Below are 115,343 nucleotides of genomic sequence, written 5' to 3'. Positions count from 1 at the left end.
TCTCCATTTCTTTATTATTAAACACAATTGTATTGTACACAATTAAATTTTAAAAGTCAATACTTTTTTTGAAATTAAAATTCGTTTATCACTAAAAGTATGGTTCCATAAAGAAGCAATAAAAATGTGCAGGACAATCCGGATTTTATCACCGGTTAATCCTGCACAAGCTTATTTATAAATTTGATTCAGTCCTAAAAAAACATCTACGATATGGGGATCGAACTGGGTGCCCTTACACCGTCTGATCTCCTCCATTGCAACCTGACTGTCCATAGCTTTTCGGTAAACACGATTATTCGTCATGGCATCATAACTGTCAGCTACTGCCAGAATCCGGCACAGAAGAGGGATCTCTTCACCTTTTAGTCCTCTGGGGTAGCCGGATCCATCAAAGCGCTCATGATGGGAGAGAATGTACTCGGCAACCGTAGAAAGCTCCGGCGTGTTCTGGGCGATGCGGTAACCGATTTCCGGATGCCGCCTCATTTCTTTCCATTCTTCCTCCGTTAATGGGCCTGGCTTTTTTAAAATCTCCATATTGATGCCTACCTTGCCAATGTCGTGGAGCATGGCAAGCAGGGACAGTTCATTTTTTTCTTCGGGGGCAAGGCCTAATTTATCTGCAATAGCAATGCAGTAAGTTTCCAGTCGTAAGGCATGTTCTTCCGTTTCCATGCTCTTTTCATAAAGCGTGGCCAGGAGGGTGTTTATAATGCTGTTACGATAGCTTTTACCAGCCAGCAGCTTTTTGTGATACATCTGTTCTTCCGCCTTATGAAGTGAAATGTGTAAAGGCTCATACATGGTCTGTCTGACGTCAAATCCAAGGGAAACACTGATCTGTAAGGGAAGGGTATTATTTGTATCAAAGGCTTTTTCTAATTTACGGATCATTTCCTGTGCTCCCTCTACACCGGTCTTTGGCAGCAGGATTAAAAATTCATCTCCGCCCCATCTGGCGGCAGTTCCATTTTTCTTAATGGTAAATTCCATGATTTTAGCCACTTCTTTTAAAAGCCGGTCTCCGGTTTTGTGACCAAAGACATCATTAATTACCTTTAGACCATTTACATCTCCCATAATCACCGTTAACGGGAGCATGGCTTCCTTATCCAGCCGCAGGATCTCTTCTTCCTGATATCTCCGGTTGTGGATTCCGGTCAAGGGGTCGTGATAGCTTAGATACAGGATTCGCTGTTGCTGCTTTAAGGTTTGGCTTACATCACGGAAGACCATGACAACTCCATATCCGATTCCGTTATCATCCCGAATGGAAGCTGCGCTGTCGGCGATGGGAATGATGTTTCCCTGTTTGTTTAAGAGCACGGTATCATCGGCAAGCTCCACGGTTCTTCCTGTTTTCAGTACCTTCTGAACGGGATTTGGGACGTGCTTTCCATTGATCGCATTTCTTAAATCAAAGATTTCATGGAAGGGCTTTAAGTAAGCATCATCCTGATTCCATCCGGAAATCACCTGAGCTGTTTGGTTTAAGTAGGTGATGCGTCCTTCGTTATCCGTTGTGACCACGCCATCCCCGATGGAATTTAAGGTGACCTTAAGAAGCACCTTTTCCATATATAAATCATCCCGGAACTTTTCTCTGTCAGATACATCGAAAATAATGGAAAAGAGCTGGGGGGTCCCTTCATATGTGATGGGGGAGGAGTAGACATCGACCATTTTGGTCTCGCCGCTCTTTAGCCGGTGGCAGTATAAGAAATACCGGTTTTCACGGCAGAGAGCCTCCTGGCGCATATCATTAATATCCTGTATGTTCATTGCCAATAGTTCTTCCTTGGAGTAGCCGTAAAATAAGCAGGCCGGGGGATTGGCATCTAAAATCTGTCCCGTTTTCATATCTGTGATGAGCATAACGGCAGTGTGTTCTGTAAACATGGAATTTAAGTTTTTTAAAAGCCGTTCCTTATCCTTTTTTAAGTCTTTCAGCTCCGTAATATCAATACGGGATCCAAAAAGGTAAGTTATATTGTCATGATTCTCAATGGGAGTAAGTCTGACCAGCCAGTTTCTTTGGGAGCCGTTTAAGCTGGTGCTCTCTTCATACATCATGCTTCTTTTCGATTCAATGCATTGCAGATAGCTTTGCTCCAAAGCACCTCCATCGACCTCCCCCATTGCTTCTACAGGGGTCTTCCCCTTTAGCTTAGAAGAGGACATGCCTGTCATCTGTTCATGGGCCTCATTGTTTCTTACATAACGAAGCGTTCCATCTACATATTCTACAAGAAAGAGTCCATCCTGGGTGTTCTCAAAGAAAACGTCATTAAAGCGTAAAAGAGATTCATTCTTTTTTTGTTCGTTCTCATATTGCTTCCATGTATCCGTAATTTCGTCCCAAACGGTGAACAGGCTGTTTTCATTAAGCTGGGTGGCCGTTACCTTAAAAGTACGGTTCTCTGTAGAGACCATAAGGGGCATACCATAATCCCATTGATCTAACTGGGAAAAGAACGTATGCCAATGAGGGGCATCTGTAGTTAATTCAGGAAGCAGCGAAACATTTTTAGAGATAGCATTTTCCCGGTCCAGACCTAAGTACTTTAAAAAAGCTTCATTGGCATCTGCCAGAACATATTCTTTCCTGTGACTGGTGTTTTTTGATACCATCTCAAAAAACGCACAGCCCAGCGGGATTTGCATAAAAATCTTACCTGCAATTTCTGCTGTCATGATAGACCCCTCCTTCTTTCTTATTCGCATCATTTGTGTAGTAATGAAATAATATCAGAACTTTTTTTAGAATACAAGAAAGACAGGTGGTTTCTCACCGCCCTTATGGTATCATTTCTGCATGTACAATTATGTTATAATATATTACGAAAAAGAGATGATAGTGATAACCCATGTTTTTACAGATATCTGGCATAAAAAAGAGAGCCTTTACATATGGAAAAGTGAAAAAGAACTGCCATGATAAAAAATAAAAATTTTCTTTGGATGACATGCACTATTCTGATATTTTAAACATAACATAAGACAAATTGTTTTATTGAAAGGCATTCATATTATGAGTTCTTGTCCACAAGGAATGACTTCTTACACCATTCAGGCCGGTGACACTCTTTGGCTGATTTCAAGACGCTATAATACTACCGTTGATGCAATTATGTCTGCAAACCGGGGATTAATGCCAGGTAATTTAAGGGTCGGTCAAACCATTTGTGTGCCTCGCAGAGGAAGACCTCAACCTCCGGCACCTCCAGCGCCTCAGCCCCCAAGCCCCCAGCCGCCTGCCAATTGTCCGGTTGGATTGCGTACTTATACCATCCAGCGGGGAGACACTCTCTGGAAACTTTCTCAGACCTACTGCACTACCGTAGAGACCATTATGGCGATTAATCCTGGAATCAACCCTAATAATCTGGTGGAGGGCCAGGTAATCTGGATTCCTGCCGGTTACAGATTCCGTGACTTCCCATCATGGCCCCGTATGCAGGAGGGCTCTTATGATGAATTGATGGAAGGCAACCAGGTTCCTGGCTGCCCGGAGGGACATCATTCCTATATCATTCAGGCAGGAGATTCGCTCTGGCTTCTTTCCCAACGCTATAACACCACCGTAGAAGCACTTATGACTGCAAACCCAGGTATTAATCCCAATAACCTGTTTGTAGGTCAGGTAATCTGCGTACCGGCTGCCAGGGTCAATACATGTCCTCAACCAATGCCTCAGCCAACACCAAGGCCAACGCCACAACCGATGCCGCAGCCAACGCCACAACCGATGCCGCAGCCAACGCCTCAGCCGATGCCGCGGCCAACGCCTCAGCCGATGCCACAGCCAACGCCTCAGCCAATGCCGCAGCCAACGCCACAGCCGATGCCACAGCCAACGCCTCAGCCGATGCCACAGCCAACGCCTCAGCCGATGCCACAGCCAACACCCAGACCGATGCCTCAGCCAGCACCAAGGCCGACACCTCAGCCAGCACCACAGCCGGCGCCTCAGCCAGCACCAAGGCCGACACCACAGCCAGCACCACAGCCAACGCCTCAGCCAACACCCCAGCCGGAATCTCCCCTGGTCATGTGGGTAAGTAAGGCAGAACAGAATTTAAATAATTATCTTCGTCTTCTGTGGCTTGAAAATGTTTACTGGCTGCAAATGGCGATTCAGAGCATGATTTTTGATCTCCCGGATGCAGGAATTTCAAGTGCTCGTCTCATGCAGAATCCAAGAGATTTTGAAATGGCAATGCAGACCTTCTACGGCAACGACGATGCAGCTGCATTTGCCGAGCTAATGTCAAATCATCTGACCATTGCCAATGAGCTTGTCAATGCGCTCATGAATTCCAATGCCAATGCTGCCGCAGATGCAGAAAGACGCTGGTATGCCAATGCAGATCAGATGGCTTCCTTCTTAAGCAGCATTAATTCCAACTGGTCACAGGAAAGCTTGCAGAATCTGCTTCGGGATCATCTGGATATGATTAAGAATATTGTAAACGATATGCTGGCAGGTAATTTTGAAGAAAGCGTAACAGCGTTTACTGATCTTGAGAGCCAGGCAACCGAACTGGCAGATGTCATGACAGATGGAATCATAAGACAGTTTCCGCAGTATTTCAGATAAGAATAGCAGCAGTCCGACAGGAATATTTGCCGGGCTGCTTTATTTTTGTACTCTACGATGCGTAGATTGAAAAATGGGTGCATTTCAGTTACAATGATGTTATAAAATGCCTGAAAAAAGCCAGTATTCTGATAAAGGAGTACTACCATTTGTATGGCAGAAGGAAAGGATGGTGAAACTTAAGTGGACAAACTTTCAAGAAAATCCCTGAAAGAACAATATAAAAGCCGTGCTCTTATTGGTGGCGTATATCAAATCAAATGCAAGGAAGAAGGAATGGTCTGGCTGCGGAGCACCGTGGATCTAAAAGGAGCTGAAAACCGCTTTTTATTTTCCAAGTCCATGAATTCCTGTCCGGAACATGGGATGCGAAAGCTTTGGGATAAGTACGGGGTAGAAGCATTTTCCTTTGAAGTCCTGGAGGAATTAAAAAAGAAAGAAACCCAGACCGAGGAAGAATTTTCCGAGGATATAAAAATATTATTGGAACTGTGGCAGGAGAAAGTGGAGGAAGGAGAAGGATATGGAAGAGAAGATTGATATCAGCCGGATGCTTGATTCCTCTGGTCGAATTGAGCAGTTCCCAAAGAAAAAGGGGAGCAGAACGGCCGTTTTAGAGTATCTTGCTGATAAATTTGAGGAAGACCGGGAATACAGAGAAAAAGAAGTAAACGAAATCTTAGAGGAATGGCATACGTTCGGAGATTTTTTCTTATTAAGGCGGGAACTCATTGAACACAAACTGCTTAACCGTAAACCGGATGGCTCCTGTTATTGGAGACCAAAGAAACAAGAAGAACAACGTTAATAAACACACGGAGGAAACAACCATGGAGTACCGTAAAATTGGAGCTGTGATCCGCACTCTGAGGCAGGAACAGAAGATGACACAAAAACAGCTTGCAGATAAAATGAATATCAGTGACAAAACGGTCTCTAAGTGGGAAAGGGGTCAGGGGCTTCCTGACATATCACTGATGCCGGAACTGACTGCCATTTTAGGAGTTGAGATGGAAAACCTGCTTTCAGGAGATTTGACGCCCAATGAATCCGATGGAGGTAACATGAAAAATACAAAATATTATGTATGCCCTTCCTGCAACAGCCTGACCTTTTGTACCGGAGAGGCTGAGATTTCCTGTTGCGGAAAGAAGCTTTCTTCCCTGGAGCTTAAAAAGGCCGGTGAAAGTGAAAAGCTTCATGTGGAAGCGATGGAAGAGGACTGGTACATCACGAGCAGCCACCCCATGAATAAGGAATGCTATATCTCATTTCTTGCTTTTGCATCCGGAGACCGGATCCAGGTCATCAAGCAGTATCCGGAGTGGGATTTAAACGTACGGATCCCCAAAAGAGGCCATGGGATATTGATCTGGTACAGCACCGGGCAAGGGCTTTTAAGTCAATTGCTGTAAAAATAAAAATTCTGGTTGACTCTCACACAGTGAGATACTATATACTGATCCTGAGCTCAAGAACACATATATGTGAGGTAAAAACATGCTGAAAATAGGTGATTTTTCAAAATTAGCAAGGATCAGTATACGGATGCTGCGTCACTACGATGAAATAGGTCTGCTGGTGCCAAAAAGCACAGATCAGGCAACGGGATACCGCTATTACAGCGAGGATCAGCTGCCTATGGCTTGCCGGATCACGTCCTTAAAAGAGATGGGATTTGGACTTGCCGCCATCGGGGATATCATCAGAAATTACCACAACCCAAGGGAACTGGCTAAATTTCTGGAGATTAAGCAGTCAGAGGTGTATTCTGAACTGCAGGAGACCAGCCGCCGTATGAGGCTCCTTGAAACAGCCATAGAAAGGCTGAGAAAGGATGAGACTTCCATGAATTATAATGTAACATTAAAAACTATGCCCCAAAGATATGTGGCAAGCGTCAGAGACAAAATTCCGGCTTACAATCAGGAGGGAATCTTGTGGAACCTTCTTATGACTGAAATCTCCGGTCTGAATCTGCAATACGATGAGACTTGCTTAAGCCTTGCCGTATTCCATGACCAGGAACATAAAGACAGCGATCCGGACGTGGAGATTCAGATTTCCGTAAAAGGAAGCTATGAGGATACGGAGCACGTAACATTTAAAACGGTTCCAGAGGTAGAAATAGCATCTGCCATCTATAAAGGCAGCTATGAACACATCACAGATGCCAACCAGTCGGTGGCAAGCTGGGTCAATGACAATGGGTACGAATTTAATGGGGCCCTGTTCTGCATTTATCATGTGAGCCCGGCCCAGACGAAGATTCCGGAGGAGCTTGTAACAGAGGTTTGTTATCCGATTCGTTTAAAGGCGTAATAAAATAAGAAAAACGGCGGTTTTGAAATGATTTCAAAACCGCCGGTTTTTTCGTGACTTTATAAAAACAAGGTAAGCCCGGATTCTCATTTTGTCCATTCCATGACCAGCTCTGTTTCACCGGTATGTTCATCAGTCTGTTCTTTTACCTGCTGAAAGCCTTCTCTGACATAAAATCTTACGGCTCCTGTGTTATTTTTATAGACCTGCAGGGATAATTCAGAGCGGATTTCCTTCGCATGATCTAACAGTGCCTTACCAATCCCCTGGGACTGACAGTTAGAATCAATAAAAATGCCTGCGATGTAATTCTCCATGAGCCCGATAAAGCCTTGTATTACGTTATCTTTTTCGTATACAAAGATGTCGGCTTCCGGCAGCATGCGTTTCACTTCTTCAAAATTACCCTGCCAGTAACCGGCTGGAATGAAGTCGTGGGCGTTTGTGTTGGTGTCTAACCAGATCTTCATGACCACATCTAGGTCATTGGCGGTAAACTCTCTAATCATGTTATTCTCCATTTCGTTCATACTATAAGTCAGACTATGCTTTGTTAGGAAGGATCATCTGACTTATTCTATTATATCAACAATCCTCATTTGGTACAAGGTCCCATTGGAATCTCTGATTTTCCCATTGACACAAGTAGAATTTTGTCATATGATAGTTGTAGACAGACAGTCGGTCTATAAAAGGAGATGCAATAATGAAAACAATTAAAAATCCGGAAGAACGTAAAAATGAAATATTAGATGCAGCAGATCACTTATTTACCCAAAAGGGTTTTGATGGTACCAGTACCAATGATATTTTAGAAGCCGTTGGAATTGCACGAGGAACCTTATACTATCATTTTAAATCCAAGGAAGACATTATGGATGCCCTGATAGAACGGTACAGCGCAGGCATTTTAAAAAGAGCAGAGGAGATTGCTCAGAATAAAAGCATTCCTGTTTATGAGCGGATCGTAAGTACGGTCCTGGCACTTAATATGAACCACGGAAGCGGCAGGGAAATCATTGAGCAGATTCATAAGCCACAGAATGCACTGATGCATTTTAAGGCCCAGAAAGCTGTCTTAAATGGAGTGACCCCTATCCTGGCTGGAATTATCACAGAAGGAGTGGAGCAGGGATTATGCAACACTCCATATCCCTATGAAGCCATGGAGATGCTGGTGGTCTATGCAAATACCGTATTTGACGGAGATATGATAGAGCTGACGGATGAGGACAGGCTGAGCCGTGCCAAAGCTTTTATTTTTCACACAGAGCGTCTCCTTGGCGTAGAAACAGGAACCCTTACATTTGCCCAACAGATATTTGAAAAGGATGATGAAGATGAATCATAAAGACAATGCATTTCAGAAATTTCTTCTCCTCTGGCTGGGAGACTTAATTTCTTCCATTGGAGGAGGTCTTACAGCCTTTGGCCTTGGTGTTTACGTATATCAGAAGACTGGTATGGCTTCCCACGTTGCCATGGTGACACTTTTATCCTTTCTTCCCACTCTGCTTCTCAGTGCTCCGGCAGGGGTACTGGCAGACCGGTATGACCGCAGACTGATTATGATATTAGGCGACGGACTTTCTGCCTTTGGTCCCTTGTTCATACTGTTTTGTTTCTTATACAAGGATGTACAGATGTGGCAGATTTATGTGGGAGTTACCATTAGTTCCGTGTTTTTCTCCTTACTGGAGCCGGCTTACCGTGCCACGATTACCGATATGCTCTCCGGGGATCAATATACAAAAGCCAGCGGTCTTGTACAGGCTGCCGGATCGGCGAAATATTTGATTTCACCCGTGATTGCCGGCTTTTTGCTGAGACGCTTTGATATCAGTCTTTTGCTTATTATTGATGTGAGTACGTTCTTTGTTACGCTTGCAACCACACTGGTGGTTCGAAAGGGATTGGCAACAAGGGAAAGGGAGAAAGACACTGCATTTCTTTCAGACTTTAAGGAAGGAATCCGTGCTCTTTCAAAGAATAAAGGAGTCATGACACTGGTATGGATGGGTACGTTTATCACCTTGTGCTTAGGCTATATCCAGACGCTTGCATCTCCCATGATCTTAAGCTTTTCAGACAGCAGCACTCTGGGACTAGTACAGACCTTAATGGCATCGGGAATGCTCATTACCAGCATCCTTTTAGGAATCATACCCATTAAAAAAGGTTATGTTAAAGTATTGTGTATTTCATTGTTTGGCTCTGGGGTGTTTATGGCGCTCTTTGGTCTGAAGGAGAACTTGACCTTTATAACCGCATCAGGAGTTTTATTCTTTGCCATGCTCCCCCTTGCCAATATGAGTATTGACTATCTCCTTCGTACCAACATCGATAACGAGCTGCAAGGACGCGTCTGGGGGCTTGTGGGGCTGATTTCCCAGCTGGGATATATTGCAGCCTATGCAACCTCAGGAGTACTGGCAGACTATGTGTTTACTCCCCTTCTTTTAGAGGGCGGAGGGCTGTCTGGCAGCGTTGGAGAGATTCTTGGAACAGGAGAAGGCAGAGGCGCCGGATTTTTAATCGTCATAGCCGGCGGATTGCTGTGTATTGTTTCAATTGCTTTATACCGCATCAAAGCGGTTCAGAAGCTGGAAGGTGGAGGTGACCTATGTTTCGACGGATCATCCGCAACGACATTGTAAAAAGTCCCGCAGTATCATTCATTACCTTTGTTTTTATTGCCGCAGCGGCTGCCCTCATTTCCCTGGCAGCTCTGCTGACGGTTCATTTGACCGGGGCCATTGACGGGCTTATGGTTCAGGCTAAAACGCCTCATTTTCTTCAGATGAATTCCGAAAAGCCGGACCTCACCCGTCTGAAGCAGTTTGCAGACAATCAGGAAAGCGTTACCGATTTTCAGGTCCTGGAATTTCTAAATGCAGAAGGCTCAGAAATTGTAATAGGTGCCAATAACTTATCGGAAAGCGTCCAGGATAATGGTCTCTCCATTCAAAGCGATTCCTTTGATTTCCTTCTTTCCCTTGACGGAGAAATCATTCATCCCAGGGATGGAGAACTTTACGTTCCTATTGCCTATGGAAGAGACGGCACCGCGCACCTTGGAGATAAGGCCGTTATTTTAGGAAAGCAGTTTATTGTGGCTGGCTTTCTTAAGGACTCCCAGATGAACTCTTTACTGGCTTCCTCTAAGCGTTTTCTTATTAGTGACCATGATTATAATGAGATAAGGGATTTAGGGAGCACCGAGTATCTCATTGAATTCAGGCTAAAGGATTTAAAAGACCTGGGTGCCTTCGAATCGGCTTATATTAGTGCCGGTCTGGAAGCCGATGGACCAACGGTGACCTACCCCTTATTTAAAATGATGAACGGAGTATCCGATGGTCTGATGATCGCAGTTATTCTACTCATCAGCGCTCTGGTGGTCCTCATTGCCTTCTTATGCATTCGTTTTACCCTCCTTGAAAAAATGGAGGAGGAAGCCAGGGAAATCGGGGTCATGAAAGCCATTGGAATGCGTACCTCTGATTTGAAAAAGCTGTATCTAGGCAAATACGCAGTCATAGGTGGTGCCGGCTGCCTCCTTGGAAGCGCAGTATCCTTATGGTTTTCAGGGGCGGCTCTTAAAAATATCCGTCAGACTATAGGAGAAGGAGGAAATAATCTTCTTGCCATAGGTCTGGGCGCCGCAGGCATACTGGTGATTTATTGCTTCATATTGATTTTTGTAAATAATGTGTTAAGACGAATTGGCAAGCAATCTGCCGTTTACGCCATCCGCTTTGGCGGGGCAGGAGAGACTAGGGGAAGCTTAGGAAGACTATCCTTAAGCAATCAAATGTTTTTCAGCACAAACGTATTTCTTGGAATCAAAGAGGTTCTTTGGAGGAAAAAGCTTTATGTCACCATGCTCTTTGTAATAATTGCTTCTGCATTTATCATACTGGTACCAATGAATTTGCACCATACCATTTCCTCCCCAGAATTTAGCACCTATATGGGAATTGGACGCAGTGATTTTCTCATAAGAATCCAGAACACACCAGGTGAAGAGGAAAAGGAAATAATTCAAAGGTTAAAGGAGGATCAGGAGGTGGCTGAGTACGCAGTATTGACCACCAAACGATTCTATGCCAGATCTGCCTCCGGCAGTGTGGAACCGCTAAAAATCGAACTAGGCAATCATACTACATTTCCCGTGCAATATGTAAAGGGAAAACCACCGGAAGCAGAAGGGGAGATTGCTCTTTCTGTTCTCAATGGGAATGAATGGAAAAAACAGGTGGGAGATACCCTGGTACTGGTGGAAGATGGTATGGAAAAGCAACTGGTGGTTTCCGGCATTTATTCGGATATTACCAACGGCGGAAAAACGGCTAAGGCATCTTTTGAGGGGGCTGGGGAAAAGTCGATGTGGACCACCATCTCCGTAAAACTGGCGCCTGGGGTCTCCATCTCTAAAAAAACAGGAGAGTATGGGGAGAGCTTTGGCTTTGCCAAAATTTCAGGCATCGACGAATATATCTTACAGACCTTCGGACCGACTATCCGTGCCGTAGGGAAAGCCGCTTCCATTGGAATGGTATCGGCACTTTTCATGATTCTTCTGGTTACTATGCTGATGATGAAGCTGCTTCTTGCAAAAGAGAAATATTCCATCGCGGTCATGAAATCATTGGGATATACCTTTAAGGATCTTTCCGTACAGTATATCACCCGTTTCCTGGTAATTCTTCTGCTGGGAGTCCTCCTTGGCACGGTTCTTGCCAATACGCTGGGGGAGGCCATGGCAGGCGCCTTAATCGCCTCCTTTGGAGCCGCAGCCTTTCGATTTGTCATAGATCCTGTATCCGCTTATCTGATCATGCCGTTACTGATGGGAAGTACTGTATTGATGGCGACTCTTCTTGGAACGTCAGGGATCAGGAGCATTCAAATATCCCAGCATATAAAGGAGTAAGAGATGAAAAAACTGATCGAAGCGGAAGGAATTGTAAAAGTATATGACCAGGGCGGGGAAGCTCAGACAGTACTTTCTGGTGTGTCTCTGGAGATAGGAGAAGGAGAATTTGCAGCAGTCATGGGTCCCTCTGGTTCAGGAAAATCTACTCTGCTTTATGTATTAAGCGGAATGGACCCAGCTGATGGCGGAACCATTACCTTTGATGGCAGAGCGTTAGATGGCCTTTCAGAAGATGCGCTGGCGGATTTAAGGCGCAGTAAAATCGGCTTTGTCTTTCAACAGCCCACTCTATTAAAAAATCTAAATATTCTTGATAACATCTTACTCCCTACCTTAAGGGACCATAAAAAGGATTCCCAAAGGCTTAAAAAGAGAGCCAAAGAACTTATGGATGGAATGGGAATCGGGGAGCTTTCCCAGCGGGAAATCACCAAAGTATCCGGAGGACAGCTCCAGCGGGCAGGAATCTGCCGGGCCCTTATGAGCCAGCCAAGAATCATAATGGCAGATGAGCCCACCGGAGCCTTAAATTCCAAAACTGCTCAGGAGATCATGGATATCTTTGAAAGAATCAACAGGGAGGGAACGGCCCTGTTACTGGTGACCCACGATCCCAAAGTAGCAGCCAGGGCAGGAAGAGTCTTATTTATGAGCGACGGACAGATCGTAAATGAGTTAAGGTTCCAGAATAAGGACGAGATGGCCCAGGAAAAGAATCTCCTTGAAGTAATGGAGAAAATGAAGGAACTTGGCATATAAAAAAGTTTGGGTTTGACAGCAAAAACATGATGTAGTATGATGCTTAAGAAGGGCAGTGCCCTTAAAAGGAGATCAGCATGAACTTTTATTTAACAGATAAACCAACAAGAATATTCAACTCTGTACAATCCATACCGGTGAAACATTGTGCAGAGTATAGCGTATAAATCAACGCCATAGGATTTCATCGGGAAACATAGCCATAGCAGGAATAAAAGTATCATTTCCGCTATAGCTTGTTTTCCGTGTGTCATTTCGCGTATGAAAAGGCTGAGGACAATGTTTTGTCCCCAGCCTTTTGCACTTATATTACCATTGGCCCTTTCAGGCCAAAAGGCAGAAGGCAGATACCATTGTGTATCTTTGTCTTCTGCCTTTTTTCGTTTATACGCAAGCCATAAGAGAAGAAAGGAAATGAATTAGCATGAGTTTATTAGAAATTGAAGGATTAACACATTCTTTTGGAGATAACCTGCTTTACAAAGAAGCAGAACTGACCTTAAACAAGGGAGAGCATATCGGCATTGTAGGTCAGAATGGAACAGGAAAAAGTACACTCATTAAAATCTGTACGGACCAGGTGGTACCGGATGCAGGCCGGGCTTATTGGCAGCCTGATATATCCGTAGGGTATCTGGATCAGTATGCAGAAATATTAAAAGAGGTAACTATCATTGACTTTTTAAAGTCTGCCTTTAAAGAACTTTATGATATGGAGGAAGAAACGCTTAGGCTCTATGAAAAAGGAGCTAAGGGCAGCCTGGATGCCTTAAGTGTGGCAGCCCGGTATCAGGAGGAGCTTGAGAGAAAGGGGTTTTACTCCATTGATACCAATATTTTGCAGGTAGCCAATGGACTGGGGCTGACTGCGGTGGGACTGGAACGTTCCATTCATCAATTAAGCGGAGGTCAAAGGGCAAAAGTGATTCTTGCTAAGCTGCTTTTAGAAAAGCCGGATGTGCTTCTTTTAGATGAGCCCACCAACTTCCTTGATAAAGAGCATATTGCCTGGTTATCGGATTATTTGTCTTCCCTGGAAAATGCTTTTCTTGTAGTATCCCATGATTATGGGTTTCTGGAAAGAATCGCAAATCGAATCTGCGATATTGACAATCTGAAAATAACGAAATATTACGGCACTTATTCCGAATTCTTGAAGAAGAAATCACTTCTAAGAGAGGATTATATCAGGCAGTATTCCGCCCAGCAAAAAGAGATTAAGAAGACAGAAGAATTTATCCGTAAAAACATTGCCGGAAGAAAATCAAAGATGGCACGAGGACGTCAAAAGCAGCTGGACCGCATGGATAAGATGGAGGCATTGAATCAAAAAGAGAGAAAGTCATATTTTAACTTTCCACAGCTTCCTGTTACCAATGGGGAGCATCTGACTGTGAAAGATCTGGTTGTTGGATATGATGCTCCTGTTTTGAGAGATATTCATTTTAGCTTAAAGGGAGGCCAGAAAGCAGTTATTACGGGCTTTAATGGAATCGGTAAATCCACATTGTTAAAAACCTTAATGGGCCAGATTCCGCCTCTTGATGGCTGTTACCGATTTTCAAATCAGGTGAAGGTGTGTTATTTTGAACAGGATTTAAAATGGGAAAATGATAGAAAAACGCCAATGGAAGTAGTTTCGGATAAAAATCCAGCCCTGACCATAAAGGAAGTAAGAGAGCATCTTGCCCGAAATGGAATATCCAGTAAACATGCCATGCAGCCCATAGGAACCTTAAGCGGAGGAGAGCAGACAAAGGTTAAACTATGCTTACTCCAGTTTGAACCATGTAACTTTTTAATCCTCGATGAGCCTACCAATCATCTGGACGCCCAGGCAAAGGATTCACTGAAAACAGCTTTGATTGATTTTTCGGGCACGGTTTTACTTGTTTCCCATGAGCAGGCATTTTACTGCGACTGGATTGACCAGGTGATTAAAATAGAGAAATGATAAAAAGAGGGGCATTGTAAAATGAATGTTGACCACAGGTCATATCCTGTTGATTTTTTCATTTTACAATACCCCAACAAATAACATAATCCATAAGAATAACTAAAAAAAGAGAAGATACCGTGGTGTTTTTTTCTTATACTCCACGTATTCATCACCAAAAATCCGGGGTAAATAAGCTTCTTCCTCTAAAATCTGCAAATGCATAAACAGAACGCCTGCAGCAGCCATAACAGTGATTACCACTCCTGGCATGGCCAGAGCAGAGCCGATATATAAGAGATCGAAGCCCACAAAAGCAGGATTCCTGCTGATGCTATAAACGCCCCTTGTAACCATGGAGGTCTTCTGGCTTTCGTCGATTCCGGCCCGCCAGCTGTCCCTCATGGTAGTAATGGCAAGTATAAAGAAGAGGACTCCGAACCCAGCCAGGACTATACCCAGCCAGCGAAGGGACGTGGGCAGTTTCAGTGGGAGTAAATATCTCTCCAGAAAAAATCCGGCATATTGAAATACTGCCATTCCGTAGGTGATGAGGAGCAGACCGGTTTCTATGATAGCTGTTTTCTTTGGTTTGCTTCCCTTTGCCAGCCGGTTTGTGACAATCCCTTTTTTTCTGAGAAGGATCTGCTTTGCAAAGTATGCAATGTAAAACGTGGTAATCAGTATAAATAATAAATATCTCATTATCATTTTCTCACATCCTGACTTTGTATTTTGGATTATTATAACACAAAAGGAGAGATTGTACGATTAAATTGGTAGAAGAAATGTTTCAGGATATCAAACTTAATATTATTTTATTGTCTTTAAAGGAGAAGAGTATGTATAAAAGAATGAAACAGATTTTTGAAAGACCAGCTCTTTACTTAAAATCAGAAGCTGCATTCTGGAATGAGGAGCATATTTCTAAGCAAATGCTGAATGCGCATCTGGATCCTGATTTCGAAGGTGCCAGCAGAAAAGCAGATTTTATAGAGAAATCAGCCCGTTGGATCGGTGAGCTGTTGCCATCTAATAAGTACCATAAGCTTCTGGACCTTGGCTGCGGACCTGGATTATATACGGAACGATTTGCCAAGATGGGATATCAGGTTACTGGAATTGATTTTTCAGAGAGGTCCATCGATTATGCAAAGAAAGCGGCCAAACAACGGGGACTGGATATCTCATATCATTGCCAAAATTATTTAAACATGGATTTAGATATGATTTTTGATGTGTCCACTATGATATATTGCGACTACGGTGCGCTGTCAACCGAAGACAGGCGGTCATTAAGGAATTATGTTTACCAGCATTTAAATGCCGGTGGCAGATTTTTATTTGATGCGTTTTCTATGGAATTTTACCATCAGTTTAAAGAGGGAACATCATGGGAGCTTTGTCCTGAGGGTGGCTTTTGGAGTGGGGATGAATACATGTTATTTCAGGGAAATTATAAGTATGAGGGGTATGTGACACTGGAACAGAGGATTCTGATGACGGATGATAAAATTACACCCTACTATTTGTGGAATACCTGTTTTACAAAAGAATCCTTAATTCAGGAAGTGGAAGAGACAGGGTTTAAGGTGATTGAGGTCTTTGGAGATGTTGCAGGAGATGAATATCATAAGGATAATACTACCATGGCAATACTTTTAGAAAAATAAGATTTAGGCAATATCATCCAAGAATATTATTTCTCCCTATAGTAAAAAAAGATAGTAATATAGTGGTTAAAATATTCTAAGATTTATAAATGAATCTTGACTTTTGATGCCAGATTGTTTGTAATATCATTAGAACATGGAGATGGTATACTTACTGCCCAGTGAGGCAGACAGATGGATTTAACGATTGGAAAGGAGAAGGCATATGAATGTGAAGAAAGAATTGGAGCAGATGACCGGAGGGGGAGAGGGCTTGTATTTTAACGATATTGACCTTGACCCAGAGAAGATTCAGGCAGTTATGATTAATGAAGTTGTACCATCCGATCCCAGCCAGGATTTTTATGGACAAGCAGATGCCGATTATTTGAAAACAACGATTCCACTATTTCAAAATGCTAGGGCAAAGGCTTCAACCATTGATGATATTTTAAAGATGGGGATCTACATTACCAATGCCGTCAAGACTCCAAAATCCCAATACACCATTGAAAAGAATGTAATAGAGGACCATCTTCCATATTTAGAAAAGGAGCTTTCTTTGTTTCCCAATCTTAAGGTAATTATGCTTATGGGTGATGTTGCAAAGAAAGCCTTTAATAAAATTGCTAAAAAACAACAAAAAAGCATGTAGTACCTTCTATGGCCACTTATAAAATAAGGAGCAGCGAATTTTATTACGGCAGCATACGGGTCATGCCCTCCTATATTATGACAGGGGGAAACTTATTAATTGAAAAATCAAAAATGCAGATGACCACGGAAGATATTGCAACGATGTTGGATATTATAAAGTCAGAATTATAAATAAATGCTCAAAAAACACCATTTTTATTAATTCCAGTGATATATTGCCGATATGAAATAGTAGAGGAATTATTTATCATTTCGCAGAATAACCCAGGAAAGGGAGTGATAATATATGTCGAATTTTAATATTAGCAAAATATCTGGAAATACAATTCAATCTTACATACAGAAAATAAATGTCAATGGTCCAGATTGGGAGAAGTTCCCCCATAAAGGAATGGAACGACCACCAGAAGCCGAATTTGATGGTCTGATCGATAATCTGGCGAAGGAGCTGGCAAAAGCAAATTTTCAAAATGACAGCAGCCAATATGAGAGTCTGAGTTCAGAAGGCGATAAACTGAAAGCACAATATATCTCTGTCGTTTCACCAGACCGGAAGACCATGGCAAAGAATGCATCTGAGATGATAAACCAATATCGTTCCAAGGCTAAAAATAAAGAGTCAGAAAAACCCTTGAATCTCATTGATTATTTAAATAAAAAAGATGGAATCGGGGAATATCATGATACCGGGATGAGACGCTATATCACTAAGTCAGGCACCACAGTGGATATATACATGAATGATATAGAGCAGGATTCCTATGAGATAAAGGACAGCATGTCAGGACAGCCGGTCATGGGTTATAACTCCAATGGATGGAGTATTCAATATACTCCACAGGAACAAAGCATGCATTTAAACTTTGTTTCCAAACTGACGAAAGCTGAGAATCGGTATTACAAACAATATGTAGATGGTGATTCCTTAAGCATTGGGCAGGAGATGGAACCTTCCACAGAACAAAAAAACAGAGTGGATTATCTCGCATAAAATATTACAACAAAAAGCAGGGGCTTGTCTCAAAACAAGCCCCTGTTTTTTGTTGCATTCAGCAAGTTGTCATCTGCTTCGCTTTATTATTTCATGTTATGGTAACTGAATTAATAGCTATATGTGACGCGGACGATTGTCCCCCTGATGGTAAAACCATCCGCACCGGTATAGTTGCTTAATACACGGCCCTGAATCTGAATGTGATAAGTACTGTCAGCATTTAAACCATTTAGTACCGGTGTATTACAGGGATTTGAAGTGCTGGGCGCTGAAGTTACCCAGAAATTAAAGAATCCAGACCCTTGTCCGCCGCAGAATACCTGTACTTTTTCAATGGCTGTAAACTTTCCTTGAGAAATATTACTTTTTGATGGATTCCATGCCTGGATGTTGGTGATTTTCGCACCAGTGGGAATACCATTGAACTTAAAGGTAGGGCTTGTACCTACAATGGTTCCTGTTGCATTGTTAAAAAGCCTTGCTTCCACTGTACCAACGGTAGCATCTTTGCTTGCAGTAGCAGCTCTGGCCGCTGCAAGTGTTTCTGTACCAACTAAGTCTGACAGATTAAAATCCGTATACCCGATTCGGGTTCCAGAGCTCGCGGTGGTATCGGAAGCCCATGCGGATGCTGCAAAACTTAGGGTAATAACCATACTTAAAAACAGAGTAGATAGCTTTTTCATGTAAATCCTCCTTCTTATGCAGCTTGACAACTTGCTCTTTATAAAAATATTTACTTACAACCGAGACTCATAAGATGATGGATTATAATATTAGTATAAAGAGCCGTGGAGCAATTATCAAGTTTTTGGAGGATTATTCCAATAAGGAATAACTTTATAAAATCTTCAAAATTATTGGTTATCCTATCTATATCAATCAATAGAAAGGACTGAAATCAAATGGATACGATTTTAAAAACTACAGATCTTTGTAAAAAATTTAATGGACAAATGGCAGTTGACCAAGTATCCCTGTGTATACAAAAAAACTCTATTTATGGTCTGCTGGGGCCCAATGGTGCTGGAAAATCTACAACTTTAAAGATGATAACCGGAATCATGAGGCCGACCTCAGGATCCATTGAATTTAATGGTACGGAGTGGTCTAGAGAACATTTAAACGACATAGGAGCTTTGATTGAAATGCCGCCCCTTTATGAGAATCTCACTGCATACGAAAATTTAAAGGTCAAAACAACTTTGCTTGGATGCAGTGATAAAAGAATAGAGGAAGTGCTTCAGATCGTTGGCCTGACCCATACAGGAAAGAAAAGAGCAGGTCAGTTTTCCCTTGGCATGAAGCAGCGGCTTGGAATCGCCAATGCCTTAATCAGTCAGCCAAAGCTTCTTATTTTGGACGAGCCTACCAACGGTTTAGACCCTATCGGAATTGAAGAGATGCGAACGTTGATCCGATCATTTCCCGCTAAGGGAATTACGGTGATTCTGTCAAGCCATAATCTATCAGAAGTACAGCAAATCGCCGATCATATAGGGATTATTGTAGGTGGCGTCTTAGGCTATACCGGTAAAATAGATACGAAAGAAGATTTAGAGAAGCTTTTTATGGAGGTAGTAAGAGAGAATCAAAAGGAGGAGAGAACAAATGCTTAATATGATAAAGGCGGAGCATCTTAAGCTGAAACATACATTTGGAATATTTCTTCCAATCATTGCCCCATTAATGGTTATGTTTCTTGCACTATTCTTTACAGGTGGTTTTGATCGGGCGTTTCAGGCAGGGGCATGGAATTGGTGGTATACATTATTTCTTCCTGGAATGCTATCCATTGTATGTTATCTTTGCATTAAAAAAGATAAAAAAATGAAATATCATCATATCTTGTTGCTGCCTTTCGCTCTGGAGAAAAGCTGGCTGGGGAAAGTTGGATATTGTATACTTGTCCTTCTGTTCTCAAATTTTATGATGCTAATTGGAACCTATGTAGGAGGAGTTATATCTGGTTCCAACATTTCACTTTGGCCCGGGAGTATCGCTGCGCTATTGTTAACCCTTTCCTACATGTGGGAAATTCCTTTGTTCCTGTTTTTAAGTGCGAGGTTTGGAATGTTTGCCAGCATATTTACCAGCATGGTGATGTCTATTCTTGGTACCGTTACACTGCCAAGCAGCAGCTATTGGTGGGTATACCCACCTTGCATTCCCATTCGCCTCATGTGTCCAGTATTAGGAATTTTTCCAAATGGGATTCCGATGCCAATTGATAACCAACTTTATAATACAAATGTAATAATTCCCGGAATATGCCTGTCTTTGATATGGTTTCTTGGAATATCACTCTGTACAACGTTTTGGTTTAAGAAAAAGAGGGAAGCATAATGATTGCATTTTATAGATGTCTAAAGTCTGAGTTACTAAAGGTCAGGCACATGTATTTTTGGCTTTGGCATATTGTAATTCCGATATCGATTTCAGGAGTATTTCTTGCTTATAGTGCATCTGTCCCAAGAAATGCCTATGGCATGGTGGAAGCTTACGTTCAGGTTTTGGGAATTGGTTTTCCTTTTCTCATTGCATTATTTAGTGTCATGGTTTCTGAGCAGGAGATGTCAGCGGGACATTATCAGATTCTCCTTTGTTCTCCAAAAAGATTGCCAGCATTTTTAAGTAAATTAATGTTTCTGTTTTTAGCAGGAGTATTGGCTGTCTTCTTTGCATGTTTTCTTTTTGGTGCAGGTTACACCTTTCTTTTGAAGCGATCTCCAGTCAGTATTTTGTTCTACGGAAAGGCATCATTGATACTGCTGGCAAGCTGCTTCCATTTATATATTTGGCATTTGTTTTTGTCCTTACGCTTTAACAAAGGCTTATCTATTGGAGTAGGGATTACAGAAAGCCTGATTTCTGCTCTGTTCCTTACTGGGATGGGAGATGGGAGATGGCAATATACTCCTTGCTCATGGTCTTCTAGATTCGTGACATATGCCCTTACAAAAGAGAAAGGCTTGTCATTGATAAATTCGGATTTTTATCTTGGGATTATTCTTTGTATTATTACAACAATTGCAGCTTTCCTATTATTCTGTGTTTGGTCATGCAGATGGGAAGGGAAAAATACCAGTGATTAACTTTACTTGGAAATAGAGAAAGGTTATAATTTCTGCAGAAAGGAAGTGATAAGTATGGGAAATATCCTGGCAGTTGATGACGAGGAAGCCATTCTGGTTATGATACAGAAAATCTTAACGAGAGACGGACATATGGTAACAACTATTTCAGAACCAGCTGACGTTAAGCAGCTTAATCTTTGCGGGTTTGATTTGATTTTATTGGACGTGATGATGCCAGGAGTGGATGGTTATACCCTCTGCAAGGAAATACGTTCCTATGTGGACTGTCCCATCTTATTTCTAACTGCAAAAGCAGAAGAAAGTAGTTTAGTAAGTGGTCTGGAAGCAGGTGCAGATGATTATATCTTAAAGCCTTTTGGAAAATTAGAGCTGCGTGCAAGGGTATCGGCTCATTTAAGGAGGGACCGAAGAGAACATACTTCAAGAATTACGTTTTCCAATTCTTACTTTAATCTATCAGGGAAACAGCTTATCGTTGGCGAGGTGACGGTTCCTTTAACAAAGGGGGAATATCAGATATGTGAATTTCTGGCCCGCAGCCCAGGCCAGGTATTTTCCAGAGAGCAGATTTATGAAAAGGTATTTGGATATGATGGGGAAAGCAATGACAGCACGATTTCAACTCATATTAAAAATATTCGGTTAAAATTAGAGAGCCTGAATTATGCACCGGTGAAAACGGTATGGGGGATTGGATATAAATGGGAAGAGTAAGGAAAGAAAGAGAAATTCCGTTAAGCCTGTTTTATTTAAAATATTTTCTGTATTTATTTTTTGGTGTGATCGCAATCTGCATTGTGCTATTCTTGATTTTTAGCAGTTTAGATCGTTTTGGTCTCATCTATTATGCTAACTATGCAGAAAAACAGGCAAATGCTTCCTTTGATAAGATACGTACGGCAGATAAAGTAAGCGAAGATATGATTCCTGAATTAAACCAGTATATCATTTTTACCTTAGATGGGCGTGTTAAAGATGGAAACATTGAGGCTGGAGAAATTGATAGAGCTTGGGAGGCAGTACAGGGGAGCACGTCAGATATAAAGGGGAATTATTACAAAGTTATTCCAAGGGATCAGGAATATTGCGTGCTAAGATATAAAATCATTCCCCAATATCGATCAGAAACCTTGAGAAGATACCTATTCCCCCCGGAAACTCTCTTTGGAGTGACTGTAATTGCATGTATTCTTTCCCTTGTAATAACAACAGCACTCCGTTTTGGACATGTACTCAGAAAAAAGCTAAATACCCTAATCTCAGCCGCAGATCACATACAGCATGAAGACCTGGATTATATGCCGGAAAAAGGCAATATCAAAGAAATAAACAAGGTCTTGTCTTCCATGGATAATATGCGTCATGCCTTAAAGCTTTCTCTGGAAAGTCAATGGAGTATGGAGCAGTCAAGAAAAGAGCAGATATCCGCGCTGGCACATGACTTAAAAACACCCCTGACATTGATTCGGGGAAATGCAGAAATATTATACGAAACAAATCCTACGGACGAACAGTTGGATTGTATCGGTTACATTGAAGAAAGCTCTCTGCAAATACAAGAGTATGTGCAGATGTTAATGGAAATTAATAAGTCTGGTAATTTGGTATCTCCAAAGCTGCAAAAAGTTGACATAAATGCTTTTTTACAGGAGGTCCAAAAACAAGCAAAAGGATTATGTATGGGGAAGGATATTCAGTTATTATGGGAAACCAACCATACAATCCCAAACATTACAATAGACCCAAACCTATTAATGAGAGCATTAAGTAATGTTTTGGCAAATGCAACAGAATACACTCCTTCTGGTGGGAATATTACCTTTATGACTGAGGAGGAGAACGGTTACCTAAGACTTTCAATCCGGGATACAGGAAGCGGTTTTTCTCCGGAAGCACTGAAATATGCCGCGACTCAATTCTATATGGATGATCAAAGCCGCAATTCAAAATCCCATTATGGTATCGGACTTTATGTGGCGGACTCTGTGGCCAAACAGCATGGTGGACGGCTTATTCTGGAAAATAATAAGACGAAACAAGGGGCAATCGTAACCATAGAGATACCTGTGTAGCTTCATATGAGGACTGGTTATAAATAGAATACATCTATAGGGGTTACCTCCGCAGCATGAAACGTTGTGCATCATGGGCCAGGGAGATTTCCTATAGATGTATTGAGTGGAACTATTAAATATTAGAATTCTATCCTGCGGACAGGAATCCAGATCTCGCTTTTATAATCGGTTCTATTGGTATCAGGACTCTCATTCCATAATAATTCAGGTCCTCCTGTCATTTCGTAACCGGATGCCGGGAACCACTCAGCATATATTTTAGACCAGGTTTCCTGTATGGCATCGGGAAATATACCAACCACGTTAAACACCGCCCAGGTTGAAGCTGCAACAAGAAGTATGTCGTATCCGCTTGATACTGCTTTAGATGCTGCTACGCCAATATATTGGTCAAGCTGGGAGTCTTCTGTGGTTCGCTCCTCAAAATTGGCCGATACACTAAGAATACCTTTTGGTTCCACATCGCTTAAGCTTTTTAGCTCTGCGATCACTTGTGGAGTCAATTTCTCTACGATTGAGTCCATCTGTGGATTGATGCCTTTAAACTTCATCGTAATCCTTTTTTTAAATCCAACGATATAAAATTCATTTTTCTCTATGATACGGTAATTCATCTCTATTCCACCTTTAATTGTTAATTGAAATGTCATTGCGGGAAACACTATCAGGCTGGTATTCTCTTTTTTTGCCTGAGATGGAGTAACTCCATGCATTGCTAAAAAAGCCTTGCTAAAAGCTTCTGGTGATTCATAGCCAAGTTCTAATGCTAAATCAATGATTTTAATTGGTTTGGTCTGCAGCAGAATACCTGCGGTTGACAACCGTCTGCGGCGAATGTATTCTCCTAAGGGCATTCCTGCCAGAAAAGAAAACATTCTGCGAAAATGGTATTCGGAACAACCAGCTATGTGTGAAATCTGGCTTAGCTCAATATCACACATCAGGTTTTTTTCAATATAGTCCATAGCTTCATTTAACCGAGCTAACATATTCATTCTTGATTCCTCCTTTAAAGCCATCTTACATGAGAACTCAACACAAATCCTGATATTATTGTTGCGGATAATCACAGGTTACGAACATTTACAATTAGATATGATATTTTATACGATATCTATTGGAAACATTAGTTGTTTTTGGAAAGAGATAGAGCAAAAATTAGAAAATTATGGTATAATAAAAATGATATATTTTAATTTCAATATAAATAAAAAAGAAAGGATATTTTATGAACATAGGTAGAGAAGTGGGAGATGTATTACACTTTAGTGAGCAATTAGACATACTTCATAAGCACATTACTTTAAATGAACTGCCAGTAAAGAAAAGAGATACCTTTGACGAACAGTGTATTTTCCTGGAAGAATATTTAGGTGAAGATAATTATAAAAGAGTTTATAAAAAGATGCGAACCTTAAATATATTGTCTGGTATTATGGCTTTTCCTATACTGCTCCTGATCATAGGTGTTATCGTTTACAGTAAGTTAAATAAAGATGTTGATATCTTTGCATTTATCTTAAATAATACGTTTCTTTGGATAGGAGCAGGAGTGCTGCTTGCTGTCATTGTTATAGTGTCACTGTTATTTTACATAACGAAAAACAAACTTTATAATAACATATATCCAGAGTTGAAAAGTAAGCTTCATATAAAATAATGTTTGTGCCATTACATGGACTGCACGATCTGAATATTGAAAAAGAACTTCAAGTATGGTAATAACCATATCCAATGATTTTTCAATACATTCAAGTCGTGCAGTTTTTTTAAATATGCTCGCTTTTGATTCCCAACACCAGATAATGTATGACAGGAGTCCTTTTAAACAGTTCAAACAATATTACAGTTAAGATGATTTCCATCACCAGTGCGACAAGATAATTCATCACCGCTGGCATATTGCAATAATAGTAAAGTAAGTAGCAGATTGTGATTACAACTGGATAGTGAATAACATATAAACCGAAACTAGATTTTGTCATATATCGGAAAAATCTTGTATTTGAATGGAACCAGGCCTTTCCGCATCCTAAAATAGTTAAAGTCATAATCCACAGATAAATATTCGTAAAAAAGCTTTGCAAGCATTGGGGAGAGGTATAATCCTCTCCAAAATAATAAATAACATATAAAACTCCGAGAATGACAGCGGAAATAAGCAGGGGAATAGACTTCATTTCTACAGAGTCCTGAATATTGTCATGGGAAAATACAAAATAGCCCAAGAGAAATGCCATAAAATAGATACCAAACCGATACATGGTAAGCACAGGCATATTGAGTATCTGGGCGGCTCCCCAGATCGGAAAGGCAAGCAGCAGAACCATAACAAAATTGGCTTTGCCACAAAAGTTCCATATTTTATCGTTTTTATCCATCTTATGAATGAAAGTAATGAACAAAGAAAATAAAAACAGCATTTGTATAAACCACATAGGGCCAACTCCGCTGATAGCAAAAATTGGATAACGAATGGAGGCAGGAATGTAGTCTAGACCTCCGCCAACCTTTATGTTTACATAACCAGTTATCCAGTGATATACAAATAACCCCAAGGTAGAAGGAATAAGAAGCTTTGTAACCCTATCCTTTATAAATTGTTTATAAGAGCGTTTTTCCATGGAATATCTTGCACTGATTCCGGCAATTACAAACAAAAGTGCCATAAACCAAGGATAAATGAAGTAGGAAAGCGCATTAAAAGCTGGAACACTTTTATTACTGCCGACTCCTCCCAAAACACCTACATCGTTGAAGAGATAACAGACATGATAAATTAAGACAAGCAATACCGTTGCCCATCGAATATTATCGAGATAATATCTTCTCATACAGGTCCCTCCTCATCAAAGGAAGTACCTCCAAAAATTTTAGCGGCGTATTTCATAAAATCACTTTTAGGAGGTATGGCTATGCCTCGCTTTTCATCTCCCAATAAAATCAAAGTGTCTCCAGGCTTTATATCAAAAATATCTCTTGCCTCTTTCGGTATAACAAATTGGCCTTTTTCACCAACCTTAACAGTCCAGGCAAATTTTCCTTTAGGTTCATTCATATGAAATACCTCCATGTATAAAAAGTATGATTTGTTATACTTGTCATACATGAGAGCAAGTTCATTTGTCAAATTTATTTTTCATTCAAGTAAAGGAGCCATTGTTTCATAACTGAGCACCCAGTCATTTCGCAACAGCTCCTTTTTGAACGGTTTACTATGTATCAGAAATTCATTGACACATCTTCCTAAATTCATCAGCCACAAACTGTACCTGGGTTCCCACGATTACCTGCAGACTGTTTTTACCAGGTCTGATCACTCCGGTTACTCCCGAAGATTTTATCACCTTTTCATTTACCAGTGCCTGATCTTTAATTTCAAGCCTTAATCGTGTAATGCAGTTATCAATGCTTGTAACATTGTCCTTCCCTCCAAGGCCTTCCAAAATGATTGCTGCAATCTGGGTATAATCATTATTGGAAAGGGTTATTTTTGCTTCATCTGGATCATCATCTTCTCGTCCTGGAGTCTTGAAGTTAAACTTTTTAATCGCAAAACGGAATATAGAATAATAAATTGCCGAATAAGCAAGACCCAGTGGAATGATGTAAAGCGGATTCATAGCCATCGGAGCTTTAAAGCTTAAGACCCAGTCAACAAAACCAGCACTAAAGTTAAATCCAGTACGCACCGGAAGCAAAGAACAGATTGCCAAAGAAATACCCGTCAGGATTGCATGGATCAAATATAGACCTGGTGCAAGAAACATAAATGCGAATTCCAATGGCTCTGTGACTCCTGTAAAGAAGGAACATACGGCAGCTGCCAACAATAAACCATAGACATTTTTCTTCTTTCCAGGCTTTGCGGTATGGTACATGGCAAGAGCTGCCCCCGGAAGGCCAAACATCATAACAGGGAAGAAGCCAGTCATATACTGACCAGTCTGACCTAAGGTGCCGGTTCCTGCCCAGAAGTTTCCAAGGTCATTTACGCCAGCAACATCGAACCAGAATACAGAATTCAGAGCATGGTGAAGTCCTACCGGAATCAGAATACGGTTTAAGAAACCGTAGATACCTGCTCCTACAGCTCCCATACCTAAAATACCTTTACCAAATGTAACAAGTCCCGTATATACAACGGGCCAAACAAAAAACAGTACCAGACAAGCGACCAGTGAGACCAGTGCCGTTACAATAGAAACCGAACGCTTTCCGCTAAAGAATGCCAGAGCATCCGGTAGCTTCGTATTTTTGAACCTGTTGTAACAGGTGGAACCGATGATTCCTGATACGATACCAATGAATTGGTTGCTGATTTTTCCAAAAGCAGCATTTACCTCGGTGACATCAATACCTTTTAGCATGGCAACAACTCCTGGTGATAAAATCGTTTGAATCATCAGCCAGGAAACAATCGCTGCCAAAGCCGAGGTTCCCTCGTGGTCGTCAGCCATTCCCACTCCGACACCTATGGCAAATAAGACGGCCATGTTATCAATAATGGCTCCCCCAGCCTTAATCAAAAAAGCAGCAATGGCACTATTGGCTCCCCAGCCCGTGGGATCGATCCAATAGCCAATTCCCATTAAGATGCCTGCTGCAGGCAGACATGCCACCGGAAGCATTAACGATTTCCCCAGTTTCTGTAAATACTTCATAAAGTAACTCCCTTCCTTTGTCCTCCCGGACATTTTTTATCCACTCCTGCATGATTGCAGGTTTAGATTTCACCCCTTAAAAAACTTTTCATTCTACCAATTCTCCTCTATCTATAACTCAATGATTGGCTCCAGCTCTTTTACCTGCATCCCACTATGGCATACCATATGGGGATAGCTCGATGGATTGCAGACAATAACAGGCGTTATCAAATCATAACCAGCCTCTTTGATTGCCTTTCTTTCAAACTCCAGGAGAAGATCTCCTTGCTTCACATGGTCTCCCTGATTTTTAAAAGAAGTATAATAGTTTCCTTTTAGACGAACCGTATCTAATCCCACATGGATAATTACTTCAGCGCCTTGTTCTGAGGTAACGCTGACTGCATGTTTTGTTTCAAACATAACTGACACAACGCCGTCAAACGGTGCCACAATTCTTCCTTTTTCCGGAATGATAGCAACGCCTTTCCCCAGAATTTCCTGACTAAATGCAGGGTCATTTACTTCGCTTAGAGGAACCACCTTTCCCTCCACAGGCGCCAATACCTTATCTCTCTCTTTTTCGTCGCCTATAAAGAGCTTTTTCCATGAATCAAACATATAAATTGTCCTCCTCTTAAACACCTAATCTTTTGATGTGAATTGCCAGACATGCAATTTCCTCATCTAATAACTGATAATGAAATGTTTCTAAGATATAATTCGTGACCTTAAGACTGCACTCATATTCAGCCGGGTACATCTGAGAGATTGCTTGGCTAAATCGCTCATCCAAATAGTTTATAGAATTTTTGGTAACAATTCTCTGAGAAAGAAACCTCAAATGGCTGATAAACTGCTGATAATTTAAGGATGCCTCATTTAGTTCTCTGGAAAAATGCTCTTTCACAAGCTTCACCACACCTCCGATCAGATTGGTGATTCCAATGGTATCCCGCATGGCACTATTGAGTTCTGCATTTACGATATGAAGAGCAATTGATCCCGCTTCATCCACCGGCAGCTTGACCCCGACCTTCCGTTCTATTAAAGCGATGGCATATTCTCCAATCAGATACTCCTCTTTATAAAAGGTCTTTATTTCATGGATGAGAGGGTTGGAAAACTCAATGTTCTTTTTAAAACGATGGATAGCAAAATTAATGTGATCCGTCAGTGTTATGTAAATATTTTGATTCAGACTTCTGTTTAAAACACTTTTAGCGTAGGTGATGATCTCTGTGGAAACCTGAAGATGCTCCAGTGGTAAATTTACAAGAAGCTCCTTAAATTTATCCATACTGTTCTGGTTGTCTAAGTGATACACTTTATTAACCTTATCTTCCGCAATGGCTTTTCCTGGTTTTGTACCGAATCCAATACCCTTGCCAATGACAATTACTTCTTTTCCATCAGAATCCAGCGCGCTTACTATGTTGTTGTTGATAATCTTATCAATTTTCATAAACCCCACCTGTGAATAAAAAAAACCAATCTTAATTTAGAAAATAGAATTCTTTTTCTAAATTAAAATTGGTTTTGCCTGTTTGTCAGTAACAACCCATTACAATATTAACTTTTTTTTAATATATCAGTTCCTTTGTAAAAAGTCAACAATTTAATTTTGGTAAAATGGTATTATTCATACTCATTGCACATATTATGCCTGGAAACTTCATTGTTTGATCCATTTTATTAACCTTGTCATTAAAATATACTACTTTTATTAAAATAAATTTGGAACGAATAGCTGCCAATGTACTTAACAAATAAAAAAGCCCAGAGCCTTATAAAATCAAGTTTTTCGACCACAATTCTATCGGAAGCGGCAGCATTCGAACCCACGAGCCCTTGTGGACAACCTTTTTTATACAGGTCTCCTTTATGTCTTTACAATAATTGTAAAACGATTACCCAAAGCGCTTACTGTACTTTGGCTAATCATGTTAACCTTGTGATATACGATCGAATGCAATATAATTTATTGTTATAGTATAAAGAGAGAGGAATGTATAAACAATGGTATCAACAATTTCTTTATCGTGCATGGCATGAGCTTTTGCACGTTAAAATAAATGAAATTATGGAGAATAATCATGAGCTTTAATTTAATTGATATAAGGAATTGGCCGCGTAAAGATTATTATAATCACTATATGCACGGGTTACGTTGCACTTATAGCTTAACCGCTAATATTGATATAACCGGTATGAGAGCGGCGTTAAAAAGTATGAACAAAAAAATATATCCGGCGCAAATATATATGCTTACAACAATTGTTAATCGGTATCAGGAGTTTCGCATGAATATTGATGCTGATGGGAATTTAGGGATTTGGGATGAGCTAAGTCCGAGCTACACCATTTTCAACAAAGAAAAAGAAACATTCTCAAGCATATGGACGATGTATAGCACTTCTTTTATACAGTTTTATGAACACTGTATCTCTGATATCGCCTGTTATTCAAGTGCCGCGAATCTAATGCCGAAACCTGATGGACCACTCAATACGTTCAATATATCATGCTTGCCTTGGACGAGTTTTACGGGATTTAATTTAAATGTATACTCAGATGGTTCCTATCTGCCCCCTATTTTTACGATTGGTAAGTTTATTGAGCAGGATAAAAAGGTTTTGATGCCATTAGCAGTACAAGTTCATCATTCCGTATGTGATGGATTTCATGTAGGGCGATTTATCAATGCGCTGCAAGAATTGGCAGACAATTATAACGATTGGCTCTATAAGTAATTTTCACAGATTATCTTAACACCCCCGCGTGAACCCTATGGTTTGCGTGGGGGTGTTGTTAGTGGATATGCTTTTACTAAATTCAACCCAGTCCTTGCATAGAAATAAAAATGGTGATAAAATATAGTTAACCCAATCATATATTAACTGTATCATGTAAATGAATTCGAGGTAAAAGTATGTCTGATCATTACATTAAGGTATCAGGTGCAAGGGAGCGAAATTTAAAAAATATAAATATTCTGATACCCAAAAAAGAAATAACAGTTTTTACAGGTGTTTCCGGTTCAGGAAAATCATCTTTGGTATTTGATACAATAGCGGCAGAATCACAAAGACAGCTTAATGAGACCTACACCAGTTTTATCCGTCACCGTTTGCCACACTACGGAAAACCCGATGTGGATACCATCGAAAATTTGTCCGTCGCCTTTATTATCAATCAAAAAAGATTAGGCGGTAATGCCCGGTCAACGGTTGGAACAATTACTGATATTTATTCTGTATTACGTTTGTTATTTTCCAGAATTGGAGAGCCATTTGTCGGTTATTCCGATGTTTTTTCATTCAACAATCCATCGGGAATGTGTGAACATTGCGAGGGTTTGGGGAAAATGGAAACCATTGATATTGAAAGGCTGTTAGAAAAGGATAAATCCTTAAATGAGGGCGCTATCCGTTTTCCAACCTTTGAACCTGGCGGTTGGCGATTGACCCGTTATATTCATTCAGGCTTTTTTGATAACGATAAAAAATTGAAAGACTATTCTGCCGAGGAGCTGGAACTACTACTTTACGCTGACGGAATCAAGATTAAAAATCCTACACCAGAATGGCATAAAACCTCATTATATGAGGGTCTGATTCCCCGCATTGAGCGGAGCTTTCTTAAAAAAGAAGATGGCGAAAAAGTCAGATACGGAAAAGAAATAGAACGCTTTGTTGTAAAACAGGACTGTCCCCACTGTCACGGAACTCGTTTAAATGATAAGGTGTTGTCTTGTAAAGTAAATGGTAAAAATATCGGGGAGTGCGCGGATATGCAGATTAGTGAGCTTCTTGATTTTGTCAAGTCCGTCCATACTCCCGTGGCCGCTACAATTGTTTCTGAACTTGTGAATCGGATGAATCACATGGTATCCATAGGACTTGGCTATTTAAGTTTAAGCAGAGAAACATCTACACTTTCGGGCGGGGAGTCTCAAAGAATTAAAATGGTTAGCCAGCTTGGCAGTAGTCTGACTGACCTCACTTACATTTTTGATGAACCGAGTATCGGACTTCACCCTCATGACATAAGCAAAATGAATGAGCTTATGAGATTATTGCGTGACAAAGGGAACACCGTTTTAATCGTAGAGCATGACCCGGACATGATAAACATTGCAGACCATATTATTGATATGGGGCCAGGTGCGGGAACCCGCGGTGGGGAAGTTGTATATCAGGGAAATTTAGATGGGCTAAAGACGGCTGGTACTCTAACGGGGAAATACTTATCCCACCTCCCCAAACTAAAACCGGAGATTCGTGCACCGAAAGGTTCTCTTTCCATTCAAAATGCAACCATGCATAATTTAAACAACTTATCAGTTGAGATACCAAAAGGAGTCATGACTGTTGTAACCGGAGTCGCCGGTTCAGGAAAAAGTACGCTTATTAATGGGGTATTGCCACGGTTTTATCCAGAAACGGTTTTTATTGACCAGAAAGGAATTCAGGCGTCAAAACGTTCCAACATTGCAACCTTTACAGGTATCTTTGATATTATCAGAAAATTATTTGCAAAGCAGAACGGTGTAAGCCCCTCCCTATTCAGTTTCAATTCAAAGGGTGCCTGCCCTGCCTGCAAAGGTCTGGGAGTTACTTATACAGATTTGGCGTTTATGGATACAATTGTTACGGTATGTGAGGAATGTCACGGAAACCGCTATACGGATGAGGTGCTTGCCTGTCAGCTCAGAGGAAAAAGTATATCCGATGTTCTTAAAATGACGGTAACAGAAGCCTTAGAATTTTTTCAGGAAAAAGAAATCGTAACGGTTTTAAAACGACTATCAGACGTTGGTATCACGTATCTTTCTTTGGGACAACCATTAAGCACCCTTTCAGGTGGTGAATTACAGCGAATTAAACTCGCTTCCCAGCTTGAAAACGGTGGTCAGATTTATGTTTTGGATGAACCGTCAACAGGCCTTCATATGGCTGATATAAAGCAATTGATAGGTGTAATGAACCGCCTTGTAGAACAAAATTCCACTCTTATTGTCATAGAACACAATTTGGATATTATTTGTCAGGCAGATTGGGTGATTGACATAGGCCCCTATGCAGGTCAGAATGGAGGTAAGATTATGTTTACAGGATTACCAAAAGATCTGGTTAACTGTAAGGATTCTCTAACTGGAAAGCATTTGAAGAAGTATATCAATGAAACATAGGAGGTTGGCTTAATGGCTAAAAAAGAATTAGAGGAAAGTTATGTTCCCTTTCAATGTATGATTGTATCAGATTCCAATCGGTTCAATGTGGAAGGTGTTTCAACGGCACAATACTATATACTGGATACACTGGATAAGCAAGGGCCAAAGACCACGAAAGAACTTGCTGAGATGAGAGGTATCACACAATCTGGTATTTCAAAATTAACAAAGCGTTTGCTGGAAAAGAATTATATTATTCAGGAAAGGCAGACCAGCGACCGCCGCTCATACAATATTGTTCTTTCCAAAGAGGGGAAAGCTTTCTTGGATCGTGTTGAGGATTTTGGAAATGAAATTATGAACCTGATTGAAGAAGCATTAACAGAGGAAGAAGTACACGCTTTTTCCATGATGTGCAAAAGGATAACCAGCTTAAACGCAGAAAAGCAGAAAATGGAACCATAGCTGGAGGTTTTGCCTGCATCCCAGCTACCGCCATGAGGATATATACTTAGTTTGACATAAGCTATTGCTTTCTTTTATAAAAAATTGATTTTGTGTTACAATAATGACATTATCCTATGAAACAGAACAGTTAGGGAGGGAACAATGAAAAAAAGACCCTGGCATTTATGGCTCATCGTATTGTTTGTGGGCTTCATGTATCTAATGGGCATATATGATTTTTTTATGATGCTGGCTCACAACGAAGATTACTATGCGGTTCATCATTACGGTCAGGCGGTGGTGGAATATTTCACAAACTATCCGGCTTACTATATGGTGTTTTGGATTGCTAATTTACTGGCAGGTATTTTAGCGCCCATCACTCTGATTTTTAACGCAAAATGTGCAAAATGGCTTGCGCTCATATCTTGGGTTGCGGACTTGATATTGCTGCTGTTCACCTTTACATTTAGAAACAGGTTGGCAGTTTTGGGGATAGGTGTCGCCGTATTTGATATTTTTATCCTGCTCATGACTTTAGGGCTTTATCTTTATTGCAGGATCATGGAAAAGGACAATCAAATCAGCCTTTAGGACGAGCCCAACCGATGCGATTAGTAAATATCAAACAAATATAAAAGGGGTAAACTGTACCCTTTGTCAAGGATAATAAAAAAGAGATAAACTGTATCCTGATAGTTAGACACAGAAAAAGAGGCTGTGCTTAACTATCGGGGTATTTTTTTGTATAATAAAGTTATCAAGCAACTCCTCAAGGTGGAGTAATTAGTCCTGTACTGGCAAGTATGTTTCTACATTATGTCTTTGATATGTGGATGAAACGAAACTTCCCACAGGCTCCGTTTGAAAGATATGCAGATAATGGAGTAGTTCACTGCCGTAGCAAAGAAGAAGCGACTTATATCAAAGAAAGGCTTGCAAAGCGGTATACATCAAATGCAGAGATGCTAAATCCTATGATACGCGGTTGGATAAATTATTTCGTTAGTATTTTTAGAGAATCCCGAATCGTAATATTGGGAAGAATCTCTTTTTGCGTCAAAGCAGGATTTTGGAACTGCTTATTAAGCATTAAGAGGCATTCGGCAGCCATGGTTTCGATTGGAATTTGTATTGTGGTTAAAGAGGGATTAAGAAATTCATTTATGTGTGTCAAACCATTACCGATTGCCAGTATCTCAATGTCTTCCGGAATGCGGATGTGATGTTCGTAACAATAGTGCATAATGCCGAGAGCAATCATATCACTGGCAGTATAAATCACACTGGTTGATCTAAAATCAATCCGAGAAGCAATCTGATAGCCATCATAGGATTGATTCGTATCTACATCGCATTCCACATATTCCTGAGAATTTTGAGATAAAAGATTCTTTAGCGTGTTGTCACGTATTTTCATTCCTTCAAACGCGTGAGGAGCTTTTACAATAGCAATTTTACCTTTATTTTTAAGAAGGCTGAAAGCCTCACGGGCGATTACAGAGTCATCTACATAGACGCTGCTTAAATTCTCCAGTATGCGATTGTATAAGACAACAGGGACCATTGGCTTTGTTGTGGAGAGAAATTTAAGGTCCTCTTCGCCGGCATTGGCAATCAGCGCACCATGAAAGCTGGAAACAGATATTAGAGAGTCTTCTTTGGAAAGCATATTGTTTTCATAGGGATATATGATAACATCATATGCTAAGTCAGACTCTTTGATCTGCTGCTGAACTCCTTTTAAAAAACGGGCAAGCATAATATCACGGAAGTCGGTTGTCCAATACAGAGCAATTGTCTTGCGTGTATCAGGAACACGCATCCGTTTTGCGGATAAATTGATCTGATAATTTAATTTCTTTACTGCCCGTAATACTTTTTCCTGCGTTTCTTTCGGTATTTTTCTTTCTTCACTTTTACCATTTATCACAATAGAAACGGTGCTTTTGGATACACCGGCCAATTCTGCGACTTCTCTGATTCCCGCCATTTATATACTCCTAAAATAAAATTTTTGGTACCTTTTTATAAATCTATCATATCAGAAAGAAAACATCTTGACAAGCATTTAGTAGACCGTTATACTTAACTCATCAAGTACACCGGTCTACTAAATGGAGAAGGAGATGTGTGGATGCCGGATCATGACTGGCATCTCACAGAAAAGAAAAATGGCAGACAATAAAATAATGGCCGAACGTGTGTTACAAACGGTAGGTGGAAAAGAAAATGTATTAGATGTTACACATTGTATGACCCGGTTAAGGTTTCGATTAAAAGACGAAACAATTGCTAAAGATGATGAAATCAAAAAAATTGATGGTGTGTTGGGCGTGGTAAGAAATGGAGGTCAGGTGCAGGTTGTGATTGGCCCGCAAGTTGCCAAGGTGTATGAAGAATTACAAAAAACAGGCAGCCTTTCTGAAAAGGAACCTGTAAAAGCAGAGGCAGACGAATCGCCATCAGCCAAAGGGAAAAAGAAAAAAACAGCCATAGACGTCATTAACAACGTGATAGGAGCATTGGCAGGCTGTCTGACACCCTTGATTCCGATACTGCTTTGCTGTGGTATGGCGAAGATGCTGGCCTCCGTTCTTGGGCCCAATCTTTTTAATGTTTTAGACACCCAAAGCAATCTGTTTATCCTGCTGACATTGGTTGGGGATGCCGGCTTCTATTTTCTGCCGGTCATCATTGGCTATACTGCTGCCAAACGGTTTGGAATGACACCGGTCATGGGCATGCTGTTTGGTGCAATCCTGGTTCACCCCACCTTGGTGAAGCTTGCAGCGGATGGAACCGCTTTCAGCGTATATGGAATTCCTGTGTCTGTACAGAACTATACCTCAACAGTATTTCCTATGTTTCTGACGGTATGGATCGGATCATATGTGGAAAAGTTCCTGCGCAAACATATCCCTGATACCATTCAGGTAATAGGGGTACCTCTGATTACCTTATTTGTTATGCTTCCGGTGGAGCTTAGTCTGTGTGCTCCCCTTGGATACTACCTGGGAAATGGGATTGCAACTGGACTGGTAGCACTGAATCATGTTGCAGGTCCTCTTGCTGTAGCAGTTCTTGCCGGAAGCTGGACTCTCCTGGTCCTGTGCGGCATGCATGTTGCACTGGTTCCATTTGTAGTCACCAGCTTTGCAACTCTTGGATATGATACCTTTATTGTTCCTGCGATGTTTGCTGGGAGCTGGGCAACCTTCGGATGTATGCTTGCTGTCCTGGTATTGGTGAAAGATAAGAAAAAACGTGCATTGTATTCGGGGTATGTTTTTGCATGGCTGATCGGAGGGGTCGGAGAGCCTTATAAATATGGGGTACAGATTCCATACCGGACTCCCTTGTACGCAAGTGTGATTTCCGGCGTGCTTACAGGGCTAGTTGCAGGTTTTATGCACCTGACTGCCAATGTATTGAATACCGCAAATGGAATTTACTCCTTTGCCGGTTTTCTGGGCGGAGATATGAAAAACTATATTGCCCTGATCGTTACGACCATTGCAGGAACAGCTTTTGGTTTTATTACGATGTATGTGTTGAAAATTGATGAAAGCCTTGTAGAGTAATTACCGAAGAACGAAGTAAGGAGGATGCGTTTATGAGAAATGATAGCTATACCCATGAAAAACTAAGTCCCCATCTTTGGCGTATCATTGACAGTACCGGTGTCTGCTGTTATCTGGTTGCAGGCACAGAGAAAGCCTGCTTGCTGGATACCACCAACGGACTGGGAAATATCAAGGAATATGTGCAGTGTCTGACGGACCGCCCGGTATTTGTTGTGCTTACTCATGCACACCTGGACCATATGGGTTCCTCAGGATTGTTTGATGAAGTTTATTTAAACCTGGAAGACCTTCCGGTATATCGTTTTAAAACAAGCAAAGGGCACCGCCTTTTGGATGCAGAGAGGCGTCTGAAGCTTCAGGTATCAGATATAAGTGAACTTCCACCTATTTATGATGGAGCCTTTCAACCGCTTTTTGATGGCCAGTGCTTTGAACTGGGAGGAATAACGATTCAGATGATTTCCGTAAAAGGGCATACACCAGGCATGATGTGCGCATTGCTGAAAGAAGAGGCAATTGCCATCTTTGGCGATGCATGCGGCGTTGCAGTGATGCTGATGGATGAGTTTTCTTCCAATGTCTCCGAATATCGGGAAAGTCTGCTGCATCTGAAAGAATATGAAACACAGTATGATGTGGTCTATCGTAACCATGGTACATTTACTTCCCCAAAAGAGCTGTTGGATAATGTGATTGAATGCTGTGACCTTGTATTAGCAGGAAAAGACGACCGCGTTCCAATCCAGGCCCACGGACACGACCTGTTCCTTTGCCATAAGCTGAAGCCGGGAACTTATGAACGTATGGATGGAAAAGAAGGGAATCTGCTTTATCTGGCGGAAAAAGTCAAATAAAAACAAATGGGAGGCATGCGGCTTGCTGTTGCATGCCTATCCATCTATAAATTGCAGTAGAAAGAAGGAAGAATATGAAACAAATCAGAATTGGTTCCGGTGCAGGCTATGGAGGTGACCGGATAGAACCGGCAATTGATTTAATCGAGCGTGGAAATCTGGACTATATCATTTTCGAATGCCTTGCAGAGCGCACGATTTCTCTTGCACAGAAGGCAAAGCAGAAAAATCCTGAACTTGGGTATAATGAGTTATTTGAATATCGGTTTGACAAAATTTTAGATGCCCTGAAAGACCATAAGGTAAAGGTTATCACCAATATGGGCGCTGCCAATCCGGAGAGTGCAGCGGTGCGCTGCCTGGAGATGGCAAAGGAAAAAGGCTTTGAAAAGCTTAAAATTGCTTATGTCAAGGGAGATGATATCGGTGACCGTCTGGGAGATTACCTGGATTATCCGGTGCTTGAAACCGGGGGTAGTTTATCAGAGATACAGGGAGAGATACTATCCGCAAATGGCTATATTGGAATCCAGGGAATCGTTGATGCACTAAGGAACGGAGCCGATATCATTATTACCGGGCGGGTTGCAGACCCATCGTTAGCATTGGGGCCGTTAGTTTATGAATTCGGCTGGTCAATGGAGGATTATGACAAGCTGGGAAAAGGAACGTGGATTGGTCATCTTCTGGAATGTGCCGGTCAGGTAACCGGGGGATATTTTGCAGATCCGGGTTACAAAGATGTGCCTGAATTGTGGAATCTGGGTTTTCCTATGATTGAGGTAGATGAAACCGGCAATGGAATTATCACAAAGCTTCCGGGAACAGGAGGTATGGTGACCAGTGAGACCGTTAAGGAGCAGACTCTATATGAAATTCAGGATCCGGAAAACTATTTTACCCCGGATGTAATTGCTGATTTCAGTAAAGTAAAAATTGAAGAAGCAGGGAAAGACAGGGTACGGATTTCAGGCGCGTCCGGAAAGGCGCCGACTGGAAACTATAAAACCAGCGTCGGATACCATGACTGTTACATTGGTGAAGGTCAGATCAGCTATGGCGGAGGCAATGCAGTGGCAAAAGCACAGCTTGCAAAGGAAATCCTGGAGAAGCGATTTGAGAAAATCGGTCTTGTTTATGATGAAATTCGTTTTGATTTTATCGGAATGAATTCCTTATATGGAGATTCCATTTCAAAACAGTTGAATTCCGGTAATATTGCAGAAGTAAGACTGAGAGTGGTAGCACGTGTGAAAACAATTGCGGAAGCAGAGCTGGTGGGAAATGAAGTAGAAGCTTTGTATACCAACGGACCCTCAGGAGGCGGGGGAGCAACAAAGAATATAAAGGATATCGTTAGCATTGCATCTATATTTATTCCGGTTGAGGATTTTACAATATCGGTTGGATATCTGGAGGCAGACAATAAAAATAAGCAGGAAAGCCAGCCATCTCCAATTTATGGCTGATGATATAACAGGGAGAAACAACAAGTGAAAGACTGTGGGGTTAGAAAAAAAGAATGAAACTAAAAGAAAAAGCACATTCGAGAACAGGGGATAAGGGAAATATTTCTATTATTTCTGTGATTGCATATCATGATGAAGATTATGCATTTATAAAAGAAAAGGTGACGGAAGAACGGGTGAAAGAGTATTTCAAGGAAATTGTCCATGGAAATATCACCAGATATGAGATTGAGTCAATCAGTGCCCTGAACTTCGTAATGGAAGATGCATTGGGCGGCGGTATCACACGTTCACTGGCTATGGACATGCATGGAAAATCTCTTGGAAGTGCACTTTTGGAGATGGAGATTGGCTGATAGCAATATATCTAATTGGCTATCATTGAAGATTTCATGCAGCAGAATTCCAGACAAAAGTGTTCTCCATTGTATGCAATCAGGGCAGAGACACCCTTTTGTTTTTGACGGAAGCGGTGGGATTCGAACCCACGTGCCCTTGCGGACAACCGCATTTCGAGTGCGGCTCGTTATGACCACTTCGATACGCTTCCATATAATATAAATAAATTTCATTTTATTCTATAAAAACATTCCCATTTTACTTCTTAACATCATACCATAAGAATGCGAACGATACGATTATACACGATAATGTCGGGTTTGTGTAGTGTTTTTCGTGAAATAAATGCATTTTAACAGAATAAGGTTTTATACAATGGAAATAATAGGATAGAGATTAGAAAAAAGTGCATAAATAATAAATAAAATCCAGAAAATTTTGTTGAATGTGAATATAAAACCAAAGAAATTCATGGAAGAGGTGTAGGAGTGAGGAATATAAAGCACACATTTACTACCGTAGAAGAATTGGTTGCATTTGTGGTGAGAGCCGAGAAATGCAGCTATGAGGTAGATGTGATATGCAATCAATTAGTCATTGACGGAAAATCCCTGATGGGAGTCATGATTATAGGAATTGGGCGGCAGGTTGAGATCGTCTGCCATAACGAAACCGCATCCCCTGAGGAGCTGGTTGGGCGTGCTGCTTAATTCTTCTATGTAATATGATACGAAATCAGACTTGTATTTTTTACGATACAAGCCTGGTTTCTTTTTGTTTTACCGGGCTTTTCCTTGCAAACCACATATATTAGAGTTATAATTTGAAACTGTTTATTTCAGAAAGAGATTGATTTAAAACAGGAGGATACGAAAATGCAGTCAGACGACCATTCGGTTAAAAATACTATTCATCGATTTCGCAGCTTTCGCTATGAATTAATACTGGAAGGAATCCTCGTAGGAGCAGTTTCTGGCGGGGTGGTGGTATTGTTTCGATATCTGCTGATCTATGCAGACAAACTGCTACAATTCCTCTTAGATTATGGAAAAGCACACACTTTTATGATACCGTTCTGGTTTGCTTTCTTGTTCCTTTCAGCCTTTGTAGTTGCCCGCTTATTAAAATGGGAATCTTTTATTTCCGGCAGCGGCATTCCCCAGGTGGAAGGGGAGATGATCGGGGCGCTTGATCCTTGTTGGTGGAAGGTCCTCATAGCAAAGCTGACAGGAGGGCTGTTAGCCATTGGCTGTGGCTTATCACTGGGAAGAGAGGGGCCCAGCATCCAGCTTGGAGCCATGTCAGCAAAAGGAGTGTCCCGTATGATAAGACGGGGAAAAACGGAAGAAAAGCTATTGATTACCTGTGGGGCAAGTGCTGGTCTTTCCGCAGCCTTTAACGCACCGATTGCCGGAGTCCTGTTCTCTTTGGAAGAGGTACATAAGCATTTTTCACCGGAAATTCTTTTATCCACCATGGCTTCCTCCATAACAGCCGACTTTGTTTCCAGAAATGTGTTTGGATTAAAGCCAGTCTTTGACTTTCAAATTACCCGTATGATGCCCCTTGGAAGCTATGGTCACGTGATTTTATTAGGTGTGCTCCTTGGCGGACTTGGAATCGTGTATAACACCTGTCTGACTAAGACACAGGATGTCTTTCAGAAGATTCCAAAGCAGACCATACGGCTTTTGATTCCCTTTTTCTTAGCCGGAGTGTTTGGTTTTACCTATCCTTATGTACTGGGAGGAGGCCACCCTCTGGTAGAAAACCTGACCACAGATCAATTGGTCATAGGAGGGCTCTGCCTTTTATTTATCCTGAAATTCAGTTTTTCCCTTATTAGCTTTGGCTCCGGGGCTCCGGGAGGGATATTCCTGCCTCTATTGGTCTTAGGTGCAATTATAGGCAGCATATATTATAAGACCGCGGAAGGGTTGACCGGTTCCTTAGACGGGCTTTTGGATAATTTCATCATCCTTGGAATGGCTGGTTATTTTGCAGCCATTGTCCGTGCACCGATTACAGGAATCATTTTAATTAGTGAGATGACGGGAAGCTTCTCCCACCTTTTGACTCTGTCCATGGTATCTCTTGTGGCTTATGTGATTCCGGATATGGCACACTGTGCTCCGGTCTACGATCAGCTGTTACACCGTTTGTTAGCCAGATTAAATCCTCAAAATGGTCTTGTCTCCAGAGGAGAAAAGGTACTTGTGGAAGGCATGATTTTTCATGGTAGTGAAGCAGAGGGGCGAAAGGTATCAGAAATTCAGTGGCCAAGGACCTGTCTTTTAGTATCCTTAATCCGGGGAGAGGCAGAATTTGTTCCAAGAGGTGAGACTGCCTTTTTGGCAGGAGACAAACTGGTGGTTCTTTGCGAAGAGACGGTTCAGAGGGATCTTCATCAGCTCTTACAGGAGGTCTGCGAGACCGTGAAGATGGAGTCCAGGGCTTAAATCTTCCCTGAATCCTGATTTTTTATTGACTTTCCCCCTTCAAAAGACGTAAACTAAGAAAAAGTCATTTCAGGAGTTTGGCATATGAAAAATCAGACAAAGGATAGCTTTAACGAGCTGGAACGGCGCCGGCGCCAAAGAGAAAGACGCAGGAAGCAAAAGAAGAAACAGACATTTTTAAATATCCTGTACATAATCGGTAAAACACTGATATTAGCTTCAGCCCTGACCGTGCTTTTAATCGCACTGAGCCAGATCTTTCAAAGAAATTATGTGGATTTGAATTCCGTTACCATGCCCTCATGGGTGGAACAGGATTTCATAACCCCTAACGAATACTCCAGGCCCCAGACTAAGATGAAGCGGGTCAAGGAAATAGTCATACATTACGTAGCAAATCCAGGAACCACTGCCAAGCAGAACATGGCCTATTTTGACAGCTTAAAGGATCAGAAAGGGATTAAAAAAATCTCTGCCAGCAGTCATTTTATCATTGGACTGGACGGTGAGGTCCTTCAGGGGATTCCAATCACAGAGGTGGCATATGCCACATCAAAAGAAAAGAATCCCGATACCATTTCCATTGAATGCTGCCATCCCGATGAGACCGGCAAGTTCAATGATGACACCTATGGTTCACTTGTCAAGTTTACTGCCTGGCTTTGTGAAAATCTGGGACTAACGGAAAAAGATGTCATCCGCCATTACGATGCCACTGGAAAGGATTGTCCCAGATATTTTGTAGCCCATGAAGATGAGTGGAAGCAGTTCTTACAGGACGTCAAAGAGGCGAGAAAAGAGTTTCGTCAATAATCTTCACGGCATCAGCGATGCAGTCATTGCAGGAGCGCAGGACATTCCCTGTTTCCACGCCTTTGATGTCCTTACAGATTAAGCTTCCATTCTGGTTTTTAAAATCCGATAAGCACTGCCTGGACATCTGATAAGATACCTTTTTAGAGTCCGGGCTGTCTAAATGGGCAGAGCTGTTTTTCAGTCCGGAGAGTATGGAGGCAGCGCCAATGGCTCCGCAGGTGCCTTCCATGCCGCCCATTCCAAGTCCCATACCCTCGGTAATACGGAACATGGTTTCCTCGTCAATGCCCACTTTGTCGCAGAAGACACAGGAAACGGCCTGGGCACAGTTATATCCCATATCGTGTTTTTTCAAAGCTTCTTCCATTCTTTTTGTTGAATCTGACATGTGAAATTCCTCCTTTTTTAAAAATCTTATTGGTTACTCATTTCTTTTTGCTGTACTGGACTGAGATGGATTCTGTTAAAGATAAAGTGAAAGATAAATCCACCGAGACAGGTTGCAAATAAATAGACTGCATTTCCAACTCCTGTGCCAAACTTCACAGCTATTTCATGAAAAACAATCTGTGCGGAAGGGTAATAGGGGGAAATATAGAACATATCAGCCTGACCCAAAGGCTTGGCAGTTCGATTTATAATAGAAGCAATCATGCAGCAGATCAAAAACAGGGGCAGGGTTTTTATAAATCCCTTAATAGAGACATCTGAAACCCGGGAGAATGCAATTAAGAGACCGATATAGACCAACAAAAGATGCCAGATAAGACCGTGAAGCGTTAAGAGCCAGTAAGGGTGAAAGAGCCCGGAAGGCTCAGCCAGTGCCATGATTCCTCCTAATAAGTTAAAGTCCTGCATAAAGGTGCAGATAATCCTTTGACCTTGTCTCCCTGGTACAAAGGGAAGGAGGAGGCAAAAATACATGGGAAGGCTGCAAAGCTGAAATGGAAAATACCACCAGTTATAGGTCTGCTCATTGACTACATAATAAAGAAAAAGCTGCTTCCAAAGCTCAGTACCTAAAAGGACCAGCCCACAGATAAAAAGCAGGCGTGGAAGCTTCTTTTTATTCATTCTCCTGCTGGTATAATAGGCCAGTAAAACAGCCAGTGTAAGCCCCACCGCCAGAAAGAGAATATGAAACAAGGAGTAAGGGAGCGGCGGATTCATAGGCCATGCGGTTTTTTCAAGGAAATCCTTCATAATTGATACCCTCAATTCTACCTGTCATCCAAATTTAAACTATATTATAAAGGATTGGAAAAAAACATGCAAGGTAAATGAAACTATGTATAAAATTAAGCGTTTTCTTAGGACGAAGTACTTGATTAATTCCGAAAATGCTATATAATGTATAACTGATACTTTGTTTAATAATTATGCAGATTTGTGCATATAAGGAGGAAGCATTATGAAGAAGAATGTAATCGCAATAGCCGCTGCCGTATGTATGGCCGCAGTTTTAACCGCTTGTGGCGGAACAGGTACTAAAACAGAAACAACTGCTAACGCAACGGAAAAAGCAGGTACAGAAAGCACTGCTGCAGAGACTAAAACAGCAGAAAGTGCAGCAGGTGGAAAGCTCGTTATGGTTACCAATGCTGAATTCCCACCTTATGAATACCATGATAATAATGAAATCGTTGGAATTGATGCAGAGATCGCTAAGGCAATCGCTGATAATTTAGGCATGGAGCTTGAGATTCAGGATATGGCATTTGATTCTCTGATTCCAGCTGTACAGTCAGGTAAGGCAGATTTTACTGCTGCTGGTATGACTGTAAATGAAGACCGTAAGAAAAATGTTGATTTCACTGATACCTACGCAAAAGCCGCTCAGGTCATTATCGTAAAAGAAGGAAGCGACATTGCTGATCCTGATGGTCTGGAAGGAAAGAAGGTTGGCGTTCAGACTGGAACGACCGGTGATATCTATGCAGATGATATCAAGGATGCCAATGTACAGCGTTACAACAAGGGCATGGATGCTGTAATGGCTCTTACCCAGGATAAAATCGATGCAGTTGTTATTGACCGTGAGCCTGCAACTGTATTTGTAAAAGATAATACAGGATTAAAGATTCTTGATGAAGCATTTACAGAAGAAGAGTATGCTATTGCAGTGAAAAAAGGCAATACAGAATTATTAGAGAAGATGAACGGAGCCATTAAGGAATTAAAGGACTCTGGTGAATTGCAGAAAATCATAGATAAATACATTACTGCAAAATAAGAAAAAGGAAGAGTGCCATGTGGGAAAAGCTAAGGGATGATTTTTATCAGAATTTTATTGTGGATGACCGTTGGAAATACATTACGGAAGGTCTGCAAAATACGCTGAAAATCACGTTTTTTGCAGTTTTAATTGGTATTTTATTAGGATTTTTGGTTGCCATTATTCGCTCCACCTATGAAAATACCGGCAGATTAAAGATTTTAAATGCCATCTGTAGTGTTTATTTGACCGTTATCCGCGGAACGCCGGTGGTTGTACAGCTTATGATCATGTATTTCATTATATTTTCATTTCATGATCCGGGGCAGATATTTACAGCAATCCTGGCATTCGGAATCAACTCCGGCGCCTACGTGGCAGAGATTTTCCGAAGCGGAATCAGTTCCATTGAGCGGGGACAGTTTGAAGCAGGACGAAGCCTGGGCTTTAATTATGCCCAGACCATGTGGTTTATCATTATGCCCCAGGCCTTCAAAAATGTGGTTCCCACTCTGGCCAACGAGTTCATCGTCCTGTTAAAGGAGACGTCCGTAGCCGGATACATAGGTCTCCAGGATTTAACAAAGGGCGGCGATATTATAAAGAGTCGAACCTATTCCGCATTTTTTCCTCTGATCTCTGTGGCCCTTATTTATCTGGTCATGGTAATGGTATTTTCATATCTTGTAACATTACTGGAGAGGAGGCTGAAAAAGAGTGAGCATTAATGAAATGGGAAACCCCTTAATCCAGGTTCAGAATCTGGGAAAGAAATTCGGTGATTTGGAGGTCCTTAAGGACATTTCCGTTGATATCTACAAAGGAGATGTAGTCTGTGTCATCGGACCTTCCGGTTCCGGTAAGAGTACATTTCTTCGGTGCTTGAACCGTCTGGAGGAACCGACAAGCGGCCATATCCTCTTTGAGGGAACCGATATTGTAGATAAAAATACAAATATAGACAAGCACCGTCAGAAGATGGGAATGGTGTTCCAGCAGTTCAATTTATTCCCTCACATGACGATATTAAAGAATTTGACCCTTGCACCTATGAAGCTGCAGGGCAAGAGCAGTAAGGAAGCAGAAGAGCAGGCCTTAAAGCTTCTGGATAAGGTAGGATTAAAGGACAGAGCTAATTCCTATCCAAACCAGCTCTCCGGCGGTCAGAAACAGCGTATTGCCATTGTTCGTGCCCTATGTATGAATCCTGACGTGATGCTGTTTGATGAGCCCACATCTGCTCTTGATCCAGAGATGGTAGGCGAGGTTTTAAATGTTATGAGAGAGCTTGCCGAAGAGAAGATGACCATGGTGGTGGTGACTCATGAGATGGGCTTTGCCAAAGAAGTAGCCACTCGGGTCATGTTCATGGATGGCGGCTATTTCCTGGAAGAGAATGAGCCAGTGGAATTCTTTGAACATCCAAAGAATGACAGATTGAAATCATTTTTAAGTAAAGTGCTATAAATATAGTTAAGGGTGATGCAAAATGGGAATTCCATTCTTGCATCACCCTTATTTCTTTACAGAAGCTTTGCCATGGAGTATTGATCCACGTAGCTTCCATTTACAATCATGGAATGAACCAGCCTTCCTTCTACTTCAAAGCCCATGCTTCGATATAATAATATGGCCTTATCATTATGAGCCATGACAGTCAATTCCAGTCTGGTTATGCCGTTTTCAGGGGCCCATTTTAACAGCTCCTGGAACAGTGTTTTTCCCCAGCCCTTTCCCCTGTAATCCTTTCGTATTCCGCAGACAATATAGGCGGTATGCTTGATTCGGTTCGCGGCCCCTCGTTTGGCAGATATAAAACCAACGGCTTTTTTGTCATCAAAAAGCAGCAGAAGAAGGGAATTTGATGTTTCCATCGTATGTAAGTATTGCTCCATATCTTCTGCGGTGGAGGTACGTTCTCCCGGTTCCAGCATCATGAATTCTGTCTCATAATCCAGCTGCTTCATCAGCTCTAAGAAACAGTTGGAATCCTGTGGGGTAGCTTGTCTGAAATTCATCCATCATTCTCCTGTCTTCTATATATTTGCTTTATTATATCATAATCAAAGGGAGTTGCAATTTATTACTTCCTGTGATTATGGATTGCTCTTTTCGCCTTGGTTATGTTAGAATAGGAAAGAGTTTACATTTAGATTGATATTAACGATTAAGAAGGCTGAATAAAATGATGTACTGTATAAGTGTGAGCCATAAGATGGCTCCCGTTAGTGTCCGGGAACGGTTTGCGTTTCGGGAAGAGGAGAAAAAAGAGTTCATGGAGCTTCTGGCTGGCAGGGAAGCGATTACGGGAATTGTTATCCTCTGTACCTGTAACCGGAGTGAGATTTATGTGTCAGGAAGTAAGCAGGCGGTTTCGGAGCTTCAAAAAGAGCTGGCTGATTATAAGAATGTGCGGCTTGAGGAAGTATTGAAATATTTAAATATATACAGGGGAGAAAGTGCCATCGGTCACTTATTTAAAGTGACCTGTGGATTTGATTCCATGGTGCTGGGAGAAGATGAGATTCTAGGGCAGGTTAAGGAAGCATATCAGATGTCTAAGGATATGAAGACAGTAGATTATGAGATGAATGTACTGTTTCAAAGAGCGGTCACCTGTGCCAAACGAATCAAAACGGATACTAATTTATCAAAGACACCATTGTCCATAGCAACCCTGGTTGCCAATGAAGTGTTTCATTTTGAGAATGGAGAAGAATGTAAAAAAGTAATGGTCATCGGCATGTCTGGAAAGATGGGAACCACCATTACAAAGAACCTTGTCTCAAAAGAAGGCATTGAGGTCACTGGTACCGTCCGTAGACACAACGATTACTTAACGGTTAATATTGAGCACGAGCGGGTAAAGGCAGTAGAGTATATTGACCGGTATCAATATATGGATGACATGGACATTGTCATAAGTGCAACCTTAGGTCCTCATTATACAGTAACGTATGAAGATTTATCCGGAGCATTAACCAGTAAAAAGAAGCGCCTTTTTATTGATGTGGCAGTGCCGGTGGATATAGATGCTTCCATTGAAAAGATAGATGGCGTAACTCTCTGTGATATCGATTATTTTGATACCCTGACAAAGAACAACACGGAGATAAAGCTAAGGGAGCTGGATCTTGCCAGTGCCATTATGGAAGAAGATTTAGACAGTGCCATAAAAGAGATGGTATTTCACCCTTATATTCACCGCATGGACGAGCTTAAGGCAGCGTTTTCCGGAAAGCGGCTGGAAAGCCTTCTTTTTCGTGTAAGAGATCAGTTAAACAGCGAGGAGCTTAAGGTGGTGCTTAAGACATTGGACGGCCTGGAGAGTTGGATCAAGGAGGGATAAGGATGGCTTATTTTCCGTTTTTTGTGGATTTGGAAGGAAAGAAGTGTCTGATTGCAGGAGGAGGAATCGTGGCGTACCGGAAGGTTCAGGTACTCATGGAGTACGGTCCTCAAATTACAGTAGTAGCACCTCAGTTCCACCCGGAGCTTCCCCTGCTTAAAAAAGAACTGGGGGGCAGGCTTACGCTTTTAGAACGGAAGTTTCAGGACTCTGATTTAGAAGGCGCGGACTTTGTAGTAGCCGGAACTTCAGAGGAAGAACTGAACAGACACATCTCTCTTTTATGCAAGGCAAAGAATATTCCTATTAATGTGGTCGATGTGCAGGAGGAATGCAGCTTTATTTTTCCTGCTTTAATAAAGGAAAAGCATATTACTGTTGCCATATCCACGGGAGGAGATTCCCCCACCATAGCCAAGTATTTAAAGGAAAAATTTAAAGAGGCCATTCCAGACGGATTTGGTGATCTGGCAGAGCAGCTTGGGTCATACCGGGATTTAGTAAAGGAAAAGGTGGATTTAATTTCCATACGAACGGATATATTTCAGACTATGGTAGAGGAAGGAATCCGGCAGGGAGGAGTCTTTACCAGAGAACAGGCAGAAGAACTGATAGAGAGGAAGCTATTGGAACATGAAGGAAAAAGTCATACGAATCGGAACCAGGAGAAGTGAATTGGCCGTTACCCAGACAAATCTGGTGGCAGAGGCCATTGAAAAGACCGGAAACGGAATGAAGACGGAACTGGTGTTAAAGCAGACAGAAGGGGACCGGATCCTTGACAAACCACTTTTAGAATTTGGCGGAAAGGGCGTGTTCGTGACAGAATTTGAACAGGCCCTTTTGCATGGAGAAATAGATCTTGCCGTCCACAGTGCCAAGGATATGCCAATGGAACTGGAGAAGGGGCTTGGAATCGTAGCCGTTCTTAAGAGAGAGGACCCCAGAGATGTTCTGGTAACCATGGCTGGCAGCAGCTTTACGGGAAAAAAAGAACTAGTGATTGGGACCTCCAGCTTACGAAGACAGATGCAGATTTATGAAATGGGAAAGAATCTGTGGCCTGATATGGAGGTTCGCTGTGAGAATTTAAGAGGCAATGTTCAGACAAGGCTTTATAAGCTGTCCCAAGGGGAATACGACGGAATTATCCTGGCAGCGGCTGGGCTTAAAAGGCTTGGACTTTGGGAAGATAAAAGATATCAGTATCAATGCTTTGACTGTGAATCCTTTGTACCAGCAGGAGGCCAGGGAATCCTGGCTGTGGAAGGGCGCCTTCATTCTGGCATGGAATCCTTATATGATAAGATACATGATGAAGAGACAGGGCTCTGCCTTTCTCTGGAGCGAAAGATATTAAAGCTTCTGGAGGCCGGCTGTCATGAGCCTATCGGCATATACTCCAGGCGAATCGGTGACAAGATGGAGGTCTTTGGCATCAACCGAAGAGGAGAAGAGACAAAAAGGATTCACTTAAAAGGGGAATTAACGAAATTGGACGAGCTGGCTCATTTAGCCGCGAAAGGCCTTTCATAACAGGAGGAAAGAATGAAGGAAAGAGGAATTGTCTGTCTGGTAGGTGCAGGCCCTGGAGATCCGGGGCTTATTACGGAAAAAGGAATGTTAAGACTGAAAAGCTGCGATGCAGTGGTATATGATTCCCTGGCCTCTGATCTTCTTCTAAAGGCAGTGCCAGACCACTGTGAGAAAATCTATGTGGGAAAACGGGCAGGCTTCCATTCCATGAAGCAGGAGGAAATCAATCAGCTTCTGGTGGAACTGGCAGAAAAGGGACGTAAGGTGGTTCGTTTAAAGGGGGGAGACCCCTTTGTATTTGGAAGAGGCGGAGAAGAGATCCTGGCACTGAAAAAGGCAGACATCCCTTATGAAGTAATCTCTGGCGTTACTTCAGCAGTGGCTGCCCTTGCAAGCGCAGGAATCCCGGTGACCCATCGGGCCATCAGCCGAAGCTTTCATGTGATGACAGGCCATACGTTATCAGAGGAAGGGACCTTACCTCCTGATTTTAATGCCTTTGCAAGCTTATCCGGGACACTTATCTTTCTTATGGGACTGGGAAATCTCCCCCTGATAGTAACGGGGCTTATGGATCAGGGAAAACCTGGTACCACACCAGCCGCTGTGATTGAAAATGGAACTCTTCCCGGTCAAAAGGTGGTACGAGGTAATCTGTTTAATATTCAGCAGAAGGTAAAAGAGTTTGGAATCAAAAGCCCTGCTATTATTGTGGTAGGAGAAACGGCGGCTCTTGATTTTTCTTCCACAGGAAAACAGCCTTTGGAGGGCTGCCGCATCGGAATAACAGGAACTCCTTCCTTTACAGGAAAGCTTCATAAGGAGCTGTCTGGTCTTGGGGGAACGGTAGAATATCTCTTAAGTCTTTCCTTAAAATCTTACCAGTCGGATGAACGGATGCAAAAAGCCTATGAGGACTTAAAAAACTATACCTGGATTGTATTTACCAGTGCCAATGCGGTCCGAGAGTTCTTCTTAGGACTGATGGAGCGTGGAGAGGATCACCGGGCTCTTGGACATGTTAAATTTGCCACGGTAGGAAAAGGAACGGCAGATGAGCTATTAAAATATGGCTTTCGGTCGGATTATACTCCGAAGCATTACCAGGTCCTTGATCTGGCAGAAGGGTTAAAGGGACGAGTCACGAAACATGACAGGCTGTTGATTCCAAGATCATCACGAGGCTCCAAAGAATTAAATCAGATTCTCAATGAGGTAAAGGCTGATTACGATGATGTGGTGCTTTACGATGTAAGGAAAGAAGGACAGGAAGAACAGGAAAATGGTAAAAGAGCTGCCATTACAAAGGAATTTGATTATATCACCTTTGCAAGTGCTTCCGGAGTCGACGCATTTTTTGAAGAGGATTCGGTGGCAGCATTAAAGTCGTTAGAGGGCCTTATGGTTGTCTGTATCGGCGATATCACGGCACAGGCGTTGGAGGCAAGTGGAAGAAAAGCAGATCTGATTGCAAAAGAATACAGCATCCAGGGAGTGGCAAAGGCTATATGCCAGGACTGGAGTGATAAGACCAATGGCAGGAAAGGAGTTTAACAAATGAAATTTGAAGAATCAGAAGCATTATTTGAGGAATCCAGGAACTATTTCCCGGGAGGGGTAAATAGTCCGGTCCGTGCCTTTGGATCCGTTGGAGGGGCCCCTGTGTTCGTAAAACGGGCATCAGGTTCCCATATCTTTGATGAAGATGGCAATGAATATATTGATTACGTAAATTCCTGGGGGCCAAGTATCTTAGGCCATGGTTACGGACCTGTCATAGATGCAGTCAGAGAGGCCTGTCTTGATGGCCTGTCCTTTGGGGCGCCGACGAAAAAGGAGCTGGTCCTTGGCGGGCTCATCCGGGAATGCATTCCTTCTATGGAGATGATGAGAATGGTAAGCTCCGGCACAGAAGCAGTGATGAGCGCCATTCGTGCGGCCAGAGGATTTACGGGAAGAGATAAAATAGTTAAATTTAAAGGCTGCTATCACGGTCATTCTGACGGCCTTTTGGTGAAAGCAGGTTCCGGCGCCTTGACCGGATCGGCACCAGACAGTGCCGGTGTACCGGCTTCCTATACGGAGCATACTTTGCTTGCCACATACAATGGGGAAGAATCCGTTAAGACCTTGTTTGAACAATTCCCGCAGTCAATTGCCGCGGTTGTGGTTGAGCCTGTGGCTGCCAATATGGGTCTGGTTCCTCCAAGTCAGGGATTCCTTGAATTCTTAAGAGAGATTACCACCCGCTATGGGGCGCTGCTGATTTTTGATGAAGTCATCACCGGATTCCGAATGGGAATCGGAGGAGCTCAAAAATATTATGGCGTGATTCCGGACATGACCACTCTTGGTAAAATAGCAGGAGGCGGTATGCCAATGGGAGTTTATGGCGGACGCAGGGAAATCATGGAAACGGTTTCTCCTGTGGGAAAGGTGTATCAGGCAGGAACCCTTTCCGGCAACCCCATCGCAACGGCGGCAGGAATCGCTACCATTAAGACGTTAATGGAACGCCCTGAAATTTATAAGGGGCTTGAAGAAAAGGCAGGCAGACTTATATCGGCTCTGAAAGAGGCACTGCCGGACACGAAAGTTAATCAGGCAGGCTCCTTATTCAGCGTGTTCTTTTCTAAAACTCCGGTGGTGGATTTTGAAACAGCCCTCACCTCTGATACGAAGAAATATGCAGCCTACTTCCATTATCTGTTAGACCATGGCATTTACACAGCACCGTCTCAGTTTGAGATTTTGTTTTTAAGCGCAGCTCATACGGACGAGGATATAGAGAAGACCTGCAATATTATAAAGGAAGCAGCCAGCCATCTATAAAGAAGGTGGAAGGGGATCGCAGAAGGAGGGAAACCTGCATTCTGCGGTCTTTTTTCTTGAGGATCAAATTCTTTAAAAATCTAAAAATTACATAAATTGTATTAACATTTGGAATTTCTATTGATAAAAAACCAACTCTGGTATATTTTATTCATAGAGGAGGCTCAATCTATGGACTATTTGGTTGTATATATTAGTAAAACCGGAAATACTCAGAAGGTAGCTATGAAAATTTTTGAATCCCTTCCCGGAAAGTCCAAAGATATCGTCAGACTGGAGGAATTGCGAGCGGAGGAAGCAGATACGTATTTTATTGGCTTCTGGAATAACCGCGGAACCTGTGAGACTGAGATGATGGACTTTCTTTCCGGTCTGCATGGAAAACGGGTTGCATTATTTGGAACCTGCGGACTGATGGGAAATGAAGATTATTTAAAACAGGTTGAGCGGCAGGTCGCTGTTTTTCTGCCGGAAGACAACAAATATCTTGGCTGCTTTTTGTGTGGAGGGAAGTTAGGACCCTTTATACTTGAAAAATACAGACAGATGCAGGCGGTCAGCAATACGCCGCAGATCAGGGCTTTGATATCTGCTTACGAAGATGCCATGCTGCATCCCAATGAGCAGGATTTAGATAATGTATGCCGGTTCGTAAAATCCGTGTTAAAGCAGGTAACAAAAGAAGAGGAGGATCAAAATGGGGTTAAAAGATGATAAAGACTCTGGAAATAATAAAAAATCATTTATGTACTATTACGCCATTGTTTTAGTGCTTATGATCATATTTAACGCACTGACAGTACCGTGGATTCAGTCAAAAGCCATGACAGAGGTGCCATACAGTACATTTTTGGAAATGGTGGATCAGGGTAAGGTCCAGGCAGTGGCAAAAACAGAAACAGAGATTCAGTTTAAATCCGATACAGGGAAAAAGGACTGGGAAGGAAAGCCGGTATATCAGGTATATAAAACAGGACCATGGCCGGATGATACTTTAACGCAGCGGTTGGTTTCTCACAACGTTCAGTTTGAAAAGACCATCGTTGCTCAGATGTCACCCATTCTTTCTTTTATGCTTACCTGGATCATACCGATTCTGATTTTTGTATTTTTAGGTAACTTCCTGTCAAGGCAGCTTCAAAAGCGTATGGGCGGTCCCAATACCATGTCCTTTGGAAAATCAAATCCAAAGATTTATGCGGAATCTGAGACAGGTAAGACCTTCCGTGATGTTGCCGGACAGGAAGAGGCAAAGGATGCCTTAAAAGAAATCGTGGATTTTCTCCATAATCCTCAGAAGTATGCAGAAATCGGTGCCTCTCTTCCAAAGGGAGCCCTTTTAGTAGGACCTCCTGGAACTGGTAAAACACTTCTTGCAAGAGCAGTGGCAGGAGAGGCCCATGTACCGTTTTTCTCCATCTCCGGTTCGGAATTTGTGGAAATGTTTGTAGGTATGGGTGCGGCTAAGGTCAGGGATCTATTTAAGCAGGCCAATGACAAAGCACCTTGTATCGTGTTCATTGATGAGATTGATACCATAGGAAAGAAGCGTGATGGAGGCGGCTTTTCCGGTAATGATGAAAGAGAACAGACCTTGAACCAGCTTCTGGCTGAGATGGATGGGTTTGACGGAAAGAAGGGTGTCGTTATATTGGCAGCCACCAACCGTCCCGATTCTCTTGACAAAGCCCTGCTACGTCCAGGCCGGTTTGACAGACGTATTCCAGTGGAGCTGCCGGATTTAAATGGCAGAGAATCCATCTTAAAGGTTCATGGAAAGAATGTAAAGCTGTCTGATGATGTGGATTTTAGAGGTATCGCTCTTGCTACTTCTGGAGCAAGCGGAGCGGAGCTTGCCAATATTATTAACGAGGCTGCATTAAGAGCCGTTCGTTTGGGAAGAAAAACCGTAACACAAAGGGATTTGGAAGAAAGCGTGGAAGTGGTAATCGCTGGCTATCAGAAAAAGGATGCCTCTGTCAATGTGGAAGAGAAGAAGATCATTGCATACCACGAGGTGGGACATGCACTGGTAGCCGCTTCCCAGACACAGTCTGCTCCAGTTCATAAGATTACGATTATCCCAAGAACCTCAGGAGCCCTTGGCTACACCATGCAGGTAGATGAAGAAGAACGTCATCTTCTCACAAAGGAGGCAGCTCTCAATAAGATTGCCACCTTTACCGGAGGTAGAGCAGCGGAAGAACTGATCTTTCAAACAGTTACCAGCGGTGCTTCCAACGACATCGAGCAGGCGACTAGAATTGCCAGAGCCATGGTCACCCGCTACGGTATGACCGATGAATTTGACATGGTAGCTCTTGAGACCGTGACCAATCAATATCTGGGCGGAGATACATCACTTGCCTGTGCCCCTGAGACCGCAAAGCGGATTGACGAGGCGGTGATTGGAATTGTCCGTGAGCAGCACCAGAAGGCGTATAAGATACTAAAGGATAACATTACTAAGCTTCATGAAATAGCAGAATACCTCTTAGAACGGGAGACCATTACCGGGGAAGAGTTTATGGAAATCTTCCGAAAAGAAGCGGTACAAGGATAAATAAAAAAGAATCAGAGACGAAACGGCTTTGACTGCAGCGTAGGAACAAGGATTACGAATGCCGTAAGACTGCAGCCAGTTGTTTCACTCTCTGGTTCTTTTTTTGCGTTGGGCTGGAAAAAAATTCAAAAAGATTCCATCAAAAATGAACCAATGGAGTCGTTGCTGGCTCTTAGTATATAGATGCATCAAAAAAGGAAAGGAAAAGGCTATGGACGAAGCGAAAAAGACATTGGTTGAAAGCATGCTTGCCGGCAGCGAGACAGCGTTTGATGAATTATACCGTTCCTGCTTCGCGAAGCTTTACAGAATGGCATATTTCATTACTGGAAACCGAAGCGACAGTGAAGATATCATTCAAGAAACATTTGTGAAATGCTTTCTCCACAGAGCCACGTTAAAAGAGCCAGAACGGTTTGAGCCCTGGCTCTACCAGATTATGGTGAGAACAGCCTGGCGGTATGAGAAAAGAAAAAAGGGAAGGTATGAGCTCTCATTTGAAGGGATTCTGGATAATAAAGAGGATAAAATGGGAGCGGAGCGGATTCTGGAAGATGAAATGAATAAAGGTCCCCTTGGGACGGTTTTAGAAGCAGAGGCTGCTTTAGAGATTCAAAGTGCACTCCAGTGCCTTGACGTAAAATACAGGACAGTTGTTCTATTGTATTATTACAATGAGCTAAGTACAAAAGAAATAGCCAAAGTGACCGGAACCTTGGAGGGAACTGTAAAATCCCGCCTATATAAGGCCAGGAAGCTGTTAAAGGATTTGCTGGAGGATGATAGCAGAGAGGAAGAGGAAAGGGGAATCTGTCATGGCTAAAAATCTGGATGATTTTTTAAGAGATAAGATAAAAACGGAATTGGATTCCTTGGAGCCCGACATGGATGGGGAACGGCGCCTGATAGAAATCCATAAAAAATGCAATCAAAGGAGTGGTCATATGAAATTAAGAACAAATAAGCTGGCAGCAGCATTTATGGCAGTGGCAGTTATTACGGTATTAGGTACGGTAACCGCAGTTGCCTCAGGTAAAATTACAAGGTTGATCAGTAGTTCAAATAACACGGATACTTATACCATAGCACAACTTCGTGAAGAGGCAGTGGATCAGATGAAAGCCTCTCCCAAAATTCCAGAATCATTATCCAGTGAAATGAGCTTTAAGGAAGGATATATTACGAACGTTAAAGGCTTGGGCGATGACAATAATCAGGTGCTCGAATATCCAGAGGTTTGTGCTGACTATGGAAATACAAAGCGGGTAACACTTACCAGTCATGTTCATCAGGAGGCATTGGCAGAGGAGAACGACCAGGCTGCTAAAAAAGAAGTTTATCATAACGTAACCATAACAGTTTCAACTCTGAACTATCTGTTCCTTCCCCCGGATCAGGAACCTTCTGCAGAAGATAAAAAGCTTGAAGAGGAAGGAAAACTGATGATTAGTTATGGAAGCAGTGAGGAACAGCGAAAGGTATTCAAAATGGTAAGCTGGTCAGAGAATGGAATTGATTATTTGCTGTATACCTTTGATGATTTTGATCTGGATTCTTTAAGCGGAATGGCCAGGGGAATCATTGATATGAAATAAATCATAGCTAGAACGCGAAGAGACCGCCTGGAAAAAATACAGGCGGTCTTTTAAGTATCTGATTTTTTCAGGATTTCTGCATACATCCAGCCATTATACTTATACAAGGACTGGTCCTTTAGAATTGACATCTGTTTGCGCCAATCCCTTGGTGATTTTCCTGTTATAGAAAGGAAATGCCGGTTAAAGCTTGAGATAGAATGAAACCCCACCCGTTCCGAAATGCTTAAGACGGATTCCTCTGTCACGCGCAGCAGATCAGACGCCTTTCGGATGCGTGTGGTATTAAGATGCTCTAGCGGTCTCGTTCCTGTAATTGAGGAAAACAGCCTTCGAAAATGGGTAGGACTTAGACCGCATAATGCGGCCAGATGTTCCATAGGGAAGTCCTCCATATAATGGTAGCGGATAAATTCCAGTGCCGGCGCAATGACAAGTGCATTTTCCGGGGGCTGGTCTTTTTTTTGATGATGGAGGACAGAAATTCTCATAAGATTGGAAGCCAGGGTCAGAAACAATCCCCGGACCGCCAGCTCAAACCCAGGTTCCTTCCTTTTAAGCTCCTCTATGATTTCTGTGACAAGAGAATGAATGACCGGATACTCCCTTTTTCCCATGATCAGACTTAGATGGTGCTCTGAGACCGAGAAAAGCTCCATATTATGAAGATCTGCACCAGAGAAAAATGGGTGAAGCAGCTCCCCCATATCAACGAATAAATAAGACCATTTGCTGCAGGTGCCGGGGGCGCTGCAGGTGGTGTGGGGGATGTCACAGGATACGGCGGTGATGTCACCAGCCTGAAAGGGGTAGGAGGTATCTTCAAAAATCATAGTGCCGCTGTCTGTCTCGCATATACCGATTTCCAGGCAGTTGTGAATATGAAGCCGCCCGGAAGGTACATCGGAAATCCTCCAATGTTCTCCAGTCAAAAGAAGGACAGGAAAGTGAGTGGGTAGATCATAATCTCTAAATTCAATCACTGTCTTTTTGCGTTTAGGCATATGTACTGAATCCTTCCTGATTTTATTCCTTTTATTATACATGATATATAATTCTCATTTCAACCAAAAATCATTTTAAATAAGTGATTTTGCATGTAATAAATCCTTCTGTACTAGTTGAAAATGCAAATAAACTCGAAACAGGAAGAAAAACAGTAGGGATAATAAGGCAGGCAGAATAAATAAAAGGTTGAAATTGCATAGTTTTAACAGGTAATTGATTGGAAACGGATTTATGAATTTTTTATAATAGATGTAACAATATTTGCACCTATGGGGGGATATTATGAAAAATTCGGAAAGAATGACGAATCAGATCAGAACGAATCGGGGAAAAAAGAATGGGTTCCTTCGTTATTTGCAAAGAGACTGGCAGCTTTATGTACTCATGATTCTTCCCATGCTCTTTATTCTGGTATTTAAATTTCTGCCTTACAGCGGGTTATCTATAGCGTTTAAGGATTACAAGGTGGCAAAAGGGTATTCCGGAAGTCCCTGGGTGGGATTTTCTGTGTTCCAGAAGGTGTTTGGAAAACGGGATTTTGGTCAGGCCGTAGGCAATACGCTGCTTTTAAATATTCTGGACCTGGTTTTTTCATTTCCTATGCCAGTGATTTTAGCCTTAATTCTCAATGAAATTAAAAACAGATATTTCAAAAGCGTCATGCAGACTCTTTTATACCTCCCTCATTTTTTATCCTGGGTCATCATCGGAGGAATCGGTTATTCCCTGTTTTCCATCAGCAGTGGAGTGGTAAATGTCTTAATCCAGAATGCGGGCCACAGTCCCATTCCATTTTTGCAGGATAATACCTGGTGGCTGATCAGCTATGTGCTGATTGGAGTATGGCAGTCCATGGGCTGGGGGACGATAATTTATCTGGCGGCCATTACCGGTGTGAATTCCGAACTTTATGAGGCGGCCAGGGTAGATGGTGCTGGGAGATTAAAGCAGTGCCTTCATGTAACACTTCCCTGCATCCGGAGCACCATTGTCACACTCTTAATCATGAATCTAGGAAAGCTGATGGGAGGCTCCTTTGAACGGATTTACGCTTTGGCCAATGCGAAGGCAACAGAATTTACCACCACCATACCTGTTTTGGTATACCGTTGGGGTATTGAAAGCGGCAAATTCAGTGAAGCCACGGCTTTGGGCTTGTTCCAGTCTGTCATTGGCCTTTTCCTTGTTGTTCTCGCTGACTACATAGCCAAACGTCTTGGAGAAGACGGTCTCATATAAGGAGGGAAGATGATGCAGTATAGTAAGAACCAGAGGCACAGAGCATGGACCAGGGCCAGAGCAAAGAATTTGCTGGTAGACTTCTTTTTTTACGCGTTGCTCCTTGCCATAGCTATGACCTGTCTTTTGCCATTTATCCATATCTTTGCAAAGTCCATCAGCAAAGAAGCCTATGTCATTGCAAACAAGATTTTTCTGATTCCCAAGGGCATTAACTTCGATGCGTATAAGAAGGTCTTTCAGGATGCTTCCATTGTAAGGTCCTTATATGTATCCGTTGTTGTGACGGCTGCTTTCACAGCCATAGGAACCTTCCTTACTATAAGCTCTGCCTATGCCTTAAGCAGAGTCCAGCTAAAGGGAAGAAAGGTCATGACCTTTTTCATTATGTTTACCATGTATTTTACGGCTGGGACCATACCGGATTACCTGCTGATGAATAATCTTCGTATGCTGGATACCTGGTGGTGCATGATTTTGCCCTTGTCCTTTGCGGCCTATAATTTTCTGATTATGAAAAATAACTTTAAGGCCTCCATTCCTGACAGCCTGATTGAATCCGCCCTTATTGACGGAGCCAGCCATTTTAAGATTTTAAGCCATATAGTGGTTCCTTTATCAAAACCAATTATAGCGACCATCTCCCTGTTTTACGCGGTAGGGCGCTGGAATGCTTATTCCGATGCTCTGTTCTACATCAAGCAGCGTGTGGATTTACGGCCTTTGCAGTTAAAGCTTTATTACCTTGTGGTAGCGGCCAGTGAATCCTTTAAGGCGGAGGGAGGAGCAATGGCGGGGCAGATTACAAGTCCTGAGGTGTTAAAGGCTTCCTGTATTATATTTGCAACATTGCCAATTATCTGTATCTATCCCTTTGTACAGAGATATTTTGTTCAGGGAACCATGATAGGTGCAGTGAAGGGCTAATGATATGGAACAAAATGAAAAGGAGGATATTCATGAGAAAAGGGAAGGGTTTCAAACGGGCAGCAGCCTTTGGTCTTGCATCCATGATGGCAGCGGGGGTTCTGTCAGGATGTGGCGCAAAAGTCAAGGTTTCTGCTACTACGGCAAATGACAAAAAAGAAGAGGGGAACCAGACAGAAGCATCAAAGACGGAGGGCAATGGATTCACCGATTATTCCAAAGGATTTCCTGAAAATGTGACCATAAAAATCCCGGTATATGACAGAGGCTTTGAAGGCTGGGATCCGGCCAATAATTATTACACTCGCTGGATTCAGAAAGAATTTGGCGAAAAATACAATGTAACGGTTCAGTATGTGGCCATTAACCGGCAGAATGAGATTGCAGATTATATGCAGATGATTGCTGCTGGTAACGCACCTGATATCATTTATCATTACGATATGCCCCAGGCAGTGAACTATAATTCTGAGGGCGCCATGCAGGAGCTTAATTTAGAGGAGATGAAATATTATGCTCCTGACTATTATAAGAAAGCCGAAAAAAACATCAATACATACGGAAAATTAGATGGAAAGAATACCTTCTTTTTTGCAGAGCGTAATCCCATCTATTACAACTGGGTCACTCTCATCCGTCAGGATTGGCTGGATCAGGTAGGAAAAGAAAAGCCAACAACAAGAGAGGAACTTCAGGAGGCGGCTAAGGCCTGGAAGGAAGCTGGTCTTGGTAAACTGGGAGACCAGATCATTAATAAGAGCTACACCTACGAATATCCATTTATCGGTTCATCACCAGATAAAAAGGATTTAAACCTGTATCTTGACTTAAATGTGGCACCTCTTACCTGGAGTGCGACCAAGGATTATCTAAAAGCGAGAAACCAGGAATTCAATGACGGAATCCTTGACCCGGAATTTTACTTAAATACGGATGATGCAGCATGGAAGGCAGACTTCGTGGCCGGTAATGTGGGAACCTACTCTTTTTATATTTCTGCCAATACAGATGTAATAAATAGCTTAAAGGCCAACGATCCAAAAGCAGAGGTTTCAGTCATCAGTCCAACCGCTGGTGTACCAAAGGACAGTCACGCCTACTATTATAAATACCCGCCCTACGGAATGATTATGGGTATCAACTCAAAGACAGACGAAAAGCAAAGAGCAGCAGTCTTTATGTTCTTAAACTGGATGTCACAGCCTGATAATCTTTTCTTCCTGCAAAATGGTGTGGAGGGAGCTAATTATACCCTGGATTCCGATGGAATTGCAGAACCCGTCAAGGATTTTAAAGGAGAAAGCAAGCTTTCCAATAACAATAACAAAGACTACTGGTGTCTGGTAACGGAAATGGCGGATTACGGGGACGAAGAGAAAAATCTGAAAGCAAATATCAGAACCCTTGCCCCAGCCGGATACGAGGATCTAGTAAAGCAGTCCTATGATTATACAAAAGAAGTGGAGCAGTATGGACTGATCAGCCCGATCTTTACAAAGAGCGTTGAATCCACTGGAGAGTATGCAGCAGATTTAACAGCCATGTGGCAGGAGTTCTATGTGGATATGATCACCTGTAAACCAGAAGAGCTGGATGCCAAGTATGAAAAGTATTGTAAGGAATATTTAGACAACGGATATCAGGAAATTCTTGATGAAAAGCAGAAGCTGATTGATTCCGGAGACTTTATTGCGCAATAAGAATGTGAGGGCTGTTGCAGATCTGGCAGCAGCCCTTTCTTAAAAACAAAATGGGAGTTTTCTATGACAGAATATTTGTTTCATCAAACAGAACAAAAGGGTAAGGATGGAATTCTTGTAAAGCCAGACGAGATTTATATGCCTGGTTCTGAGTATGGGTTTTTTACAGAGAAATCTCATGGTTCCTCTCTTTCTTTCAGCCTGCCTGAGATTAATACTGGTTTTGTTCCATCTGCTGGCTTTGGGGAAGAAATTAGAATCAAGCAGGATAAATTGGGTTGCTACGTGGATTCTAAATCAACGTATGGAGATATTCCCTTATCCTTTCAGGCCAGTGTTAAGACTCAGGGGAATTATCTCCTGTCTGTCACTCTGTGCGCAGGGGAAGAAGAACCTGAGGTCCTGGTTTTCGTTGGGAGGAGGCAGCTGGTCTATCAGGGAAGCCTTAAGGTAATGGAAGAATGGAACGGAGCATTTCCTGTATCGGTCTGTGACTTTATACCCAGAGGACAGACAGAACGGTTCCCGGATCAGGGAGTAAAAATATCGGTCATCAGCAGGTCTGTTCGTATAAAAAAACTGAAGGTAGAGCCTTGGATTGGAAAAACAATATTCCTTGCCGGAGACTCCACATTAACAGACCAAACCGGAGAGTATCCATATGCTCCCAATGTCTGCTACGGTGGCTGGGGGCAGATGCTGCATGCTTATTTAGAAGGAGAGTATACAGTATCCAATCATGCCCATTCCGGTCTGACCACAGAAAGCTTTCGGGCGGAGGGCCATCATGAGATCATGATGGAAGGAATCAGCAAAGGAGATATCTGCCTGTTCCAGTTTGGTCATAACGACCAGAAGCTTGACCATCTAAAAGCAGACGGCGGATACCGTAAAAATCTAATGGAATTTGTGAAGGAGATACAGGAAAAGGAAGCCTTACCCGTACTTGTCACACCTCTTGCGAGAAATAGCTGGATCGACAATGGAACTACTTATAATGATCTGCTAAAAGATTATGCAGAAGAAGTTATAAACCTTGGAACAATCTTGGGCGTTCCAGTTGTTGACCTTCATGGAAAGAGCATGGAGCTTATGAAGGAACATGGAATGGAAGGAGCCAAACAATGGTTCTATCCACTTGATTATACACACACCAATGATTATGGGGCTTTTCATATGGCTGGTTACGTTTGGAAAGAGCTGCTTAATTTAGGTGTAATATCTGCTTTGGGGAGGGAATTACCGGTATGGGTACCCTCCAGGGGGAATGCCTGGTTATCATATGAAAAAGGAGAACATTTATGAGAGAGACAAAGAGAGGAAGCTTTACCCTTCCGGGAGAATCCGGCTATGAAGAACTGACCCTTACCCTGGCGGACCGCTGGGGAGCGGATGTGATCCGTGATAGTGACGGAACTGCCCTATCCGATGAGATAACAGAAGCTGGCTACGGAATTTATTCTACCATCTGTCTGATTCGTGATCACAATGAATGGGCAAGTTCCCATACAGAACATCTTCAGCAGACCTTTCTGGTCACGGAGCCAAGGGTGGCATTCAAAGGCCAATTAAGAATTCCGTTGATGGAAGATTTTTATGAGGATCAGTTTCAGATCAACGAAACTTCTGATTCCATGAAATACTGGCAGGTTTATGACCGCACCGTCAATGAGGAGATGCCTCATGATTTATGGTCCTATCGTCCTGAAACAAAAGAAGTAGAGATTAATAGCGTCCTTCCTTTTCATCAGTATACGGTCAGCTTCCTGGCATACCGGATATGGGAAGAGATATCCATGTATAACCATGTAACAAATCACTGGGAGAAAGAGCATCTTATGCCCCTGGACCCAAGACATGAAGAGACCAGGAATTATTTATACCAATGGCTTAAAACATGGTGTGAAGAACATCCCTCTACAACCGTAGTTCGATTTACCTCGCTCTTTTATAATTTTGTTTGGATGTGGGGAAGCAGTGATCGAAAACGGAATCTGTTCAGCGATTGGGGCTCCTATGATTTTACCGTAAGTCCCAGAGCGCTCATGGAGTTTGAAACGGAATATGGCTATGCTCTGACCGCAGAGGATTTTATTAATCAGGGAAAATTCCATGTGACTCATATGCCGCCTTCCAAACACCAGCTTGATTATATGGATTTTGTAAATAAGTTTGTAGTGGAATTCGGAAAAGAGCTTGTAGAGCTGGTCCATACCTATCATAAAAAGGCTTATGTATTTTACGATGACAGCTGGATCGGCCTGGAGCCCTATGGCAGTCGATTTAAAGAGTTTGGCTTTGACGGACTCATTAAATGTGTATTCTCCGGCTATGAAGCAAGACTGTGTGCAGGCGCTCTTGTTGACACCCATGAGCTAAGGCTTCACCCCTACCTCTTTCCCGTTGGTCTTGGCGGTGCTCCAACCTTCTGTGAAGGGGGAGATCCTGTGAGGGATGCAAAAGAATACTGGATTCGGGTACGACGTGCCCTGTTGCGGGAAAAGATCGACCGAATTGGTCTCGGCGGATATCTTCATCTGGTGGAAGGTTATCCGGATTTTTGCAGCTACATGGAAAAGGTGGCTGATGAATTTAGAAGCCTTAAATCCTTTCATGAGGATGGAGAGGTATACTGCCTGCCAATCCGGGTAGCAGTCCTTCATTCCTGGGGAAAACTCAGGTCCTGGACCTTATCCGGCCATTTTCATGAAACCTTTATGCATGATTTAATTCATATCAATGAAGCCTTATCCGGCCTTCCTGTTACGGTGGATTTTATTAACTTTGATGATATCAGACAAGGCGCACTAAAGAATATTGATGTAGTCATCAATGCAGGTGCAGCAGGCACAGCCTGGAGCGGCGGCGAGGCATGGTCCGATGCTGGTATTGTGGAAGCCTTATCCGGCTTTGTCTCTCAGGGAGGAGTATTCCTTGGAGTCAATGAGCCATCTGCCATAGAGGGATATCACACCTTCTTACGTATGTCTCATGTTCTGGGGCTTGATAAGGACACAGGTGCCAGAGTATGTCATGGCCGATATGATTTTATAAAAGAAGAAATACCAGGACTGATTCCTGATGGAGCCAGGATAAAAGAAGGAACCAATCTTTACCTGACTGATTTGGACACCAGAGTGCTGGCGGCTAAGGATAAGCAGCCGCTGATTACATATCATGCCTTTGGAAAGGGCTGCGGCATCTTTTTAAGCAGCTTCCAGGTGACCAATGAGAACACAAGGCTGCTCTTAAATCTCATGCTCCTGGGACGAAAGATGGAGCTGGATCAAAAGTATCTGACAGATAATCCTCAAACGGAATGTGCCTGGTATCCTAACAGTAGAAAGCTGGTCGTCATCAACAACAGTGCTTTAGTGCAAAACACCTGTATTAAAACTGAGGATGGTATTTCAGAAATAAGACTGGAGCCATTTGATACAGCGGTGATCGAGCTGTAAGCAGCGGGTAAATAAAAAGAAAGCAAAGAGAGTCGCCTTATTCTTTGCTTTCTTTTTTCTATTCTCTTTTAATTATCTTAAAGCCAATTGCCTTACTGAGCTGATCTAAGGTGACCACATCTTCAATTCCAAGTAAGCCTGGTCTTAGCTTGGTGCTTGCCAGAACCTTTGCAACTTCTGCTGCCACAAGCCCGGTAAATTTAGCTTCATCTTTTCCCACCACTTTTAAGGCTTTCCCCTGGGCTTCTGCTGCCGCCATGAACATATCAGAGCCCATAAATGGCTTTTTCATCATCTTTCTAATCCCGGACTGAAGGAAGGGCCATTTGAATACCCCCATTACGTTTACTTTTTGCATAAGATGGAGGAGCCGACTTAAAAAGGCCACATCAAATCCCAAGTATGTGGTGTAAACGAAATCTTCCCTGTTTCTGTTTAACATGTGCTGATCTACAAAATTAAAATTGTAGGTTGGCAGCTGCTTGTTTTTGTATCTGGTAGAAGAAGCCAGGGAAAGCGGTTTTAGCTGGCTGTATTTTTTGTGGGCATAGGGAGTGATAAACTGCTTTAGCGTCCAGGAAATGGCTTCATCTCCGTGCTTGTCCCCCATACCAAGAACTACGTGAAGCCGCACTTCGGCAGGAGGAGTCAGCTTTTTGGTGAGCTCATGGGCCAGGAGATTGGTAATTCCAGGAGCCAGGCCGATTCCAAGAACAATGGAAGCCCGGTCAATGTTTAATTCATAGACCTTTTGTATAAAATCAGAGTTAGCGGTGACATCCATATAGGCCATATCATTTTTGTTGCAGTATTGAATCAGCTTTGTGTCTGTCTGGTCCACACATACAATCAGGGCTCTGATATCCTCAAGAAGTGTCCAGTCCGGATTGTGAATGTCCAGGACCCGGATTTCTGCATTGATGTGACTGGTTTTTAAGAAAGCAGCAATTTTTTCCTGGCTTCGTCCAGCCAGCACAAGGTTTTCGCCGTTTAAGGCCCGGGAAATATATTGGCCCACCTGGCCATGACCTCCCACGATCATTATTTTATCTCTCATAGGAATGTATCAGTCTCCTTTCAATTTTGTTTTTAAACCACAACACAGGAATACGTCTGTTATCGTGTAATCGCATATACTTTTATGATTCCCATGGATCAGAGAATCAATCTGGTTGGTGTAGTTTTATTATAAGTTCATTATACTATAACATTCCTAATATTGTAACAGATAAAAAAAGCTTTAAAAAACAGGAAGCACCACCTTGGAATTTCTGATATAATAGGGGCAAACAGGGGGAATTAAAATGAAGCGCAGACAGGAAAGCATTATATACCAACTGGCTGTCAGCGACAGGCCGCTGACGACCGATGAACTGGCGAAACGACTGTCAGTCAGTTCCCGTACCATAAAATATGAGATGACCGAGGTCAGAGAACATCTTAGAAGCATTGGAGCCGAGCTCATTGCAAAGCGGAATGAAGGCTACTCCCTACATGTTATTGACCAGGAGTTGTTTCAACGCTATTTAGAGCCCATCGGATTTCAATCCAGTCTTGCCAATAACTTCGGCTCCGACGACAATGCCAGGTTTCTTTATATTGCAAGAAAGCTGGTTTCCTCCTCACGTTTTTCCAGACTGGAAGACATCGCAAATGAACTTTACTTATCAAGAAGCGCCATACGGGAAGCGGTCAATCATGTGATGAACTTTTTAAAAAGCTATCATCTGGAAACAGAAAGCAAACCGGGCCTTGGCATTCGGGCATTTGGAACAGAATATCACATGAGACTTGCCATGACAGAGCTCTTTGCAGTACATTTTCATAAGGTGCTTTTAGATAACGCAGGAATGGATTATGCCAAATGGACCACCTGTGATTATGAGGAGAGGCAGGACATTCGCCACGTATTTTTAAAGACACTGCGGGAAACGGAAATCAAGATATCGGATGTCAACACTCAGCGCCTTGCCATTTATTTTATTATCGTAAGAAACCGCTGCCAGGCAGGCTACCGGCTTAAGCTGCCGTCACAGTGGAAGGGAGAGATAAAAGATTCCAAAGAATATTGTCTGGCAGGCAAGATCTATGAAAATCTCAGGGCTCAGTTTGAGGGGTATGACCTTGTGGAAGAGGAGACCATATTTTTGGCCGTCTATTTAATGGCCTGCAGGGATATGTGGAACGTGGATCATCCGGAGATAGAGTACGCCTCTTATTATGGAGAGGCAAGCCTTATATATGAAGAGCTGTGTGATGTGATAAGGGATACGTGCAGACTGGATTTTTTCGCTCAGCCATGGGCGAAAAAGGAATTGATAAGTCTACTTATTTCACTCATCATCCACATTCACTTTGGCTTAGAAAGCATTGACCGGTTCTGGTATGATTATGAAAATCAGGCCTTTAAAAGCCCGGTGTCCTGTGCCATAGCCTCCATTGCGTCGGAATTTTTAAAAGAGAGATTTCAGATTTCTCTTTCTACATCCTTTTATTCCAGATTGGCATCTTTTGTATTTAAGATGGCTTCACTTGCGGAATATGAGATTAAGGGGCAGAAGCTGCTTTTGGTTAATTCCAATGGTCTTGGACTGAATGAAATTATCATAAAAAGGATTTTAAAAAGGTACAAGCCTTTGATAGAGTCTTTTACAATCGTAGAATTATATGAGATCAGAGGGATGAATCAGGAGGAATACGATGTAGTCCTTACGGATACCACAGAGCTTGCCTATCATTATGATCTGCCATGCTGTGTCATCCACACCTTAAGCAGCGAAAAAGAGATGGATATCTTATTTAACCGGAGCCTGATTAAAGCCTTTCAGACGGATGATCTGGTCTTACCGGAGAGTCAGATTGAAATAAATAAAAACTATCACTATACGGATGAACTTCAGTTTCTTCAGTTTTTATCTTTTCGTCATGGAAAAACAGCGAAAGAGCGGGAGGAAGTGTTAAAGCATTTAAAAACCATCAGCCGTTACGACTCCGGGCAACAATTTCCTGCCAGACTTGCCGTATTATATCTTCCTTTTTCCCTATGCAAAGAGGACTGCATGGAATTATATTGTCTACAGTCCCCTGGAACCTGGAAAGGGAAGGAGATTGAATTCCTCCTTCTTTTATCCATTGACTGGAACAATGACTGGAAGAAAGTAAAGGCAATGGAGAACTGCTTGCGCCAGCTTTTTTCTGACTATAGAAGCATGAAGGCTTTTTCCGACAGGGGCCGCCCGGTTCTTTTGGAAATGATTGAAACCTGTATAAAAAGTGAATAATAGATCTATGCAAATATTTGCACTAATTCGAAGCAGAATTAGTGCTTTTCACTTTTTACAAACAAATACCGACATGGAAAAAATGCAGCATCCGTATTATAATAAACGTATCAAAGGAGGAGAGAGCATATGAAAATATTCTTATCGTCTCATGGCCATTTAGCTAGCGGATTAAAGAGTTCCCTGGAAATACTCTATGGGAACTGTGAAAATATTACAGTATTTGATGCATATGTAGATGAAAATTCCGTACAGGAACAACTGGAATTGTTTTTTGAAACAGTAAAGGAAGGAGAGCAGGTTCTTCTGATTTCCGATCTTTATGGAAGCAGTGTCAACCAGGCCATGAGCATGCATCTGCATCGACCCAATACCACTCTTGTGGCAGGAGCGAATCTGGCATTTTTAATTGGACTCATGGGCAGAGACTCCGTCACAGAAGAGGAATTAAACCAATTGATTGAGCAGAGCCGGGAAATGCTTTGTATCGTTCATTTGGAGCAGGATGATAAGACACCAGAGGATGACTTTTTTTAGAAGGAGCGTGAAAAACATGATTGTTATGGTAAGACTTGATGAACGAATGATACACGGACAGGTGGCAATCAAGTGGTCAAGACACACAGAAGTGGACCGGATCATTGTAGCCAACGATGAGGCGGCAAACAATCCGCTGATTCAAAAATCCCTGATGATGGCAGCCCCCAGTACGGCGAAAACAGCCATTAAGGATGTGAATTCTTCCATTGAACTTCTTAAAAATCCAAAGGCAGCGGAGCATAAGATACTGATCATTGTCAGCACTCCTTCAGACCTCTTTCGGATTGTTACGCAAGTACCTGATATCCCCCTTGTGAATGTAGGAAATTACGGCAGGGTAGCAGCAAAGATCAATGCAGAACCAAGAAAATCCTACCGGAAAAACTTATACGCCTACGACGAAGAGGTTGCTGTATTAAAGAAAGTAATAGAAACCGGTATCAAATGTAATTACCAGACGGTTCCGGATGATGCTCCGGAGGAACTATCAAAAATATTGGAATAAGGAGGAGTGAATTATGTCCGTATTAACAGTTGCACTCATTGGTACTCTGACCTATTGGATCTTTTTTGTATTAGATCCCTATATTCTTTCCTGGCAGTGTTTAAATCGTCCCATTGTGGTTGCCCCCATTCTCGGCCTGCTGTTAGGTGATTTTCAAACGGGCATTATCATGGGAGCTTCTCTGGAATCTATCTTCATGGGAATTTCAGCCATCGGAGGTTCTGTTCCGGCAGATGCGCTTTCCGCCAGTATCGTGGCAGTATGTTATACCGTTTTGACCGGCTCTGATGTGGAAACAGGCCTTGCCATTGCACTTCCTATTGGAACCGTTATGGCCTCCTTGTCAAGCATCGTCCTATCCTTTAGCTCTGCACTGGCTCCTTATTGGGAAAAGCTTGCCGTATCCGGAAAGCCTGGAAAGTTCCTTACACAGAACTTAATCTTTTCCGGCTTAATCTATCCCCTTCCCAATGTAATCATCATCTTTTTGGGAATCGCTTTTGGAGTTACTGGTTTAAATAGTGCCCTTGCAGCACTTCCTCCATTTGTCATGACTGGTTTAACCGCAGCTTCCAGCATGATGGTGGCAGTTGGATTTGCCATCCTAATCTCCATGATCTGGTCCAAAGACGTAGCCAGCTTCTTCTTTGTTGGATATGTAATGGCTAAAATCCTTAAAATGGATTCCTTATCCATCGCAATCATTGGAGGAGCCATTGCAATTACCATGTTCTTCTACGAAAAGCAATTGATTGATGTTAAAAATTCCATGGTGGCATCGGAACAGAAGCCATCAGACGATGAGGAGGATTTTTTCTAATGGAAAAGAAAAATTTAAGCATTGAAGAAAAGAAAGTCTTAAAATCTATGTTTATCCGTTCTCATTTGACCTTTTTGTCCTTTAATATGACCAAGATGGAGGCCAATGGCTTTACCGCCACCATGCAGCCAGCCATCGAGAAAACCTACGAAGGCGATGAGGAAGGAAAAAAAGAGGCTTATGCCAGACATCAGAACTTTTTTAATACACACGCTGTTCCATTTTCCTTTATCGCAGGACTATCCTATGCCATGGAAAAGGAGCACAAGGAGAAACAATCCGTTGATGCAAAGACCATTGAAAGCATTAAGGCAGCTTTAATGGGACCTACGGCAGGCATGTTCGATTCCTTGTTCTTTAACTGCTTAAGAATCATTGCAGCAGGCGTTGCCATCGGACTCTGTTCCCAGGGAAACTTTTTGGGAGTCCCCATATTTATCTTCCTGTATGGAATCACCCAGTCAATTTTAAAATACTTTGGTGTCAGATACGGTTATATTTACGGAACTTCATTTATTGATAAGATATTCAGCTCCGGACTCATGCCGGCTCTTAGAAAATCAGCATCTATTCTGGGAGTTACCATGGTGGGAGCGATGACGGCAGGCATTGTTAATGTTCCTCTTAACTGGACCATTCAGATGGGAAAGACCTCTGTGGTGATCTTAGATGTATTAAACTCCATCTTTCCTGGTATTTTGAGCATCATTCTTGTATTATTCCTGATGCGACTGATTAAAAAGGGCAGACGCCCGGTACAGCTGATTGTTGGAATCTTTGCCTTTGCCTTTATTGGAGCCTTTATTGGAATATTCTAAAAGGGAGAGGATGAAACATGATTGTAAAATCGAAACGAATCTACATGGAAGACGGCTTAAAAGATGGGTTTCTGGTAGTGGAAGATGGAATCATAAAGGAATTCTTGCCCCGTACAGATAATCAGGAAGTCATAGATTATGGGGATATGCGTATCATTCCAGGAATCTTCGATACCCATAATCATGGAACCTGCGGCTTTGGTCTCTCTGGCGACGTAACCCAGGAAGAAATCAAAGGCTATCTAAAAGGCTGTGCTTCCCAGGGAATCACCAATGTGTTTCCCACCGCAGAACGAGCTGCCATTGCCGCCGTTGCAAGGGCAGCAAAAGAACATTATGAGGGGGCCTCCATTCTTGGCATTCACAGTGAAGGCCCCTGGTTAAACCGGACCGGAGAAAAAGGAGTGCGAACCGGCTGGCCGGAGGTCTCCTTAGAGACAGCAAAGCAAATGGTTTCTCATGGACAGGGACTTTTAAAGCTGGTAGCCATGGCCCCGGAGATACCGGGAATTGCTCCTTTGACAGAATATTTTTTAAACCAGGGAGTGGTACTGGCCATGGCCCACAGTGACAGTAATTATGAAGAAGCAAAGAGAGCCTATGAAAATGGCTTCTCCGTTTCCACCCATACAGGCAATGTTATGACCGGACTGCACCACAGAGACGTGGGCGGCCTTGGAGCAGCTCTTCTAAATGACCAAGTGGATTGTGAAGTGATTTGCGACGGCATGCATATCTCCCTGGAAATGCTGGAAATTTTCTTCCGGATAAAGTCAACAGAGCATTTTATGATGATATCCGACTGTACTCCATTTTCCGGTGCACCTGAAGGCAGCTATCGTGGATTTGAAGAAGGAATGACCATTCACGTATCCAAAGAGGGGTTTGTCCTTACAGATACCGGGCGACTCATGGGCTCCAGCCAGCCGGTCTTATATGGAATCGGCAATCTGGTGGAAAAGCTTCACATGCCAATGGAGAAGGTATGGCCCATGTTCTCCTTAAACCCCAGCCGAAAGTATGGGTTTGAAAGGAACAAAGGTTCCTTGAAGGCTTTAAAAGATGCAGATTTTGTGGTAATAAACGATGAGTACCATACCATTGCCACCTATTCCATGGGAAAAAAGGTTTACGATGCAAAAGAAGGTCCTGTCTTTAATCCTGATTTCCTAAGGGAATGGAGGCAAAAGGAGGTGTGAAATGAGGAAAAAGCTGATTGTTTCTGCCGATGATTTCGGATTCAGTGAGGCTTATAATTACGGAGCGGTGAAAGGATACCAGGAAGGAATCATAACTGTCCTATCCCTGATGAGCAATATGGCTTCCGCTCCCCATGCAGTAAACCTTGCAAAACGGGAGGTGCCAAAGGCTAACCTGGTACTTCATACCAATTTCGTTCAGGGAAGACCAGTAAGCGAACCAGAACACATCAGGAGTCTTGTCAATGAAAAAGGGCAGTTCTACCGCTCCTATGAATGGAAGGGAGACAATCCCTCTGATAAGAAATGTATTGGTGATATTGTAGTGACAGTGGAGGACTGCTATAAGGAGACGGTGGCACAGCTTAATCGTTTCCGGGAATTGACTGGCCATTATCCCAATCATTTTGAAGGCCATTCTGTCATTAATAAAAATATTTCTGCTGCATTTCATCGGGCAGCCATGGAGTTTCATATCCACTGTATGACAGAGCCGGAGGTGGAGACAGAAGAATGGCATCCGGTTCATGAAATTATGACGGGAAATCCTTTGTTTATGGAAATCCTGGACAGGGGTTTGAGACCGGAAGATATCTATGAGGACCGGTTTGGAATTCTTAACAGTCCTTATGAATACAACATCATCCATTTGCATCCGGGATATGTGGACGCATACATTCTGGATAACTCATCCTTGACCACAGCCCGTTGCAGAGATTTACAGACTGCATGCGACCCGGGAGTCAAACAGTGGCTTCTTGACCACGACGTAGAGTTAGTAGATTTTTCTTCTATTTATAAGTAAAGAAAAGTTATAAGCAAAAACATGGGGTGCCGTATAAAAGCGGCACCCCTTATTTACGATTTAAAGAATCCCTTCCAAATCAAATGGAGGTGTGTACTCCTCCTTTGCACTGCTCTTTTCCTGCATAAAGCCCTTGTCAAGGGAAAGGGATATGGCTTCGTCAAGAACCTTGTTGTATTCATAAGAGGTGATTCTCCGATTGATTTCTGGAAAGTCCTTGCTGCGAAAGAAGGGAGTGTACTGACTTAAAAGGCTGATATAATACATACCCTCAGGAAGCTCCTCCTTCATAAAATGAAGAAGTCTTATGGAATCATCCTTAGCACCCGGAAGAACCATATGACGTATAATGACTCCTTTTTTCATAATGGTCCCATCTTCCTCAAACTCAGGCGCTCCTGTTTGGAGAATCATCTGGAGGATTGCTTTTTTAGCAACCTGAAAATAGTCCTTAGCACCGCTGTAACGCATGGACAGATCCGTACTTTCGTATTTTAAATCCGGAAGCCAGATATCCACATATCCTTCCAGCGCTTTTACCGTTTCCACTGTTTCGTAACCTCCGCAGTTATAGACCACAGGAATAGACAGCTTATTCTTAACCAGGTCAAGGGCAGAGAGAATAGAGGGAAGATACTGGGTGGCAGTGACCAGATTAATATTGTGGGCACCTTCTTCCTGAAGCTTTAAAAAGATATGGGAAAGTTCCTCTACCGATAGCTCTTTCCCCACCCCCTCCTGACTGATGGAATGGTTCTGACAAAAACAGCACCGAAGAGTACAGCCTGAGAAAAATACAGTACCGCTTCCTCTGGTTCCGCTGATGCATGGCTCCTCCCAGTGGTGAAGTGCGGCTCTGGCGGCCTTTATGGTACTTAAGCAGCCGCAGTAACCGGTAGTCGCGCTACGGTCTACCTTACAGTTTCTTGGGCATAAGGTGCAGGATTTATATAAATGGTCGTAATTCATAATGGGTTCTCCTGTTGTTGACAAAGTCACTTTTGTACGTTAATATAATAAACATTATGCTGATCCTTTATAAGAAAAAGCAGGGATTAGCTTTATAAATCAATCCTTAAACGGAAAAAACAGATAGCTATATTTGAAATTATATAAGAAACTTTGAATTTTTTCTACTTTAATCATAGAAAGAAAATAAGGAAAGGAACCATTGATATCATTATGAGCTACAAAGAAGAAATCTGCGAGCAACATTCCCCCAATCTATCAGCCCTCCGTTATGCATTTCCCAAAACAGCGCCTGTTATGGCAGGTTACCTGGTGCTTGGAGCTGCATACGGAATCCTTATGAGCGGCAATGGTCATGGAATCTGGTGGCCGCTGTTAATCAGCGTTTTTGTATATGCCGGAAGCCTGCAGTACCTGGGAATCACATTTTTTGTGGCATTGGTGAACCCCTGGTATGCTTTTTTTATGTCTCTCATGTTAAATGCCAGACATTTGTTTTACGGAATATCCATGCTTGATAAATACAGGGAGGCTGGTAAATTAAAGCCTTATCTGATCTTTGCATTGACAGACGAAACATTTTCCGTTTTATGCAACGAAGAACCCCCAAAGGACATCCCAAAATACATGGTGTATTTTTTTGTATCCCTTCTCGATCACTTCTATTGGGTGGCTGGAACCTTCCTTGGTGCCATTGCGGGAAGCATGATTACATTTAATACGGCGGGAATGGACTTTGCACTGACAGCCCTGTTTGTGGTCATATTTGTAGATCAGTGGAAATCTGGAAAAGGGCATTGGTCGGCGGTCACAGGAATTGTAGCTTCTGTAATTTGTCTTAAGATATTTGGAAGCAGCGGCTTTATTGTACCAGCCATGATCCTTATTCTGGGAATCATCACTTCCGCTTATTATAGGGAAAAGAGAAAGGAGAAACAGTCTTGAATCAGGAAATGATATCATACCTGCTTATTGTAATATCCATGGTGGCTGCCACTGTAATCACACGGTTTCTGCCTTTTATCATGTTTCCCGCAGGCAAGGAAACGCCCCCATACATAGCCTATCTTGGTAAGACGCTTCCCTATGCGACCATTGGTCTTTTGGTGGTCTACTGCTTAAAGGGAGTCTCTTTTCAGTCTTACCCCTATGGGCTTTCGGAGGCATTGTCCGTTGTACTGATTGTCATCCTTCATCATATAAAAGGAAATTCCCTCTTAAGCATTGGAGCGGGAACTGCCTTTTATATGATTCTGACACAGCTTATTTTCCGGTAAGAGCCGGGAATTAATATCCTTCCGGCAATCCTTTTTGCTCCCTGAATTCTTTGGGGGAAAGGCCGAATTCCTTTTTAAACGCCCGGTAAAAGCTGGTGTAATCTGAAAATCCATATTGGTGATAAAGCTCTGTAAATGGAATCCCGGAAAGGATTCCATTTTTGCTTGCATTCAACCGTTTTTTAATGATGTATTGATGAATGGATATTCCCATGTTGTCTTTAAAGACATGGGAAATATGATATTTACTGGAATAGAAAAAGGAAGCCAGTTTGTCCAGGGATAAATCTTCACTGAGATGATTGTTGATATAGTCGCAGAGATTTAAATACAGCACATTTTCATAGGCCACTGGAACCTGATGGAGCATATCGTAGGTAATTCTATTAATCTGCAGAAGAAAGGATAGAACTAAAAGCTCTGCGTTCAGCTTATGAAAGGCTCTATTTCCATGAAGCTCCTCAAGAAGATCCAAAAGCCGCCCCTGAATGTTTTGAAAGGTGATAAAATCTGTTCGGAACCGGTAGCTCTTTTTTTCTTCCGCATACCGGAAGCTGTAGGAAAAATCCTCAGACCAGGTGCACATGGATTCATAATAGCTTCGGCTGATCCAGAGAACAAAGCGCTGATAATTCTTATCCGTGGAATGAAAGATAGGGTGATGCTTTGTGCCGGGAGGTATGAGCAGATAGTCGCCGTATTGCAGGTCATACTGATTTCCAGCCACATCGTAAGTCACATCTCCGCTTAAAAAAAAGTACACTTCATAATAAGGATGGCTGTGATCCACAATATGATTTAAATTGGCATCCTTATAAAAGAACACTTCAAACTCTCCGGAGTTCATATACTGCCGGTCATTAAAACCGGTGGACAATTCTTTTTTCATAAAATCCCTCCTTTTGAAATTCCTATATTGTTTTCATTATAGGACATGACCGCAAGATTTGCAATGTGAACGGCAAATTAATCCATGGTATTACTTCCGTATTTTGTATATACTAAATCCATACTAATGATCCGAACAAAAAAGGAGGTATTTTAATGAAATTATCATTCAGATGGTATGGGGACGATGACAAGGTTACATTACAGAACATAAGACAGATTCCAGGAATGTATTCCATCGTAACCGCTGTATACGATGTTCCGGTTGGTGAAGTATGGAGCCGTGAGACCATTGCACATTTAAAGAAAGAAACAGAGGAAGCAGGACTTGCTTTTGAAGTGATTGAAAGCATACCGGTTCATGAAGATATTAAATTAGGGAAACCAAGCAGAGAACAGTACATTGCAAACTACTGCGAAAATATCAGAAGAGTGGCAGAAGCAGGAATCAAGTGCGTTTGCTATAACTTCATGCCAGTATTTGACTGGACCAGAACCCAGCTTGATCATGTGCTGGAGGATGGCTCTACCACTCTTGTGTATTATCAGGATCAGGTGGATAAGGTAAATCCTCTGGAGTCAGAAGGCGATTTAACTCTTCCAGGCTGGGATTCCAGCTATACAAGAGAAGAATTAAAGCAGGTGGTAAGTGAATACAATTCCATGTCTGAGGAAGATCTTTGGAATAACTTAAAGTATTTCCTGGAAAAAATCATTCCAGTGGCAGCAGAGTGCGGTATCAATATGGCCATTCATGAGGATGACCCATGCTGGAGCATCTTTGGTCTTCCAAGAATTATCACCGATGAGAAGAATCTGGACCGCTTCTTAAAGCTGGTAGACGATCCTCATAACGGAATCACTCTTTGTACCGGCTCCTTAGGCTGTTCCAACCAAAATGACGTTGTTAAGATGGCAGCCAAGTATGCAGCTATGGGACGCGTTCACTTTGTACATGCCAGAAATGTAAAAGTTCTTGAAGATAACAAGGGCTTTGAAGAGCGTGCTCATTTATCCAAATGCGGCTCCCTCGATATGTTTGCCATTTTAAAGGCTCTTCATGACAATGGCTTCGATGGTTATGTGCGCCCGGATCACGGACGCATGATCTGGGGAGAGACCGGACGGGCTGGATACGGACTGTATGACCGTGCCCTTGGTGCTACCTATTTAAACGGTTTATGGGAAGCGATTGAAAAAACAAGCAAATGAGAAAGAAGGGCGATACCATGGCATTGACATTTGGAACAGATTTAAGCGGAAAAGTAGCAGTTGTAACAGGAGCTGGCGGTGTATTATGCGGCATGTTTGCAAAGACACTTGCAGAGGCGGGAGCAAAGGTTGCAGTTCTTGATTTAAACGAGCAGGCAGCAAAGGAAATCGCTGATACCATTGAAAAAGAAGGCTTCACAGCTAAAGCATATAAGGCAAATGTACTGGAACGAAGCAGCCTGGAAGAGGTTCACGCTAGCATTCTGGCAGAACTGGGACCTTGTGATATCTTAATCAACGGTGCAGGCGGAAACAATGCAAGAGCCAACACAGATAAAGAATACTTTGAAATGGGAGATATAGAGGCAGATGTGAAATCCTTCTTCGACTTAGATCAGTCTGGCGTTGAATTTGTATTTAACTTAAACTTCTTAGGAACCCTGCTTCCCTGTCAGATTTTTGCAAAGGATATGATCGGAAGAGAAGGCTGCAGCATTTTAAATATCTCTTCTATGAATGCCTTTACCCCCCTGACTAAGATTCCAGCTTACAGCGGAGCAAAAGCAGCCATCAGCAACTTCACTCAGTGGCTGGCGGTTCACTTCTCCAAGGTAGGAATCCGCGTGAATGCCATAGCACCAGGATTTTTCGTAACACAGCAGAATGAAAAGCTTTTATTTAATGAGGACGGAACTCCTACCAAGAGAACGGAAAAGATTCTTTCCGCAACTCCAATGGGACGGTTCGGAGATGCCAGCGAGTTAAATGGAGCACTCTTATTCTTCTTAAACAATGAGGCAGCAAGCTTTATTACAGGCGTAGTACTCCCAATTGACGGTGGTTTCTCCGCTTATTCCGGAGTATAAGAGACTGTCCCCTGTAGCCGGGAGCATTCTGTCTTTCAATAACATATAAATATACCTTATAAAAAGATATCTTTTTTTGTCATTCTTGATAAAAGAGATATCTTTTTATTATGTTCCTTGAAGTTGCGTCAACTGGTACTATAAATGAAATATATGTAATATATTGTCAATTTATGGATACGTTGACAAAATATTACAAAATAGGATATAATAGTAAAAGCCATGTATAATTTGTAATGGTACACATCACCAATGACAAGACAAGGAGCACAAAACTATGAAGACTTCGGGGGAAAAGAAATGGTTTCAGAGAAGTGAAAAAGAGGGGAAAGGAGTAAAAAAGAAAAAGGAAAGAAAAGTGGGAGCACTGTTTTCTGCTAAGCTTACCATGAAATCATTGAAGATGAAGATGCTCATGTTCATCATCTCAATTATTCTTGCACTGACTGTAACAAATATGGTCATCAGCATCTCAGTCAGCTACAAAGGGATCACGGACGTTGTAAAAAGCGATCTGGAATCCACCGGGAAGCTGGTAAACAGCCTGATCGTACAGAATCTTAGCCAGATGAAGACGAACATCGAAGCCAGTACTCAGGGCGGAAGCTTAAAGTCCATTAACTCACGAGTTGTAACCGAGTACTTAACAAATCAGTGTAAGCTTTATGGCTATAAGGATCTGGAAGTGATTACCCAGCAGGGAGTGGTCACCCGCAGCGCAAGCGGAGATCACGTGGGAGATAATTATTCCGACCGTGAATACATAAAGAAGGCTTTAAACGGAGAAACAGCAGTTTCAACGACAGAACTCGACAGCAATAATCAGCTGGTAATCCGTGTTGCCGCACCTTATGATCTTGGTATTCTTGTTGCCACTTACGATGGCGCTGTATTAAGCAACTTAATTCAGGACCTTCGTATTGGTAAGAGCGGAAATGCATTCTTAATTGATAAGACAGGAACTATGATTGCATGTATCGAACCTGATGTGGTGAATCAGCGTCAGAATTTTATTGAGATGTCTAAAACAGACAAATCTTATCAGTCAGCCGCTCGTACCTATCAGACCATGATTACCGGAAAAACAGGAATCGGTACTTACACATTAAATGGATCCACCAGATTCTGTTACTACAGTCCGGTAACAGGAGCAGACGGCTGGGCACTTGGAGTTGTTGCTCCGGTGAATGAAACAACGACTTCAATCTATACCGTTGTTGCTGCAATGATTATTCTGGGAATAGCTTCCATCGCATTAGGCTGTATCATGGCATTTAGATTTGCTGCACCAATTGCCGGACCAATTTCAGCCATTGCAAAGCGTATGAAGTCTTTATCTGAGGGTGATTTATTCAGTGAAGTACCAGTTGTTAACAGAAAAGATGAGATTGGTATTCTTGCAGAGGAAGCGAACAACTACGTGCAGAGCGTAAGAAATACAAATCACACCATCATAAAGGTTTTAGACAAGATTGCTTCCGGAGATTTCCGTCCATCAGAAATAACGGACTTCAAGGGAGATTATGTTATGGTTCAGCAGGCAATCCAGAGAACGGAAGATATGCTTGCAAAGACCATGGAAACTGTAGAAATTTCTGCTGACGAAGTTGCAAAGAGCAGCGCCCAGGTATCCTCTGGAGCTCAGAACTTAAGTCAGGGAGCAGTAGAGCAGGCAGCAGCCGTTGAGGAACTTTCCTCTTCTGTCAATGAAATTTCAGTCAGCCTCATGAATACTGCAAGTTCTGTTGTAGGCATGAATAAGCAGGCAGGACATGTTGGTAAAGCAATGGAAGAAGGCAATGAGAAGATGCATGAGATGATGGAGTCCATGGATCAGATCAGCCGGAAGTCCAAAGAGATTGAAAAGGTCAATAAGCTGATTGAAGACATCGCATTCCAGACCAACATTCTGGCTCTTAACGCAGCAGTAGAAGCAGCCCGTGCAGGAGAAGCAGGAAAAGGCTTTGCAGTCGTTGCGGATGAGGTAAGAAACCTTGCAGGTAAGAGTGCCAACGCAGCAAAGGATACATCAAGCCTTGTTGCCGATACCATTCAGGCCGTTAACAAGGGAACCCAGCTGGCAGGTTCTACCGGAGATTCCTTAAATACAATTCTGGCAGAGACAAAGAGCATGGTTTCAGCCATTGAGCAGTCTGCAGAGGAATTAAAAGAGCAGAGCGAAAAGGTAAAAGAGGTAACCGCAGGAATTGAACAGATTTCAGCCGTTGTTCAAAGCAACTCCGCCACAGCCGAAGAAAGTGCTGCAGCCAGTGAGGAGCTTTCCGGACAGGCAGAGAATTTAAGTCAGCTTATGAGCCGGTTTAAGATTCGATAAAATAAATAACAGCAATACCAAAGCAGATTTTGTCTTTTTGGTATTGCTGTTTTTTTATTTCATCTATTTTGTTTCGTCCTTTTTTACATTGGCATGTGGAATGTAGTGATAAATATCCTGGTATGCTTCCAGTTCTTCCTCTGTTCCTGGTGTGGCAGGAATAAGACCGGTACAGTCCATAGAGGAACAGGCCTGAATATCAATATCATAATTATTTTTGGCCAGTTTTGATTTTATGATGTCCTTCTCTTTTTCTTCGCTATTGGAACTCATATGATTTCTCCTTTCAATGGGTGAATTTCTTATTTGTTTAGTGTAAGGAAAAATACAGTTATTATTCATTGAGGAATTATATCCATAATTTACGTTATATTTTTTTGCTTTCATCGTTATAAAAAGTGCGGGGCGATTTAGTCCAGAAAAGAATTTAGAATGATGGAGGAAATGATATATGAAAATTGCCTTTTTCGCAAATGATAAACAGCTGGCTGAATTACAGGAAAAAGAAATTTCAGACAGCAGAAAACATTTGTTAAAAGTCGATTATTTTTCCATGGAAGAGAAGCTTCTTCCGATGTTGGATTGCGCCGCGTACGATGTGATAGTGATCTATCCAAAAGGGGGAACGGCTTCCTGCGGGGAAATAATCAGGCAGGTGGATATGAGAGAAAAGTATACTGCATTTTTTAACGGTCATACCTGGGTGTTTGACATCCAGGATATATTTTTTCTGGAATCCTATTACCGGAAAACAAGCGTGGTAATAGAAAATGAAAGAATACGGATTCGGGCAAAGTTAGATGAAGAGGAAGGAAAGCTTCCAAGTGACCACTTCATCCGGATCAATCGCCATAATATAGTAAATATGCAATACGTGAAAAATGTAAAAGGAGAGGCCATTGAGATGCAGAACGGTGATGTTCTGTATGTAAATGACACAAGAAGAAAGAAGTTTGAAAAAAAATACCTTAAGTTTCTGGAAATCAATTTCATGCTTTTGTAGAAAATTGTCGAAAAAGCGCAATAAAACAAGCAAAAAGCGCAAAGCCCATTGCAGGTGCATGAAACAAATGATATTGTTGTCCCATTCAGAAAAACAACTGATTTCATTCATTCTTCGGCATTTTATTTCTATCAATCATATCTTGTAAATCTCTATCATATCAGGACAGACAGCAAATTTTGCCGAATTTGCTGTCTGTTTTTTATTTTATAATCTCATGGAACGCTTCAATAAATAAGGAAAACCTCTTTATAAAATGATATAATTCCTGTATTTGTAAGAAATGTAATAAAATTGTTATAAACAGTCCGAAAACTTTAGGGAAATATAAGGAATTATTCCTGATTTCAATGGAAGTCTATGATACAATCAAATCAGTAACAAAGAGAAATAACCAAAAAGGAGGCAGTGAACGTATGAAACTTGGAAAAATAACAAGAACAATATTGTTTTTATTTGTCACAGTTTGTCTGTTGACCGGATTCACTGTGGTACATAAAGGTTATGAGCTTTACCGAGATGTATTAAGTGAGGACAGTCTGAAGGAACGTGTGGAAGCCATACAGGATAAAGACGGATATACCTCTATTAAAGATCTTCCTGATGTTTATATAAATGCAGTGGTATCTGTAGAAGATAAGCGTTTTTTCAAGCACAATGGAATTGATGTAATTGCCATTGGCCGTGCCGTTTTAAATGATATTCAGGCAGGCCGTTTTGTAGAGGGAGGAAGCACCATCACTCAGCAGCTTGCAAAGAATCTCTATTTTAATCAGGATAAAGAGCTTACCAGAAAAGTCGCAGAAGTGCTTATGGCCTTTGAATTAGAGAAACATTATACAAAAGATCAAATATTCGAATTATATGTAAATTGCATTTATTTCGGCGAAGGATATTACAGCGTCGGTGATGCCAGTATGGGATATTTTAATAAATCACCAGAAGAAATGACGGATTATGAAAGCACACTTTTAGCCGGAGTACCCAATGCCCCTTCCAAATACGCCCCAACAAAGAATTTAAAGCTGGCTCAGATGAGACAGAAGAAAGTGCTTGCAAGAATGGAGGCATGTGGATATTTTTCCTCAGATGAAGTGGAGACCGTAGCCCAGCAGATTGTATCAATCAACTGATTTTACTTGAACAATGATACAACAAAAGGTATAATGATAGAAAAGACAGGGCGTTCTAATTGGAATTCTGCCTCATAGTATGATTACAAAGGAAAAGGGGAAACAGTATGGAGGATAAGGATTTATACAATAAGCTGATGCTTTTGGTGTTTGTTCTGATCGTAGTTCTGCTGTGTGCCGGATCCTACAGTTATTTCAGTGGAAAAAAGTCAGGCGCAAACATAAAGGGTCCAGTAAAAAGTGCCAAGGTACTTGTGCTGGAAGAGACAACGGAACGATATTCTTCATAAAGACAGCGGATACGGACAGGCAGTGATAAATAAAAGCAGGTACCAGAAAAGCATGATAGTTTCTGGTACCTTTTTTATCGGGGAAAGGTTGGGATTTATGGACGTTAGAGAAATGCTTTTGCAGGTTAAGTCTGGAGAAATGGATATGGATACGGCAGAACAGCTGTTAAAGGATCTTCCCTATGAAGAACTTGGATATGCGAAGCTTGATCATCACAGGAAACTGCGTTCCGGGTTTGGAGAGACCATATTCTGCCAGGGAAAACCGGACTCTTACCTGGTGGAAATCTATAAACGCTTATACGATCGGGATGGAGAGGTCTTTGGAACCAGGGCAACGAAAGAACAGTATGAACTGGTAAAAGCGGTCCTTCCTCAAATAACCTACGATCCTATTTCCAGAATATTGAAAGCGGAAAAACCGGAAAAAGAAAGGAAAGGCTGTATCGCCGTTTGTACCGGCGGGACGGCTGACATTCCCGTGGCAGAGGAAGCGGCACAGACGGCAGAGTATTTCGGCTGTCATGTGGACCGGGTCTTTGACGTGGGAGTTGCCGGCATCCACAGGCTCTTATCCCAAAGGGAACGGCTGATAAAAGCCAATTGTATTATTGCAGTTGCCGGTATGGAGGGAGCTTTAGGTACGGTAATAGCTGGCCTTTCGGAGTGTCCGGTGGTGGCAGTTCCAACCTCTGTAGGCTACGGAGCCAGCTTCCACGGACTATCCGCCCTCTTAACCATGCTCAATTCCTGTGCGAACGGAATTTCCGTTGTAAACATTGACAACGGCTACGGAGCCGGATACATTGCGACACAAATCAATCGGATTGCGGAGAAATAAAATGAAGAAAATACTTTACTTGGAATGTAATTCGGGTATTAGCGGAGATATGACCGTAGGCGCGCTTTTAGACCTTGGTGCTGACCGTGAGGTACTTTTAAAAGCTTTGGAAAGCCTGAAGGTGGACGGATACCATCTGCAATTTGGACGGGCAAAAAAGTGCGGGATTGATGCATTTGATTTTCAGGTTCACCTGGAGGATGAGCATGACAAAATGATTGGGCATAGTCATGATGTAGGCCATAGCCATGATGTAGGCCATAATCATGACGAGGAGCATAGCCACAGTGACGGACATAGCCATGGTGAAGAGCAAAGACACAGCGATGGATATAGCCATAACCATAGCGAGGAACATAGTCACGGCGACGAATACAGTCATGACCATAGCGATGACCATAGCCATGGCGAGGAACATAGTCACGGCAACGAATACAGTCATGATCATAGCGACGACCATAGCCATGGTGAGGACCATAGTCACAGTGACGGATACAACCACTATCAAAATGAAGAACATAACCACAGCCAAGACCATAGCCATAGTGATGGGCATAGCCATGGTGAGAACCATAGCCACAGCCATCCCCACCGCAATCTGCAAGACATCTATGAGATCATAGACCGGCTGGAAGCCGGCAACAATGTAAAACATATAGCAAAGCGCATGTTTGAAATAGTGGCAGAAGCAGAGTCAAAGGCTCATGCGCTTCCAATCAGCCAGGTCCATTTTCATGAGGTAGGGGCCATAGATTCCATTGTTGATATCATAAGTGCGGCTGTTTGTATCGATAATCTGGGAGTGACAGAGGTGGTGGTCTCTCCCCTTTCGGAAGGGTTTGGTAATGTACGCTGCCAGCATGGTGTCATCCCGGTTCCGGTTCCGGCCACAGTAAATATAGCATCCCAGTATGGACTTAAGCTTCGGTTTACGGACACCATGGGTGAGATGGTGACACCTACCGGCGCTGCCATTGCAGCCGCACTTAACACCAGAAAGAATCTGCCAGAAACCTTTCGCATCCTTAAAACTGGAATGGGAGCGGGGAAAAAGGATTTTAAGCATGCCAATGTCCTTCGGGCAATGATTCTTGAAGTTCCTGAAGAAGAGGAGCCGAATGAAACCATGTGGGTCCTGGAGGCGAATATTGACGATTGCAGCGGTGAGATGTTAGGATTTGCCATGGAAGCTTTACTGGAAGCAGGAGCGGCTGATGTCTGGAATACACCCATCTATATGAAAAAGAGCCGGCCTGCCTATATGATTTCAGTTCTCTGTAAACAAAAGGATGTCAAGGCAATGGAAGAGCTTTTATTTCTTCAGACAACGACCATCGGAGTCAGGAGATATCCGGTGGAGAGAACGATTCTTGGCCGGGAAAAGAAGCTCATAAAGACAGAGTGGGGAGAGGCAGAAGTTAAGGTTTGCTCCTGGAAGGAAAGAACCTTTTGTTATCCCGAGTATGAAAGTGTAAGAAGTATATGCAAACAGACTGGTATGGATTTTCAGACCGTATATGACAGAATCCGTCATATTACTGAAAATCTCTAAATGGGAGCATAAATTTAATAAAGATTTACAGCTTCGGCGGTTCCAGATACCATAAATTCAAGGGAGCCGCCGCTGAATTTTGCCTTTTTGGCTAAAAAAATGGTTAAAAAATGTTAAAAAATAAAATTTTGTCGATATTTACTATAATTTCGGAGCATTCGGTCGATAACTATATAAATGATTTTATTTTGGGGTGTAAGTATGAAAAAATCTGTATGGATGAAAGCCGGGATAGGAATTATAATTCTTGTCGGCGTAGTTTTTGCCGGGGTTTTCTTCTTTATCTCCAGTTGTGCCAACAGCTTAAAGGTTAATGTCATGAACTTTGACCAGGAATTGAATTTGAAAAAACCGGCTGAGGTAAAGACGAAACCCATTATTTTATTTCTTGGAAACAGCATGACCTATGTCAATGACCTTCCCACGGTTTTTGAAAGGCTGAGCTTAAGCGGTGGATTTGTTCCCGAAATTTATGAGTTGACGGAAGGAAGCTATCGCCTGGCGTATTTTGCAGATGAGACGGATGAGATAGGTGCCGAGGCACTGGATGCCATTGAAAATTATACCTGGGATTATGTGGTGATGCAGGAACAGAGCGGAATTTCTGCCTTTGGGCAGGAGGTTATGTTTCCGGCGGCAAGGGCTCTTGATAATAAGGTCCGGGCTGGCGGCGGACAGTCTGTATTTCTGATGACCTGGGCTTATAAGGATGGCGTATCCCGAAAGCTGCTTGGCAGTGAAGTGGGGAATACAAGGGAAGAGATGCAGACCTTGATGGCAGAGAATTATTTAAATATTTCAAAAGAGCGGAACGCGCTCCTGGCACCAGCTGGAATCGCATTTATGAGGTGTGCAAATACCAATCCGGACATTGAACTATGGGATGCAGACGGAACCCATCCGTCCATTGCCGGGACTTATCTGGCAGCATGCACCTTATATAAGGTTCTCTATGAACAATCTCCGGAGGGACTTAGCTATCCGGAAGAGCTTGATGGGTTTACCGCACTAAAGCTGCAGAAGATAGCGGCAGGAATGAATTAAGAACAACATATTTGGAGGTTAAATTGTGAAGAACAAATGGAACGTTACGATTGATGGGAATCAACATGAGATTATATACACACCTGGCTTTATAAAAGGAAAGCGAACCGTAGACGGTGTTGGAACTATCGTGCAGAATACCAACTGGTTCATGCGGCTCTTTGATGAAGCTTTTGAGGTGGATGGCAAGACCCTTCATCTTACGGCCATTGGCAACAAAGTTGATCTTGCAGTCGACGGGATATACGTGAATTCCAAAAAGCCTTATACCCCATTTAAGACCGTTCCCTCCTGGATCAATATCTTATCAGGAGCTTTGCTTCTGTCTGGAATGGCAACAGGCGGATTGATTGGATTGTTGATCGGTGTTATTTTCGGTATTATGCTGATTACACAGTCCGTATCGCCGAAACGAGACAATCCAAAGCCAATATGCATTGGACTGGCAGCCGTTGCATTGATTCTCCAGATCCTGTTCCTGTTCCTGACTTTTAATCTCTCTCAATAAGATACACTTGTGAAACCGCCAATAAGAGGGAAAATAAAATCCTGAAAGGACAGCATAGAATGTATGTGAATCTTTCAGGATTTTTATATCTGGATTCCTGAAAATTCAACATCTGAGGACAATTTGACGTAAATAAAAACATAAATTGAGCAAAATATATAAAAAAATCTAAAAAAAACAGAGTAATATATAGTAAAATACATATTTTGAGTTAAAAGAACAAATTAATGGAATAATATTGACGAACCATAGTTTTGAATATAACATTATTGTAGATGTAATGTACAATAGCATCCATGACCTTATTTGGACTTGGACCTTAGAGAGGAAAAATATGCGTTTGAATTATCAAATGGGGATTGTTCTTGAAGCCTCAAAAAATAGTGATACGCCCATTGGTGTGCACGAGGTAATGCAATATTTGAATATATCAAAAAGCGCAGCATATCTTCTTATACAAAATTGCCAGATCTGGTTGATTGAGAATCATTTGGGGGAGGATTCCTTACATCAGCGGAGAGAACTCTACATAAGGAAAGGAGATTCAAAAGAAAAATTAAAAAAACTACTGTCAAAATCCAATTATGAGGAATTTGACTACTCTCCAAGAGAGCGAAGAATCTATATCACCGTACTGCTTATCCGAGAAAAATTTGTTTCCACTCATGAAATCATGGAGCGGTTCCGCATCAGCAGAAATACCTGTATTTTGGATCTTGCCGGAGTCAATCGTCTGCTGGATAAATTCAATCTTGGATATACAGCTGGTAATCATGGCTATTCTCTGACTGGAGAAGAGTATGATATATACCGGCTCTGCTTATGGGTGGTCTCAAAGATTTTTTCTGAATTGTTTCCTAAAAATTATGAGATGGCTATGTCCTTATTTGAATTCCCAGCAAAGGATATTGAGAACATTGGTCAAATGCTCATCAACGCATCGAAACAATTCACCCTTTCTCTCAATCGTGAAGCTCTTTACATTTTTTGTGCTTCCTGCACCCTGGTCACAAGAAGAATACGTCTTGGTCATATGATCTCTCAGGATATGATACCTAATTATCACCGAATGTGTGCTTATAACTGCCGGATACGCAGCATTCTGTATCAGTCAGATGTGGTGGACACTGTATTACAGCACGAAGCCTCCTCATTTGGCAAGCCATTTTTTGATGCGGTCAGAAATGGGATGGCAGAATGTCTGGCCAGGATGCTTGTTTGTGTCTTGGGAGAGACGGGGGAAGATGTTACCTCGATTCACATAAAGGAAGAAAAATTAATCATTTATGCGGACAGGATCATGCAAAAATTTGAAACTCTCATTGGGATGTTTTTTGAGAATAAGAACGAATTAATAAAAAGCGTGGCCCTTAGCTTAAAATGCGTTTTTTTAAGGAAAAAGTATGGATTTCGGATCTGTAATGCCTTAGGTCTGGAAGTAAAAAAACATTACATTCATATCGTTGGAATGACACAATTAGCAATGGAAGAAATTGATGAACTCAAAGAATCAATGACAGAAAGTGACTGTATTCTCCTCAGTGTTAATTTTCTGGGAGGATTATATAAGGTAAGACATGTCACAGTTCGAACTCCCCGCATTTTGGTGGTATATGCGGGAAATTCCGATTCCAGCATTCTGCTTCAGGGGCAGATACAAAATCTTTTGCCAGGGGCAAGAGTCCTGACGGCTTCCCTGTTTCAGGATTTGACCAGGTTTACGGAATATATGGATATGATTGTATCCACCATACCAATTGAATTGCATGGGATTCCAGTAGTAGTGGTAAACACGTTTTTGACCGAATGTGACAAAGAACGAATTAAAAGACTGACAGAGCATAAATTTTCCGAGGATGAGCCGCTGTCACGTTTTCTCACAGATTTTACAGATATTTCAAGAGAAGTGGTCTGTTTTGAGGACAGTATCCATCTGAGGGGTAAAATAGAGGAATATATTAAGTCAAATAGGGTCAGAATTAAATATGGAATAGAAAAAAGCCAGATATTAAAGGAATTGCTGACAGAACGCAGGATCACAGTCAAGGATTCAGTCAAGGACTGGAGAGAGGCGATTTACCTTGCAGCGAAACCTTTGGAGGAAGACGGAAGTATTGAACCTGCTTATACAAAAGCTATGATATTATCAGTAGAAAGCGAAGGTCCCTTTATAATACTGTCTCCTGGAATTGCGCTTCCCCACGCCAGACCGGAAGCTGGTGTCCGATGGATGTCCATGTCATTGCTGAAGGTAAAAGAAAAGGTTTATTTTACGGAAGAAAAATATGCCAATCTGTTTTTTGTACTGGCGAGTACAGATGGAAATAGTCATCTGGATGCACTGAAAGAGCTGTCAGCCATATTTTCTGATGGGACAGCTTATGATAAATTTATGAAGGCAGATACGGTAGAAGAGCTGCACCAGCTGATCATATAGCGGGCCAGTCAGGAAATTAGGGTAAATGAGCTATATCTTGATTTTGGCCTCAAGTAATATAAATACTTATTATGAAGGGTAAAGATGATGCTTAAGGAACTATGTAAAATAAGTCTGGAAGAACAGATCAAAGAAATTGATACAAAGATCACTGATTTACAGGAGAGAAAAAAACAGTTGATGGTGGCTAAGGAGCGGGAAGAGCTCCGGAGATTTGTAGAGACAGCAGAGAAAAACGGGTTATCACCGGCAGAGCTTGCAAGGCAGCTTTTAGCAAGGCAGGCTTAAGTAAGGACTTAAGTTAAAATACGTCTTGATAGGATGAACATCCATATCAAGGCGTATTTTTTGCTTTCTAAATCCTGTTTATCATTCATCATAAATTCATGTTGAAGAAGCTCCGTAATGAGCTTTCCTGTAATAAGTCTTCAGTATCTCAAGGTATGCTTTTGCATATTTGGGCAGATACCGGTTCTTTTGATAGGCAGCAATCAAAGTATTTTCCATTCGCTCCTTTCCAATGGAGAGGCAGACGGATTCCTTTGGTTCCCGTTTTTTTAAATAGTGGTAATAGCTCTTCGGTGCAAATGCAGCGCCAAGGCCTTCCATGGCAAGGCAAATGGACATTTCACTGTTTCTTGTGTGCAAAAGGATCTCTGGCTCCATGTTATAATCTTTAAATAGCTTTAAGGCCAGACCTCCGGTATTCTGGTCCGGATAGAGAAGGATAAAAGGTTCATTGGATAGATGACTTAAATCAATCCAGGGATACCCGAAGCCTTCTTTTTTTTCAGCCATGGAAACGAGAGGATTTTCGGCAGAAAGGACCAGCACCAATTCTTCCCTACCAATGATCTCATAATCAAGATCTGTGGGAAATTCATGGACATTATAAAAGGTCAGATCCACGGTATGGTCTGTCAGCGTGTGCTCCGCTACAAAGTTTACTTCCTCCATCATGTTCACCGTGACATGAGGATATCGCTTATGGAACTGCAAAAGAGTGGGACCGATCAGGCTGTTTCCCAGCATAATTGGGATGGCTATGTTTAGCCGGCCGTGGTTCTGGTGCATAATATCATCGAATTCAATATCCCATTCCATTCCGTATTCCACGATCTTTTCCGCATAGTGAATATAGCGCTCTCCGAGGTAGGTAGGGTGATAGCTGCTTCCGATCCGGTCAAAAAGGCGGGTTCCAAGCTGCTGCTCCAGGTTTTTTAAATACTTACTTAAGGAGGGCTGGGAGATGAAAAGTGTCTCGGCCGCCTTGCTGATATTTTTTTCTCTTGCAATGGCCAGAATATATCTTGCTTCTTTTAGTTCCATAATGAGTGTCCCCTCTTGATTCAAACAGTTTGCATATTATAGCTTTACTGCATAGAAAATATAGATTATATGTATTTGACGTAGAGTATATCATAAATTATAATAAATGTATAGAGATAAATTAATAAAACTTATAAATAATTATAAGAAAAACCAATGAATTACGTTTTTCAACGCATGGAGAGGTAAAGATGAAGAAGAGTAGTGCATTTATCATGGTGGTGCCGGGACTGGTGATCCTGGCAATTTGTCTGTTTCTACCGCTTTTAAGAGTTCTGGTGCCCACATTTTACACCGGAGATTATCTGTTTAGCGCCTATGCAGACTTCTTTAAGGATGGGTATTACTTAAAAATCTTTATACGAACTGTTAAGGTCGCTGTGATCACCACTGCCGTATGCATGGCCGCAGGGGTTCCGACTGCTTACTTTATCAGCCGGTGCGATAAAAAATGGAGAGGGATTCTTCTTTCTGTTTCTATTTTCCCCATGATGACTAATTCCGTGATCCGAAGCTTTGCCTGGATTAATATATTAGGAAGCAATGGAATCATAAACAAGTTTCTGATGACAGCTGGTCTTGTGGAAAAGCCTGTAAAGCTTTTATATACGGATTTTGCCATTATCATCGGTTCTGTATACTTATTTCTCCCCCTCATGATCGTAACCGTAGCCGGTGTGATGGAAAACATCGGAGACGATATGATGGAGGCAGCTCTTAGTCTTGGAGCCGACCGGCTGAAAGCATTTATGAAGGTCATTTTCCCCATGAGTCTTCCGGGCATCATTGTAGGCGGAATCTTAGTATTTACAGGAACCTTGACCGCTTATACCACTCCACAGCTTTTAGGAGGAAATAAAAATATGGTCCTTGCCACCTTCATCTATCAGAGAGCGATGAGCGTGGGAGACTGGAATGGAGCCGCCGTGATTTCCTTAATCATGATCGTGGTGACCCTGGCCGTAATCAAGGGCTTTAATGCTCTGGCGAAAAGACTGGACCAAAGAGGAGGAGACCATGCGTAAAAATAAACTTCTGACTGCATTTGCACTGCTGGTATTTGTATTCATGATCGCACCACTTATCATAATTACGGTTACCGCATTTGGAGAAGGCAGCGCCATTACTTTCCCAATTAAATCCTTTTCCGTCAAATGGTTTGTTAATGTGTTCGCCTTAAAATCCTTTCGGGTTTCCTTTCTCACCAGTCTTCAAATAGCCCTGCTTGCCACATTAATCGCCCTTTTGGTAGGAATTCCTGCGGCTTATGCCCTGGCGAGGTCTGGAATGAAGGGAAAAGGATTTTTAAAATCTGTATTTTTATCTCCTACCATTGTTCCGGGAATCGTAATCGGTTTTGTCCTTTATCAGTTCCTTGTACTCACTTTACGGATTCCAGTCTTTGTAGGACTTTTAGCCGGACACTTTATGGTGACCCTCCCCTACGTAATCCGAGTGGTAGGTTCCAGTCTGGACCAATTCGATTTTTCTGTGGAAGAAGCAGCCTGGAGCTTGGGCTGCACAAAAACCGGTGCTTTTTTCCGGGTAGTTCTGCCGAATATAACGTCTGGAATTTCGGCTGCATTCATGCTGGCCTTTATCAACTCATTTAACAACATTCCGGTTTCCATGTTTCTCTCAGGTCCAGGAGTTTCCACCTTTCCGGCGACCCTGATGAACTACATTGAATACAATTATGACCCTACTGTGTCAGCTGTTTCTGTTATTTTAATGGCAGTCACCGTACTTCTCATGGTAATCGTTGATAAAACACTGGGCGTTGCAGCATTGGCAAAATAGGAGGAAAACCATGGCATTTATGACATTACAGGACATTGATGTCCGTTATGATAAGAAGAAACAAATATTAAAAGGCCTTGATCTGGAAGTAAAAGAGGGAGAGCTGGTTTCTCTTTTAGGTCCCAGTGGCTGCGGCAAGACCACCACACTTCGGGTGGTTGCCGGATTTATAGAACCGGAAAACGGTGTATTTAGCCTGGATGGAGAAGATTTAACAAAGGTTCCTGTTCATAAGAGAAACTTTGGTATCGTGTTCCAGAGCTACGCCCTGTTCCCTCATTTAAGCGTCTATGATAATGTAGCCTTTGGTCTTAAGATGAGAAAGCTTTCAAAGTCCGAAATTGACAAAAAGGTATTAAATATTCTTGAGGTATGCGGCCTTACGGATTTGAAAGACCGGTTCCCTCAGCAGATGTCCGGCGGGCAGAGACAAAGGGTAGCGCTTGCAAGAGCCCTTGTCATTGAACCAAAGCTGCTTTTACTGGATGAGCCATTAAGCAATCTGGACGCCAAGCTGCGTATCAATATGCGTGTGGAAATCAAAAGAATCCAGAAACAGCTTGGCATTACCACATTGTTCGTAACTCACGACCAGGAAGAATGCTTTTCCATCTCTGATAAAGTGGCGGTTATGAACCAGGGAGTGATCGAGCAGTTTGACACGCCTGAAACCATCTATCACAGACCCAAAACAGAATTTGTAGCCAGATTCATCGGATTTGAAAATTTCCTTCCTTTAAATAAGCAGGGAGATGTATATAAATCAGAGGCTGGCGCAGTATTTACCGTAGAAGGCAGCAATGGAGAGGCTTCGGTTCTTGGAACCATACGTCCGGAGGATATCCGGGTAGCAGAAGAAGGCCAGACAGAAAATATTCTGACAGGCACCATCGGGGTCAGAACGTTCCTTGGAAAAAGCTATCAGTACGAGGTGGAGACAGAAGCCGGCAAGTTCCTGGTAAGCCGTCCGGCAGATGAAGCCTATGAAGAGGGAAGCACCGTCCGTCTTTATCTTCCAGAGACAAAGCTGATTTTAGTAAACAGGTAACAGCGGCATATTGCCGAAGAATGATAAAAGAGAGAGGAACTAAATTATGAAAAAAGTATTAGCCTTATCCTTATGTGCTGCCATGGCATTGACCGGCTGCGCAGGCGCTGCTCCAAAGGGAGAAAACAAGAGCACAGAAGAAAAGAAACTGGTTTTATCTACTTATGGGTTAAGCGAAGATATTTCTGCTGAAGAAGTATATAAGCCTTTTGAGGATCAGTTTAACTGTAAGATCGTGACCGAGACAGGAAGCACCAATGAGCGTTATACAAAGCTTTCTGCCAATGCGGAAAGCACCATTGATGTCATCGAGCTGTCTCAGGCTATGACAGCAAAGGGCATCGAAGAAGGTCTTTTCGAGCCTCTTGATTTATCTAAGATTGAAAACAGCAAGAATCTGATCAGTACAGCTAAAACCATGGCAGAGGCTGGCCAGGGTGTTGCTTACACCATCAACAGCATTGGAATCATGTACGATCCCGAAGCCGTTGGATTTGAGATCAAGAGCTTTGATGATTTATGGAAAGCAGAATTAGAAGGAAGCATTGCAATTCCTGATATTACAACTACCTTTGGTCCAGCTATGGTCTATATGGCAAGTGATTATAAAAATGTAGACATAAAGAGCGACAATGGAAAAGCTGCATTTGAGGCATTAGAGGAATTAAAGCCAAACCTGGTTAAGACTTATGCAAAATCCTCTGACTTAATTAATATGTTTACTTCCGGAGAAATCAAAGCTGCCATTGTGGGCGATTTCGGCGTACCTACCATTCAGAAGGCAAATCCAAATCTGGTATTCGTAACACCAGAAGTGACCTATGCAAACTTTAACACCATAAGCATTACCAAAAACTGCAAGGATAAAGAACTTGCTTATGCATACATTAATTATCGCTTAAGCAAGGAATTACAGGAGAAGACAACAAAGGCATTAAACGAAGCTCCTACCAACAACCAGGTAACCGTTGCAGAAGAAAATGCGAAAAACATGACTTACGGTGCAGTTGCAGAAAATGCAAAGGTTCTTGACTATTCCTTCGTAAATCCGGTTTTAAGTGACTGGATCGACCAGTGGAACCGTATCATCAATAATTAAGGACAGAAAAAAAATATGAAGGTTGACTTATTAATCCGAAATGGATGGGTCTACCGGACATACAGGCAATGTTTTGAACAGGCGGACATTGCAGTAGTGGGGGAAAGGTTTTACGACATTTCCCCTGCTTCCTGTTATGAGGCAGACTCCGAAGTGGATGCAAGCGGTAAATATATTATTCCAGGACTTATTGATATCCACATGCATATCGAAAGCTCTATGACCTATCCCGGTGAATTTTCAGCGGCAGTGCTGCCTTTTGGAGTCACTGCAGTCGTAGCAGACCCCCATGAAATCGGGAATGTCTTTGGTCTGGAAGGCATTAAAAGCTTTCTTTCTCAGGAAACAAAACTGGATATCTTTTACGGCATTCCCTCCTGTGTCCCCTCCACAAGCCCGGAGCTTGAAACCTCCGGTGGAATCATCGGAGAGGCCGAGGTCTTGGAACTGATAAAAGATGACCGTGTCTTGTGTCTTGGCGAGGTAATGAATGAAACCGATCTCCTTTCTGAGGAAGATACTCTGATTAAACGCATCGTGGCTCTTTGTAAAAAAGAGGGCAGAAGACTCCGCATCGAAGGTCATTGCCCGGCGCTCACAAAAGAGGAGCTGGCAGCGTTTATTGGTAGCGGTGTGGATGCAGACCATACCCAGCAGACACCGGAATCCGTTCTTGAAAAAACAGACATGGGCATGTTTCTGGAATTACAGAAAAAATCCCTGACAAAAGAAGTGGTAGAAGCGGTGGTTACACATAATCTTTATGAAAATGTAGCACTCGTAACCGATGATACCATGCCGGATCATCTGGCAAAGGGTCATTTAAACCTGATTTTAAAGCTTGCGGTGGAATGCGGCATGCCGGCAGAGAAGGCGATCTACTGCGGAACCTTTACTCCGGCAAGAAGAATGGGACTTCATGACCGGGGAATGATTGCTCCTGGAAAACTGGCGGATTTTGCTGTGTATGATAACCTGACAGACTTTATTCCGGAACGTGTCTTTAAGAACGGAAAAGAGCATATAAAAGAAACCACGGTTCAAAAGCCAGAATTCCCGGATCATTTTTATCAGTCTGTGAAATGCCGTCTGGCCCTGGCCTCTGATTTTAAGTTAAATCATTGTGAGATCTTAGAAGGCACAGCAATCGTCAATGTAATGCAGATTCAAGGCTTTGGCACCAGGATATGCCATGTTAAACGGGAGATTCCAGTTAAGGGCGGTTCCCTGCGCTGGCGGGAAGCAGGTCTTTGTCTGGCTGCAGTATATGAGCGGTATGGAAAGACTGGGGGTGTGGCCTACGGACTGGTGGAAAATGGATTTAAACTGCCGGGAGCGGTTGCCACCACTTGGAGCCATGACAGCCATAATCTGCTGGTTTTAGGCAATTCGGTAAAGGATATGGTGCTTGCCCAGAACCAGGTAGTTCATATGCAGGGGGGATATGTCACTGCAAGAGATGGAAAGGTAACGTCTTCGGCTGCTCTTCCTGTGGGGGGTATTTTATGGGATGGCAGTCTTTCGACTCTTTCTGAAGCCTTATCCGCAGTCAGATGTGAAATAGAAGCTATGGGATATGAAAACAGCAATGTGATAATGTCTATCTCCACCTTGACTCTTTTGGTATCGCCGGAATTAAAGCTGAGCGATAAGGGGTTGTTTGATGTAAGGACGAAAAGGAAGGTCCCTTTGGTGGAACGCTATAATCCGGCCTAAGGGAAAAGGTTGATAAGTGTGAGAACTGTAATTAAGAATGTAATTGTGGTAACCATGAATGAGGCAAGAGATATTTTTAATCCTGGTTACCTTTTGTTTGAACATGATACGATAGTAGCAGCTGGACCAATGAAAGAGCTGACAGAGGAAACCTTGGCAGGTGCCAGTCAAATCGATGGGAAACAAGGAATACTCATGCCTGGAATGGTCAATCTCCATACTCATATGGGAATGATTCCATTCAGGGGACTTGGAGATGACTGTAAGGATCGTCTTCGTGTATTTTTAATTCCCATGGAAAATAAGGCCATGGACGAGGAAATGGTCTATTTATCCACCCGTTACGCCGCAGGTGAGATGCTTCTTTCTGGTGTGACTTCTGTTTTAGATATGTACTACTATGAAGAAGAGGCAGCAAGAGCCATGGATGAGATGGGAATCAGGGGAATTGCCGGTCAGACGGTGATGGATGAGGGGGCATGTGATTTTTCCGATCCTTATGAGTCCATTTCCTATGGAGAGCGGCTGATTAAAAAATATCAGTCCCACCCCAGAATCTCTGCCTGTATTGCGCCTCACGGCACCAGTACCTGCTCCAGTGAGGTATTAAAGGCTGCTTATACCATTGATTCCTCTTATGAGGTTCCATTTACCCTTCATACGGCTGAGATGGATTATGAGATGGATTTTTTTGAAAAAGAATACTCCATGACACCGGCAGAGTATTTAGACAGTATCGGAGTCCTTGGAAGGGACACTCTGGCGGCTCATTGCATTCATATGACGGAGAAAGACTTAGACCTTTTTAAAGAAAGGGGAGCCAGGGTAGCTCACTGCATCGGTTCCAATACAAAGGCCGCAAAGGGTGTGGCTCCCGTGACTGAAATGCTCAAAAGAAACATTCCGGTTGGACTTGGAACGGACGGCCCAGCCAGCGGTAATACCCTGGATATCCTGACCCAGATGAAGCTCTGTGCTGACTTTCATAAAAATGAAACAAAGGATAGAAGCGCATTTCCGGCAGAGACCATTGTCTCTCTGGCTACCATAGAGGGAGCGAGAGCCATGGGACTCCATTTGGTGACCGGTTCTTTGGAGCCAGGTAAACAGGCTGACCTTGTATTAATAGAAACCCGGTCAGCCAATATGTTCCCGGTCTATGACCCGTATTCTGCTCTTGTTTACAGTGCAAACCCATCCAATGTGGAAGCTGTATTCGTGGCAGGAGAATGTCTTGTTAAGGATAAAAAGCTGGTAAAAACAAATCTGGACGACTTAAGAAATGAGCTGATCAAGAAGATGAAACGCACAGACTTTCAAAAGCACATGGAAAAGACGGAGTAAGAGAAGATACGGATTGCATTTTCCCTGCCGAGAGAGTATGATGAAATGGTACATATCAGCCGATCAGGCTCCGGTGTTTTTTAACAGGAGGATTGTGCCATGATTTTTAAAAAGAAATGGTTTTTGGTTTACTCTGGTGTAAAATTGGAAACCATGTATAAAGCAGAGAATTGTCTGAGGGAGCATGGGATTACTTATAAAACCAACGCATTCAGCCGTAATCTGACTTCATTCATGAGAAATTTTCCAAATCAGAGAAGACTGTTAGTTAGAGCTGGGAGAGAAGAAGCCATCTATATGCTGTATACTTCCAAAGAACAGGAAGAAAAGGCCCGGTTCCTCTTATCAAAGATTTAATTTTCACAGGGGCAGAAATGTTGACAAGCCTATATCCCTGTGTTAAACTATATAGGTAAAAATTTGCGCCGATACCCGGTATTTTGGCCACTCCAGCCGTTGCTTGGTATACGGTAAGAATCATTTAATAAAGGAGGAAATCAACATGATTTCAAAGGAAAAGAAAACAGCAATTATCGCAGAATTTGGCAGAAAGCCTGGCGACACAGGTTCACCTGAAGTACAGATCGCAATCCTCACAGAGAGAATTACAGAATTAACAGAGCATCTTCAGAAGAACCAAAAAGATCATCACTCCAGAAGAGGTCTTCTGATGATGGTTGGACAGAGAAGAGGTCTTCTTGATTACTTAAAGAAGACAGACTTAGAGGGCTATCGTGCTTTAATCGAAAGATTAGGAATCAGAAAATAATAGACCATTTAGGGTGGAGAACTTCTCCACCCTATCTGTCTATATATGAAAAGATAGTTAAAGGCAGAAGTTTCCCCCGAGACCGCTGATGTGCGCGTAATATTTGGATTTTGACCCGTTAGAATGGCTTACGTGTAGATCAGTAGTTTCGGCATCTTCTGCAATTAATATAAATTTATAAATTTTTAAAGGAGATCCAATATGTACAAGAGTTTTAGTATGGAACTGGCCGGCAGAACGTTAACCGTTGAAGTCGGCAGAGTAGCGAAGCAGGCAAATGGAGCGGCATTCATGCATTACGGAGACACCGTAGTATTGGCTACCGCAACTGCTTCCGACAAGCCAAGGGATGGAATTGATTTCTTCCCTCTGAGCGTGGAATATGAAGAGAAACTGTATGCCGTAGGTAAGATTCCAGGCGGCTTTAACAAAAGAGAGGGAAAAGCCTCTGAGAACTCCGTTCTGACATCCCGTGTTATTGACCGTCCGATGAGACCTTTATTCCCAAAAGATTACCGTAACGATGTTACGTTAGATAACATCGTAATGTCTGTTGACCAGGACTGCAGTCCAGAGCTTACCGCTATGTTAGGTTCTGCCATTGCTACCTCTATTTCCGACATTCCTTTTGATGGTCCTTGTGCCACCACTCAGGTAGGTCTTGTTGACGGAGAGTTAGTAATCAATCCGACTCAGGCTCAGAAGCAGGCTTCTGACATGGCTCTTACCGTAGCCTCTGTAAGAGATAAAGTCATTATGATTGAAGCAGGTGCTAATGAAGTAGCAGAGGATTTAATGATTGAAGCTATCTTTAAAGCTCACGAAGTAAACAAGGAAATCATCAAGTTTATTGATACCATTGTAGCAGAGTGCGGAAAACCAAAGCACACCTATACAAGCTGTGCAGTTCCAGATGAATTATTTGCTGCCATTCGTGAAGTAGTACCTCCCGCAGAGATGGAAGTTGCTGTTTTCACCGATGAAAAGCAGGTAAGAGAAGAGAATATCAAGAACATTACCGCAAAGCTTCAGGAAGCATTTGCAGAGAATGAAGAATGGCTTTCTGTACTGGGAGAGGCAATTTACCAGTACCAGAAAAAGACTGTTCGTAAGATGATCTTAAAGGATCACAAACGTCCTGATGGCCGTGCTATGAATCAGATCCGTCATCTGGCAGCTGAAGTAGATATGCTTCCAAGAGTTCACGGTTCTGCTATGTTCACCCGTGGTCAGACTCAGATTTTAAATATTTGTACTCTTGCTCCATTATCTGAAAGCCAGAGATTAGACGGCATCGATAACATGGAAACCTCCAAGAGATATATGCACCACTACAATTTCCCATCATTCTCTGTAGGTGAGACAAGACCTTCCAGAGGTCCGGGACGTCGTGAAATCGGTCATGGTGCATTGGCTGAAAAAGCATTGGTTCCTGTACTTCCATCAGAAGTAGAGTTCCCATATGCAATCCGTACTGTATCTGAGACCATGGAATCCAACGGTTCTACTTCTCAGGCAAGCATCTGTTCTTCCTCTATGGCATTAATGGCAGCAGGTGTTCCAATTAAGTCAGCCGTTGCAGGTATTTCCTGTGGTCTGGTTACTGGAGATTCTGATGATGATTACATCGTTCTTACAGATATTCAGGGACTGGAAGACTTCTTTGGCGATATGGACTTTAAGGTAGGCGGTACTCATAAGGGAATCACAGCCATTCAGATGGATATCAAGATCCACGGCTTAACAAGACCAATCATTGAAGAAGCAATCCGTACCACAAGAGAAGCAAGACTTTATATTCTTGACGAAGTAATGGCAAAAGCCATCAGCGAGCCAAGAAAAGAAGTTGGTAAGTATGCTCCTAAGATTGACCAGATCTCCATTGATCCTCAGAAGATCGGTGATGTTGTTGGTAAGCAGGGTAAGGTTATCAATAAGATTATTGAAGAGACTGGCGTTAAGATCGACATCTCTGATGACGGAAGCGTTTCTGTATGCGGAACCGATCAGGATATGATCGATCGTGCTATTCAGATCATTAAGAGCATCGTAACTGAAATCGAGGCTGGTCAGATCATGACAGGTAAGGTAGTGAGAATCATGAACTTTGGTGCTTTCGTAGAGCTTGCACCGAATAAAGATGGTATGATTCACATTTCCAAGCTGTCTGAGAAGAGAGTTGCCAAGGTAGAAGATGTGGTTAATATCGGCGATGTAGTTACCGTTAAGGTAGTTGAGGTTGATAAGATGGGAAGAATCAACTTAAGCATGAAGCCAAGTGATATGACTGCAAAGGCAGAAGAAGCCAAAGAAGCCAAAGAAGAAAAAGAAGTAAAAGAAAACGAATAAAACGGCTTAGCCGTATGACAGGCAGCAGACAGACCTTACAGGCTTTGTCTGCTACTTTTTTGTGGAATAAAAAATTGTTACTAACGTAAAGTCGGCAGCGTTATCGTCTGACAGGCAAAATTCTTATCTTGAAAATTATGGCGAGGATAGAAATAATGGATATCTATTATAATGGTGTCATATTTGTAAAAAAGGGCCAGGATGCAGAGGCAATGGGCGTTGAGGGTGGAAGAGTGGTTTTCACTGGTGACCTTTCTGAAGCCAAAAGATGGGCTCAGGATAAAGAAACGGTATGGCATGATATGAAAGGGGCTTTCTTAGTCCCTGGTTTCATTGATTCCCACTTACACCTTCTTCAGTACGGTTATGTATTAAGCTGTCCTGACCTTTCAAGGCATACCTCATCCATAGAGGAAATCATTGGGGCTTTGCATACCTTTCAAGAGAAAGGTCAGAAAAAATCAGGAGATTGGATTGTTTTAAGGGGCTGGAATCAGGAGCAATTTATTGGTGACAAGCGGCTGCCTACCCGTCAGGACCTGGATCTGGTGTCCAAGGACCGTCCCATACTCATTTACCGCTCCTGCGGACACATTGCGTGTGCCAATACCGCGGCTCTTTTAGCGGCTGGTATCAAAAAAGAAACGAGGAACCCGGAAAGAGGTTCCATTGATAGGGATGAGGCGGGAGAGCCTACTGGCATTCTTCGAGAGTATGCAATCAATCTGGTCAGCACAAAGATACCGCCGCCAGATATAGAGGTTGTAAAGGCTCATATGATACGGGCCATGAAGCGGTTAAATTCTTATGGAATCACTTCCGTACAAAGTGACGATTTTGGGGCTTTTCCCGGACTTTCTTATAAGACGGTGATAGAAGCCTATGAAGAACTGGAGAAAGAGGGACGTCTGACCGTAAAGGTATATGAACAGTGCCTTCTGTCAGATCAAGATGAGTTAGATAATTTTTTAGGGGATGGTTATAGGACAGGAAAAGGAAGTGAGTTTTTTACCATAGGCCCCTTAAAGATAATAGGAGATGGCTCTCTTGGAGCGAGAACAGCCTCATTAAACAGCCCTTACGCTGATGATATAGAAAACCCTGATAACTGCGGTATCTCTATCTACAGTCAAGAAGAGTTAGATCAAAAGATAAGCTACGGAGCCTCTTATGGAATGCAGGTGGCTGTTCATGCCATCGGAGACAAGGCCATGGAAATGACCTCAAGGTCTATCATAAAGGCACTTGAAGGAAAGAAGGACAATCCCATGCGCCATGGAATCGTTCATTGCCAGATTACCACACCAGAGCTATTGAAAACCTTTCGGGAGTGGAATCTCCATGCCTATGTGCAGACCATATTTATGGATCATGATAATGATATTGTTGAGAATCGTGTAGGAAGGGAACGGGCTGCCAGCACCTATGCATTTAAGACCTTAATGGATGCGGGAGTTACGGTATCCAATGGCTCTGATGCTCCGGTGGAGCATGGAGATGTGCTGGCAGGAATCCAGTGCGCGGTCACAAGAACCACATTAGATGGAAGAAAGACCTTCTTACGGGAACAGTCTCTTACGGCGGAAGAAGCTCTTCATACCTTTACAGCCATGGGAGCAAGAGCCAGCTTTGAGGAAGAGGAAAAAGGCATGCTCCTGCCCGGAATGGCGGCAGATTTTACCGTATTATCTGAGGATATCCGCAAATGCCATCCGGAAAGGATATCAAACGTTTCTGTTTGTCAGACCTTTTTAAACGGCATATGCGTCTATAATTCAATGGCCTGAAATAATAAGTGAAAGTTGCTGTGGCGATGAAGGGAATTTAAGCCTTTTCCAATGAATGTCCAGGTATCGTTATAATCACCGGGGACCGTGAAATCACTGTTTGATAAAAAGGACACAAATCCTTTCGGATCTGTGAGGTAATGATCTGCAAAGGAATCTGCAAAGTTCACCTTATCTTCATCGGAAAGATTACCATTCCTGTCATGAAACACGTGCTCTAGGTTTCGGGAGAAATAATACACACGGTATGGTAGGGTACCCACTTTACCGGTTTCAGACAGCTTATTTAAAATCTGTGATTTCCTTTCATTTCGTTCCTGGACCCGTTTGGGGTTCGATGCTTCTACCCGGTCGTCAAAGTATTGAATGTCTCTTACCTTTTGATACATGACTTTGTCGGGGGGAATAAATGCCCCGTCAATATCCACCAGATGAATGACCTTTAAAATATCATTTCTCTGGTAACCATACCGCTTTCTTTCTGTTTCCACATGCTGATATACGGTCTTCACTGCATTATTCACAGAGACCGCCCAGTTGCTGGTCATATCACCGTGGACAATATGAAAGCGTACCTCTTCATTATGAAATATTTTCTTTAAAACAGGGCTTAGGGTGTCTTCATCCGTAGGCCCTTCTGCAATAAAGAGGAGGACTTTTTTACTTTTGGATATCATGGAAAGCCCCCTTTCCAGCTCTTCGAAAGGCCCGCCCAATCTCCACGGTATCTGTTTCCGCGTAAACGGCTTCCCGCTGTCCGCCTAAGGTGATGCTTCTTAAATAAAGATCTCTCAGGTTATTGCTGCTTTTCACGTTCTGGAGGCGGATGTAGCGGTTTAAAGGGTTGGTAGTGGAAAATACAATGCTTTTTCTATGGAGCATTTCCAGAGCACGCAGATTGTGGGAGGTAAAGATCAGCTGTCCCTTGGCTCCCTTTTCCATGACGGAAAGCAGCTCTCCAAGAAGGTATTCATAAATACCGGCATCCAGTTCATCGATAATCAGGCACATGGAGGGGTGGTTATAGATGCACATCAGGACATTTAAAACCGATATGATCTTAATGATTCCTTCGGACTCGTATTTTAAAGGAATAATAATATCATCCCGTTTGGAAATCAGTTCAATCTTATAGCCCTCTGAGCCATTTTCCCGCAGCTGCTCCCCAAAGTTGTGAATGCCGATGGAGAGTCCGGGGATCATTGCTGAAATGACGGCATTCATATCCTCTATAATCTGGTTCACAATCCGGTATTGTTCCTTGGTGATGATGGAAGGGCCGTCAAGGCGTATGGGAAGCTCGCCCTTTTCCACCTTTTTTCCCACCTGGAGCCGGAAAGCAAAGGGGAGCATGAAGTTCATGCTGATGGAACCGGAATGGGCGCTAGTGATGACAAACAGGTTATAGCTGGCATACTGGTGCAGCGCCTTGATGATGTAGGCGTATTCTTCTGAAATATCATGGGGAGCAGAAAGGAATATATTTCTTCCTTCACTTCCAAAGAGAAAAGAGACCATATTTTTCTGAGCCAGCCGTTTTGCAACGTTTAAGTTGATTTTGTTTTCTTCATTGCACCGTACCAACTGGTCAAAGCGGTATTTTGGAGTAAAAACGGGACCTTTGGAGGAAGAGGAGTAGTCGATTAAATTCTTCCTGTTTTCAAATTTCTCTCCGGTCCATAGGGAGGCAGTCAGTGTTTCCTTTGAAATCTCAATTTCCCCTTCCGGTAATTTTCCCAGAATGACAGAGTATTCAGCCAGAGAGGCTTTATCAGGAGCCTGAATCATGAAGGTTACACTGATTTTTAAAGAATCCATGTCCTCTGAAATATAATGGCCGGTTTCTTTGGGAAGAGATTTTCCGGTAAGGAGTATCTGTAGGAGAGCCATGGCCTCGATCACGGCTGTTTTCCCGGAGCCGTTCTGGCCATAGATTCCAAGTATGTCAGCTGATGAGGAAAAGAAGTTCTTTTCAATGGCAGAGGGCATCTCAATCTGCCCATATTGTGTATTTTTAAATCCCGATATTTCAATTTTACTGATTCGGACGGAGGTATCATTCATATGCCTGGTTTCCTTTCCATATAATTAATTCTATAGTAGCACATTTTACCCTGTTGACAAGAATAAAATGGAAAATCGGAATATTTTATACCGATTTAAGTATTATTGACCTTATATATGATTTTATTCTTTGGTTTTCTGCACATTGTTTTCTTCTTACCAAACCAGGAAATTTATGTCAGGAAATCCATATTGACAAATGAATTATTTCAACGTATAATGTCCTTACTCAAAAAGAAATGAAAACAAACAACTGAATATCAGATTCGTTAAGAGGGAGTAGTTTTAATGCACTGTCAACATCCGGCTTTTAAAAGCAGCCTGGTGGTGCATGCCCAAAGGTGGTTACCAGACTTTTAATGTATTTATTTGTGGATACGTCATCCATAAAAGAATGCATTAATGGTCTTTTTTTTATACTTTTTCGAGATGCTATAAGTAGCCTGTAGAGGATTTTGACGTGGCTGTTTGATTTAGGACAGCGGAATGGAGGAAAGTTTGAAGGATTGGTATCAAAAAAATGGTGAAGAGGTTTTAAAAGAGCTTCATACGAAAAAAGAAGGATTAAGCTCAGAGGAAGCCGCCGAACTTTTAAAAAAGGGAGAAAACGTTCTTAAAGAAGGCAAAAAGAAAAGTACGCTCCAGGTCTTTGCCGAACAGTTTAAGGATCTCCTGGTCATTATACTCATTGTGGCTGCCACCATTTCCATGTTATCCGGAAATGTGGAAAGCACGGTTGTCATTGTGGCGGTTATTTTACTAAATGCCATATTAGGAACCGTACAGCATGAAAAGGCCCAGAAATCACTGGAAAGCTTAAAGTCATTGTCCTCACCAACGGCAAAGGTCATAAGGGATGGTCAGAAAATCGAGATTGATTCCAGGAACGTAGTTCCAGGAGATATCCTGCTCCTTGAAGCCGGGGATATGGTGGTGGCTGACGGCAGAATTTTAAATAATTATTCCCTCCAGGTCAATGAAAGCTCCCTGACTGGAGAATCCACCAATGTAGATAAAGAAGATACCGTATTTGAACTGGATATGCCCCTGGCAGACCGTACCAACATGGTCTATTCCGGCAGTCTTGTGACCTATGGAAGAGCCGTAGTTGCAGTTACCGGTACGGGTATGGATACGGAAATCGGTAAGATTGCCAGCCTCATGAATGCCACAAAAGAAAAGAAGACACCCCTCCAGGCCAGCATGGACCAGTTTTCCAGCCGGCTTGCATTTGTGATTATGATCATATGCGGATTGGTATTTCTCTTAAGCCTTTACCGCAGAATGCCGGTTCTGGATTCTCTCATGTTTGCAGTAGCACTTGCAGTAGCAGCCATTCCAGAGGCATTAAGCTCTATTGTAACCATTGTTCAGGCCATGGGAACGCAGAGAATGGCTAAAGAGAATGCCATTATTAAAGAATTAAAAGCAGTGGAAAGTCTTGGCTGTGTTTCTGTCATCTGCTCCGACAAGACAGGAACCCTGACCCAGAATAAAATGACGGTACAGGATATCTATATCGACGGAACAACCATGACACCGGAGGACCTTGATATCAGCAGCCAGCTTCACCGGTATTTAATCTACGATGCAGTCCTTACCAATGACTCTGCCATTGTGGAAGGAAAGGGAATCGGCGATCCCACGGAATATGCCCTCCTTGAGATGACCGGGAAAATAAAAGTAAGCCACCATTATTTAAGGGATTTAATGCACCGTCTGGAAGAGCTTCCCTTTGATTCAGATCGTAAGCTTATGAGTACCAAATACCATCTACACGGAGTTCCAACTGTCTTGACCAAAGGAGCCGTTGATGTTTTATTAGACCGTATGACTCATATCCGTACGTCAGAAGGCATCAGAGAGCTTGACCAAAAGGACCGGGAAGAAATTATAAATCAGAACATGAGATTTTCCGAAAATGGTCTGCGTGTTCTGGGATTTGCCTATAAGGAAGTGGAAAAGGATCACGTCCTTTCTTTAAACTCGGAAAATGGCTTTATATTCCTTGGACTGGTATCCATGGTGGACCCGCCAAGAGAAGAGTCGAAGGCAGCTGTTTCCGATGCAAAGCGTGCAGGAATCCGTCCGGTCATGATCACTGGAGACCATAAGATCACAGCTACAGCCATCGCGAAACAGATCGGTATCTTTGAAGAAGGGGATCTGGCTGTGACAGGGGCGGAGCTTGACGGTATGACGGATAAGGAACTGGATGAGAAGATTACAAAAACCTCCGTTTATGCCAGAGTATCACCGGAAAATAAGATTCGGATTGTAGATGCATGGCAGAGAAGAGGCAATATTGTTGCCATGACCGGAGACGGCGTTAACGATGCTCCCGCCTTAAAAAAGGCGGATATCGGCGTAGCCATGGGAATTACCGGTACCGAGGTTTCAAAAGATGCCGCATCCATGATTCTCTCCGATGATAATTTTGCCACGATTATAAAAGCCGTTGCCAATGGACGAAATGTGTACCGGAATATAAAAAATGCCATTCAGTTTTTGCTGTCAGGCAATACAGCCGGAATTCTATCGGTTCTCTACACCTCCCTGATGGCGCTTCCAATTCCATTTGCTCCGGTGCATCTGCTCTTTATCAATCTGCTTACAGATTCCCTTCCGGCCATTGCCATTGGTATGGAGCCTGCAGAGCATGATTTGTTAGGAGAAAAGCCAAGAGATCCAAAAGAAGGGATTCTCACAAAAAGTTTCCTCTTAAAGCTTCTGATGCAAGGTACTTTAATCGCAGCCTGTACCATGACAGCTTTCCACATGGGACTGAAAACAGGAAGCCCGGCAGTAGCCAGTACCATGGCATTTGCTACACTGACCTTATCCCGGTTGTTCCACGGGTTTAACTGCAGAAGCAAATATTCCCTTTTCAAAATCGGATTCTCCACCAACTGGTACAGCCTCGGTGCATTTTTCGCCGGAGTGGTATTGCTTCATATGGTAATGTTTGTGCCTCTGCTTTCCAGACTTTTTTCCGTGGCACCATTAAGCGGAGGCCAGCTGGGAATGATCTATGGATTATCATTCATTCCTACGGTTATCATTCAGATTTCAAAAATAATAAAGAACAGTAATTGATAAGAATTATACAAAAAGACTCTATGGGAACTCCGTAGAGTCTTTTTGTATATAAGAGATTACAGGTAAGATACCTGTCACTGCTCCGCACAAATAATCAGGTAATAAAAGCTCTTTTTCCTTACAATAGGAATGATACAAGAAATTTTAAGGAGGAACCATGGACGAAAAGATAATAGGCTTTGAAAAACAAATTAAAACAGAATATAATAATGTTACAGGCGTCATCGTATTAAAAGGCGGAGAAATGGTATACGAAGGGTATTTTAACGGCTATACTTCTCAGGATACGGTACATGTGATGTCTGTTACAAAAAGCATAATATCAGCCCTCATAGGCATTGCTATTGACAAGGGATTTATTAACAATGTGGATCAAAAGGTTTTGGAATTCTTCCCGGAGTATACAATAAAGCGTGGAGAAAAAACAATTCAGGAAGTAACCCTTAGACATATGCTGACAATGACTGCACCCTATAAGTACAGGTCCGAACCATATACCAGAGTGTATGCAAGCGATGACTGGACAAAAGCAGCTCTTGATCTGCTGGGAGGAAGGTCTGGAATCACAGGTGAATTTAAGTATTCTACGGTTGGAGCTCAGATACTATCCGGGGTTCTTGTAAGAGCCACAGGGAAATCCGTCCTTGATTTTGCCGCAGAAAATCTATTTGTACCTTTGGGCATAACAGTACCTCAAAGTAAGGAAGTACGTGATAAGGAAGAACACATTTCCTTCATAAAAAGCAAGTATTCCAGCGGCTGGATCGTGGACAAAACGGGAGTCAACACGGCTGGCTGGGGCCTGTGCTTAACGCCACGGGATATGGCTAAGGTTGGTCAATTGTACTCAAATGGCGGTATTTATCATGGCAGGCAGATATTATCTTCCAATTGGATTGAGGAGAGCACAAAGGAAAAAAGCCGTTGGGGAGAACTGCCTTACGGGTATTTATGGTGGATCATTCCGACAAAGAGTGGCCTTTGCTTTGCAGCGATCGGAGATGGTGGTAACATGATTTTTGTCCATCCCAATAAAAAAATGGTGGTGGCTCTTACCGCTCTTTTCACCCTTAAGCCGAACAATAAACTGGAACTGGTTACAGAACATATCATCCCCATGTTTGAGTAGAAAGGTTCTTAATAAAAGGAGGTGAATGCGTTGGATTGGATTAGCGGAATACAAAAGGCTGTGGATTACATGGAGGCGCATATTACCGAGGAACTTAAATTTGATGTAATAGCAAAACAAGCGTACTCGTCAAGCTTTCATTTCCAGCGGGTGTTCAGTATTTTATGCGGATATACCCTGGGTGATTATATCCGTATGAGAAGGCTGTCTCTGGCTGGTAGCGAGCTTGCGGCTTCCAACACTCGGGTACTTGATATCGCTGTGAAATATGGATATGACACTCAGGAAAGCTTCAGCCGTGCCTTTACGCGCTTTCATGGAGTATCCCCGTCTCAGGCGCGAAATGGAGCCAGCTTAAAGTCATTTTCCCGTCTGTCTGTAAAGTTATCCTTAGATGGAGGAACGATTATAGATTACAGGATGGAAACGAAGGAAGGGTTTTCCATGATCTGCAGGAAGATAGGTCTGTCCAGTGAAAAAGAGCTATCCTTTACCCATATCTCTGACTTTTGGCGTCAATGCAATGAAGATGGAACAATCGAGGCTCTGAGTCAATATATTCCGGAAAGTTCTATTTTTAACCACTCCATTGTTGGTGCAAGCTTTGGGAAAGACGCGGGGGATCCCAATCATCCATATGCCATAGGAACTCCTTGTCATAACGTATCGGTAATGGAAGATGCATTTTCAGTAGAGGAAATACCGCCTCATACTTACGTAGTATTTAAGTGCAATGGAAAAATGCCAGATGCATTTCACAGGCTGTACCATCAGATTTACAGTGAATTCTTCCCGGGAAGCGATTATCGTCCCTGTGGAGGTACGGATTTTGAAGTGTACCCATCTGCTGATGTAAATAATCCCGCCTACACCTGTGAAATCTGGGTGGCTGTGGAAAGGAAATAGGCTTCCCATTTCATTCTGTGCCAGCGTCTGAGCTTTGCAAACCTGGGGAATTGGAAAAATATAGCCCCAAAAACGTCAATTTATGTTACAATAAGGAATATCAGAAAACAGAGGAAATTAAAATGTTGTATCAAATCATAGACGGGACAGTGAGCGCAGGCGGCAATTTGATCTTGTCACATATCGATTTTGAGATACGGGGAAATGAAAAAATAGCGGTGGTGGGCAGCAATGGGGCCGGGAAAACCACCCTTTTAAAATTGATTGCCGGGGAAATTACCTTGGACCGGGATGATAAGAGAAACGGTCCGGGTATTGTTACCTCCAGAAAACCTACCATTGGATATTTAAAGCAGCAGGCTTTTATAGAGAAAGACAGGACTGTGGAGGAAGAACTGTTATCCTCTTGTCCTTATAAAGATACCTTCTCCATGGAGAGGTTTGCATATGAGCGGGAATATGACAGGTTATTTACAGGCTTTGGATTTATAAAAGAGGACAAAAAAAGAAAAATAGCCGATTTTTCCGGGGGCGAGCAGACAAAGATTGCACTGATCAGCCTTTTGCTTCAAAAGCCTGATATTCTTCTTTTGGACGAGCCCACCAATCATCTGGATATTCAGACCGTGGAATGGCTGGAACAGTATATGAAGCATTATGAGAAATCTGTGGTAATGGTATCTCACGACCGCTTTTTTCTGGACCAGACGGTGTCGGTGGTCTATGAACTTTCAGGAAAAAGGCTTACGAAGTATCCCGGCAGCTACACTCATTACCGGGAAGAGAAGAAAAAGTATATTCGAATCAAAACGAAAGAATACGAGAGGCAGCAGGAGGAAATCAACCGCTTAAATGCATTGGTGGAGCGGTTTAAGAATAAGCCAAGCAAGGCAGCCTTTGCAAGAGCCAAGAAAAAGGCGGCGGAGCGGATTCAACTGGTAGAAAAGCCCATGGAGGATGAAGCTCATATATTTACCGGTGCCATAGAACCGGCAATCCTGGGCAGTAAGTGGGTCTTTGAATCAGAGCATCTTAAAATAGGATATGACAGACCGATTGCGGAACTGACCATGAGAATCCGCAGGGGGCAGAAGATTGGCATTCTTGGACCAAATGGAGCCGGAAAAACCACCTTTTTAAAAACAGTCGCCGGACTGATCCCAAAGGTGTCCGGGGAGTATTCTATTGGCAATCAAATCACCATTGGATACTTTGATCAGCATTCTTCAGAAATAACCTCTTCAAAAAGTGTGGCAGAGCATTTCCACGATTTATTTCCTTCTCTGATGGAGAAAGAAGTGAGGAGTATTTTGGGGGCTTATCTATTTGGCGGAAAAGAGGCCATGAAGCCAGTAAATTCCTTATCAGGCGGAGAAAAGGCGAGGCTTGTGCTCATGGAGCTGCTGCAGAGCAGACCCAATTTTCTGATACTTGATGAGCCCACCAATCATATGGATATTAAGGCGAAGGAAACACTGGAATCGGCCTTTATGAGTTATACGGGAACTATTTTATTTGTATCTCATGACCGGTATTTTTTAAGCCGCCTGGCAGAATCCATTCTGCTTTTTGAAGGGCAATCTGTATTTTATTATCCCTTTGGGTATGAGCATTATCTGGAACGAAGCCGAAAAGCAGAGAATGGGGAAGGAATCGCAGCCAGGGTGAAGGCGGAAGAGCAGGCCTTGATCGCTGGCATGAGGGCAGTACCAAAAGCCGAACGACATCGGTTAAAGGAGATTTCCACAGAGGAAGCATATATGGATTGGAAGCTGGGCCTTGTCCTTGAAAAGCTGGTACCGGCAAGAGACAGGGTGGAGGAACTGTCAGAGCGTCTGGAAGAATTAAAAACGGCCTGGATCAATTCTCAGGAGTACTGGAATGGTATGGAGTGGGAGGAGGCCCTTCTTTATCAGCAGATTGCAGAGGAACGGGATAAGGCTCAGGAAGAATGGACCAGATGGTGTATGGAATGGTTTGAGACTGCGTTTGGAGAAGACATGGTATAAAGAAAGCGTAGAATAAGGGCCGTTAAGGGCCGGGATTCTACGCTTTTATGTGATATATATGTATTAATTATCCTGCTATTTCACTATTAGTATTTTCCCAAACCGAAAGCAGGGGATAAACTAGATTGTAAGGAAGTGTTTTTATTGAGCTTGAACTTTCCGACTTCCTGCTGTAACGTCTGTGCCTGTGCGGCCAGCTCTTCACTGGAGGCAGAGCTTTCTTCTGCGGTTGCTGCATTTGTCTGAATGACAGCAGATACCTGTGACAGACCCTGATTGATCTCTTCGATGGCTGCCACCTGGTTGCTTGAGGCTGATTCGATTTCCTGTATTGCCTGCTCCACCAGTCTGGATTTCTCCTGTACTTCTTTTAAGATTCTGGAAGTTTCAGTAGCCATCTGTTCCCCTTCGGAAACGGCTTCTACGGAATGAGTGATTAGGACACCGGTTTCCTTGGCAGCTTCTGCAGACTTAATGGCAAGGTTTCGTACTTCATCAGCAACGACTGCAAAGCCTTTACCGGCATCCCCGGCACGTGCGGCTTCTATGGCTGCATTTAAGGCTAAGATGTTTGTCTGGAAAGCGATATCTTCAATTACCTTTGTAATATTGGAGATTTCTGCGGAGGCAGTACCAATTTTATTCATGGATTCGTTTAAGTTCTCCATAAATTCATTGCTTGCAAGGACTCCGCTGCTGCTTTGTTCTACATAAGTGGAAGCAAGACGGACGTTGTCTGCGTTGTGCTCTGCCTGTTTTGCAATGGTAGTAATAGAAGCATTCAGCTCTTCTACGGTAGCCGCCTGCTCGGTGGAACCAGAAGCCAAGGCCTGGGCAGCAGAGGATACCTGCTCCGCGCCGGTATTTACCTGGTCGGCTGAAATATTAATAAGAAGAAGGGTGCGGTTGAGGTCATTTTCAATCTTTCGAAGAGCAAGTCCAAGAACATCTTCGTCGGAACGGAGGGGGACTTCCTGAGTGAAATCACCATTGCTGATTTCTTCTGCAATCATTACCTGCTCCCTGATTCCACTCAGCATCTGGGTAAATGCATCGGCAAGCTGACCGGTCTCATCCTTGGAATCTATGTCTTTTAAATCCACATCCACATGACCAAGAGCGATTTTCCTTGCAGCAAGTACTACCTGGCCGATCGGCTCGCTGATCATCTTAGAGATTTTAAAGCTTAAATAGAGAGCAGCAATTGTTCCCAAAGCCACGATGATGCAGAGGATCACGGTTAGAACCATAGCGGTGCTGTCGTTGCCTTGGCTTGTCTCCTTCGCTGCATCCATACGAAGGGTGATAAGCTTATCCATGTTGTCGTAAATTTTCTGAATGGCTTCAGCATCACGGTTCAGTGCAGATAAGGCAGAGATACTATCTCCAGATTTAGCAGCCTCCAGACACGCCTGTATCATCGGATCGTATGACTGCTCAAACAATTGGGTCGCTTCATCAAGCAATGCCAAAGTTGAATCAGATTTTATACTTTTACGGTATACTGCTGCGTTGTCAAGAAATGCTTTTTTTGAATTCTGATATTCCTGCTCTAGTTTAGTCAGCTCAGATTGGCTTCCTGAATGAACAACCATGGCATTAATATCTGTACGAAGAGTGTAAAGGTTTTTGGTTGATGCAAATAGTTCGGTGATGGGTGCTGTCTGCTCCTCATATAAATAGGTATCCATTTGATTGATGCGGATCATGCCAAAGATACCCACGCCTCCAACGACTAGCATCATCAGCACTACACTAAGGAAAGCGGTGAGTAGTTTTTTTGTAATACTGTAATCCCTGAAATTTTTCATGCTTTGAACCTCCTGTTATTGGTCTTTTTCTTATGTACGATTGTTTCAATTTGCTCTGTAAGAAAAATTAGATTGCGTGCATATGGGATTCGCAGTTTAACTAAAACTGTGGCACTATGGTGAAATACCTGGATTTTACATAGTTTTATGCGGTAATGACGGAGGATTCGACGGCGAATGTATGTTGCTTCATACTGGTAAGATGCATATCATTAAACTTATCAATGGCTATTTTTTTCTGCTCCATAAGGGAATGTGCGTAGACATTCATGGTAATTGCTACATTAGAATGGCCTAATATTTCGCTGACAGTCTTAATATCCACGTGAAGTTCCAGTGCCCTGGTAGCAAAGGTATGACGGGTTGAATGAAATTTCCGGTCCTTGACACCGGCTCTTTTAAGAACCCTTTTATATAACTTCTGGTATGCCCTGGGGTCAATGGGGGCATTGCTGCCCGATAATATATAATAATCTTCCTTATCTCCAGTTAAGATATAATCCTTTGCAATTGTTACAAGAAACGCTGGAAGGGGTATTTTTCTTATGGAAGTACGGCTTTTCGGAGTACCAACATTCAGCAGAGTTTTGCTTTCCTGCTTGTTGAAGTTTTTTGTTCGAGTCACGGTACGCTTTATGGACATAGTTGCAGCATCTAAGTCGAAATCACTCCACCTTAAAGCACAAAGTTCTCCAAGACGAATGCCGGTGTATATGCAGAGTATGATCCCGAGTGCACGTTTATCTTCATAATTAATGGCTGCCCATTCTATACTTCTTTGTTCCTTCATTGTAAAGATCTCTACCTCTTTTTGTTCTGTTTTAGGTAGTTTCACTGCCTGAAGAATGATAGAAGAGTCGTTGTGGTTTATAAGAATTTCTTTTAATGCTGTTTTAAAAACAGCGAGAATCTTTTTCTTATAAGCATCGGAGATTGAGGTTTCCTCCTTCATTTCTTTTACGAATAACGTTACAGATCCTTCTGTAATTTCTTCGCAGTGATTTTTTGAATAGAATGGAATAATATATTTATTCAAACAATTATAATAACTTTCATAAGTTGAAGGCTTTACACGGTTAACTGCCTCGCATTCCAACCAGTTGCAGAAGAGTTCTACCGCATTAGGAGTAGAACTTCCCGGAGCATCGTCTGATAATTTGTTGTTTTCTATAAAGAATCTCATTTTCTCTTTCACTTCTCGATAACTTTTTCCGTAAAAGTACTGGTATTTGCCAGTGGATTTTTGCTGTCGGCCCTCCCAGCGCCCGTCTTTTCGCTTATATATATTTTCACCTCTGCGCGGCATTGCTATAATTCTCCTTTTTGACGTAATTTTTGACGGCGAATGTTGTGAATTTCGCTCAAAATGCTTTGCATCTTTCATTTTTAAGCGTTTGAATTCTATCATCAACACTATTTTTGTTAGGATTGACAAACAATAAGCTGGTATTATATAATGAAAGATGTCGAAATTTGTCTGAAAGTTGCGGCGTGGTTTTAGTTAAACTGCG

General features: G+C 42.5%; 107 protein-coding genes, 1 tRNA gene and 1 pseudogene. 84 read left to right on the top strand and 25 right to left on the bottom strand.

What is annotated here, in order from left to right:
* Nucleotides 1-171 precede the first annotated feature (171 nt).
* The gene (locus T546_RS0119035) at nt 172-2,697 is read right to left on the bottom strand and encodes an HD domain-containing phosphohydrolase (protein ID WP_026893001.1); all 2,526 of its coding nucleotides are present in this window, start codon (nt 2,695-2,697) and stop codon (nt 172-174) included.
* A gap of 337 nt (nt 2,698-3,034) precedes the next feature.
* Between T546_RS0119035 and T546_RS25390 the strand changes: the two genes are divergently transcribed.
* From T546_RS25390 to T546_RS0119000, 5 genes are all read left to right on the top strand, one after another.
* The gene (locus T546_RS25390; protein WP_156951372.1) at nt 3,035-4,603 is read left to right on the top strand and encodes a LysM peptidoglycan-binding domain-containing protein; all 1,569 of its coding nucleotides are present in this window, start codon (nt 3,035-3,037) and stop codon (nt 4,601-4,603) included.
* Nucleotides 4,604-4,786: 183 nt separating this feature from the next.
* The gene (locus tag T546_RS0119015) at nt 4,787-5,143 is read left to right on the top strand and encodes a GIY-YIG nuclease family protein (protein ID WP_026892998.1); all 357 of its coding nucleotides are present in this window, start codon (nt 4,787-4,789) and stop codon (nt 5,141-5,143) included.
* Nucleotides 5,127-5,411: a DUF2087 domain-containing protein gene (locus T546_RS0119010; protein WP_026892997.1), complete on the top strand. Its 285-nt coding sequence runs from the start codon at nt 5,127-5,129 to the stop codon at nt 5,409-5,411. Before T546_RS0119015 ends, T546_RS0119010 begins: the two co-directional genes overlap by 17 nt.
* 22 nt (nt 5,412-5,433) lie before the next feature.
* Complete coding sequence (locus T546_RS0119005) at nt 5,434-6,018, top strand: helix-turn-helix domain-containing protein (RefSeq protein WP_026892996.1); 585 nt, start codon at nt 5,434-5,436, stop codon at nt 6,016-6,018.
* 85 nt (nt 6,019-6,103) lie between these two features.
* Entirely contained in the window at nt 6,104-6,925 is an 822-nt protein-coding gene (locus T546_RS0119000) for a MerR family transcriptional regulator (RefSeq protein WP_026892995.1), read from the top strand.
* Nucleotides 6,926-7,011: 86 nt separating this feature from the next.
* On the opposite strand, the gene T546_RS0118995 is transcribed toward T546_RS0119000, so the two are convergent.
* Entirely contained in the window at nt 7,012-7,455 is a 444-nt protein-coding gene (locus T546_RS0118995; protein WP_242842262.1) for a GNAT family N-acetyltransferase, read from the bottom strand.
* Between the two features lie 176 nt (nt 7,456-7,631).
* Between T546_RS0118995 and T546_RS0118990 the strand changes: the two genes are divergently transcribed.
* The 5 genes from T546_RS0118990 to T546_RS0118970 all read left to right on the top strand — a co-directional run bounded on the left by T546_RS0118990 (nt 7,632) and on the right by T546_RS0118970 (nt 14,577).
* Nucleotides 7,632-8,276, top strand: coding sequence for a TetR/AcrR family transcriptional regulator (locus tag T546_RS0118990; RefSeq protein WP_026892993.1), 645 nt, complete (start codon nt 7,632-7,634; stop codon nt 8,274-8,276).
* Complete coding sequence (locus T546_RS0118985; protein WP_026892992.1) at nt 8,266-9,582, top strand: MFS transporter; 1,317 nt, start codon at nt 8,266-8,268, stop codon at nt 9,580-9,582. Before T546_RS0118990 ends, T546_RS0118985 begins: the two co-directional genes overlap by 11 nt.
* Nucleotides 9,549-11,861 (top strand): ABC transporter permease, encoded by a 2,313-nt coding sequence (locus tag T546_RS0118980; RefSeq protein WP_026892991.1) that lies wholly within the window; start codon nt 9,549-9,551, stop codon nt 11,859-11,861. The genes T546_RS0118985 and T546_RS0118980 overlap by 34 nt, the downstream gene beginning before the upstream one ends.
* A gap of 3 nt (nt 11,862-11,864) precedes the next feature.
* A complete protein-coding gene (locus T546_RS25725) occupies nt 11,865-12,623 on the top strand; it encodes an ABC transporter ATP-binding protein (RefSeq protein WP_026892990.1) in 759 nt (252 codons plus the stop codon).
* 424 nt (nt 12,624-13,047) lie between these two features.
* Nucleotides 13,048-14,577, top strand: a complete 1,530-nt coding sequence (locus tag T546_RS0118970; RefSeq protein WP_026892989.1) for an ABC-F family ATP-binding cassette domain-containing protein — start codon at nt 13,048-13,050, stop codon at nt 14,575-14,577.
* A gap of 102 nt (nt 14,578-14,679) precedes the next feature.
* On the opposite strand, the gene T546_RS0118965 is transcribed toward T546_RS0118970, so the two are convergent.
* On the bottom strand, nt 14,680-15,270 hold the full coding sequence (locus tag T546_RS0118965; protein WP_026892988.1) for a methyltransferase family protein: 591 nt from the start codon (nt 15,268-15,270) through the stop codon (nt 14,680-14,682).
* Nucleotides 15,271-15,401: 131 nt separating this feature from the next.
* Between T546_RS0118965 and T546_RS0118960 the strand changes: the two genes are divergently transcribed.
* From T546_RS0118960 to T546_RS0118950, 4 genes are all read left to right on the top strand, one after another.
* A complete protein-coding gene (locus T546_RS0118960) occupies nt 15,402-16,232 on the top strand; it encodes a class I SAM-dependent methyltransferase (protein ID WP_026892987.1) in 831 nt (276 codons plus the stop codon).
* 205 nt (nt 16,233-16,437) lie between these two features.
* The gene (locus T546_RS24020) at nt 16,438-16,866 is read left to right on the top strand and encodes a uracil-DNA glycosylase family protein (RefSeq protein ID WP_330371961.1); all 429 of its coding nucleotides are present in this window, start codon (nt 16,438-16,440) and stop codon (nt 16,864-16,866) included.
* A gap of 8 nt (nt 16,867-16,874) precedes the next feature.
* Entirely contained in the window at nt 16,875-17,039 is a 165-nt protein-coding gene (locus T546_RS26535; RefSeq protein ID WP_330371960.1) for a hypothetical protein, read from the top strand.
* Nucleotides 17,040-17,259: 220 nt separating this feature from the next.
* A complete protein-coding gene (locus T546_RS0118950; RefSeq protein ID WP_166429839.1) occupies nt 17,260-17,859 on the top strand; it encodes a hypothetical protein in 600 nt (199 codons plus the stop codon).
* A 110-nt stretch (nt 17,860-17,969) separates the two neighbouring features.
* Here the strand turns inward: T546_RS0118950 and T546_RS0118945 are convergent, their stop codons facing one another.
* A complete protein-coding gene (locus T546_RS0118945; protein ID WP_026892985.1) occupies nt 17,970-18,548 on the bottom strand; it encodes a hypothetical protein in 579 nt (192 codons plus the stop codon).
* A gap of 219 nt (nt 18,549-18,767) precedes the next feature.
* On the opposite strand from T546_RS0118945, the gene T546_RS0118940 reads away from it, so the two are divergent.
* From T546_RS0118940 to T546_RS0118920, 5 genes are read left to right on the top strand one after another with little or no spacing between them, the layout of a single operon-like run.
* Nucleotides 18,768-19,481 carry a lantibiotic protection ABC transporter ATP-binding protein gene (locus T546_RS0118940; protein ID WP_026892984.1) on the top strand — a complete coding sequence of 238 codons (714 nt, stop codon included), beginning with the start codon at nt 18,768-18,770 and terminating at the stop codon, nt 19,479-19,481.
* Nucleotides 19,474-20,208 carry a lantibiotic immunity ABC transporter MutE/EpiE family permease subunit gene (locus tag T546_RS0118935; protein ID WP_026892983.1) on the top strand — a complete coding sequence of 245 codons (735 nt, stop codon included), beginning with the start codon at nt 19,474-19,476 and terminating at the stop codon, nt 20,206-20,208. Before T546_RS0118940 ends, T546_RS0118935 begins: the two co-directional genes overlap by 8 nt.
* Nucleotides 20,208-20,957 (top strand): lantibiotic immunity ABC transporter MutG family permease subunit, encoded by a 750-nt coding sequence (locus T546_RS0118930; RefSeq protein WP_026892982.1) that lies wholly within the window; start codon nt 20,208-20,210, stop codon nt 20,955-20,957. The genes T546_RS0118935 and T546_RS0118930 overlap by 1 nt, the downstream gene beginning before the upstream one ends.
* 54 nt (nt 20,958-21,011) lie before the next feature.
* Nucleotides 21,012-21,674, top strand: coding sequence for a response regulator transcription factor (locus tag T546_RS0118925; RefSeq protein WP_026892981.1), 663 nt, complete (start codon nt 21,012-21,014; stop codon nt 21,672-21,674).
* Entirely contained in the window at nt 21,662-23,032 is a 1,371-nt protein-coding gene (locus T546_RS0118920) for a sensor histidine kinase (protein WP_026892980.1), read from the top strand. Before T546_RS0118925 ends, T546_RS0118920 begins: the two co-directional genes overlap by 13 nt.
* Before the next feature lie 122 nt (nt 23,033-23,154).
* Here the strand turns inward: T546_RS0118920 and T546_RS0118915 are convergent, their stop codons facing one another.
* Complete coding sequence (locus tag T546_RS0118915; protein ID WP_026892979.1) at nt 23,155-24,030, bottom strand: AraC family transcriptional regulator; 876 nt, start codon at nt 24,028-24,030, stop codon at nt 23,155-23,157.
* Nucleotides 24,031-24,263: 233 nt separating this feature from the next.
* Here T546_RS0118915 and T546_RS0118910 point away from each other — a divergent pair, with 233 nt between their 5' ends.
* Nucleotides 24,264-24,695, top strand: a complete 432-nt coding sequence (locus T546_RS0118910; protein WP_026892978.1) for a DUF6097 family protein — start codon at nt 24,264-24,266, stop codon at nt 24,693-24,695.
* A 109-nt stretch (nt 24,696-24,804) separates the two neighbouring features.
* Here the strand turns inward: T546_RS0118910 and T546_RS0118905 are convergent, their stop codons facing one another.
* From T546_RS0118905 to licT, 5 genes are all read right to left on the bottom strand, one after another.
* Nucleotides 24,805-25,869, bottom strand: a complete 1,065-nt coding sequence (locus tag T546_RS0118905; protein ID WP_026892977.1) for an acyltransferase family protein — start codon at nt 25,867-25,869, stop codon at nt 24,805-24,807.
* The gene (locus tag T546_RS0118900; RefSeq protein WP_026892976.1) at nt 25,866-26,093 is read right to left on the bottom strand and encodes an AbrB/MazE/SpoVT family DNA-binding domain-containing protein; all 228 of its coding nucleotides are present in this window, start codon (nt 26,091-26,093) and stop codon (nt 25,866-25,868) included. Before T546_RS0118900 ends, T546_RS0118905 begins: the two co-directional genes overlap by 4 nt.
* A gap of 172 nt (nt 26,094-26,265) precedes the next feature.
* Nucleotides 26,266-27,699, bottom strand: coding sequence for an N-acetylglucosamine-specific PTS transporter subunit IIBC (gene nagE, locus T546_RS0118895; RefSeq protein ID WP_034599993.1), 1,434 nt, complete (start codon nt 27,697-27,699; stop codon nt 26,266-26,268).
* 111 nt (nt 27,700-27,810) lie between these two features.
* Nucleotides 27,811-28,302 (bottom strand): PTS sugar transporter subunit IIA, encoded by a 492-nt coding sequence (locus tag T546_RS0118890; protein WP_026892974.1) that lies wholly within the window; start codon nt 28,300-28,302, stop codon nt 27,811-27,813.
* A gap of 16 nt (nt 28,303-28,318) precedes the next feature.
* The gene (gene licT / locus T546_RS0118885) at nt 28,319-29,146 is read right to left on the bottom strand and encodes a BglG family transcription antiterminator LicT (protein WP_026892973.1); all 828 of its coding nucleotides are present in this window, start codon (nt 29,144-29,146) and stop codon (nt 28,319-28,321) included.
* A 631-nt stretch (nt 29,147-29,777) separates the two neighbouring features.
* On the opposite strand from licT, the gene catA reads away from it, so the two are divergent.
* The 5 genes and pseudogenes from catA to T546_RS26180 form a co-directional block, all read left to right on the top strand.
* Nucleotides 29,778-30,434, top strand: coding sequence for a type A chloramphenicol O-acetyltransferase (gene catA / locus T546_RS0118875; RefSeq protein WP_026892972.1), 657 nt, complete (start codon nt 29,778-29,780; stop codon nt 30,432-30,434).
* Nucleotides 30,435-30,613: 179 nt separating this feature from the next.
* Nucleotides 30,614-32,875 (top strand): ATP-binding cassette domain-containing protein, encoded by a 2,262-nt coding sequence (locus tag T546_RS0118870; RefSeq protein WP_026892971.1) that lies wholly within the window; start codon nt 30,614-30,616, stop codon nt 32,873-32,875.
* Nucleotides 32,876-32,887: 12 nt separating this feature from the next.
* Nucleotides 32,888-33,322 (top strand): MarR family winged helix-turn-helix transcriptional regulator, encoded by a 435-nt coding sequence (locus tag T546_RS0118865; protein ID WP_026892970.1) that lies wholly within the window; start codon nt 32,888-32,890, stop codon nt 33,320-33,322.
* A 144-nt stretch (nt 33,323-33,466) separates the two neighbouring features.
* Entirely contained in the window at nt 33,467-33,898 is a 432-nt protein-coding gene (locus T546_RS0118860; protein WP_034599949.1) for a hypothetical protein, read from the top strand.
* A 179-nt stretch (nt 33,899-34,077) separates the two neighbouring features.
* Nucleotides 34,078-34,281, top strand: a pseudogene (locus T546_RS26180) (reverse transcriptase domain-containing protein); the annotation flags it as partial.
* A gap of 20 nt (nt 34,282-34,301) precedes the next feature.
* On the opposite strand, the gene T546_RS0118855 reads toward T546_RS26180, so the two are convergent.
* Nucleotides 34,302-35,297, bottom strand: coding sequence for a LacI family DNA-binding transcriptional regulator (locus T546_RS0118855; RefSeq protein WP_026892968.1), 996 nt, complete (start codon nt 35,295-35,297; stop codon nt 34,302-34,304).
* Between the two features lie 181 nt (nt 35,298-35,478).
* Between T546_RS0118855 and T546_RS0118850 the strand changes: the two genes are divergently transcribed.
* From T546_RS0118850 to T546_RS0118835, 4 genes are all read left to right on the top strand, one after another.
* Nucleotides 35,479-36,888 carry a PTS transporter subunit EIIC gene (locus tag T546_RS0118850; RefSeq protein ID WP_026892967.1) on the top strand — a complete coding sequence of 470 codons (1,410 nt, stop codon included), beginning with the start codon at nt 35,479-35,481 and terminating at the stop codon, nt 36,886-36,888.
* A gap of 32 nt (nt 36,889-36,920) precedes the next feature.
* Nucleotides 36,921-37,745, top strand: coding sequence for an MBL fold metallo-hydrolase (locus tag T546_RS0118845; protein ID WP_026892966.1), 825 nt, complete (start codon nt 36,921-36,923; stop codon nt 37,743-37,745).
* Between the two features lie 74 nt (nt 37,746-37,819).
* Nucleotides 37,820-39,214 carry an acyclic terpene utilization AtuA family protein gene (locus T546_RS24015; RefSeq protein ID WP_051629978.1) on the top strand — a complete coding sequence of 465 codons (1,395 nt, stop codon included), beginning with the start codon at nt 37,820-37,822 and terminating at the stop codon, nt 39,212-39,214.
* 53 nt (nt 39,215-39,267) lie between these two features.
* Complete coding sequence (locus tag T546_RS0118835) at nt 39,268-39,570, top strand: AtuA-related protein (RefSeq protein ID WP_026892965.1); 303 nt, start codon at nt 39,268-39,270, stop codon at nt 39,568-39,570.
* A 108-nt stretch (nt 39,571-39,678) separates the two neighbouring features.
* Here T546_RS0118835 and T546_RS0118830 read toward each other — a convergent pair.
* A tRNA-Ser gene (locus T546_RS0118830) sits at nt 39,679-39,764 on the bottom strand.
* A 277-nt stretch (nt 39,765-40,041) separates the two neighbouring features.
* Here T546_RS0118830 and T546_RS0118825 point away from each other — a divergent pair.
* The 3 genes from T546_RS0118825 (at nt 40,042) to T546_RS0118815 (ending at nt 42,825) form a co-directional block, all read left to right on the top strand.
* Nucleotides 40,042-40,263, top strand: coding sequence for an HPr family phosphocarrier protein (locus tag T546_RS0118825; RefSeq protein WP_024838626.1), 222 nt, complete (start codon nt 40,042-40,044; stop codon nt 40,261-40,263).
* A 165-nt stretch (nt 40,264-40,428) separates the two neighbouring features.
* Nucleotides 40,429-42,012, top strand: a complete 1,584-nt coding sequence (locus tag T546_RS0118820) for a ClC family H(+)/Cl(-) exchange transporter (RefSeq protein ID WP_026892964.1) — start codon at nt 40,429-40,431, stop codon at nt 42,010-42,012.
* 84 nt (nt 42,013-42,096) lie between these two features.
* Nucleotides 42,097-42,825, top strand: a complete 729-nt coding sequence (locus tag T546_RS0118815; protein WP_034599946.1) for a peptidoglycan recognition protein family protein — start codon at nt 42,097-42,099, stop codon at nt 42,823-42,825.
* Here the strand turns inward: T546_RS0118815 and T546_RS0118810 are convergent.
* Both T546_RS0118810 and T546_RS24010 read right to left on the bottom strand, forming a co-directional pair.
* Nucleotides 42,794-43,216, bottom strand: a complete 423-nt coding sequence (locus tag T546_RS0118810) for a C-GCAxxG-C-C family protein (RefSeq protein WP_026892962.1) — start codon at nt 43,214-43,216, stop codon at nt 42,794-42,796. The genes T546_RS0118815 and T546_RS0118810 overlap by 32 nt on opposite strands.
* 26 nt (nt 43,217-43,242) lie before the next feature.
* The gene (locus T546_RS24010) at nt 43,243-44,031 is read right to left on the bottom strand and encodes a TMEM164 family acyltransferase (protein WP_051629977.1); all 789 of its coding nucleotides are present in this window, start codon (nt 44,029-44,031) and stop codon (nt 43,243-43,245) included.
* Nucleotides 44,032-44,239: 208 nt separating this feature from the next.
* On the opposite strand from T546_RS24010, the gene T546_RS0118800 reads away from it, so the two are divergent.
* The 3 genes from T546_RS0118800 to T546_RS0118790 are packed head-to-tail and all read left to right on the top strand — an operon-like array spanning nt 44,240 to nt 46,510.
* Nucleotides 44,240-45,061, top strand: coding sequence for a basic amino acid ABC transporter substrate-binding protein (locus T546_RS0118800; RefSeq protein WP_026892961.1), 822 nt, complete (start codon nt 44,240-44,242; stop codon nt 45,059-45,061).
* Between the two features lie 17 nt (nt 45,062-45,078).
* The gene (locus tag T546_RS0118795; RefSeq protein ID WP_024838620.1) at nt 45,079-45,771 is read left to right on the top strand and encodes an amino acid ABC transporter permease; all 693 of its coding nucleotides are present in this window, start codon (nt 45,079-45,081) and stop codon (nt 45,769-45,771) included.
* A 4-nt stretch (nt 45,772-45,775) separates the two neighbouring features.
* Nucleotides 45,776-46,510 carry an amino acid ABC transporter ATP-binding protein gene (locus T546_RS0118790; RefSeq protein WP_156951373.1) on the top strand — a complete coding sequence of 245 codons (735 nt, stop codon included), beginning with the start codon at nt 45,776-45,778 and terminating at the stop codon, nt 46,508-46,510.
* Between the two features lie 56 nt (nt 46,511-46,566).
* On the opposite strand, the gene T546_RS0118785 is transcribed toward T546_RS0118790, so the two are convergent.
* Nucleotides 46,567-47,061: a GNAT family N-acetyltransferase gene (locus T546_RS0118785; RefSeq protein WP_026892959.1), complete on the bottom strand. Its 495-nt coding sequence runs from the start codon at nt 47,059-47,061 to the stop codon at nt 46,567-46,569.
* 167 nt (nt 47,062-47,228) lie between these two features.
* On the opposite strand from T546_RS0118785, the gene hemA reads away from it, so the two are divergent.
* The 9 genes from hemA (at nt 47,229) to T546_RS0118740 (ending at nt 56,918) form a co-directional block, all read left to right on the top strand.
* Complete coding sequence (gene hemA / locus T546_RS0118780) at nt 47,229-48,392, top strand: glutamyl-tRNA reductase (RefSeq protein ID WP_034599944.1); 1,164 nt, start codon at nt 47,229-47,231, stop codon at nt 48,390-48,392.
* 2 nt (nt 48,393-48,394) lie between these two features.
* Nucleotides 48,395-49,066 carry a precorrin-2 dehydrogenase/sirohydrochlorin ferrochelatase family protein gene (locus T546_RS0118775; protein ID WP_026892957.1) on the top strand — a complete coding sequence of 224 codons (672 nt, stop codon included), beginning with the start codon at nt 48,395-48,397 and terminating at the stop codon, nt 49,064-49,066.
* Nucleotides 49,026-49,928, top strand: coding sequence for a hydroxymethylbilane synthase (hemC, locus tag T546_RS0118770; RefSeq protein ID WP_026892956.1), 903 nt, complete (start codon nt 49,026-49,028; stop codon nt 49,926-49,928). The genes T546_RS0118775 and hemC overlap by 41 nt, the downstream gene beginning before the upstream one ends.
* Nucleotides 49,929-49,940: 12 nt before the next feature.
* Nucleotides 49,941-51,482 carry a uroporphyrinogen-III C-methyltransferase gene (gene cobA, locus T546_RS0118765; RefSeq protein ID WP_026892955.1) on the top strand — a complete coding sequence of 514 codons (1,542 nt, stop codon included), beginning with the start codon at nt 49,941-49,943 and terminating at the stop codon, nt 51,480-51,482.
* 3 nt (nt 51,483-51,485) lie between these two features.
* Nucleotides 51,486-52,760 carry a glutamate-1-semialdehyde 2,1-aminomutase gene (gene hemL / locus T546_RS0118760; protein WP_026892954.1) on the top strand — a complete coding sequence of 425 codons (1,275 nt, stop codon included), beginning with the start codon at nt 51,486-51,488 and terminating at the stop codon, nt 52,758-52,760.
* Between the two features lie 171 nt (nt 52,761-52,931).
* Entirely contained in the window at nt 52,932-53,474 is a 543-nt protein-coding gene (gene bilS, locus T546_RS0118755) for a flavodoxin family protein BilS (protein ID WP_026892953.1), read from the top strand.
* Nucleotides 53,458-55,323 carry an ATP-dependent zinc metalloprotease FtsH gene (ftsH, locus tag T546_RS0118750; RefSeq protein WP_026892952.1) on the top strand — a complete coding sequence of 622 codons (1,866 nt, stop codon included), beginning with the start codon at nt 53,458-53,460 and terminating at the stop codon, nt 55,321-55,323. Before bilS ends, ftsH begins: the two co-directional genes overlap by 17 nt.
* Nucleotides 55,324-55,534: 211 nt before the next feature.
* A complete protein-coding gene (locus tag T546_RS0118745; RefSeq protein ID WP_026892951.1) occupies nt 55,535-56,146 on the top strand; it encodes an RNA polymerase sigma factor in 612 nt (203 codons plus the stop codon).
* Nucleotides 56,139-56,918, top strand: coding sequence for a hypothetical protein (locus tag T546_RS0118740; RefSeq protein WP_026892950.1), 780 nt, complete (start codon nt 56,139-56,141; stop codon nt 56,916-56,918). Before T546_RS0118745 ends, T546_RS0118740 begins: the two co-directional genes overlap by 8 nt.
* A gap of 50 nt (nt 56,919-56,968) precedes the next feature.
* Here the strand turns inward: T546_RS0118740 and T546_RS0118735 are convergent, their stop codons facing one another.
* On the bottom strand, nt 56,969-57,922 hold the full coding sequence (locus T546_RS0118735; protein WP_026892949.1) for an AraC family transcriptional regulator: 954 nt from the start codon (nt 57,920-57,922) through the stop codon (nt 56,969-56,971).
* Nucleotides 57,923-58,208: 286 nt separating this feature from the next.
* Here T546_RS0118735 and T546_RS0118730 point away from each other — a divergent pair, with 286 nt between their 5' ends.
* The 5 genes from T546_RS0118730 (at nt 58,209) to gnpA (ending at nt 65,250) form a co-directional block, all read left to right on the top strand.
* Entirely contained in the window at nt 58,209-59,165 is a 957-nt protein-coding gene (locus T546_RS0118730) for an ABC transporter permease (RefSeq protein ID WP_026892948.1), read from the top strand.
* Between the two features lie 9 nt (nt 59,166-59,174).
* Nucleotides 59,175-60,092 (top strand): carbohydrate ABC transporter permease, encoded by a 918-nt coding sequence (locus tag T546_RS0118725; protein ID WP_026892947.1) that lies wholly within the window; start codon nt 59,175-59,177, stop codon nt 60,090-60,092.
* 32 nt (nt 60,093-60,124) lie between these two features.
* Nucleotides 60,125-61,792, top strand: a complete 1,668-nt coding sequence (locus T546_RS0118720; protein WP_026892946.1) for an extracellular solute-binding protein — start codon at nt 60,125-60,127, stop codon at nt 61,790-61,792.
* Nucleotides 61,793-61,855: 63 nt separating this feature from the next.
* A complete protein-coding gene (locus T546_RS24780) occupies nt 61,856-63,097 on the top strand; it encodes a rhamnogalacturonan acetylesterase (RefSeq protein WP_026892945.1) in 1,242 nt (413 codons plus the stop codon).
* The gene (gene gnpA, locus T546_RS0118710; protein WP_026892944.1) at nt 63,094-65,250 is read left to right on the top strand and encodes a 1,3-beta-galactosyl-N-acetylhexosamine phosphorylase; all 2,157 of its coding nucleotides are present in this window, start codon (nt 63,094-63,096) and stop codon (nt 65,248-65,250) included. The genes T546_RS24780 and gnpA overlap by 4 nt, the downstream gene beginning before the upstream one ends.
* A gap of 58 nt (nt 65,251-65,308) precedes the next feature.
* Here the strand turns inward: gnpA and T546_RS0118705 are convergent, their stop codons facing one another.
* Complete coding sequence (locus T546_RS0118705; protein WP_026892943.1) at nt 65,309-66,307, bottom strand: saccharopine dehydrogenase family protein; 999 nt, start codon at nt 66,305-66,307, stop codon at nt 65,309-65,311.
* A gap of 247 nt (nt 66,308-66,554) precedes the next feature.
* Between T546_RS0118705 and T546_RS0118700 the strand changes: the two genes are divergently transcribed.
* From T546_RS0118700 to T546_RS0118670, 7 genes are all read left to right on the top strand, one after another.
* Entirely contained in the window at nt 66,555-68,531 is a 1,977-nt protein-coding gene (locus T546_RS0118700; RefSeq protein ID WP_026892942.1) for a BglG family transcription antiterminator, read from the top strand.
* Between the two features lie 129 nt (nt 68,532-68,660).
* Complete coding sequence (locus T546_RS0118695; protein WP_026892941.1) at nt 68,661-69,068, top strand: PTS sugar transporter subunit IIA; 408 nt, start codon at nt 68,661-68,663, stop codon at nt 69,066-69,068.
* 16 nt (nt 69,069-69,084) lie between these two features.
* Nucleotides 69,085-69,576, top strand: a complete 492-nt coding sequence (locus T546_RS0118690) for a PTS system mannose/fructose/N-acetylgalactosamine-transporter subunit IIB (RefSeq protein ID WP_026892940.1) — start codon at nt 69,085-69,087, stop codon at nt 69,574-69,576.
* A 13-nt stretch (nt 69,577-69,589) separates the two neighbouring features.
* Entirely contained in the window at nt 69,590-70,396 is an 807-nt protein-coding gene (locus T546_RS0118685) for a PTS mannose/fructose/sorbose/N-acetylgalactosamine transporter subunit IIC (protein ID WP_026892939.1), read from the top strand.
* On the top strand, nt 70,396-71,214 hold the full coding sequence (locus tag T546_RS0118680; protein ID WP_026892938.1) for a PTS system mannose/fructose/sorbose family transporter subunit IID: 819 nt from the start codon (nt 70,396-70,398) through the stop codon (nt 71,212-71,214). The genes T546_RS0118685 and T546_RS0118680 overlap by 1 nt, the downstream gene beginning before the upstream one ends.
* A 17-nt stretch (nt 71,215-71,231) precedes the next feature.
* Nucleotides 71,232-72,413 (top strand): N-acetylglucosamine-6-phosphate deacetylase, encoded by a 1,182-nt coding sequence (locus T546_RS0118675; RefSeq protein WP_026892937.1) that lies wholly within the window; start codon nt 71,232-71,234, stop codon nt 72,411-72,413.
* Nucleotide 72,414: 1 nt separating this feature from the next.
* Entirely contained in the window at nt 72,415-73,218 is an 804-nt protein-coding gene (locus T546_RS0118670; RefSeq protein ID WP_026892936.1) for a ChbG/HpnK family deacetylase, read from the top strand.
* A gap of 60 nt (nt 73,219-73,278) precedes the next feature.
* Here T546_RS0118670 and T546_RS0118665 read toward each other — a convergent pair whose 3' ends face one another.
* A complete protein-coding gene (locus T546_RS0118665; RefSeq protein WP_026892935.1) occupies nt 73,279-74,187 on the bottom strand; it encodes a radical SAM protein in 909 nt (302 codons plus the stop codon).
* Nucleotides 74,188-74,400: 213 nt separating this feature from the next.
* On the opposite strand from T546_RS0118665, the gene T546_RS0118660 reads away from it, so the two are divergent.
* Both T546_RS0118660 and T546_RS0118655 read left to right on the top strand, forming a co-directional pair.
* Nucleotides 74,401-75,132: an AzlC family ABC transporter permease gene (locus tag T546_RS0118660; RefSeq protein WP_051629975.1), complete on the top strand. Its 732-nt coding sequence runs from the start codon at nt 74,401-74,403 to the stop codon at nt 75,130-75,132.
* Nucleotides 75,133-75,140: 8 nt separating this feature from the next.
* On the top strand, nt 75,141-75,464 hold the full coding sequence (locus tag T546_RS0118655; protein ID WP_034599967.1) for a branched-chain amino acid transporter permease: 324 nt from the start codon (nt 75,141-75,143) through the stop codon (nt 75,462-75,464).
* Between the two features lie 10 nt (nt 75,465-75,474).
* Here T546_RS0118655 and T546_RS0118650 read toward each other — a convergent pair whose 3' ends face one another.
* Complete coding sequence (locus T546_RS0118650; protein ID WP_026892932.1) at nt 75,475-76,353, bottom strand: helix-turn-helix domain-containing protein; 879 nt, start codon at nt 76,351-76,353, stop codon at nt 75,475-75,477.
* 155 nt (nt 76,354-76,508) lie between these two features.
* Here T546_RS0118650 and uxuA point away from each other — a divergent pair, with 155 nt between their 5' ends.
* The 3 genes from uxuA to T546_RS0118635 all read left to right on the top strand — a co-directional run bounded on the left by uxuA (nt 76,509) and on the right by T546_RS0118635 (nt 80,765).
* Nucleotides 76,509-77,564 (top strand): mannonate dehydratase, encoded by a 1,056-nt coding sequence (uxuA, locus tag T546_RS0118645; RefSeq protein WP_026892931.1) that lies wholly within the window; start codon nt 76,509-76,511, stop codon nt 77,562-77,564.
* A 17-nt stretch (nt 77,565-77,581) separates the two neighbouring features.
* Nucleotides 77,582-78,430, top strand: a complete 849-nt coding sequence (locus tag T546_RS0118640) for an SDR family oxidoreductase (protein ID WP_024838589.1) — start codon at nt 77,582-77,584, stop codon at nt 78,428-78,430.
* A 277-nt stretch (nt 78,431-78,707) separates the two neighbouring features.
* Nucleotides 78,708-80,765, top strand: coding sequence for a methyl-accepting chemotaxis protein (locus T546_RS0118635; protein ID WP_026892930.1), 2,058 nt, complete (start codon nt 78,708-78,710; stop codon nt 80,763-80,765).
* Between the two features lie 63 nt (nt 80,766-80,828).
* Here the strand turns inward: T546_RS0118635 and T546_RS24000 are convergent, their stop codons facing one another.
* A complete protein-coding gene (locus tag T546_RS24000) occupies nt 80,829-81,038 on the bottom strand; it encodes a hypothetical protein (protein WP_034599941.1) in 210 nt (69 codons plus the stop codon).
* Nucleotides 81,039-81,216: 178 nt separating this feature from the next.
* Here T546_RS24000 and T546_RS0118625 point away from each other — a divergent pair, with 178 nt between their 5' ends.
* The 9 genes from T546_RS0118625 to T546_RS0118585 all read left to right on the top strand — a co-directional run bounded on the left by T546_RS0118625 (nt 81,217) and on the right by T546_RS0118585 (nt 89,861).
* Nucleotides 81,217-81,768, top strand: a complete 552-nt coding sequence (locus T546_RS0118625; RefSeq protein WP_026892929.1) for a LytTR family DNA-binding domain-containing protein — start codon at nt 81,217-81,219, stop codon at nt 81,766-81,768.
* Between the two features lie 416 nt (nt 81,769-82,184).
* Nucleotides 82,185-82,901 carry a transglycosylase domain-containing protein gene (locus T546_RS0118620; protein WP_026892928.1) on the top strand — a complete coding sequence of 239 codons (717 nt, stop codon included), beginning with the start codon at nt 82,185-82,187 and terminating at the stop codon, nt 82,899-82,901.
* A gap of 107 nt (nt 82,902-83,008) precedes the next feature.
* The gene (locus T546_RS0118615) at nt 83,009-83,191 is read left to right on the top strand and encodes a hypothetical protein (protein ID WP_026892927.1); all 183 of its coding nucleotides are present in this window, start codon (nt 83,009-83,011) and stop codon (nt 83,189-83,191) included.
* A 97-nt stretch (nt 83,192-83,288) separates the two neighbouring features.
* Nucleotides 83,289-84,032 carry a nickel pincer cofactor biosynthesis protein LarB gene (gene larB, locus T546_RS0118610; RefSeq protein ID WP_026892926.1) on the top strand — a complete coding sequence of 248 codons (744 nt, stop codon included), beginning with the start codon at nt 83,289-83,291 and terminating at the stop codon, nt 84,030-84,032.
* Nucleotide 84,033: 1 nt separating this feature from the next.
* Entirely contained in the window at nt 84,034-85,584 is a 1,551-nt protein-coding gene (gene larC, locus T546_RS0118605; protein WP_034599939.1) for a nickel pincer cofactor biosynthesis protein LarC, read from the top strand.
* A 201-nt stretch (nt 85,585-85,785) separates the two neighbouring features.
* Nucleotides 85,786-86,628, top strand: coding sequence for a DUF4886 domain-containing protein (locus T546_RS23995; RefSeq protein ID WP_051629973.1), 843 nt, complete (start codon nt 85,786-85,788; stop codon nt 86,626-86,628).
* 25 nt (nt 86,629-86,653) lie between these two features.
* Nucleotides 86,654-87,136: a hypothetical protein gene (locus tag T546_RS23990; RefSeq protein ID WP_051629972.1), complete on the top strand. Its 483-nt coding sequence runs from the start codon at nt 86,654-86,656 to the stop codon at nt 87,134-87,136.
* 340 nt (nt 87,137-87,476) lie between these two features.
* Nucleotides 87,477-89,573 carry a BglG family transcription antiterminator gene (locus tag T546_RS0118590; protein WP_166429838.1) on the top strand — a complete coding sequence of 699 codons (2,097 nt, stop codon included), beginning with the start codon at nt 87,477-87,479 and terminating at the stop codon, nt 89,571-89,573.
* A gap of 84 nt (nt 89,574-89,657) precedes the next feature.
* Nucleotides 89,658-89,861, top strand: coding sequence for a hypothetical protein (locus T546_RS0118585; protein ID WP_026892923.1), 204 nt, complete (start codon nt 89,658-89,660; stop codon nt 89,859-89,861).
* 96 nt (nt 89,862-89,957) lie between these two features.
* On the opposite strand, the gene T546_RS0118580 is transcribed toward T546_RS0118585, so the two are convergent.
* Nucleotides 89,958-90,902, bottom strand: a complete 945-nt coding sequence (locus T546_RS0118580) for a LysR family transcriptional regulator (RefSeq protein ID WP_026892922.1) — start codon at nt 90,900-90,902, stop codon at nt 89,958-89,960.
* Nucleotides 90,903-91,093: 191 nt separating this feature from the next.
* On the opposite strand from T546_RS0118580, the gene T546_RS0118575 reads away from it, so the two are divergent.
* The 10 genes from T546_RS0118575 to T546_RS0118530 all read left to right on the top strand — a co-directional run bounded on the left by T546_RS0118575 (nt 91,094) and on the right by T546_RS0118530 (nt 102,814).
* Entirely contained in the window at nt 91,094-91,927 is an 834-nt protein-coding gene (locus T546_RS0118575; RefSeq protein WP_026892921.1) for an ABC transporter permease, read from the top strand.
* A complete protein-coding gene (locus T546_RS0118570; protein ID WP_026892920.1) occupies nt 91,920-92,702 on the top strand; it encodes an ABC transporter permease in 783 nt (260 codons plus the stop codon). Before T546_RS0118575 ends, T546_RS0118570 begins: the two co-directional genes overlap by 8 nt.
* 10 nt (nt 92,703-92,712) lie before the next feature.
* On the top strand, nt 92,713-93,750 hold the full coding sequence (locus T546_RS0118565) for an ABC transporter ATP-binding protein (RefSeq protein WP_026892919.1): 1,038 nt from the start codon (nt 92,713-92,715) through the stop codon (nt 93,748-93,750).
* A gap of 46 nt (nt 93,751-93,796) precedes the next feature.
* The gene (locus T546_RS0118560) at nt 93,797-94,849 is read left to right on the top strand and encodes an ABC transporter substrate-binding protein (RefSeq protein ID WP_026892918.1); all 1,053 of its coding nucleotides are present in this window, start codon (nt 93,797-93,799) and stop codon (nt 94,847-94,849) included.
* A 15-nt stretch (nt 94,850-94,864) separates the two neighbouring features.
* Nucleotides 94,865-96,565, top strand: a complete 1,701-nt coding sequence (locus tag T546_RS0118555) for an adenine deaminase C-terminal domain-containing protein (RefSeq protein WP_026892917.1) — start codon at nt 94,865-94,867, stop codon at nt 96,563-96,565.
* A gap of 18 nt (nt 96,566-96,583) precedes the next feature.
* The gene (locus T546_RS0118550; protein WP_026892916.1) at nt 96,584-97,909 is read left to right on the top strand and encodes an amidohydrolase; all 1,326 of its coding nucleotides are present in this window, start codon (nt 96,584-96,586) and stop codon (nt 97,907-97,909) included.
* Between the two features lie 99 nt (nt 97,910-98,008).
* Nucleotides 98,009-98,266 (top strand): hypothetical protein, encoded by a 258-nt coding sequence (locus T546_RS0118545; protein ID WP_026892915.1) that lies wholly within the window; start codon nt 98,009-98,011, stop codon nt 98,264-98,266.
* A 145-nt stretch (nt 98,267-98,411) separates the two neighbouring features.
* Nucleotides 98,412-98,678 carry a 30S ribosomal protein S15 gene (gene rpsO, locus T546_RS0118540; RefSeq protein WP_026892914.1) on the top strand — a complete coding sequence of 89 codons (267 nt, stop codon included), beginning with the start codon at nt 98,412-98,414 and terminating at the stop codon, nt 98,676-98,678.
* Between the two features lie 201 nt (nt 98,679-98,879).
* Nucleotides 98,880-101,027, top strand: coding sequence for a polyribonucleotide nucleotidyltransferase (locus T546_RS0118535; RefSeq protein WP_026892913.1), 2,148 nt, complete (start codon nt 98,880-98,882; stop codon nt 101,025-101,027).
* Between the two features lie 137 nt (nt 101,028-101,164).
* Nucleotides 101,165-102,814, top strand: a complete 1,650-nt coding sequence (locus tag T546_RS0118530) for an amidohydrolase (protein WP_242842261.1) — start codon at nt 101,165-101,167, stop codon at nt 102,812-102,814.
* Here T546_RS0118530 and T546_RS0118525 read toward each other — a convergent pair.
* Together T546_RS0118525 and T546_RS0118520 are read right to left on the bottom strand one after the other, a co-directional pair.
* On the bottom strand, nt 102,796-103,491 hold the full coding sequence (locus tag T546_RS0118525; RefSeq protein WP_026892911.1) for a hypothetical protein: 696 nt from the start codon (nt 103,489-103,491) through the stop codon (nt 102,796-102,798). The genes T546_RS0118530 and T546_RS0118525 overlap by 19 nt on opposite strands.
* Nucleotides 103,475-104,878, bottom strand: coding sequence for an AAA family ATPase (locus T546_RS0118520; RefSeq protein ID WP_026892910.1), 1,404 nt, complete (start codon nt 104,876-104,878; stop codon nt 103,475-103,477). Before T546_RS0118520 ends, T546_RS0118525 begins: the two co-directional genes overlap by 17 nt.
* A gap of 498 nt (nt 104,879-105,376) precedes the next feature.
* Here T546_RS0118520 and T546_RS0118515 point away from each other — a divergent pair, with 498 nt between their 5' ends.
* From T546_RS0118515 to T546_RS0118500, 4 genes are all read left to right on the top strand, one after another.
* On the top strand, nt 105,377-107,974 hold the full coding sequence (locus T546_RS0118515; protein WP_026892909.1) for a cation-translocating P-type ATPase: 2,598 nt from the start codon (nt 105,377-105,379) through the stop codon (nt 107,972-107,974).
* Nucleotides 107,975-108,134: 160 nt separating this feature from the next.
* A complete protein-coding gene (locus T546_RS0118510) occupies nt 108,135-109,106 on the top strand; it encodes a serine hydrolase domain-containing protein (RefSeq protein ID WP_026892908.1) in 972 nt (323 codons plus the stop codon).
* A gap of 21 nt (nt 109,107-109,127) precedes the next feature.
* Nucleotides 109,128-110,012: an AraC family transcriptional regulator gene (locus tag T546_RS0118505; RefSeq protein WP_334291597.1), complete on the top strand. Its 885-nt coding sequence runs from the start codon at nt 109,128-109,130 to the stop codon at nt 110,010-110,012.
* Between the two features lie 122 nt (nt 110,013-110,134).
* On the top strand, nt 110,135-112,021 hold the full coding sequence (locus tag T546_RS0118500; RefSeq protein ID WP_026892906.1) for an ABC-F family ATP-binding cassette domain-containing protein: 1,887 nt from the start codon (nt 110,135-110,137) through the stop codon (nt 112,019-112,021).
* 86 nt (nt 112,022-112,107) lie between these two features.
* Here the strand turns inward: T546_RS0118500 and T546_RS23985 are convergent, their stop codons facing one another.
* Together T546_RS23985 and T546_RS0118490 are read right to left on the bottom strand one after the other, a co-directional pair.
* Nucleotides 112,108-113,832: a methyl-accepting chemotaxis protein gene (locus tag T546_RS23985; protein WP_051629971.1), complete on the bottom strand. Its 1,725-nt coding sequence runs from the start codon at nt 113,830-113,832 to the stop codon at nt 112,108-112,110.
* Nucleotides 113,833-113,977: 145 nt separating this feature from the next.
* A complete protein-coding gene (locus T546_RS0118490; RefSeq protein WP_026892905.1) occupies nt 113,978-115,138 on the bottom strand; it encodes a tyrosine-type recombinase/integrase in 1,161 nt (386 codons plus the stop codon).
* Nucleotides 115,139-115,343: the final 205 nt, after the last annotated feature.

This window comes from [Clostridium] aerotolerans DSM 5434 (assembly GCF_000687555.1).
Classification (GTDB): domain Bacteria; phylum Bacillota; class Clostridia; order Lachnospirales; family Lachnospiraceae; genus Lacrimispora; species Lacrimispora aerotolerans.
The sequence above is the reverse complement of the archived record's forward strand: the minus strand, read 5'-3'. Positions and strand labels throughout refer to the sequence as shown.

Excerpts from the sequence above, each read along its gene's own strand:
- T546_RS26535 (WP_330371960.1), top strand. The coding sequence starts at position 16,875 with ATGGCCACTTATAAAATAAGGAGCAGCGAATTTTATTACGGCAGCATA.
- T546_RS0118545 (WP_026892915.1), top strand. The coding sequence starts at position 98,009 with ATGATTTTTAAAAAGAAATGGTTTTTGGTTTACTCTGGTGTAAAATTG.
- uxuA (WP_026892931.1), top strand. The coding sequence starts at position 76,509 with ATGAAATTATCATTCAGATGGTATGGGGACGATGACAAGGTTACATTA.
- cobA (WP_026892955.1), top strand. The coding sequence starts at position 49,941 with ATGAAGGAAAGAGGAATTGTCTGTCTGGTAGGTGCAGGCCCTGGAGAT.
- T546_RS0118665 (WP_026892935.1), bottom strand. The coding sequence starts at position 74,187 with ATGAATTACGACCATTTATATAAATCCTGCACCTTATGCCCAAGAAAC.
- T546_RS0118530 (WP_242842261.1), top strand. The coding sequence starts at position 101,165 with ATGGCGAGGATAGAAATAATGGATATCTATTATAATGGTGTCATATTT.
- T546_RS0118625 (WP_026892929.1), top strand. The coding sequence starts at position 81,217 with ATGAAAATTGCCTTTTTCGCAAATGATAAACAGCTGGCTGAATTACAG.
- T546_RS0118915 (WP_026892979.1), bottom strand. The coding sequence starts at position 24,030 with ATGAATATGTTAGCTCGGTTAAATGAAGCTATGGACTATATTGAAAAA.
- T546_RS0118670 (WP_026892936.1), top strand. The coding sequence starts at position 72,415 with ATGAGGAAAAAGCTGATTGTTTCTGCCGATGATTTCGGATTCAGTGAG.
- T546_RS0118720 (WP_026892946.1), top strand. The coding sequence starts at position 60,125 with ATGAGAAAAGGGAAGGGTTTCAAACGGGCAGCAGCCTTTGGTCTTGCA.
- ftsH (WP_026892952.1), top strand. The coding sequence starts at position 53,458 with ATGGGGTTAAAAGATGATAAAGACTCTGGAAATAATAAAAAATCATTT.
- T546_RS0118735 (WP_026892949.1), bottom strand. The coding sequence starts at position 57,922 with ATGCCTAAACGCAAAAAGACAGTGATTGAATTTAGAGATTATGATCTA.
- T546_RS0118860 (WP_034599949.1), top strand. The coding sequence starts at position 33,467 with ATGAAAAAAAGACCCTGGCATTTATGGCTCATCGTATTGTTTGTGGGC.
- T546_RS0118635 (WP_026892930.1), top strand. The coding sequence starts at position 78,708 with ATGAAGACTTCGGGGGAAAAGAAATGGTTTCAGAGAAGTGAAAAAGAG.
- T546_RS0118985 (WP_026892992.1), top strand. The coding sequence starts at position 8,266 with ATGAATCATAAAGACAATGCATTTCAGAAATTTCTTCTCCTCTGGCTG.
- T546_RS0118675 (WP_026892937.1), top strand. The coding sequence starts at position 71,232 with ATGATTGTAAAATCGAAACGAATCTACATGGAAGACGGCTTAAAAGAT.
- T546_RS0118800 (WP_026892961.1), top strand. The coding sequence starts at position 44,240 with ATGAAGAAGAATGTAATCGCAATAGCCGCTGCCGTATGTATGGCCGCA.
- T546_RS0118580 (WP_026892922.1), bottom strand. The coding sequence starts at position 90,902 with ATGGAACTAAAAGAAGCAAGATATATTCTGGCCATTGCAAGAGAAAAA.
- T546_RS0118845 (WP_026892966.1), top strand. The coding sequence starts at position 36,921 with ATGAGAAATGATAGCTATACCCATGAAAAACTAAGTCCCCATCTTTGG.
- T546_RS0118510 (WP_026892908.1), top strand. The coding sequence starts at position 108,135 with ATGGACGAAAAGATAATAGGCTTTGAAAAACAAATTAAAACAGAATAT.
- T546_RS0118935 (WP_026892983.1), top strand. The coding sequence starts at position 19,474 with ATGCTTAATATGATAAAGGCGGAGCATCTTAAGCTGAAACATACATTT.
- T546_RS0118535 (WP_026892913.1), top strand. The coding sequence starts at position 98,880 with ATGTACAAGAGTTTTAGTATGGAACTGGCCGGCAGAACGTTAACCGTT.
- T546_RS0118785 (WP_026892959.1), bottom strand. The coding sequence starts at position 47,061 with ATGAATTTCAGACAAGCTACCCCACAGGATTCCAACTGTTTCTTAGAG.
- T546_RS0118835 (WP_026892965.1), top strand. The coding sequence starts at position 39,268 with ATGAAACTAAAAGAAAAAGCACATTCGAGAACAGGGGATAAGGGAAAT.
- T546_RS0118810 (WP_026892962.1), bottom strand. The coding sequence starts at position 43,216 with ATGTCAGATTCAACAAAAAGAATGGAAGAAGCTTTGAAAAAACACGAT.
- T546_RS0118680 (WP_026892938.1), top strand. The coding sequence starts at position 70,396 with ATGGAAAAGAAAAATTTAAGCATTGAAGAAAAGAAAGTCTTAAAATCT.
- T546_RS0118820 (WP_026892964.1), top strand. The coding sequence starts at position 40,429 with ATGCAGTCAGACGACCATTCGGTTAAAAATACTATTCATCGATTTCGC.
- T546_RS0118490 (WP_026892905.1), bottom strand. The coding sequence starts at position 115,138 with ATGCCGCGCAGAGGTGAAAATATATATAAGCGAAAAGACGGGCGCTGG.
- T546_RS0119035 (WP_026893001.1), bottom strand. The coding sequence starts at position 2,697 with ATGACAGCAGAAATTGCAGGTAAGATTTTTATGCAAATCCCGCTGGGC.
- T546_RS0118965 (WP_026892988.1), bottom strand. The coding sequence starts at position 15,270 with ATGATAATGAGATATTTATTATTTATACTGATTACCACGTTTTACATT.
- T546_RS0118690 (WP_026892940.1), top strand. The coding sequence starts at position 69,085 with ATGATTGTTATGGTAAGACTTGATGAACGAATGATACACGGACAGGTG.
- T546_RS0118695 (WP_026892941.1), top strand. The coding sequence starts at position 68,661 with ATGAAAATATTCTTATCGTCTCATGGCCATTTAGCTAGCGGATTAAAG.
- larC (WP_034599939.1), top strand. The coding sequence starts at position 84,034 with ATGAAGAAAATACTTTACTTGGAATGTAATTCGGGTATTAGCGGAGAT.
- T546_RS0118685 (WP_026892939.1), top strand. The coding sequence starts at position 69,590 with ATGTCCGTATTAACAGTTGCACTCATTGGTACTCTGACCTATTGGATC.
- T546_RS25390 (WP_156951372.1), top strand. The coding sequence starts at position 3,035 with ATGAGTTCTTGTCCACAAGGAATGACTTCTTACACCATTCAGGCCGGT.
- T546_RS0118620 (WP_026892928.1), top strand. The coding sequence starts at position 82,185 with ATGAAACTTGGAAAAATAACAAGAACAATATTGTTTTTATTTGTCACA.
- T546_RS23995 (WP_051629973.1), top strand. The coding sequence starts at position 85,786 with ATGAAAAAATCTGTATGGATGAAAGCCGGGATAGGAATTATAATTCTT.
- T546_RS0118865 (WP_026892970.1), top strand. The coding sequence starts at position 32,888 with ATGGCTAAAAAAGAATTAGAGGAAAGTTATGTTCCCTTTCAATGTATG.
- T546_RS0118640 (WP_024838589.1), top strand. The coding sequence starts at position 77,582 with ATGGCATTGACATTTGGAACAGATTTAAGCGGAAAAGTAGCAGTTGTA.
- T546_RS0118940 (WP_026892984.1), top strand. The coding sequence starts at position 18,768 with ATGGATACGATTTTAAAAACTACAGATCTTTGTAAAAAATTTAATGGA.
- T546_RS0118850 (WP_026892967.1), top strand. The coding sequence starts at position 35,479 with ATGGCAGACAATAAAATAATGGCCGAACGTGTGTTACAAACGGTAGGT.
- T546_RS0118995 (WP_242842262.1), bottom strand. The coding sequence starts at position 7,455 with ATGAACGAAATGGAGAATAACATGATTAGAGAGTTTACCGCCAATGAC.
- T546_RS0118775 (WP_026892957.1), top strand. The coding sequence starts at position 48,395 with ATGGCTTATTTTCCGTTTTTTGTGGATTTGGAAGGAAAGAAGTGTCTG.
- T546_RS0118950 (WP_166429839.1), top strand. The coding sequence starts at position 17,260 with ATGGAACGACCACCAGAAGCCGAATTTGATGGTCTGATCGATAATCTG.
- T546_RS0118575 (WP_026892921.1), top strand. The coding sequence starts at position 91,094 with ATGAAGAAGAGTAGTGCATTTATCATGGTGGTGCCGGGACTGGTGATC.
- T546_RS0118920 (WP_026892980.1), top strand. The coding sequence starts at position 21,662 with ATGGGAAGAGTAAGGAAAGAAAGAGAAATTCCGTTAAGCCTGTTTTAT.
- T546_RS0118925 (WP_026892981.1), top strand. The coding sequence starts at position 21,012 with ATGGGAAATATCCTGGCAGTTGATGACGAGGAAGCCATTCTGGTTATG.
- T546_RS0118500 (WP_026892906.1), top strand. The coding sequence starts at position 110,135 with ATGTTGTATCAAATCATAGACGGGACAGTGAGCGCAGGCGGCAATTTG.
- T546_RS0119000 (WP_026892995.1), top strand. The coding sequence starts at position 6,104 with ATGCTGAAAATAGGTGATTTTTCAAAATTAGCAAGGATCAGTATACGG.
- catA (WP_026892972.1), top strand. The coding sequence starts at position 29,778 with ATGAGCTTTAATTTAATTGATATAAGGAATTGGCCGCGTAAAGATTAT.
- T546_RS24020 (WP_330371961.1), top strand. The coding sequence starts at position 16,438 with ATGAATGTGAAGAAAGAATTGGAGCAGATGACCGGAGGGGGAGAGGGC.
- T546_RS0118960 (WP_026892987.1), top strand. The coding sequence starts at position 15,402 with ATGTATAAAAGAATGAAACAGATTTTTGAAAGACCAGCTCTTTACTTA.
- T546_RS24000 (WP_034599941.1), bottom strand. The coding sequence starts at position 81,038 with ATGAGTTCCAATAGCGAAGAAAAAGAGAAGGACATCATAAAATCAAAA.
- T546_RS0118560 (WP_026892918.1), top strand. The coding sequence starts at position 93,797 with ATGAAAAAAGTATTAGCCTTATCCTTATGTGCTGCCATGGCATTGACC.
- T546_RS0118700 (WP_026892942.1), top strand. The coding sequence starts at position 66,555 with ATGAAGCGCAGACAGGAAAGCATTATATACCAACTGGCTGTCAGCGAC.
- nagE (WP_034599993.1), bottom strand. The coding sequence starts at position 27,699 with ATGAAGTATTTACAGAAACTGGGGAAATCGTTAATGCTTCCGGTGGCA.
- T546_RS0118705 (WP_026892943.1), bottom strand. The coding sequence starts at position 66,307 with ATGAGAGATAAAATAATGATCGTGGGAGGTCATGGCCAGGTGGGCCAA.
- T546_RS0118565 (WP_026892919.1), top strand. The coding sequence starts at position 92,713 with ATGGCATTTATGACATTACAGGACATTGATGTCCGTTATGATAAGAAG.
- T546_RS0118730 (WP_026892948.1), top strand. The coding sequence starts at position 58,209 with ATGAAAAATTCGGAAAGAATGACGAATCAGATCAGAACGAATCGGGGA.
- T546_RS0119005 (WP_026892996.1), top strand. The coding sequence starts at position 5,434 with ATGGAGTACCGTAAAATTGGAGCTGTGATCCGCACTCTGAGGCAGGAA.
- T546_RS0118945 (WP_026892985.1), bottom strand. The coding sequence starts at position 18,548 with ATGAAAAAGCTATCTACTCTGTTTTTAAGTATGGTTATTACCCTAAGT.
- T546_RS25725 (WP_026892990.1), top strand. The coding sequence starts at position 11,865 with ATGAAAAAACTGATCGAAGCGGAAGGAATTGTAAAAGTATATGACCAG.
- T546_RS0118615 (WP_026892927.1), top strand. The coding sequence starts at position 83,009 with ATGGAGGATAAGGATTTATACAATAAGCTGATGCTTTTGGTGTTTGTT.
- T546_RS24010 (WP_051629977.1), bottom strand. The coding sequence starts at position 44,031 with ATGAAGGATTTCCTTGAAAAAACCGCATGGCCTATGAATCCGCCGCTC.
- T546_RS0118870 (WP_026892971.1), top strand. The coding sequence starts at position 30,614 with ATGTCTGATCATTACATTAAGGTATCAGGTGCAAGGGAGCGAAATTTA.
- T546_RS0119010 (WP_026892997.1), top strand. The coding sequence starts at position 5,127 with ATGGAAGAGAAGATTGATATCAGCCGGATGCTTGATTCCTCTGGTCGA.
- T546_RS0118990 (WP_026892993.1), top strand. The coding sequence starts at position 7,632 with ATGAAAACAATTAAAAATCCGGAAGAACGTAAAAATGAAATATTAGAT.
- T546_RS0118900 (WP_026892976.1), bottom strand. The coding sequence starts at position 26,093 with ATGAATGAACCTAAAGGAAAATTTGCCTGGACTGTTAAGGTTGGTGAA.
- hemL (WP_026892954.1), top strand. The coding sequence starts at position 51,486 with ATGAAATTTGAAGAATCAGAAGCATTATTTGAGGAATCCAGGAACTAT.
- bilS (WP_026892953.1), top strand. The coding sequence starts at position 52,932 with ATGGACTATTTGGTTGTATATATTAGTAAAACCGGAAATACTCAGAAG.
- hemC (WP_026892956.1), top strand. The coding sequence starts at position 49,026 with ATGAAGGAAAAAGTCATACGAATCGGAACCAGGAGAAGTGAATTGGCC.
- T546_RS0118655 (WP_034599967.1), top strand. The coding sequence starts at position 75,141 with ATGATATCATACCTGCTTATTGTAATATCCATGGTGGCTGCCACTGTA.
- T546_RS0118585 (WP_026892923.1), top strand. The coding sequence starts at position 89,658 with ATGATGCTTAAGGAACTATGTAAAATAAGTCTGGAAGAACAGATCAAA.
- T546_RS0118555 (WP_026892917.1), top strand. The coding sequence starts at position 94,865 with ATGAAGGTTGACTTATTAATCCGAAATGGATGGGTCTACCGGACATAC.
- T546_RS0118650 (WP_026892932.1), bottom strand. The coding sequence starts at position 76,353 with ATGAAAAAAGAATTGTCCACCGGTTTTAATGACCGGCAGTATATGAAC.
- T546_RS0118905 (WP_026892977.1), bottom strand. The coding sequence starts at position 25,869 with ATGAGAAGATATTATCTCGATAATATTCGATGGGCAACGGTATTGCTT.
- T546_RS0118890 (WP_026892974.1), bottom strand. The coding sequence starts at position 28,302 with ATGTTTGATTCATGGAAAAAGCTCTTTATAGGCGACGAAAAAGAGAGA.
- T546_RS0118980 (WP_026892991.1), top strand. The coding sequence starts at position 9,549 with ATGTTTCGACGGATCATCCGCAACGACATTGTAAAAAGTCCCGCAGTA.
- T546_RS0118855 (WP_026892968.1), bottom strand. The coding sequence starts at position 35,297 with ATGGCGGGAATCAGAGAAGTCGCAGAATTGGCCGGTGTATCCAAAAGC.
- T546_RS0118570 (WP_026892920.1), top strand. The coding sequence starts at position 91,920 with ATGCGTAAAAATAAACTTCTGACTGCATTTGCACTGCTGGTATTTGTA.
- T546_RS0118745 (WP_026892951.1), top strand. The coding sequence starts at position 55,535 with ATGGACGAAGCGAAAAAGACATTGGTTGAAAGCATGCTTGCCGGCAGC.
- hemA (WP_034599944.1), top strand. The coding sequence starts at position 47,229 with ATGATGTACTGTATAAGTGTGAGCCATAAGATGGCTCCCGTTAGTGTC.
- rpsO (WP_026892914.1), top strand. The coding sequence starts at position 98,412 with ATGATTTCAAAGGAAAAGAAAACAGCAATTATCGCAGAATTTGGCAGA.
- T546_RS0118525 (WP_026892911.1), bottom strand. The coding sequence starts at position 103,491 with ATGATATCCAAAAGTAAAAAAGTCCTCCTCTTTATTGCAGAAGGGCCT.
- T546_RS23985 (WP_051629971.1), bottom strand. The coding sequence starts at position 113,832 with ATGAAAAATTTCAGGGATTACAGTATTACAAAAAAACTACTCACCGCT.
- T546_RS0118795 (WP_024838620.1), top strand. The coding sequence starts at position 45,079 with ATGTGGGAAAAGCTAAGGGATGATTTTTATCAGAATTTTATTGTGGAT.
- T546_RS0118740 (WP_026892950.1), top strand. The coding sequence starts at position 56,139 with ATGGCTAAAAATCTGGATGATTTTTTAAGAGATAAGATAAAAACGGAA.
- T546_RS0118790 (WP_156951373.1), top strand. The coding sequence starts at position 45,776 with ATGGGAAACCCCTTAATCCAGGTTCAGAATCTGGGAAAGAAATTCGGT.
- larB (WP_026892926.1), top strand. The coding sequence starts at position 83,289 with ATGGACGTTAGAGAAATGCTTTTGCAGGTTAAGTCTGGAGAAATGGAT.
- T546_RS0118725 (WP_026892947.1), top strand. The coding sequence starts at position 59,175 with ATGATGCAGTATAGTAAGAACCAGAGGCACAGAGCATGGACCAGGGCC.
- T546_RS0118520 (WP_026892910.1), bottom strand. The coding sequence starts at position 104,878 with ATGAATGATACCTCCGTCCGAATCAGTAAAATTGAAATATCGGGATTT.
- T546_RS0118930 (WP_026892982.1), top strand. The coding sequence starts at position 20,208 with ATGATTGCATTTTATAGATGTCTAAAGTCTGAGTTACTAAAGGTCAGG.
- T546_RS24015 (WP_051629978.1), top strand. The coding sequence starts at position 37,820 with ATGAAACAAATCAGAATTGGTTCCGGTGCAGGCTATGGAGGTGACCGG.
- licT (WP_026892973.1), bottom strand. The coding sequence starts at position 29,146 with ATGAAAATTGATAAGATTATCAACAACAACATAGTAAGCGCGCTGGAT.
- gnpA (WP_026892944.1), top strand. The coding sequence starts at position 63,094 with ATGAGAGAGACAAAGAGAGGAAGCTTTACCCTTCCGGGAGAATCCGGC.
- T546_RS24780 (WP_026892945.1), top strand. The coding sequence starts at position 61,856 with ATGACAGAATATTTGTTTCATCAAACAGAACAAAAGGGTAAGGATGGA.
- T546_RS0118910 (WP_026892978.1), top strand. The coding sequence starts at position 24,264 with ATGAACATAGGTAGAGAAGTGGGAGATGTATTACACTTTAGTGAGCAA.
- T546_RS0118970 (WP_026892989.1), top strand. The coding sequence starts at position 13,048 with ATGAGTTTATTAGAAATTGAAGGATTAACACATTCTTTTGGAGATAAC.
- T546_RS0118660 (WP_051629975.1), top strand. The coding sequence starts at position 74,401 with ATGAGCTACAAAGAAGAAATCTGCGAGCAACATTCCCCCAATCTATCA.
- T546_RS0118815 (WP_034599946.1), top strand. The coding sequence starts at position 42,097 with ATGAAAAATCAGACAAAGGATAGCTTTAACGAGCTGGAACGGCGCCGG.